Origin of the sequence: Paraburkholderia sp. BR14320 (assembly GCF_040948665.1) — a bacterium.
Lineage (GTDB): Bacteria > Pseudomonadota > Gammaproteobacteria > Burkholderiales > Burkholderiaceae > Paraburkholderia > Paraburkholderia youngii.
In genome coordinates, this window is the sequence record NZ_JBFPKG010000003.1 from 57,672 (window position 1) to 172,255 (window position 114,584).

The window sequence follows — 114,584 nt, forward strand, 5'->3', positions numbered from 1 at the left end:
GCGGCGCCGACGCCCGTACCTCGCACACTGGTCGGATAGCTCGCGGCGGACAGCGCATACAGCATCGACTGCGCGCCGACGACGCCCATGCCGGCAAACAGCACGGCAACGGATAACGTCTCGATGCTGGCGACCTGCGAAAGCGCGATCAATGCACCGACGATGCACGCATAGACTGCCGTGACTGACAGGCCTTGTCTGAACCGGTCCATCAGCACACCGATGCCGAGCACGCCGATCACGCTGCCGACGTTGAAAAAGATCTGCGCGATCCCAGCCTGCGAACGACTCATGCCGCGCCCGACGGTCAACGAAGGCAACCAGTTCAGCAGGAAGTAAAGAACGATCAGCGTGCAGAAGAAGCTGATCCAGATACCGATCGTCGCCGCGGCGCGCCCCTCGCCGAACAGGACTGCGCGCGTCGAAAGCAGCGGTTTGTCCGCTTTGGTCGATTCCCGCGACTCGGCGGCGAATTCGCGCGACTCAGGCAGCAACGCGATCAGCAGCGGAATGATGATCAGCGGTCCGACTCCGCCCACGTAGAAGATATGGCGCCACGCAGTAGCACCCGCGCTCAGCACGGCGATCAATGCCGCAAGCGCGCCGCCGACCGGCATGCCGCAATACATGACGCTGACCGCCGTGTTGCGGTGACGCGGATCGACCGCCTCGGAAGACAACGCGATCAGGTTCGGCATCGCGCCGCCGAGCCCGATACCCGTCAGCAGGCGAGCAATCAGCAGACTTTCGAAGCTCCAGACCTGCGCGGTCGCAATCGAGAAGATGCCGAATACCGCCATCGAGATCATTAGAACGCGCTTGCGGCCGATTCTGTCGGCGAGTCTGCCGCCGATCATCGCGCCCGGCAAAAGCCCCAACATCCCGGCGCTGAAAGCGAGCCCCAACTGGCCGACCGACAAGCCGAACTCGTGCGCCATCCGAGGCGCCGCAACGCCGGTGGACTGCAGGTCGATACCCTCCAGCACCGCCACGAGAAAGCACAATGCCAACGTTAGTGCAGTACTGGAGCCCACGGCACTGGACCGATTAGCAACACTTGACATGAAGTCTCCTTGACCTTTGATTGAATTACCGGTGGCAAGCTACGCTTTGTCGTTCGACGAAGCGGCCATGGGAAGGAGAAGATTTCCGACAATGATCTTTGCGTCACTTATCAGAACCCCTTCCATAGCACCCCCGGAATTGACGATGAGTCTAGTCTCAGGATGCCTGATATTGAAAGTAGAATATGATATGCCTGGTAGAAACACCTAAGGCAACGTGATAATGATCAAGACAATGGAGAAGCGGCGAACGCCCCTTGCCAAACAGGCCGGTTCAACGAAAACCGGTGCCCCACCAGCCCGCGTTTCCTACGTGGTCGGCCAACTGGACCGCCTGCTCAAACGCAGTTTGATCGATGTGCTGGGTGAATTCGGGCTGACCTTGCCTCAATTCACCGCGCTCTCCGTGATCAGCGCCAGCGGCGCGATGACCAACGCAAAACTCGCCGAACGCTCGTTCATCACGCCGCAGTCGGCCAACGAAGTTGTCAAGACCATGGAGGCCAACGGTTGGGTCGGACGCGCTGGACATCCTACGCACGGCCGGCTGATTCATCTGTTTCTGACCGACGAAGGTCGCCGGGTACTGAAGGAATGCGATGCGGCGATCGACACGCTCGAAGCGTCCATGCTGGACGGAGTCACGGAAATCCCGGTCGATACGCTGCGCAAGGTGCTGCAGCGATGTGTGTCGAATCTGCGTGGTTGAGTAGACCTTTCGAATGACGAAAGAGTCGCGCTCGAATCGAGCGCGACTCTTTTTCTTTCGCCTGAGGGCTGAAGTGCGTTCAGCTCGGTGAAATCCCTGGTCGGCATTTAGCCGCTTATTACCCCGCTCACTGCGTCGATCGCTATATTGCTTGTCAACGGCCGCTTTGCGCATACCGCGATAGCGCGTCCGCCTCGCCTTTCCCAACCCGATTCGAGAGGACACGAAGCATGTCGAAGCGCATTCTTATCATCGCCGGTGATTTCGTCGAAGACTATGAGCTGATGGTGCCGTTTCAGGCACTGGGGGCAGTCGGTCATAAGGTGGACGTCGTTGCGCCCGACAAGCGCGCAGGCGACGCGATTCGCACCGCGATCCACGACTTCGAAGGCGATCAGACCTACACCGAAAAGCGCGGACATAACTTCACGCTGAACACCGATTTCGCATCGGTCGACCCCGCGCAATATGACGCGCTGCTCGTGCCCGGCGGCCGCGCCCCCGAGTATCTGCGGCTCAACGACAAGGTGATCGGCTGGGTGCGCCAATTCGCCGAAGCGAAGAAACCGATCGCCGCGGTCTGCCACGGCGCGCAACTGCTGGCTGCGGCGGGCGTGATCGAAGGCCGGCGCATCTCCGCGTATCCGGCCTGCGCGCCCGAGGTGAAGCTGGCGGGCGCGGAGTACGTGGCGCTCGACTGGCCCGACGCGATCACCGACGAGAACTTCGTCACCGCGCCCGCATGGACTTCGCACGTGAACTGGATCGCGCAATTCCTTGCGCTGCTCGGCACGCGCATCGCGCATTGAAGGAGCGCAGGACCGAAGCGCGGCATCGCGGGCGAGCAGCCGTGTTACGCTCGATCACGACGGCATGAGCGACCGCGCCGCGCGCTTCGCGTCCTGCGACGTCATCACTTGCGAGAAAGGCTGACCGTATGTGCAACGTCTATGTCAACGCTGATCCGATCCACTACGAGTCGCGTACGCGCGCGCTACGCATTCACGGCGTCGTGACCACCGTGAGGCTCGAAAATCTCTTCTGGGACGTGCTCCAGGAAATCGCCAGCCGCGAGGACGTGACGACGACCCAGTTCGTCGTGAAGCTTCACGACGAACTGATCGCATTGCGCGGCGAAGAGCCGTTGAATTTCGCGTCGTTTCTGCGCGTGTGCTGTTTGCGCTATCTGTCGACGAGCGCTGCCCGCAACGAGGCCGCTGGCGACGTGCAACTCAACGCGCCGTTTCAACCCAGAATCGTGAAGACGGCTGGGTGACGGAGTCGTCGCTCGCCTGGCGAGCCTCGCGCCGTATCTGTTCCGTTGCGTCAGTCAACCGACGCATCGCACGCGCACTCAAGAGAAGACGCAGCGGCCGGTCCCTCCAGCACGGCAAGCCGTTGCAGTGTGACGAGACCGAGTAGCGCGAGTCCAAGTCCCAACGTGAAGTCGGCGTGAATTCCCGCCCGGTCGACAATAGTGCCTCCCACTGCCGAGCCCGCCGCAATCGCCACCTGGATGATGCTCACGAACATAGCCGACCCCGCTTCGGGCAGGTCCGTCGTGCTGCGCTGAATCCATACGCTAAAGCAAAGCGGCAGCGCTCCGAACGCGATTCCCCACAGCAGCATCCCCGCAGTCTCGCCGATCGACGAATGCTCGAGCAGCAACATCGACGACATCGCGCCCAATAGCAGCAGAACCATCGCGGCGACGGATTTCTTCAGATGGTCCGAAATCACCATCGACGCCAACGCATTCGAGAAGAAACCGATCAGACCGAATCCGAACAGCAACAGCGTGATGGCGCTCAACGAGAAGTCGTGTTCGAGCAGCGGAGCGATGTACGTGTAGGTCGAGAAATGCGCGCCGAAGACGAGCGCGACCATCACCATGCTCAACCTCGTATGCGGCCGGCGAAGCAGCGTTTTGAAATCGGCGATCCGCAACGCCGATGCCGACGGCAACGATGGCACGAGGAACGCCTGCGCCAGCAACGCGAGCGACACGAGCCCCGCGGTCGCGGCGAACGCCATCCGCCACGATGCAAACGACGCGATGAACGTACCGAGCGGCACGCCGATCACGGTTGCGCAGGTCACGCCGGTCAGAATGGTCGCGGTTGCTTTGGCGGCATCCTTTGCCTGCACGAGTCGAGGAGCCGCCGCCGTCGCCAGAGTCCAGAAGCCACCCAGCGCGCCGCCGAGCAGAGCTCGTCCTACCAGCATGATCGCGAGGTTCGGTGCGATCGCGCACACGACGTTCGCGATCAACAGTACCGCGGTGAGGAGCAGGAAAACGTACCGGCGGTCCATGCGGCCCGCGCTGACGATCAGCGTCGGCGCCAGTATTGCGGCCATTACGCCGGGCGTGGTGACCATCAGACCAGCGACACCAGTCGACACGCCGAGGTCGTGTGCGATCTGTGGCAACAGACCGACGGGCAAAAACTCGGCCGTGACGAACGCGAACGCGCTTACCGCAACGGCGATGACGGATAGCCATTGACCTGCGGACGTTGAATTCCCTTGCAGGGACGCAGAAGTCGTAGGTGTATCGATTTGCATGATGACCCTGATGCCAGATTGAAGCCTGACACTTTAGGCGTGGTCTCACGTTGGAAAAAGAGTCGTCCGATGAAAAGACTAGAAGGTGTGGCTGAACAATGCGCGGGCGGCGATATCCGCTAACGGCCGAAACGACCGCGTAGCCTCTTTCATATGCGCCAGCAGGAAAGCGTTCGTCATCAGCGGCGTGGCGCGTTTCGTTGACAGTCTTCCACGATGTTACAAGATCTCGTAAGTCGCGCCGCAGCGCTTGCATCGGGCTGCTAACGCGGTATCGCATTGTTCCCGGCGGCTCGAGGACTTCATTTTTTGCCGTGTCCAATAGGGCTCCGTGAGAGCTATACCGACTGGCCTGATCAGTACCCGGGAGACGGATGGCGATTGATTTGAAAGCGGGAGCCCACGGCAGTTGCACGCTTCATACGCGGCACGAATATCGCGGCAGCACGTCCAGCGACGTGGTGCGCACCGGCCGCCAGCTCATTGCCTCAGCAAGTTCATGGGAGCTCACGCGCGACGCGAGCCAACTAGCCCCGCTCGCCAGGTTCATGACTAAACGGCATGTCTGCGCCCTGAAGGCACCTCAAAGCTCACTTGGCACCCCGCGCCAGCGTAACAACTCCGTTTTGCTCGGTATGGACCTGATCAAGAAATTCAACACATTCCACGACTGGTATTTGATGGGCATCTCAACGGACCGTGAGGCACGGCATCGTTGAGCTTGCCCTGATGTTCGACAACAGGAAAGACCGCGTTCGCGTTCGATTCAACGGCGCAACGCGCTGCCTTGCAAACGATTCCTCATTCAGAACATCATTTATGAAGTAAAGACACTGACGGATTTCCAGTCCCCGGATTATCAACGCGCGCTCGATGCGCTCGAAAAATCGTATTTCGGGAAAGAAAACCGCCCCAATATGCCGATTGCATCCGTCAGCGCCTCATTGGGCGCGGAATTGCTTATCGAGTTCGACACGGTGAATGCGGTTGCAGACGAAGCAGACGCCGCCGCTTCGCTAAGCGTATAAAACACCGAAGTAAAACTGCGCCACACGCCAATCAATAAATTGCAGCGCCCGTGTCCTGCCGCAAATTCGGAAAACTCAGGAGATCCATTTCGGAAATCGTCTCGTCTTGCAATCTGCGCTCAGTAACATATGCTCTCTTTCAGAGCGCTTTCCGGGTCCTTTTTCCGGAACCACGGTGCGTGCGGTCGCCCACTGGCGAGAGGCGGCCGACATACGCAAACAGCGCGGCAACCCTCCTGAAAGCCGACAGGTCACGCACAAACGAAATCAGGCTGCCGAGGCTTTCCGGTGAGAACAATCGCATCGAGGGGTAAGCAGCAGTTTGCGCATACGGGCGACGTGCGCGACCTTGTTGGTTCCAAGTTCCTGTCACCGAGCTTTTGTAACGTGCGCCGCTCACAAGTGGGTGAGCGGCGTAACCGGCAATGGTGCCGACCGCACGTATGAATGTCGCGCTCACGCGGCTCGAGTCGAACCACCGCGGGCGAGCGTCAATGTACAAGGAGTCTTGGCGATGAAAGCTCCTCAGCGTCCCCAGCGCATCGAGTTGATGGCGCCACTGTCGGGCGTACTGGTTCCTCTCGACAGCGTGCCCGATCCGGTCTTCGCGCAGAAGATGGTCGGCGATGGCATATCGATCGATCCGACCTCGGATGAACTGCTATCGCCGCTTGCCGGCAAGGTCACGCAACTCCATAGCTCGTGCCACGCGACAACGATCACCGGCGACAACGGTCTGCAGGTGCTGCTGCATATCGGGCTCGACACCGTGTTGCTGCGCGGCGAGGGCTTCATGCCGTTGGTCCAGGAAGGCGACACCGTCGCGGCGGGCACGCCGCTGATCCGCTTCGACCCGATCGTGGTCGGCGCAAAAGCAACCAGTCTGCTCACGCAAATGGTCATCGCCAACGGCGATCTCGTCACGCGCTACGTTCCCGCGAAAGGGCTCGTCGTCGCCGGCACCGACGTCGCGCTGTACGTCGAACTGGTCGGCAGCATCGAGAACAAGGATACGGCCAGCGCCACCGGCGCGACCCTCTCCGGCGAGATCACGCTGCCGAATCCGGCGGGCCTGCATGCGCGGCCCGCGGCAGTCGTCGCGGTCGAGGCGAAGAAATTCAAGTCCGAGATCCGACTGCTGCGCGGCGACGCCAGCGCAAATGCCAAGTCCGTCGTCGCGCTCATGGGGCTCGCAACGAAGTTCGGCGACAAGCTGCGCGTCGAGGCCCGCGGTCCCGACGCGGCGGAGGCGGCCAGCGCCGTCGCGCGACTGCTTGCCGAGGGATCGGGCGAAAAGCCCGGCGACGCGCCCGCACCCGCGGCGGCCGCGCCGACCGCACCGGCTGCGCCAGTGCCGGCACCGAGCGAGGCGGCTCCCGCCGACGCCAACGAATTCATCGGCGTCTCCGCTTCGCCTGGGCTTTCGGTCGGCAAAATCGTGCAGTTCCGCCAGCAAGTGATCGAGGTGAACGAAGCAGGCGAATCGCCGCAACGCGAACGGGCGCAACTCGAAGCGGCGCAGCATCAAGCACGTCAGCAGATCGAGGGGCTGAAGGCGACGCTCACCGATCCGTCGAAAGCGCAGATTCTCGACGCGCATCTCGAACTGCTGGACGACCCCGACCTGAACGATGCCGCCATCAGCAGCATCAGCACGGGAAAAGGCGCGGGGTTCGCATGGCGCGAAGCGTTCCAGAACCAGGCAAGCATGCTGGAAAAGCTCGACAATCCGCTGCTGCGCGAACGCGCCGGCGATATCCGCGACGTCGGCCGCCGTGTGCTCGCGCTGCTCGCCGGCGTGAAGCAGGCGCAGATCGACGTGCCGGAAGAGTCGATCCTGATCGCCGAGGAACTCTCGCCGTCCGACACCACGTCGCTCGATCGCAGCAAGGTGCTCGGCTTTTGCACGACGACCGGCGGCGCGACGAGTCACGTCGCGATCCTCGCGCGCTCGCTCGGCATCCCGGCGATTTGCGGTATCGACGCGCGCGCACTGCAACTCGCCGACGGCACGCCCGTCGTGCTCGACGGTTCGCGCGGCAGCTTGCGGCGCAATCCGAGCACCGAGGAACTGGAGAAGGCGCGCGAACGCATCAGGCGTCAGGCCGCCAAACGCGAAGACGAAAAGCTCGCGGCAACCAAACTCGCAATGACGGCGGATGGCCACCGCGTCGAAGTCGTCGCGAACATCCGCAATGCGCAGGAAGCGCGCGACGCGGTAGCTGGCGGTGCGGAAGGCGTGGGACTGTTGCGCTCCGAGTTCCTGTTCGACGCGCGCGACACCGCGCCAACCGAAGACGAACAGGCCACCGAATATTGCGCGGTCGCGGAAGCGCTCGGCCGCGAGCGCACGCTCGTGGTCCGCACGCTCGACGTCGGCGGCGACAAACCGCTGTCGTATATGCCGCTGCCGAAGGAAGACAATCCGTTTCTCGGCCTGCGCGGTGTGCGCGTGAGCCTCGAGCGTCCCGACATCTTCCGCACCCAACTGCGCGCGATTCTGCGCGCGGCGCCGCTCGGCAATCTGCACGTGATGTTCCCGATGATCACGACGGTTGAGGAAGTGCGTGCGGCGCGCAAGATCCTGCTCGAAGAAGCCGGCGATCGCGCGGCGAGCGTGAAAGTGGGCGTCATGATCGAAGTCCCGGCGGCCGCGCTGATCGCCGAGCCGCTCGCACGCGAAGTCGACTTCTTCTCCATCGGCACGAACGACCTCACGCAATACACGCTCGCGATGGACCGGGGCCATCCGCAACTCGCGAAGCAGGCCGACGCACTGCACCCGGCGGTGTTGCGTCTGATCGGCATGACGGTCGACGGTGCGCATCAGCACGGCAAATGGGTCGGCATTTGCGGCGGCATCGCGTCGGATGCGATGGCGGTGCCGGTGCTCGTCGGCCTTGGCATCGACGAGCTATCGGTGAGCATTCCGGCAGTGGGTTCGATCAAGGCCCAGCTGGCCCGCATCACGACCGACGAAGCAAAGAAACTCGCCGCCGAGGTGCTGCGTCTGGGCACCGCCGCGGAAGTCCGCGCGCATCTGTCGCGCTTTGCCGACTGAGCCGATCAACAGGAGATCAGCCATGTTCTCGCATGCGTTTGGAGTCTTGCAGAAGATCGGCAAATCGCTGATGCTGCCCGTCGCCGTGCTGCCGGTGGCCGGCCTGCTGCTCGGTCTCGGCGCCACCGACTTCCACGGCTACGTGCCGACCGTCGTGCTCGCGCTGATGAAGAACGCGGGCGACGTGATCTTCGCGAACCTGCCGCTGATCTTCGCGATCGGCGTCGCGCTCGGCTTCACCGAGAACGATGGCGTGTCGGGCATCGCCGCAACGATCGGGTATCTGGTGATGACGGCCACGCTGGGTGTGATCGCCAAGATAGAGGGCATCGAAACCGACACGATCATGGGCATACCGTCGATCCAGACCGGCGTGTTCGGCGGCATCCTCGCCGGTGGTCTTGCGGCCTGGATGTTCAACCGCTACTACCGGATCACGTTGCCGCCGTATCTCGGCTTCTTCGCCGGCAAGCGCTTCGTGCCCATCGTGACCGCGATCGGCTCGATCGTGCTCGGCGCGATCCTGTCCTTCGTGTGGCCGCCAATAGGCAGCGCAATCAAAGCCTTTTCACACTGGGCAGCGGTTTCTGACCCGCGCACCGCCGCGACGGTCTACGGTTTCGTCGAACGTCTGCTGATTCCATTCGGTCTGCATCACATCTGGAACGTGCCATTCTTCTTCGAAATGGGCAGCTTCGTCGACCCGACCACCGGCAAGGAGGTTCACGGCGACATCACCCGCTATTTCGCGGGCGATCCCACCGCCGGGATTCTTGCGGGCGCGTTCCTGTTCAAGATGTTCGGCCTGCCGGCCGCCGCGATCGCGATCTGGCATTGCGCGAAGCCGGAGAAGAAGGTCGCTGTTGGCGGCATGATGGTTTCGGCCGCGCTGACTTCTTTCCTCACCGGCATCACCGAGCCGATCGAATTCGCGTTCCTGTTCGTCGCGCCGGTGCTGTACCTGATTCACGCATGCCTCGCGGCGTCGGCACAGTTCGTGGCGAACACCCTTGGCATGCGCATGGGCTTCACATTCTCGCAAGGCGGCATCGATTTTCTGATGTTCAATCTGATCGGGGGAAAGGCCACGCACGCCTGGTACGTTTTCATTCTCGGTCCAATTTACGCGGTGATCTATTACGGCGTGTTCCGCTTCGTCATCACGCGCTTCAACCTCAAGACACCTGGCCGCGAGGACGATACGGCAGATACCGTGGCGGTCGCCGCGAGCGGCACGGGCGGACGCTCGCGCGAACTCGTGCTCGCCTTTGGCGGCCGCTCCAATATCACCAGTCTCGACGCTTGCATCACGCGGCTGCGCATCTCCGTGAAGGACCCGGCGCGCGTCGACGAACACAAGCTCAAAGCGCTCGGTGCGGCGGGTGTGGTGCGCGTGGGCAACGGCGTGCAGGCGATCTTCGGGCCGTTGTCGGAGAACATGAAAACCGACATGCAGGACTATCTGAAGACAGCGGGCGCCGAAGCGGATCTGCCAGCGGAAGGCGCGGCCGATGCGCAAGGCGCGGCAGCGGCGACTGCCGCGGCTCCAGCGGCCGTGGCCGCCTCGGCGCAACACTCGCCGCAGGAAACGGAGCGCGCGGAAAAGATTCGTGCGGCGCTGGGCGGCGCGGCCAACATCGTGAAGCTCGACGCGCTGGCGGCCACGCGGTTGCGTGTCGAGCTATCGGATGCGTCGCGCATCGACGCGGCCGGCTTGAAAGCGGCGGGCGTGCTCGCCACGCAAGCGTTGAAGAACGGTGCAGTCGATCTGATCGTAGGTCTCGGCTCGGGCAACCTCGCAGGCGCAATGCGATAGGAGCGACGCGTACATGGGGGACGGCATGGAAGCAGTCAGAACTTTCCTCGAAACTCAGCCGCTGCTCGCGCTTTTTCTGACCATTGCGCTCGGCTACCTGGTCGGCGAAATCACTATCAAGGGCGTGGCTCTGGGCTCGGGGGCCGTGCTTTTCGTTGGATTGGGGCTCGGCGCGTTCGCGCCGAAATCCGCGCCGCCGGCGTTGCTGGGCACGCTCGGTCTGCTGCTGTTTCTGTATGGCATCGGCATTCAGTACGGCGCGCAGTTTTTTCGCGGACTCACCAGCCGGGACGGCATGAAGGCCAACGCGGCCGCATGTGTGGGCGTGATCGCTTCGGGTCTGGTGGCGTGCGCCCTGATCCACTTCGGCATCACGCTCGCCGATGCGCTCGGCATGTTCGCGGGCAGCGGCACCAGCACGGCGAGCCTGCAGGTTGCCATCGCATCGATGAAAAGCAGCAATGCCGCCGTGGCTTATAGCGTCACCTATCCGTTCGGCGTGGCCGGGCCGATCCTGTTCCTCTATGTGCTGAACGCAGCCCTCAAAGCCAAAATACCGAAGCCTACCGCGAAGGTGCTGGAGACCGCTGAAATCGCGCTGCGCAATGCCAGTCTCTTCGGTCTCACGCTGGCGGAGCTTTCGAGCCGCTTGCCTGCCGGCGTGGTGATCGCGGCCGTGCGGCGAGCGCATCACAATCAGCTGCCCAGCGACGACTTCAGGCTGCGCGCCGACGACGTGCTCCTCGCGACCGCCACCGAGCGCCGCCCACTCGACGAAGCCACCGCGCTATGCGGCGAGCTGCAGCCAGGGCGTATTTCGAGTCATCGGGAAGACCTGGACTATCTGCGCGTGTTCGCATCGAGTCCGTCGGTGGTCGGCACGGCGCTCGGCAACTTGCGCTTTCCGGATGGCGTGACCTGCGCGGTCGCGCACGTGCGGCGCGGCGACGCCGATCTGCTGTCGACGCCGGACCTCATCCTCGAAGCGGGCGACCGCGTCGGCCTGCTCGTCAGTAACGCGCATCGCGCGAGGGTCCGTGCGTTCTTCGGCGATTCGATCAAGGGCACGGCCGAGCTGAGTTTCATCTGTCTGGGCATCGGCGCGGCAGCGGGGCTGCTGGTCGGCGCGATCCCGTTGCGCGCGCCCGGTCTCGGCGCGTTCAGCCTGGGTCTCGCGGCGTTGCTACTGGTCGCGCTGTGCCTCGGCAAGGTGCGCCGCAGCGGACCTTTCGTGTGGGTGATGCCGCTCTCCGCAAATCTCGTGCTACGCAATATCGGGCTGACGATTTTTCTCGCCCAGGTAGGCCTGTCTTGCGGACCGAAGTTCGTTGCGACCGTTGGCACCGCCGGACCGGTGCTGCTGCTTTATGGCGTGATCACGCTGCTGGTGCTCGTCGGTGTCACGGCTGTGTGCTGCCTGTGGATCTTTAGACTGTCTTTCGATACGTCGGTCGGCGTGATCTGCGGCGCGACCGGCAATCCCGCGATTCTCGCCTTCGCCAACCGCATCGCGCCGACGGATCAGCCCGACGTCATGTACGCGATGATTTTTCCGTCGATGACCATCGTCAAGGTGCTGTTCGTGCAGATCGCTATCGCGGTCGCTGCTGGCTAGACGAAGCCGCTATCGCGACCCGCCGCTATCGGGAACGCCGCTTGCGTGACTCGCAGACGCGCGATGCATTCCGCAACGACGATGCGCGGACGGTTCGGCGATGGAGGCCAGATGAAAGGACGGGTGGCAAGTGCGGGCGTGGCCGTTGTTCTGGTCGCCCTCATGGCCGCGTACGGCCCCACTGCGCATGCGCGGGAGCCCGCGCCCGGCGACGTCACCGCGCCCATCGCGGCCGACAGCGATACCGCGGCCGCGGCGCGCGGCGCGAAGCTCGCGGCCATTGGCAATTGCGTCACGTGCCACACCGCGACGGAGGGCCAGCCCCTCGCGGGCGGACTGCCGCTGAAAACTCCTTTTGGCATCGTTTACTCGACCAACATCACCCCGGACAACGAAACCGGCATCGGAGGCTGGACGCTCGACGCGTTCGAACGTGCGATGCGGCGCGGCGTGTCCAGCGACGGACATCTGCTCTACCCCGCGTTCCCGTATCCCCACTTCACGCACCTGAGCGATGCCGATATCGGCTCGCTGTATGCATGGCTGATGAGCCGTGCTCCCGTCAAAGCGCCTGCGCCGCATAACGAGCTGATCTTCCCGCTCGGCTTCAGGCCCCTCATCGCCGTGTGGAATCTTTTTTACCTGCATACCGGTAGCGAAGCCGCACCGTTGCCGAGCGAAGCGCCGGACCTCGCACGCGGGCGTTACCTGGTCGAAAGCCTCGGTCATTGCGGTGCATGCCACACGCCGCTCGACCACCTCGGCGCAGAGCGTCGCGACCATGCGCTGCAAGGCGGCACGATCGACGGATGGGACGCGCCCGCGCTGACGGACCTCGCTTCACGCCCGACGCCCTGGACGCAGGCACAACTCGTGGGCTATCTGCGCACGGGCCTCGCCAGCGCCCATGGCGCGGCAGCCGGTCCGATGCGCCCCGTCACGCGCACGCTCGCCGACGCATCCGCCTCCGACGTAGAGGCGATAGCCGCGTATCTGCTGGCGTTGCCATCCGGGGGGCGAGGCGTGCCGGAGCATCCGGTCGCCTCCCCCTCCGCTACCTCGATGCCCGTGTCCCCCTCGCCCGGCGGCGGCGCGAATCTGTTCGCCGCGGCCTGCGCATCGTGCCATGCCGAAGGCGCGCCGATGTCGAACGGGGGCGCTCTACCGTCCCTGTCTCTTTCCACGGCCGTCAACGCCGACAGCCCTCGCAACATGGTCCGTTTCATCCTCGATGGCATCGACTGGGACGAAAGCGATAGCGCGCCCTTCATGCCATCATTTGCCAACACCTTCACGGATGAGCAGATAGCGGAGCTCGCCAACTACACGCGCGAACGCTTCACCGCACGCGACGCGTGGCCCACGCTCGACGCCCGCGCAGTCGCGCAATTTCGCAAGGACGGCTTGCCACGATGATCACACTCAACGTCAACGGCGTCAGTCATGCGGTCGATGTCGATCCGTCCACGCCGCTGCTCTACGTGCTGCGCAACGAATTGCAACTCGACGGCGCGAAGTTCGGCTGCGGTCTCGGTCAATGCGGCTCATGCACGGTCAGCGTCGGCGGCGAACCGGTGTTCTCGTGCCTGATGCCGGTCGTGGCCGTGGGCGAGCGGCCAGTGCGAACCGTCGAAGGCCTCGGCAGCGCGCAACATCCGGGACCACTTCAGCAAGCCTTCATCGACGAGCAGGCCGCGCAATGCGGCTATTGCATCGCCGGCATGATCATGCGAGCGCAAACGCTGCTGGACCGGGTCCCGCACCCAACCGATGAACAGATCCGCCGCTACATGCAGCCGAACCTGTGCCGCTGCGGCACGCACATGCGCATTCTCGCGGCGATCCGGCAAGTCGCGAGCGGTTCGCCGCGTACGGGCCAGGGAGCGCAATCGTGAGCGACGGCCGCTCATTCTCCGCCGCCCACGGCAGCGGCCCGGATGACGCTGCGCGGCGCCGCTTCCTCGTTGGCGGCTCGCTGATGGTGAGCTTCGCGATCGCGCCGGCCATGGCCGCGCTCGCGCAAACCACCACCGAAGCGGGCACCTTCAACGCGAGCGACCCGAAGCTGCCGGGCAGTCTCAAGACCACGCCGTTGCTCGATGCGTGGATCAAGGTCGCCCCCGACGGCCACGTGAGCGTATTCACGGGCAAAGCGGAGCTTGGCACGGGCATTCGCACCGCATTGCTGCAGGTCGCCGCGGAAGAGCTGGACCTCGCGCCTCATGCGATCGAACTGATCACCGCCGACACCACCAGAACGCCGAACGAAGGCTACACCGCCGGCAGTCACACGATGGCCGACAGCGGCACCGCGATCCTCAACGCCGCGGCTCAGGTGCGCGCGCTGCTGGTCGCGAGCGCGGCCTCACAGTTGGGCCTTGACGCGGCGACGCTGACGACACGCGACGGCGCCATCATTGCCGCCGACGGAAGACGCGTGAGCTATGGCGAAGCCGTGAAACACGCGGACCTCCATCAGAACGCCCAGGCCGACGCGCCGAGAAAGCCGCCAACGGCCTACGCGCTGATTGGCCATATGCTGCCGCGCGTCGATATCCCGGGCAAGGTGACGGGCGGCGCGAGCTATGTCCAGGACCTGCGGCTGCCCGGCATGCTACATGCCCGCGTCGTGCGGCCGCCGTCTTATGGCGCGAGCCTCGTTGCATTCGATAGCGGGCGCGTCGAGGCGCTGCCAGGGGTCGTCAAGGTCGTGCGCAACGGCAACTACCTCGCAGTGGCCGCCGACGACGAATGGCGCGCGATCCTCGCGATGCGTGAGCTTGCGCTCGCCGCGCAGTGGCGCTCGGGGCCGCCGCTGCCGGATCCAGCGAACGTCCACGCGTTGCTGATGAGTCTGCCCGCACAGGAAATCGCGGTGGCCGATCACGGCGCGGCGACCGGCGCGGCCGCACCGATGGCGACGCTGCGGGCGCGCTATTCGAGGCCGTATCTGACGCATGGCTCGATTGGGCCATCGTGCGCGGTCGCGCAACTCGACAACGGTGTGATGACCGTTTGGACGCACACGCAAGGCGTCTATCCGCTGCATGCCGGGATCGCCGAAATGCTCGCGATGCCGCCCGGCAAGGTGCGCTGCGTGCATGTGGAAGGTTCGGGCTGCTACGGACACAACGGCGCGGACGATGCCGCGGCCGACGCCGCCCTCATCGCACGCGAGTTGCCTGGCCGCCCGGTGCGCGTGCAATTGATGCGCGAACAGGAACACATGTGGGAACCGTTCGGCCCGGCCATGACAGTCGACGCGAAGGCAACGCTCGATGCGGCAGGCATGATTGCCGACTGGCGTTACGAGCTATGGAGCAATACGCATAACAACCGCATCGAGAATGCCGGCCGCCTGCTGCCCGCGCAGCTCCTTGCGCAGCCGTTCACCCCCGCGCCGCCCAAGCCGATTCCGATGCCGGAAGGCGGAGGCGACCGCAACAGCATTCCGCTCTACCGCGTGCCCAGCCTGCACGTGCAGCATCATTTCGTACCCACGATGCCGATCCGCGTCTCCGCGATGCGTTCGCTCGGCGCGCACATGAACGTGTTCGCGATCGAGAGCTTCATCGACGAGCTCGCCCGAGCCGCGCACGCCGACCCGGTTGCGTTTCGCCTCAAACATCTCGATGATCCGCGCGCCCATGCCGTGATTCGCGCCGTAGCCGATCAATTCGGCTGGCATGCCCGCAGCGCGCTAACGGGCGACGCTAGCCCGCGCTCACACGGCACCGGCTTTGCGTTTGCCCAATACAAGAACCTGATGGCCTACCTTGCCGTCGCGATGGATGTGACGGTGCTGCGCGATACCGGCGAGCTCAGCATCGAGCGCGTCGTCGCGGCCGTCGATTGCGGACAGATCGTGAATCCGGACGGCGTGCGCAATCAGATCGAAGGCGGCATTTTGCAAACCGCGAGCTGGACGCTCTATGAAGAAACTCGATTCGATCCGCAACGCATCACGAGCTATGACTGGAGCACTTATCCGATCATGCGCTTCTCGTCCGTACCCAAACGCGTGGACGTGCTGTTGATCGACCGGCCGGGCTTGCCATTCCTGGGTGTCGGAGAAGCGGCGCAAGGCCCGGCCGCCGCGGCGCTCGCGAACGCGATCGACGACGCGACTGGTGTGCGGATCCGCGACTTGCCGTTGCTCGGGGCGAACGGCAAGAAGATGCTCAAGGCATGAGGCTTTCGCGTTAGCAAACGAACGCGCCGCGCGCGAGCTTCGGCGCGGCGCCGGGACCGCGCTTAGTGGCCGCCGGATGGGAACGAGAAAGTGGCGCGCGCGCTGCCATTGCCGCGGACGTTCACCGTCTGCTTCCTGGTCACGCCGCTGTAAGTGGCGCTGATCGTATAGCGCCCTTGAGGCAGCCGCACGAGCATGTACGGCCCCTTCGACGTGGCCTCGAACACGGAAGCGCCGCCTTTGGCGATCTGCACCTGGACGTCGGCCACATAGCTCGCACCGGGTCCCGTGAACTGCAGAGACAGCGGCCACTGCCTGCGTGCCTGCCGCAGCGCGGTCGACTCGTCGCGACCAACTCCGCCGGTTACGAACGATATGTCACCCTGCTGCTGCGTCGGTGGCATGCCGGTCCTGTGGATCTCGCTGGCGCTCTGCGGAGCAGCCGTCTGCGCCACTGCTACGCCTGCCTGCACCAGGGTGAACGCCGCGGCGAGCAGGGTCGACGCGATCCGGGGAGCGTTTCGTTGCATTTTCATCGTGACTGCTCCTTACAGTGTTGCCGACTGCCGGTTAGAGTGCGTGCCCGGTTCGTCGGGTGGAAGAACGCTTGCACCAGGTTGGAAACGCATCGCGCGCCGGGGGCCGGCCACGAGCGAGGGCACCTCACGACCACGGTCAGCAGCGGACTTATCACGAATAATACGACATAGGGCGCGTAGCAGAGTGTCGGCACGCCGATGAGTCACCGCCATGCACACCGCGCAACTGTTCCATGGCGTCGGTCAGCAATGTTTGAGCCAGTCCCCCGGACCAGAACTTATAAGACATTCTTCAGAACGTCGGGGCTAGGCGTCGCCTCGATCTTGAGAAGCCCATTCGATCGTCTATGTTCGAAGAGACGTTATTGGGCCGACGCGCCGTTGCGGTCAGGAGGATGTCGCCATGTCATTACTCGCGCAATCCGGTGCTGGACTGCGGCATCTATGTCTAGTCACATCGATAACCGTGGCGGCGGCCTTTTCTACTTCGATCGCTGCGCAGGTAGTGCGGACCGAGGTTCTACCGCTGCAGTCGGTCACGCTCACCGACGAGCAGTTCCTCGGCGGACACGAAGCGGGCAAGCCGGTCACCGTTGCCGGGGTGCTGAGCCTACCCAAGGCGGGTTCGGATCGTCTTCCTGCGATCGTCATGCTTCATCCGTCGGGAGGCATCAACAGCGGTATCACCGACTGGCAGCAGGAGTTCCTGGCGATGGGCGTCGCCACGTTCGTGGTCGACAGTTTCGCGGGGCGCGGTATCGTCAGCACGCTCAACGACCAGGGGCAACTGGGCCGGCTCGTGCAGCTCGAGGACGCGTATCGCGCACTCGACCTGCTCCAGAAGCATCCAAGAATCGATCCGGAGCGGGTGATACTGATGGGCGAATCACGCGGCGGACAACCAGCGTTATATGCCGACCTCAAACGGTTTCAACAATTGCATGGCCCCACTTCCGGCAAGGGCTTCGCCGGGTACATCGCGTTCTATCCGAACTGCAATACGACCTTCAGAGCCGATGACGATTTCGACGACAAGCCCGTGCTCGTTTTTCATGGCAGTGCAGATGAATTTGCTCCTGTCGCATCATGCCGCGCATACGTCGAAAGACTGCGCGCCAAGGGAAAAGACGTCAAGTTCATCGAGTACTCGGGGGCCCAGCATATGTTCGACTGGAAAGCCGCGGCGAAGCCCATCGTTCTCGCCAAGGCGCAGACCATAAGAAGCTGTCAACTGAGCGAAGCACAGAACGGCCAGATCATGGACGCAGCGACGGGCCAGCTTTTTACTTACAGCGATCCCTGCGTCGGGTATGGAGCGACCCTCGCGTACGACGAAAAGGCCGCAGTCGATGCCAGGAAGACCGTGCGCGAGTTCGTGGCGGGCACGCTCAAACTTGGCGCACCCGCTCCGTGACCCGGAAGGCCGGTTCGTTTGCGAACCTGCTGTCGAAGTCGTGCAGACATCCCCCGAACGCCTGGAGGCCTGACTGCCGGCGCTCTAGCCATTCCAAAAGCATCGCTCGTTCTTAGCGGATGCCGCGCTTGATCAGCGGAATCAGCGAGTCGATCGTCGCCGGTGTCTGCACACCTGCGCCGGTGTTGATGGTCAGTCCCGCGAAATGATAAGCAGCCGAAAGCACGCACTGCGTGACTGGCGGGAAGCCCTGCAGATAAAGCTGCTGGTCGAGCGTCGCAGTGAGGTACTTGTTCTGCAACCCGGAAATCGTGGCGGGCGCCAGATCGATGCCGCCCACGATGATTTGCCCCGGCTTCTTGCCAGCCTGCTGGAGCGCCTGCGGAATGAACCCGGTCACACCGCCGTGCTGCGTGCCGATCGCCTTCAGATCAGGGTGCGCCTGGATAAAGGCGACCAGGATCGGCACGGCGAGCGATGAATCGGCATCCACCTGCGGTGAGATGTTGAGCCTCGTCACCTTCACACCGGCCTTTTCCAGCGTCTCGGAAAGGCCACGGTCGGACTGGCTGCGCACACTCTCGTTGAAGACACCGTATTCGAGCGCCTCGTCGCCCTTCTTGAGTCCGGCGTTGAGCATCGCCTGAGCAGTGATCTGCCCGCCGATATAGAGTTCGACGCCGGCGTAGCCAAAGCCCTTCGCGTCGTAGAGCTTCTGGTTTTCGGGCAGCGGCGTATTGCCGACGGTAACGATGATGCCCTGGTCTACCGCCTGTTTGATCAGTGGTGCGAAGGCTGGATCGCCCGGATGGCCCATGATGCCGATACACGTCGGATGCGCCGCCATCGCCTGGCGAAACTGCGCAAGCATCGTCTCCGGACTCCAGGCCGAGAACTGCTCGATCACCTTGATGCCTAGCGCATGTCCCGCGTCCGCAGCGCCGGTCTGACGTGGCAGCGTCGCGCCGTCGCCGGGGTTTCCGCCCATCTGCATATACATCGTCATACCGGCGCCGAGCGGCCCCGTCGTGGTCGGCTCGGTGGCACCGGCGGTTGGCGCGAGGCCGAACGCAACAACGCTCGCGCCTAGTAGCAATCCCGTCATGATCTTGATCATTTCTGCTCCTATCTCCTGATTTAACGGCTTTATCTCCCGCCAAACCTGAGTTTTTCGCGCAACACACGCAGCCTGGCAGGGTTCTCGACCAACAGATGCAGGATCACGGCGACGATGAACACCACTCCTTCGATCGCCTGTACCCAGAAGCCGGCGATACCTGTCGCAACGATTCCCGCCTCCAGCATGCCAATCACGAAAGTGCCGAAGAACGTACCCACGATCGTCGCCGTGCCGCCGAACACCGAGGTTCCGCCGATGAACACGCCGGCCAGCGCCGGCAGCAGGTAGCCTTGCCCCTGGGTCGAGAAGTAGTTCAAGTTCTCGAGCGTGAGCAGCACCGTTGCGAAACCGGCCAGCACACCCATCAGCGTGAACAGTTTCACCGTCTCACGCGGCACATTGATGCCCACGACCTTCGCCACGTTGCGGTTGTCTCCGATGAACAGCACGTGCTCGCCGAAACGGTGGCGATTGAGGATGAACCACATGAATATGGCGAGCCCGAGCGCCCAGAGCGCTTGCATCGGGACCAGATCGAACAGCGTGCCCGCGAATACTGCATAGGCCGAACCGCTGGCGAGTTGCTGTAGCGCATTCGAAAGGCCGCCGGAAAGTATCGAAGCGACCCCGGCCCAGAGGAACTGTGTGCCGATTGTCACGATGATCGACGGCACGCCGACCACCGCGACCAACACCCCGTTCACCACGCCGACCAGCGCGCCGCCAGCCAACGCCGCAATAACGGCAAGCCAGGCCGAACCGGTGGTGTTCACGCACCAGGCGAACAGGAAGCCCGCGAATGCCATCACCGACGGGAACGAAAGATCGATCTCCCCAGCCGCAATCACCAGAGTCAGCCCGATCGCCAACACCACCAGCGGCGGAACGGTGGTCAGGAAGGAGAAGTAGATTGGCCAGCCCAGAAAGACCCGCGGTGCGGTCGCCATGAAAAGGCCGACCACCAACGCAAACACGACCACGCTCGGCAAACCTTCCAGGCGAGCAAAACCGGGCAGGCGAAAAAGCACTAACCGCGCCGGCCGTTTTTCTTTAATCGGATCGCTCACGTCCGTGTCCCCGCAACCGGCCCCGGCCCGTGCCCGCTCTGCTGCAGCGAAATCAGGAACCGGGTGAGTTCCTCGAGGCTCATCTCACCGGACTTGAATTCCGCGACGATCCGGCCACGATCGAGCACGACCAGTCGATCGGCGAGCTCGTGCACATGGGCAAGGTTATGTTCGATGTAGATGCAAGCGCGGCCGGAATCCTTGATCGAGCGCACGAAGTCGAGAACCTTGCGCACCTCGCTGATGGCGAGCGCCACCGTTGGTTCATCGAGAATGATCAGATCGCTTTCGAAATACATTGCGCGTCCGATCGCAATGCCCTGGCGCTCGCCACCGGAGAGTTTCGCAATCAACGAATCCGCGTCGATTCCCACGCCGCGGAAACCGAGCTGGTGCTTCAAGATTTCGTTGGCGATGCGCCGTTGTTCGGCAACGTTGATGAAACCGAACCGGTTGGTGATTTGCCGGCCGACAAAAAAATTACGCCATAGCGGCTGCTTCTCGCCCAGCGATTTTTCCTGATAGACCGTTTCGAAGCGCAAACGGTGCGCCTCGCGCACGGAAAAGCGGCTCCAGTCGACCTCCTCGTCCCGGATGAAAAGCTTGCCCGTGCTCGGCCGCACGACACCGGTCAGCACCTTGATGAGCGTCGATTTACCCGCGCCGTTGTCACCGATCAGGCCGACGATCTCGTTGCGCCCAATGGCGAGGTCGATGCCGGACAGCGCGCGTATCTTCCCGTAGGACAGGCTGATGCCCTGCGCGCGCACGATATGTCGCCAGGCGCTCGTAGCGCGCGCGGCATCGCTCGCCGTCACGCTACGCCCCAGCTCGAAGAAACCACAGTGATGTTGTGTACGACGATAGCCATAAAACCTTCCTTTTGCTTATCGATCGCCGCATCAACTTACATTGAGACTGTCTATGCAATTCAGCAAGATTTAAAGTCTAGTTCAAGAATCGCCCGACAGTGGCTAGAAAATGCCGGCGGGCGTGACAGCGCGGGCGTCACAGCGTCTATCACTCAAACCGGCCAGGGGACTATCATGAGAGAAGCTGCATTCATCAGCGCAGGAGCACATCATGACCTCCAGTCCATCCGCTGAGCCGACCGGCACCTCTCGCGACCCCGCGCAAACTTCCGCCGGCACGACTGGCCATCCCGATCCGAAGGGCTCGCAAAAACCGGCCCCAGACGACCTTCCTAACGCGGACGCGGCAGAGCCCGAGCCTCACGAGCATCTCCCGTCCAGAAGCGACGACAACTGATTCAACACCACAGGCGCCGACGCCGTCCGCGTGACGATCCGCGCGGCAGGTTCGCGAGTGGATCGCACATGCTTTCGCGCCGACGCCGCGAAGTCGGGGAGAGCTCGCGGTTCACGCAAACGGCCCGATGGATTTCGTCAGACGAAGTCGCGACCCGGTGTGAACCGCACAGGAGCAGATCATGCAGAACGTGCTGGTAGGTTATGACGGGTCGGCATCCGCGCAATATGCCGTGACTTTCGCGGCCGATCTGGCCAAGCGTTTCGACGCGCGCTTGCATGTTCTCGTCGTCGCGCGCACGCCGGACTGGGGTGCGATCGAAGTCGAGCGAAAAAATCTGATCGAGCTGGAAGTGCGCCATGCCAACGAGATCCTCGACGACGTCAAGGCGAAGCTCGCCGCTTCGAACGGAGCGGTGGAGTTCGATCTCGTGGTCGGGCCGCCGGCGAAAGAGATCGTGCTGTACGCGGAGCGGCATGCTATCGACCATCTCGTGGTGGGACATCGCGGACATACGCCGTTCGATCGCTGGCTGATCGGTTCGGTCGCCCGCCAGGTGCTCGCCTACGCGCCGTGCGCGGTCACCATCGTGCGCGATCCGGCGACCATGAAAAAAACGCGGCATGAGAACTGATCGTCCCTGAAATTTGGCCTTCCAGCAGGGCAAATCGGCGGCTACCTCGCAATATGCAAATAAGCGATTGCCATAACTTTCACGACTTCCGTGAACTGGCACGGCTCAGACTGCCGGGCCCGATCTTTAACTACATCGATGGCGCCGCCGACGACGAAGTGACCTATCGCCGGAACACCGCGAGCTTCCAGCAATGTGACCTGGTACCCAATGTGTTGCGGGGAGTTGGCGACGTGGATCTGTCGGTGCACGTGCTCGGCCAGCGGCTGGCGATGCCTGTGTATTGTTCCCCGACCGCACTGCAACGCCTTTTTCACCATGAAGGCGAACGCGCAGTGGCCGCTGCGGCGTCGAAGTACGGAACGATGTTCGGCGTTTCTTCGCTCGGCACGGTCAGCATGGAAGAGTTACGCAAAGCGTTCCCGACACCGCAGGTGTACCAGTTCTACTTCCATAAGGACCGCGGTTTAAACCGTGCAATGATGCAACGCGCCAAAGAGACTGGCATCGATGTGATGATGCTGACGGTCGACAGCATCACTGGCGGAAACCGCGAGCGCGATCTGCGTACAGGCTTCACCATCCCTTTCAGACTCACCTTGGGCGGTATGCTCCAATTCGCTCTGAAGCCGAAATGGGTTCTGAACTACGTCACGCATGAGCGCTTTTCCATGCCGCAATTGGAGACCCACGTCGACTTTGGCGGCGGTGCGATGTCGATTGGCCGCTACTTCACGGAAATGTTGGACCCTTCGATGAATTGGGACGACGTTGCCGAGATGGTCCGTGACTGGGACGGCCAGTTTTGCCTGAAGGGCGTGATGTCTGTCGACGACGCGAAGCGTGCGGCCGCAATTGGCTGTACCGGCATCGTGCTGTCCAATCATGGCGGCAGGCAGCTAGATGGATCGAGAGCCGCGTTCGATCAGCTTGCGGAGGTGGCAGATGCCGTGGGCGACAAGCTGGACGTCATCATGGATGGAGGAGTGCAACGCGGAACACATGTTCTGAAGGCTCTGGCTCTAGGGGCCAAAGCCGTTGGCGTCGGACGTTACTATTTGTTCCCGCTGGCAGCGGCTGGGCAGGCTGGCGTCGAGCGGGCACTGGCCTTGATGAAAACAGAATTAGAGCGGGGCATGAAATTGATGGGATGTAGCTCGGTCAGCGAGCTCTCTCGCGAAAGTCTTCGCTTTCGATAATTGCGACGGATTAGCCATCTTTCAGAGCACGCTGCTGATACGAGAAGATTGAGTCGAACACGGCATCAACATTGATGAGTTCGCCGATCATGTCACCGGCACGCAATTATTCTTGAAGAAATGGCGCTGCGAGATCCGAAGCCAGGGTCTTCGCCTACACTGCTGTGCCGACGAAAGAGAACGGGGCGCACAAAAATTGAAATCGCGCCCGTGAATCGCCCAATCGAGTCACCACCTCTGCTCTGCCGCTTAGAAACCCTGAGCGGTTATCGCAGGGTGTGTGACAAGCAATACGACACCCAGAATGCACCCGCCGATGAGGGCAGCCAGCCCAATTGCCACGAACGGCAGCCAGCTAAAGTTGACATGGGCGAAGTCGGCTTCGTGGGCGGCTCGATTGCGCACTCCGAAGAAACTCCACAGAACGATGCGCGCCATCCGGATGAGTTCCATCACTTCCTCCTGTTCGTTTGATCACGTTGACTAATGTTCATGCTTCTCACGGATTCAGAACAGCAGCAGTTGTGATCAATTTGAGGAATGCAGCCGGGGCTGGCCGACTCTGACACTTCAGCACAGGTATTCACGCGCCGGCATCGCCGCAGCCTTACTTCTGGCGATGCAGTGAGCAAATCGCAGCGATATACCTGCTGCGCCGCGCTCAGGCTTTTTCTTCGTGCGATACCGGCAAAATGGACGCAGCCGACGCGACACCTATACCAGTCTCGCCATACGGCGCCTCGCGCACAACATCGCCCTGATAAAACCCGGTGAAGCGTTTGAGTTGACGCTGCGCGTCTTGCACGGCGACGTTTTCGTCCAGTACCGCGCTTGAAAAGCCCATGCGCTCCATCTGCATCAGTTGATCGACCAGTACCTCGCCCGTCGCCCTCAAGTCTCCGTTGAAGCCGAGCCGGCGGCGCACGAGGTACGCCTGCGAGTACGCGCGTCCATCGGTGAAGGTGGGGAAATGCAACTCGACGCGCGCGGCGGCTGAAATATCGGCCGCATACGCGAGCGGATCGGCATCGTTAGGCAAAGCGAGTACGGGCGCCGCTGCATCGGCGGCATGGTCGTGCGCGGCGAGCAGGCGAATGCGTGCCGGGGTCTTCATACGCGCTCCTGCGCCGTGGCGCGAACCGCGTCCGCGGCAGCCTTGAATGGATCGAGTCCGACCCGGCGCACGGTTTCGATGAAAGTCTCGCGACGTTCGCCGCGCCGCTCGCGCAACGCCACATAGCGGCCGAGCACCGCGTCGACGACATCGGTCACTTCATGTGACGCGAACGACGGGCCGATGACCTTGCCGGAGCGGGCGTCGCCGCTGCGCGCGGAGCCATCCGCGCCGCCGAGCGTGACCTGATACCACTCCGCGCCATCCTTGTCGACGCCAAGAATGCCGATATGCCCGCTGTGATGATGGCCGCACGAATTGATACAGCCGCTGATATGCAGATCGACCTCGCCAATGTCGTTCAATTCGTCGAGGTCCTGATAGCGCTCCATGATGCTCTGTGCGATCGGCAACGAGCGGGCGTTGGCGAGCGCGCAGAAGTCGCCGCCGGGGCAGGAAATCATATCGGTGAGCAGATGCACATTGGCGCTTGCGAGCTGCACCGCGACCGCCGCGTGCCAGAGCGCGAGCAGGTCGTCGACGTGGACCCACGGCAGCACGATGTTCTGCGTGTGCGTGACGCGCGCTTCTCCCGACGAAAAGCGGTCCACCAGATCCGCCACGCGTTCGAGCTGTTCCGCCGATGCATCGCCGGGCGCCTGCAATGGCCGCTTGAACGACAGCGTGACGATGCGCATGGACGGGTCCTTGTGCGGCGCGACGTTGCGCTCCAGCCAGCGCTGCAATTGCGGCGTCTGCCGCGCAGCGGCTTGCAGCGCGGCAGCAGCGGCCGGGTCGGCAGCTCGGCGCTCGGCCGCTGCCGGCGGCACGACGAAATACGTGCTGATGCGGTCGAACTCGGCTTGCGGAATCGTGTGCGGACCGCCGTCGTGATCCACGATCTGCCGGAACTCTTCCTCTACTTCGTCGATGAAGCGCTGGCCTTCGGCCTTCACGAGGATCTTGATACGCGCCTTGTATTTGTTGTCGCGCCGTCCGAACTGGTTGTACACGCGGACCACTGCCTCGATGTAATTCATGATGTGCCGCCACGGCAGAAACTCGCGCAACACAGTGCCGATGACCGGCGTGCGGCCCATGCCCCCGCCCACCGATACGCGAAAGCCCAGCTCGCCATTTTGGTCGCGCACGAGGCGCAGTCCCACGTCGTGCCATCCGGTCGCCGCGCGGTCCTCCTTAGCGCCGGTGATCGCGATCTTGAACTTGCGCGGCAGAAACGCGAACTCGGGATGCAGCGTGGTCCACTGGCGCATGATTTCGGCGAAGGGCCGCGGGTCGGCGATCTCGTCCGGTGCCACACCTGCCCGCTCATCGCATGAAATGTTGCGGATGCAGTTGCCGCTGGTCTGAATGCCGTGCATGTTGACCGTGGCGAGGAGGTCCATCACGTCGGCGGCTTTCGACAGCGGTATCCAGTTGAATTGAACATTGGTGCGTGTCGTGAAGTGCGCTTGATTGGTAGGCAAGCGCACGGTGCCGAGCTTGCGCTGAGCCTCCATTGCCTGCCGGTACACCTCTGCTTCGGGCTCGTCGTATTCGCGTGCAATTCGCGCGAGCACGCGAAGCTGGGCGCTGGAGAGCTCGCCATACGGAACCGCGACACGCAGCATCGGCGCGTGCCGCTGGACGTACCAGCCGTTTTGCAGGCGCAGCGGGCGAAACGCATCCTCGCTCAGCCTGCCGTCTTGCCAGCGTTCGATCTGGTCGCGAAACTGGGCCGCGCGGCTTTGCACGAAGGCTTTGTCGAATTCGTTGTAGCGGTACATAGTGCGGAAATGGCGGACGTGTGGTTCACACGGAATAAGGAAAATATCGCGCCGCAGTAGCCGCCTCAAGCAGCAGATGGCGCTTAATGGAGCGCAGCAGCTCTCGCCCCGCACTGATTCAGCGAGGGGTCGGCTGGAGGGCGCTTGCGGGTCGATCGTGCGTCCCGATGGCCTGGGCAAGACGTCGCATTCCTTCTCCGATCTGATCGGCCGTCGCACTCGCGAACGATAGGCGAAGATGCACGCTGCCATATAGCCGCCCCGAGGCTCTCAGGTGATCATCGTGAATACAGCCAAAGCCCGACCTTCCCCGAATCGTCTGCGACTGTCCGCAGCGGTGAGTGGGAGAGTCCAGGCTGTGACAACGGCGACGGGCATCAGCATCTGGCAGGCGGCCGCGCCGCTTTCGAGCCATACTGTGCGCCGACAAGCTCGCCGAACGTTCACATCTCCAAACATCACATGACGTCCAACGCCGAGTAACATGCGACAAACATTCCAACAAAGTCCAACATGACCCGCTACGAGGCACTCGCCACCACGATCGCTGAAGAGATCCGAGCCGGCCATATTCCGATCGGCTCTCGCCTTCCATCCCTGCGCTATATCATCGCGCAGCATGGCGTCAGTCAGTCGACCGTTCTGCGTGCGTACTATCTGCTCGAGGAGTGGGGGCTCATTCGTGCCGAGGAGCGTTCCGGTTTTTACGTCACACCGGGTGCGGGAGTCCAGCAAGCGGTTTCCATGCAGGCGGCAACACTCGCGGAGTCCGCGAAGGTAGACATTTCGGATCTCGTCTTTTCAGTGCTCGATGCGGCAAAGCATCCTGGCATCGTGCCGCTTGGCTCCGCTTTTCCTTCCCCTCTGCTCTTTCCGTCCGCCAGGCTCCTCAAGTCGCTGGCACAGGGCACGCGCTCGCTGAGCCCGTGGAGTACCGTCGCGGACCTGCCACCGGGCAATGACCACCTGCGTCGCCAGATCGTGCTGCGCTACGTCGGCTCGGGCCTCTCCGTGGCAACCGAGGAAATCGTCGTGACAAACGGCGCTCTGGAAGCGCTCAATCTCTGTCTGATGGCGGTGACGCGCCCGGGCGACGTCATCGCGGTCGAGTCGCCTGGCTTTTACGCCGCATTGCAGGCCATCGAGCGGCTCGACCTGCGCGCGGTCGAGATTCCCGTCGATCCGGTCACGGGACTGGACCTCGACGCACTCGCGGTCGCGCTCGATAAGCATCCGATCCGCGCCTGCTGGTTCATGACGAATTTTCAGAATCCGACCGGCGTGACGCTCTCGGTGGAAAAAAAGAAAGCGCTCGTCGAGCTACTGGCCAAGCGCGAAATACCGCTGATCGAAGATGACGTCTATCAGGAGCTTCACTTCAGCCGTGATCGGCCGCTGCCGGCGAAAGCCTTCGACACCAAGGGCCTCGTCATGCACTGCAGTTCGTTCTCGAAGACGCTCGCGCCCGGCTACCGGATCGGCTGGGTAGCGGCTGGCCGATTCGCCGACCGGGTGCAACGGCTCAAGCTGATGACGACGCTGTCGGCCAGCATTCCGGTACAGGCCGGAATTGCCGACTATCTGCAATATGGCGGCTATGACAAGCATTTGCGCAAGCTGCGCAATGCGTTCAAGTCACAGCTAGCGTCAATGGATGCCGCGCTTCGGCGTTCGTTGCCGCGCGACGTGCGATGGACCCTTCCCAATGGGGGCTACTTTCTCTGGCTTCAGTTGCCCAACGCGGTCGATGCGATGGCGCTTCATCGACGCGCCATCGCCCACGGCATCAGTATTGCGCCCGGGCCGATCTTCTCCGCTACCCACTCGTTCGAAAACTGCATCCGCCTGAACTTCGGCCACCCATGGGATACCTCGATCGATGAGGCTGTGCGAGTACTTGCGGACATCCTCAAAAGCTGACCGGCTGTGTGATTCGCGCGCCCCGCTTCAATCCTGGCCCGGCATGCCGCCGACAAACTTCCGCGCGGCGCGCGCGGCGCAGTCCAGTGCAAACCCGAGCGCGCCAATGATCACAACGACGGCGGTCAAATCGCCGTAGGCGAGGCGGTCCCGTGCATCGAGGACGAGATAACCCAGCCCCGAGCTGACCCCGAGCATTTCGGCCGGCACCAGCACTATCCACAGGATGCCGATTGCGAGCCGCACGCCAGTCAGCACGTGCGAGGCGACACCCGGCACATACACGTGCCACAACATCTCGAGCCTCGTCGCAGCGAGCGACTCGCCTAGCTGCACCCACCGGCGATCGATGTGCGCCACCCCTGCCGCGGTGCTCATCGACAGTGGCCACACGGCCGCGAAGGTCAGCAGGAAATACACAGCGCGATCGCCGATGCCGAGCGACATCACCGCGATGGGCATCCACGAGAGCGGCGAGATCATGCGCAGAAACTGCAGCGTCGGTGAGAACGTCGTTTCGAAGCGCTTCGAGCGGCCGAGTGCAAAGCCCAGCGGAACGCCGACGACGAGCGCCCAGCCAAGGCTAACCGCGACGCGGCGCAGACTTGCTGCCACATGCGACAACAGATGCTCGTCGGCGACGAGCCCCGGCAATGCCGCCAGCGCATGCAGCGGTGAAAACTGCGCAACGAAGCCGTCGGCGCCGCCAGGCAGTGTCACCGCCGCCCACCAGGCGACGATCGCGATCGCGCCGCCCAGCAATCCCAGTAGCGCGTTCGGCAGGCGCCGCGAGCGCTGCACTGCCCTGTCCCCGTCGGCGTGACTCGCAGTGCGCGATGAACTCACCGTCCGTGATGAAAGACTACTAGACAATCACAGTCTCCCTTCTTTCGAATCCGTCCGGCAAACCGAATGCCTGCATGCCGCCAACCGATGTAATGCTTCGTCTCACGAATCGCTCGTCGACGAGATCACCCGCGACGAACTTCGGGTCCAGCTGTGCAACGAACGCCTGGTTACCGTCGATCTTTGTCGCCTTGAGCCGCCGCACGAGTTCCTCGGTGTACGACGGATACGGATAGGGCTGAAAATCGATCCGCTTCTGGTGCCAATCGGCGTGAACGATTGCCCGGTCTCCGAGGTAGCGGCCCTCGCCTGCCGCGGACGGCGCCAGCACATCGGTAAGCACCTCCGCCGTATGCGGTGTGTAGTGGTCCGCCCCCGAACGCGAAAGCAGTTGCGCCGCTTCCTGCGGATGCGCGCGCGTCCACAGTTGAGCCTGCACGATCGCGTCCACCACCTTCTGCGTCCACTGCGGACGGCCGGTGATATCCCGTTCGTGCATGAACACCACGCAGCAGGCGTGGTTGCGCCACACGTCGCCGGTGAAGCGCAGGACCTTGCCCACCTGCATCTTTTCGGCCGCGGCGTTGAACGGCTCCGCGACGATGAAGCCGCCAATCTGTTTTGCAGCAAGCGCGGGCGGCATATCGGAAGGCGCCATCGCGACGAGACGAACTTCATTGCGCTCGAGCGGACCGCTCTTCGTCAGCACGGGCGTCAGGCCATACTCGCGCAACAGGTCCTGCAACACGATGTTATGAATCGAGTACCAGAACGGCACCGCTACGGTCTTGCCACCAAGATCGTTCACCGTCGAAATGTCCGGCGCGACGGTGAGAGCCGACCCGTTGACGTGATTCCACGCGACGATCTTTGCCGGTGCCTTGGCTCCATAGCGTGCCCATACCGTCATCGGAGAAAGCAGATGCACCACGTTCACCTGGCCTGACAGGAACGCTTCGACGAGTTGAGCCCAACTGCGCAGCAGTACGGGCTTGTCCGCCTGCAAACCGGCAGCAGCGAAATAGCCCTTGTTATGTGCGACGAGCAGCGGCGCGGCATCGGTGATAGGCAGGTAACCGATGCGTACGGGTGCATCGGGTTCGGCGTTCGCACGGGCATCGAAAGCACTCAGCAACGGTGCCGCGCCAGTCACGGTCAGCATCGCGGCGAGCTTGAGCCAGTCGCGACGGGAAATAGGGTGTTCGCACATTAAACGCATTCCTCAGTCGTTGTGGGAGGAAACGGATGAAGGCATCGAATCGCGTAACGCTTCCAGGATTCGCAGCCGCAACGCGCCGAGCCTCTGCAGATGTTCGACGCGTGGGTAACGGATGTCGATGTCCAGTTCCAGCGCCAGCGTGCCGCGCCGGCCAAGCACCGCCACGCGGTCGGAGACGAGCAGTGCTTCATCGATGTCGTGCGTGACGAGCAGCGTTGCTGCCTGCGTGTCGGCGACAACCTGTTTCAGCAGTTTCTGCATCCCCTCGCGGGTGATTTCATCCAGCGCCCCGAACGGTTCGTCGAGGACCAATACTTTTGGCCGCCGGGCCACGCAACGCGCCAGAGCCACGCGCTGCGCCATGCCGCCAGACAGCTGTGAAGGCACCAGGTCTCGCGCGTGTGCGAGCCCGACTTCTTCGAGCGCCGCGGCCACACGCGCCCGGCGTTCAGCAGCGGACAACTTCGTCTGTCTCGCGAAGCCCAGTCCGAATGCGACGTTGCGCTCCACCGACAACCAGGGCAGCAGGCAGGGGTCCTGAAAGGCAATGGCCACGTCCGGGCGCGGACCACTGACGGGCTCGCCATCGATCAGGACGGTGCCGCGCGTTGCCGCGGACAGTCCCGCCACGACCCGCAGCAACGACGATTTGCCCGCCCCGCTCGGACCCAGGATCGACACGATCTCGCCGCGTCGCACGCTATACGTCACGCCATCGATAACCCGACGCTGTCCGTAGCTGAGCGCGATGTCGTGGAGTTCCACGTGAGGTGCGACGAACTCGGCCATCATTCGGTCCTGGCATGCAGCGCAAGCTGGTGCTTGAGTTGCACGATGCTCGGCGTGACGATCGGCACGAACGACGCCTCGCGCACGCGACGCGCAACGGCCGACTGCTCGCGCAGATAGCCCTGTCCGCCGCTCGCCTGGACCTCGAGGTTGACGGCCGATGCCACCAGCGACGCCAGCGCAATGCGCAGGCGGAAAAGGTTCGGCGCATCCTCGATATACGTCTGAGCCGCAATGCCCGTGCATAGCTGGTCCGTCAACCGTGCAAGCTCGTCGGCAAGCTGTTCGGCGTCTGCGGCCAGCGCCAGCCTCGATGCCGGACGGGCCAGCGCCACGGCCGCGAGCGCGCGACGCGCAAGACCAAGCGACAGGCCGCACTGCAAGCCCAGGAAGCCGGGACGCACTCGAGTCAGGAACGTACTCGCGTCGGCGGCGATCATCCAGCGTTCGTCGAGCTGTGCGCCCTCGATCTTCAACGCGGCGGTATTGCTCGCGCGCAATGCGATCAGGTCGAGATCGGCGCTACGCCCAACGCCGGGAAGATCGTGCGGAACCGCGAAAATCGACGGCTTGCCGCTGTCCGCGTGATCGAACGCTGCTGCCACCAGAAATCCCTCGGGACGCAGATTCGTGATCCACGGCAGACTCCCCGACAGCGCCCAGCGACGCGCGCCGGACCCATTGGCTGCAACCGGTTCGGCCCTCATCTGCAACGGCTCCAGCGCGGACAGGTACTTCATTGCGTTCGACAGGCCGGTTGCGCCCGCGACCTCGCCACTCAGCAGTGGCGCGAGCCACGTGTCGCGCAGCCCGGCGTTCGGACTGTGCAACAGGTATTCGATAAAGGTCCGATGGCCCCAGAACACGAACGCGGCGCTCAGCGAGTGGGACGCAACCTGCGCGATCGCTTCGACCGCATCGGTCGCGGCACCACCACGACCGCCGGCATAGGTAGCGGGAACGCCAACGCCGAAGAGTCCGGCGGCGGCAAGCCGCGGCACGATTTCACGTGCGTGCCCCGCGCTCGAGTCGAGCGACTCCGCGTGCTTGTCGAGCCATACGGCAAGATCGGCGGGGACGAAAGAAGCGGTACTCATACTGTTTGCGTCCCGGGTTCCCAACGATAGTCGGCCAACTGCGGATTGAGATCATTGCGAGCGAGGTTGTTCGCGAAGTTGCAGAGCGTCGCAAGACTCACGCCGAGGACCACTTCGAGCGCGTTCGCATTGGTAAAGCCAGCCGCCAGGAACGCCGTGAGTTCCGAGTCGGCGACAGCGCCGCGCGCGGCGATCACCGCGCGCGTGAATACAGCGACCGCGTCGAGCCGCGCGTCGGGCAGCGGCTGCTGCGCACGCAGCGCATCCACCAGCGCCGGGGCAAGTTGTGCTTTCTTCAACGCAACCGCGGTGTGACCCGCCACACAGAAACCGCAACCGTGAATCGCCGCAGCCGTGATCTGAACCGTTTCACGCTCGGCCAACGTCAGTCCGCCGCGCGAGTTGATTTCTCCGACGCTCAGGTACGTTTCCAGCGCCACAGGCGCATTCGCCAGCGCGGCAACGAGGTTTGGCAGGAAACCATTTGCGGCCAGTGAGCGCTGAAGAAACGGGCGGCTCACCTCGGGCGCGCTCTCGATAGTCTGCAGGGGCAGGCGGCTCATATTGCACTCCTTTCAGTTGGAGACGTATTCTGTGCGCCGTGCCCGATTGCCAACAAGTCGAAACCATCTCTAATTTCTGCCCGATTGTCTTTGACCGCTGCTGCTCAATGAATCGCGCCGCTTTGTATGGAGCTTGTCTGTTGGTCGCGCACTACGGGATGACCGCGCCGCCATGATCCGGGCTGTACTCCGATCACGCGCTGGAACGCACGCGCGAATGCCGACTCGGAATGGTAGCCAACCTGCTCGATCACTTTCGCGGTCGATGCGCCATGCGCAAGCATGGTGGCGGCCAGTTTCATTCTGACGAGGGCGACGAACTGTGCAGGCGGCTGACCGGCAAGCTCGCCGAACAGCCGGCAAAATCGCGAACGGGACATATGGACGAAGGCGGCCATCGTCTGCGTCGTCCAGCACTTCTCGGGAGTCTCGACGATGGCGCCGGCCAGTTGCGCGAACGCGGGGTGCCGCAACAGTCGCCAGAAGCTTGGCACCGCATCCTCGTCGCGATCATGTGCGCGCAACGCGTACACAAAAAGCAGACCGGTGAGCCGGGCGAGAACCGGCGACACTGTATCGGCGCCGCCCAACGCTTCGTCCCGAATCAGGCGGAAGATCGTGCGTGCCTTTTCCATCGACGGGTGGTCGTGGCGCGCAATGATCCTTTCCGGCAACAGCCCGACCAGCAGCCCGTCGAGCGCCGACGCGAATTCGAAGAAACCGCAGGCAATGCCAACGCCCGCCCCGGTCCGCTCGTGAGTCTGCCCGGGTTCGAGTGGCGTCATCACGCCCATGCGCGCGGTCTCGCTGCCGGCCGCCGGCGGCTCGGCTGACGGCGACAGACAATGCGGAACATCTCGCACCAGAAACGCTGCATCACCGGCTTGCAAGCGGATGCTGTGTGCCGCCCGTTCCGGTCCGGCTGCGACATGTAGCCAGCACTCGCCATACAGCACGACATGAAAGCTGGCGAGGTGACGGCCTGCCGTCGATGCTTGCCACGTGCCGCAGTACTGCCCAACGTGAAACACCGTGCTCTTTAGTTCGAGACTGGAAAGCAGCCAGTCGGTCATTTCGTCCGTGGAATCACTCAGCATGCTCAGACACCCGAGAAACAAAATACCTTCCAGAGTGGCGTCTGCGATAAGCGTCGACAACGATTTTTTCGTCAGAACGATATGCGCGTCTGCGGATTCGATGGAACCACAACGGTGCGTACTCGGCAGTTAGCGCCGGCGCGATGGCGAGAACGCTCTGCACACACAGGGAGGCAAGCGTGCCGCGCGCCGCCGCGCTTCCTTTGAGGCTACCGAAACGACGGCCTCTTCTTGTCCCATGTTCACGTCTCCGTCGTGTTGCCTGCACGCGACCCGAGGACAGCCAACTCGATTCTCGGCAGAGCTTGCCGCATTCGCTTACAAGCGTTTCTCCAATTCCTCTCTAAGGGTCATGGCGTCTGCGTTCACAGCGTTGCTATTCGGGCTCTTAGCGTTGCTCATGCTGTCCTCCCATTTCGTCGTGAAGGTGAACAGCAGCATGGGACGCACGATTAACATGCACTAGCCCGACGGATGTTAGAGTCATTAATCAACAAAAATTTGCTAATGGGGGCGACGATGAACGAGGTCCGCGCTATTTCGGTTTTCGTCCGCACGGCGACACTCGGCAGTTTCCGCCGCGCCGCCGTAGATCTGGGTATCTCGCCTCAGGCGGCGAGCCACGCTGTGATGCAGCTTGAAAAATCCCTTGGCGTCCAGGTTTTCCATCGGACCACACGCAAGCTGAGCCTGACCGACGAGGGACAACGACTGTTGCGCAGCGTCGAGCCGGCGCTCGCCATGCTGTCTTCGGCGATCGACGATGCTCGCCGTTCAAAAGAGGAAGTCGCGGGACCACTGTGTGTGAGCGCGCCGACCGCACTCGGACGGACGGTACTGTTGCCGTTGATCCTGGAGTTCGCGGCGCTATACCCCGATGTGCAGATCGACGTGCGTTTCGACGATCGCTTCACGGATCTCGTCAGCGATCGCGCGGACGTCGGCTTTCGCGGCGGGTCGCCGCCATCTGGGGGCGCCATTGCCCGACGACTTCTGCCAATTCAGCTGATCGTGTGCGCGTCACCGGCCTACCTCGAACGGTACGGCGTGCCGAAAACCGTCAATGACCTCGATGCGCATCGTTGCTCAGCGTATCGGCGGGCGAATACCGGCAAGCACGCGCCATGGGAATTCATGATCGGCGGAGAGATCGTGTACAAGGAGATGGCTGCGTCGGTGTGCTCGAACGATGTCGACGCGGAAGCCGAAGCGGTACTAGCCGGACTGGTGATCGGGCAGCTCGGAAGCTTCTCAGCGGTGTCACACATCCGCGCCGGACGACTGGTGCCTTTGCTCACTCAGCATGTGACCCAGCGCGAGTCGATCTACGTCTACTACCGCCGCCGAACCGAGCAACCGTTGCGCGTGAGAACCTTCATCGATTTTGCGGTTTCGCGGCTGGCGGACAACAGTCAATTTTTCCTGACGGCAGAAGAGCTGAGCGGTTCCGCGCGCAGAGGCGGGCGCGCCGCCCGCAGGCATAGCGCCGCGTAAGTGCCTGCGCCGCGGAGCAGTCGAGTGCGCGTCACCTGCTTAGCCGGCGATACGCACTCAGGTGCCTGACAAGTCCCTGCTTGTCGCCTCGAATCTCGCTCAAGCGTGCAATATTGAAGTGAGCGTCGGCATGCGTGGGATTGAGCTCGATGCATCGTTCATAGGCTTGCATCGCTGCGTCGTAGCGCTCCAGTTCTTCCAGAGCGACTGCGCGATTGAAGTGCAACAGAGCGTCCTGCGGAAAATGCTCGAGCGCCCGGTCAAAGACGGACAATGCCTCGTCGTACTTCATGCCGACTTCGCAAAGCAGGACGCCCAGGTTGTTATAAGCGTCGTAGTGCGGAGTCGGCGACAATTCGAGCACCTTTTTATACGCCTGCTCAGCACCGATGACGTCGGTATCGGCAAGTTCCTCTGCAAGAGCGAACCACTCCTCGGTTTGCTTTTCCCGGCCAACGATGTTGCGGGGGGCAGCGTCGAGGAACGCGACTTCGCCCTTGACAGGCGCCACTTCCAGATCGAGCAGAAGCTGACCCGAGGTCGCATCCCATTGTGATTCACCGGTCTTGACGACCACCGAGTCACCAACTGCCGTAATGCGGATGCCGGTCAGCGGAAGCTCTTCAGGCAATTCCGCTTTGAGCCGCGCAAGCGCTCGCAGAATCTTTCGCGACGCGATTTTGGCCGACTGAAGCTGGAAAGCTGTGCGCAACAACACGACGTCGCGGAACGTGAACCGGAGCTCGTTACGACGACCGCGCGACGGTTGCACGAATCCAGCGTCTATCAGGCCGGACAGCACTCGTCGTGAGACACCCAGCAGCGACTGGAGACTGCGCAACGAGTAGTCGTGCGAGGCATTGCGCCTTTTCACTTGCGCGCCCGAACCTTGGCAGGAGCCGCTTCTTCGACCTTGGCCGGCGCCCGCTTCGCCGGTCGCCTCGGTTTGGATGCAAGTTCATCGGCTGCCGCTGCGGGCGCCTTTTTTACGGGCGCGGCTTTGGCGGGCGCGGCCTGCTTGGTCTTGTTGCGGCCAAGGCTCGCACGAAGGGCTTCCATCAGGTCAATCACTTCGGCGCCCGACTCCATGCCTGGTTCGGCGGGAGACACGATCTGCTTGCCGGCGATCTTCTGGTCAATCGCTGCCAGAATCCGCTTCTTTTCCTCATCCTCGTACGCCGTTGGGTCATACGAATCTTCGGACACCTGGTCGATTATTTGCAGCGCGAGCTGAAGCTCGGTGCCCGTCACTGCTACATGCTCGATATGCAATTCAGTCAGCGAGCGAACCTCGTCCGCGAACAACAGTTGCTGAAACACCATGCCGTCCTCGGCCGGGCGAATCTGGACGATGCGTGTCTTCCCTTTATATGACCATTTTGCGAGCGCGCACCGTTCGCTTTCGCGCATCGCCTGCTGAAGCAGACTATACGGTTTGCCGCCGCGCTTGTCGGGCGCGATGAAATAAGCCTTGTCGTAATACAGAGGGTCGACTGATTTCTCCGGCACGAAGGAAACAATCTCAACGACATGCGTCGCGCCTTCCTCGAGCGCTTTCAGTTCGTCTGGCGTGAAAACGACGAACTGGCCTTTTTCAAACTCATAGCCTTTCTTCATGTCGGCTCGCGCCACGACCTCGCCTGTCGCCTCGGAGATGTACTGCTGTTTGACCCGTCCGCCGTCAGGCGTCAGGAGATGGAATCCCACACCTGAAGCGCTGTCGGTCGCCGAGTAGAGCTTGACCGGAATTGATACCAGACCGAAGGAAAGCGTCAGAGACGCAATTGAACGCGCAGCCATGACTGTCTCCCGATAAGCGGCGACCGCTGGTCGCACAAACTCGGTTGCATCGCACGAGGGCGAACTGTGCTTGGGGAATTCTACGGCGTTTTCGGGCGCTGGCACTCGATGTGTACAGGAACCCGATCAGGTTCTCCGGATTCAACCAGACAATTTCTATAGATGATCCGCGTCAGCGCTCCTCTTTGGAATCGGTTCCAATTGCGGGCACGAGCTGACTAAAACACATGGCCCCGGCGCTGACACTGAGCAATTGACGCAAGGACAGAATTGACTTGCCCGGCAGGATGCCGTGGTACAAATGGCGCGCCGCCCTCGGCAAAACGATTAGTGCCATTAGAGCGCAGCCAACGGTCTTTAATTGATTTTCTTTTTATCAGCCTGACTCGATTTCGCCGCACCGTGCAAGGAGCGATCAGAACAGATAATCGGGTCTTGCAAAGGTGATGGAACAGGATCGCCTCGACGGAATCACCACTTTTGTTGCTGTCGCTGAACAGAAAAGCTTTTCCGCCGCAGCGGCGAGATTGGGTGTCACGCCGTCCACTGGCGGCTTTGTAAAGGAACCGGATTGCCTTCCTGAAAGTTGACCAAATAGCTTCCGCTTCCGGCCTCGTTCCGGCCACAAACGTTGAGTCATTTCACCCGTCAGTTGCTGCTCAAACAATTTTCGACGCGATTCCGATAACTAACGATAATCTCTCGATGCGGACGCGGCACCAGATAAAGAAACAATCACGGAAGCAAGGAATTGGCGCATTGCGCATCAATCTCCGCCGTTTTACATATATCGGCATCGCGACTCGATTGAATTGAACGCCATTTCGTTTATCCTGTTTCCATAGTCGTGCGATGGTCCAAACCAGCAGTGCTCTCGTCGGAGGTCACGGCCAATGAGTCCCGTCATCATCACCCTGCTCGTGCTCCTGGGCATCGGGCTGTTGCTCGCGCTCTGGCTAATGGGCATCTACAACGGGCTGGTGGTTGCCCGGAAGCGCTTCGAGAACGCCTTTGCGCAGATCGATGTGCAGCTCAAGCGGCGCTACGACCTGATTCCGAACCTGGTCGAAGCGGTCAAGGGCTATATGGGCCACGAGCGGGAGACGCTCGACGCCGTCATCAAGGCCCGCAACAGCGCGATGGCTGCCGAGCAGAAAGTCGCGGCCAATCCCAGCGACCCGGCGGCCATCAAGGGGTTTAACCAGGCCGAGGCTCTGCTGGGCGGCACCTTGGGCAGGCTCTTTGCCCTCTCCGAGGCCTACCCGGACCTCAAGGCCAACCAGAACATGCTCGCCTTGCAGGAAGAGCTGACCTCGACCGAGAACAAGGTCGGCTTCGCCCGGCAAGCGTTCAACGACGCCGCCACCGAGTACAACATCCGGCGCGAGGTCTTCCCGGCGGTTACGGTGGCCGGCATGTTCGGCTTCAAGGAGGCGACGCTATTGGAAACCGCAGAGACCGAGCGCGCAGCGCCCAAGGTGTCGTTCCGGTAGGCCGGGACCGCGATCGCTCTGTGCGTCTCATGCTCCCCAGGCCGCTCTGACCGTGACCACCAATTTCTTTCAGCAGCAGGATTCGGCCCGACGCAAGACCTTTCAGCTGGTGGTCTATTTCGTCCTGGCGATCCTGATACTGATCACCTTGGTCTACGGGCTGCTGGTGGCGCTCAGCACCTATGGCGCCCACGCGCCGGTCTCCTGGTGGCAGCCGGAGATGCTCCTGCTCGCGGCGCTGGGGGTGGGCCTTGTGGTCGGTGGCGCCAGCGCATTCAAGGTAAGCCAGCTCGCTTCCGGCGGCCAGGCTGTCGCCTTGATGTTGGGCGGTGTGGAGGTACCCCGCACGACCACCGACGCGCGGCAGAAACGGCTGCTCAACGTCGTCGAGGAGATTGCCCTCGCTGCGGGAGTGCCGGTACCCCCCGTTTATATTCTGGATGAGCCCGGAATCAATGCCTTCGCGGCCGGCTACGCTCCGGGCGATGCTGTGGTCGCCGTCTCGCAGGGCTGCCTGAACTACCTGACCCGCGACGAGCTCCAGGGCGTGGTGGCCCACGAGTTCAGCCACATCCTCAACGGCGACATGCGACTCAACATCCGGCTAATCGGCCTGATCTTCGGGATCATGGTGTTGTCCATCATCGGCCGCAGCCTCATGTTCGCTTCCAGAGGACGCTCGTCGGGAAGGCAGAATTCCCAGGGCGGCATGGTGCTGCTGGGCCTGGGCGTGTTCGTGCTCGGTCTCGTGGGAGCGTTCTTCGGTCGGCTGATCATGGCGGCGGTGTCGCGGCAGCGCGAGTACCTGGCCGACGCCAGTGCCGTCCAGTTCACGCGCAACCCCGACGGAATCGGCGGGGCGCTAATGAAGATCGGCGGGCTGGCCGAGGGGTCACGCATCGGCAACCCCCAAGCCGCAGAGGCTGGTCACATGTTTTTCGCCAACGCCTTCGCTGGCGAGGGACTCGCCGGACTGCTGGCTACCCACCCGCCCCTCGTCGAGCGCATTCGCCGGCTCAATCCCCAGTTCGACGGCCGGTTCCCGGAGGTGCGGCCGGTAGGTGTCGATCGGGACGAACATGAAGGTCCCCGGCGCAGCCATGCCCCGCCGTTCGGCGGGGCTCCCACGCTACCGGGGCTTCCGCAGGTGCCGGTGCCGGTCCTGGGACTCGCCGACGAAACAGCATCCCGGGTCGGCCGCATCGATCCGGAACTGATCAGCTATGCGCAGGGGCTTCACGATGGCATGCCAGACCTGCTACGGGTCGCCGCCCAGGAACCGTTCAGTGCTCGCGCCCTGGTCTATGCCCTTCTCATGGACCCGGGGTCGGACCTGCGGGAACTCCAGCTGACCCGGCTGAAAGCCGGCGCTGAGCCTCAGGACTTCGCCGAAACCCTGCGGCTGATCGCCCCTGTCCAGGCTCTGCCGGACACACATCGGCTGCCCCTTCTGGACCTGAGCCTGCCAGCACTGCGGCAGATGTCGCCGCGGCAGCATCATGCATTCCGCGCTCAGGTCGAGATGCTGATGGTCGCCGACCAGCGGCTGAGCTTGTTCGAGTACACGCTTCGCTGTGTGCTGCATCGGCATCTCGACGCCCAATTCCTCCCTCAGCGCCCGGCGCGTGCAGTGCGCGGCTCCCTGCAGAGCCTCGCGCACCCGGTGGCAACGGTGTTGGCGCTATTGGCCTGGGAAGGCCAGCCGGAAACCGACCAGGCCGCCCGGGCTTTCGATACGGGCATGCGCGGCTACATCGGCGGCGAGCACGCCCACCGCTTGCCGCCTCGCGAAGAATGCTCGCTCGCCGGATTCGACGCGGCCCTGCAAACGCTCAATCAATCGGTCCCGGCCATCAAGCGCCGGATCGTCGCCGCCTGCGCGGCCTGCATCCTGGCAAATCGGCAGGTCACCGTCCGCGAAGCCGAACTGCTTCGCGCCATCTGCGATACGCTCGACTGCCCGCTACCGCCGCTCGTTGTGCCGGAAGCGGAGGAAGGGTAGCCCTGGCAAGGCACGTGCGAGGCGCTCTTGCCATGACCGCTGGACGCGTGTCGTGCCGCTCACAGTTGCATCGTCACGACACGGGCCGGCGGCAGGTTAGCCCAGATGATCCGGCTCGACAGCATCACAAAGTCGCCCATCCCACCGGCATTCACGATGTTCCGGTCCGGCCGGATATCGTAAGTAAACTGAATCACGACACCGCCAGGACGCAGGACCTGCCGCCACTGGTCAACGATCTCATCCACCTCGCGATGAGGCAACGAGCGCAACGGCAGACACGACACGATCGCGTCGACGCGCAGGTCCAGTGGCAGACACCAGGCCAGGCGGGCAGCGTCGGCGTGCATGACCGACACATTCGGGAATCGCCCGCGCAGATGCCGCACAAAGGTCGGGGAGCGCTCGACGACGATCAGCCGGTCGGTTGGCACGCCGTTTTCGAGCAACGCGTGCGTGACCGCGCCGGTACCGCCACCGAGTTCGATGACCACACCGTTGCCTGCCGGCACCTCCCGCGCAAGACGCGCGGCGAGTCGCCGTGAGCTCGGGCAGATGGCGCCGACCGACCAGGGCGCCGTCGCCCATTCCCGTGCAAACAGCCGGGACGTGTGCAGGGGGCCGGCGACCATTACTGCACCACCTTGATGTCATAGACCTTGACCTGTCCGGCCGGCCAGCGTTCGTGCTCGATCTTGACCGGGATCTCTGCGGTGCCGCCGGCGAACTGGTACTTTCGGTCGCCGATAGATTTCACGATATGGCCGCGCGGCGAGGTGCGCTGGTCTTCCCTGCCTGCGTCGCGGAGCTGTTGGACCGTGGTGGCCGTCGCTTCGGCACCCGGTCCTGTGTATGCCGCGTGGGCCGCTGCGGCGGACATGGCGATCAGGCAGGCAACAATGAGCTTCTTCATTGGTTCTCCTTGAACGGGCGACATCGTGGTCGCGACAGAAAGCAGTCTACGGACCCGAGGCTGAAGCCAGAGTGAAGGCGACGCTGCGCGGTGTCCGCCTCTTAATGCAGTGTTAACCTTCCGGCCGGTAAGCTTGCGACGCCGCGTCAGGGAACCGGCGGGACCAGGATGACGGCGGATGCGAATACTGCTGGCTGAGGACGATCCGCTGATCGGCAATGGACTCAGACCCGGCCTGCGACGCGAAGGTTTCGCCGCAACACCCAAGGGCGCGCTCGCTGCGGTGCTGGTTGCCATGTGTAGCCAGGCGCCGCGGCCGCAGACACACGGCGGCTGGCGCATTCTTCATCTTCAGCACAAAACGACGCAATGAATACCATCGAAGCATTCAACCACGCGCTCTTCCTGATGATCAACGGCACGCCGGCAACGCCAGGATGGCTGGTCAGCGCGGCGCTCGCCTGTGCAAACTATCTGGTCTGGTTAGTCCCGCTCATCCTGGTGATGATGTGGCTTTCCGGGGACCACCAGCGGCGCGAGCTGGCCCTGCGTGCCTGCTGCGTCGCGCTGCTGGCGCTCGGCGTCAACCAGTTGATCGGTCTGGTCTGGCAGCACCCCCGGCCGTTCATGATCGGGCTTGGCCACACGTTCCTCGCGCATGCGCCCGATTCGTCGTTTCCAAGCGATCACGCCACCCTCTTTGCCAGCATCGCGCTGCCGCTGCTTTTCGGGCGGATGTGCTGGCTCGGTGGCGTGACACTCGTCGTGGGTATCATCGTCGCGTGGGCACGGGTGTTTCTCGGCGTGCATTTTCCGCTCGATATGCTCGGGGCAGTGGCCGTCGCGTGCATCGCTTATGCGGCAATCGCGAGGCTGTGGCAAACGGGCGGCACGGCGATGACAGGTCTGGTGGTCACGCTCTATCGTATGCTGCTTGCATGGCCGATAAGTCGTGGCTGGCTGAGGCCATGATTGCCCGTCCCCGAAAACGACCTTCGGGAAGACGCGAAGCCGCCAGGGACATGCAATTCACGTCTCCTTGATATGCGGACGCCTAAGAAGTCGGCGGACCGTCCCCTTTTATTCAACAGCCGAGTCCGCGAAGACCGCCATCAAGCTTCAACTGTGCAGTCGCGATAGGCAGCGAATTTCGAAGTCTTTCCGATGCCTGGATTCAAACAATTGCACGGGTCGAGCTTCTTGTAGAACTCTGCGAGTTGCGGCTTGGCCTCGTACAGATGACCCACGTTGTGCTCGGCGGGATACTCGGCACCGCGAATGTCGAGCAACTCGAGCATCCCGTGTTCGAGTGCGACACAGTCGTTGCCTTTAGCGACAATGTAGTCCTGGTGGAAGACGTGACACAGGAAGTGCCCGTAATACAGCTTCAGCACGATCGCATTTTCGATTTTATTCGGCAACCGCTCGAACCAATCCCGCTCGTTGCGTCGTAGCGCGATATCGAGCGCGACGATATCCTCGACCTCGCGATGATGAACCGCACGGTATCGAACGGCCGCGCTCGCCGCCGCGAAGCGATGCAGAAATGCCTTGCGGCCTTCTTCTTCGGTACATTCGAAATACGCGCCGCCGGATTGCGCGAAGCGTTCCGACAGGAAGGCGCGCGCTTCCTCGATGCCCGCCGCCGGCACCTTCAGCATCAGATGATGCTCGTACTGCTCGCGATAAGCGTTGAGCCGCGCAGGCAGATGATCCGGCAGACGTTCGCTGATCCATTGCAGCACACGATCGGTCAGATGCTTCGGCATGAAGCCGAGGCGCTCGAACAACGCATCGCAGCGCGTTTTCAGATTGAAGAACATCGGCAACCGGTCCGTGCCGAACCTGTCGATGATGACGAACAGATCCTTCCCGTACTTTCGCGCAACATCGAACGCGTCACGATGCAGATATTCACCGGCAATCGGCAGGTGCGCGAAGTTCGCGAGCGCATGGCGTCGGATCTCGGTCAGCACGCTCGTGTCGTTCGTGCCGATGTAGAACACCTTCGCGCCCTGCTCCGCCGCAAACGTGTCGAGACGCACCGCGAATACCATCAGCTTGCCGGCGCAACCGGAAGCTTCGAACAGGCGTCGCGGATCGGCGTTGAAGCGCGCAGGCGTGGGCGCATCGACATTGCGGACATGGGTGGCGTATTCATGGTCCGAAGCCGCCGCGTCGTTGCGAATGTCCGCGTCGGTGAACGTGCCGTTCTCGACCCGCGACAGAATCTCTTCGGGCGTGTTGCCGAGTTCGATACCCAGATGGTTGACGAGCCGCAGCGTGCCCGACGCATCGACGGCGGCAAACACCGCCATTTCTGTATAGGCCGGTCCGCGATGCACCAGCGAGCCGCCCGAATTGTTGCTGATGCCGCCGAGCACCGACGCGCCGATGCACGACGAGCCGATCACCGAATGCGGCTCGCGTCCGAGCGGTTTCAGTGTGCGTTCGAGTTGATCGAGCGTCGTGCCGCCGATGCAGACGACCTGACGCCCGCCGCCGATCAGATGCACGCGGCGGATGCGCGTCGTGCTGACGATGACAACGTCGCGGTCGTAGTCGTCGCCGTCAGGCGTCGAACCGCCGGTCAGTCCGGTATTCGACGCCTGCGTGATGACGATCGCCCGCGCCGCGACGCATGCGGCTAGCACCTGCCATTGTTCGACCAGCGTGCCGGGGCGCGCCACCGCCAGCACGCGGCCGTTCCCAAAGCGGTAGCCGGTGCGGTAGCGGCGCGTTTGCGCATCACTGGTGAGCACGTTGCGCGCGCCGACGATATCGCCGAGCGACGCGAGCAATGTTCTACGCGTATCCCCGGGGGAAATCGCGGAATAGGCTGTATCGGACATAACGGCCTTCGATCACATATCAACGCAAGAGTGGCATCAGACCCGGCTCGGCTGCGCCGCCGATGTCGATACGGACGGCGTGCGCTGAGTCAGCGCCAGCACCGCGCCGACGAACAGCGCCGCCGCGACGACCAGCAGACCGGCGTTGGTGCTGTGCGTCACGTCCTTCATCCATCCGATGATCGACGGGCTGACGAATCCGGCGAGATTGCCGACCGAATTGATCATCGCGATTCCCGCGGCGGCGGCCGTGCCGGTCAACACGCTGCTCGGATACGTCCAGAAGACCGGCATCATCGACAACACACCGGCGGTGCCGAGCGACAGCGTGAACAATACGAGCGCGAGATTGCCCGCATGGAGCGTACTTGCGTAAAAGCCCGCTGCGGCGGCAACGGCCGCCATCGCGAGATGCCAGCGGCGTTCGTTGCGACGGTCGGAGCTGCGCGCGACCAGAATCATCGACACGATCGCGACCGCATAGGGCACCGCAGTCAGCATGCCGACATCCAGCGCTTCCTTGACGCCCGCCGCCTTGATCAGCGTGGGCAAATAAAAGCTCACGCCGTAGAGACCCATCATGCAACAGAAGTAGATTGCCGCGAGCCGCCAGACGCGGCCATTGGACACGACGCTGCTCAGCGACGCCTCAGCGCCTGCATCTGCGTCGCGTGCAATGTTGTCCTCGAGAAGCTGCTTTTGCCGTTCGTCGAGCCAGGACGCGGCGCGGATGCCGTTCGGCAGCACGAACAGCGTGACAATGCCGAGCACCAAGGACGGGAGCGCTTCGATCAGGAACAGCCATTGCCAGTTCGACAAACCCTGCACGCCGTTGAACGCCTGCATGATCCAACCCGACAGCGGGCCGCCGAGCACCCCAGCCACCGGAATGCCGATCATGAAAAGCGCGTTCATGCGGCCACGACGCACCGACGGATACCAGTACGTCAGATAAAGCACGATGCCCGGAAAGAACCCTGCCTCGGCGACGCCGAGGAGAAAGCGCATCGTATAGAACATGGCGGGCGTCTTCACGAACAGCGACGCCGCCGACACCAACGCCCATGTCACCATGATCCGGCTGATCCACAAGCGTGCGCCCACGCGATGCAGCAGAATGTTGCTCGGCACTTCGAACACGAAATAGCCGATGAAGAAAATCCCCGCGCCAAGCCCGTACACCGACTCACTGAACTTCAGGTCGCTGAGCATTTGCAGCTTGGCGAATCCCACGTTGACGCGATCCAGATAGGCCGCGACATAGCAGATGAAGAGAAATGGCAGCAGACGCCAGGTCACTTTCGCGTAAGTCGCGTTTTCGAACCCGGTCGTTGCAGTTGAAGCGAGGGTGCGGGATCTATCCGTAGCGGGCCGGGCGGACACGCCTGGCGGGTTGTGCGAGGTCATCGCGAGTCTCCTGATTCCTGTGCGGCTTGCCGCCGCAGCTGAGTTTGCTAGCGCGCATTGTTTCGCGCCAGTACGAGACTGTCGAGACGTTTCAGCACTGGTCCTACCAGTTATTTTTTGGTGCCAGGACGCGGTTTCGCGCGCGAATCAAAGAAGACACTGGTGCCCGGGCGGACGCACACTCGTGCTCGCTCGCGGCTCGCGTCACGCCCAGCCCTCGAGCCGCAGCGTGGCCCGCACCAGACGCTGCTCCTCCGCTTCGATTTCTCTCAGACAGGTGATCGTGGTGGCGATATGCGTAGCGGCAGCCTTGCGAGCCGGCTCCGGCTGTTTGCCGATGACGGCCTTGTAGAGCCGGGCATGCTGCCTGTCGATCACACGCTTTTCCGCCTCGCGATGGTAGAGGTTGTTGACGGAGGCGAAGACGGAGCTCAGCAACAGATCGGTGAGCGAACTCAGCGTGTGCACGAGCACCGGGTTGTGCGAGGCCTCGCAGATCGCGAGATGAAACGCATAGTCGAGCCGCGCACGTGTCGATTCGTCCACATCGCTCCGGTTCGCGGCGAGCATTTCCTCGTAGCGGCGGGTGATCAGCGCGAAATCCGCCTGCGTTCCCCGAAGCGCGGCAAGACGCGCCGATTCAGCCTCGAGCATCTCGCGTACTTCGAAAATGTCGTAGAGGGTTCTCGGCTGCGAGCCGAGAAGATGCATCATCGGCGTGAGGGCGGGTTGCGAGGTGAGCGCTGCGACGAACGACCCGCGGCCGTGCGCAGTGTCGATGATTCGGCGCGCCCGCAACACCTTCAACCCTTCTCGCAACGCGGAGCGCGACACACCCAGTTTGACCATCAGACGCCGCTCGGACGGTAAGGCTTGACCTGGTTTCAGGACGCCGTCGACGATCAGGCTTTCTATGCGTTCGGCGACCACATCCGCGATTTGTGACGGGTATTCTGATTTGACATCCTGCATGGCGTATCTCACTGGTCCGACCACTTCGAAGAGACTTTAGCTGATGGCAATCCTAGCACTGTTGCCACAAGACTCTGCGCCAATAGCATCGCTGGATAACCTCCTGGTATTTTGAGAGTATCGGCCTATGCGGACTGCAAGGGCTTACCAACATTCTTCTGAGTTACCGTGGAGTCTGATCTTCTCGGCGGATTCAACCGATGGACGCAACACACTGAAAGCTGCTCAGGCAGTGGGAGTGTTCCAGATGAAACAGCGACGCCGGATGGAGGATTTTGTGGAAGAACTCGATTGGCTTCCGAAAATTCAACCAAATAACTTCCGCTTTGGGCGGAGCCTGAGGTAGAAACGGGGCCTCGGCCACGGTCTTTTTACTCAAATAACTTCCAGGACCAACAACTTTCAACCATAAATCTTCCATCGCGGCAAAAGCTCGTCAACCATCCTTGCGACTGGCCCCGTAAGCGTCTGTGACCGCTACCAGGCAAAAACGTCCACGCCGAGCTTCTCAAGATTGTAAGCAGCTGGAATGGGTACCTCAGTTGAGGATGCTCGGGGTTCCGGGTGAACGACAGCTTTCGCTGTCATCGAGCGACCATGCACGACCCATTCCCCCGGTCGGGCCGTCGCAGATTAAAGGGCAGGTATCAGAGCGGGAACGGACATTCTGTGCCGTCACTCAAGGGCACCGGCCAAAGCCGACAGTTAGGCAACGGCGTCGATGGGGCCGGTATGAACACCAGGTGTATCCCGATTGAAAGATCCAATGGTTCCTCCGCCAGTGAACGCGAGCAGCCAGTCATCAAGGGCCTCATAGGCTTCCGACGAGTTCGGGCACGACGGTGAACAGGTCACCGACGAGGCTGTAATCCGCGACGCTGAAAATCGGCGCTTCTTTATCCTTGTTGATCGCGACGATCACCTTCGAGTCCTTCATGCCCGCAAGGTGCTGGATCGCACCCGAAATGCCGACCGCGATATACAGTTGCGGCGCGACGATCTTGCCCGTCTGACCGACCTGATAGTCGTTCGGCACGTAGCCCGCATCGACGGCTGCACGCGATGCCCCCATCGCTGCGCCGAGCTTGTCTGCCAAAGGCTCCAGCACCTTCGTGTAGTTCTCGCCGCTGCCGAGACCCCGGCCGCCCGACACGATGATGTTTGCCGACGTCAGTTCCGGACGATCGAGCTTCGTCACTTCGCGGCTCACGAACTGCGAGATGCCTGCGTCGGCTGCGGCTTCGATCTTCTCGACCGAGGCTCTGCCGCCTTCCGCTGCGACGGCATCGAAGCCAGTCGTGCGTACCGTGATGACCTTGATCGGATCTTGAGATTGCACAGTCGCAATTGCGTTGCCCGCGTAGATCGGGCGCTCGAACGTATCGGGTGAATCGACTGCCGTGATGTCGCTGATCTGAGCGACGTCGAGCTTCGCGGCGATACGCGGCACGACGTTCTTGCCGTAGGCGGTGGCCGGCGCGAGGATGTGCGAATAGTTCTTCGCAGCATCTTGCACAAGCGTCAGCACCGTCGCTTCGATGTTTTCCGCGAGGCCCGCTTCGAGTTGCGGCGCATCGGCCAGCAATACTTTGCTAACGCCCACGATGTTCGCTGCCGCGTCGGCTACGGGCTGCGCATTGTGACCCGCGACCAGCACGTGAACTTCACCGCCGATCTTCTTCGCCGCTGCAATGGTAGTCAGTGTCGCTGCCTTGATCGACGCATTATCGTGTTCTGCTATTACGAGGCTAACCAGATTCGTCATTTGCTTTGTCTCCGTGTCGACTGGAGTTAGCGCTTTAGCGCTTACTCCAGTCCCATGCAACATAGTTGCCGTTCTCTCTAAAGCACCTTCGCTTCGGTCTTCAGCTTCTCGACCAGCGTCTTTACGTCCGGCACTGTCACCCCGGCGGAACGCGTGGGCGGCTCGGCGACTTTCAGTGTTTTAAGACGCGGCGTGACATCGACGCCGAGGTCTTCGGGCCTGATCGTTTGCAGCGGCTTTTTCTTCGCCTTCATGATGTTCGGCAATGTCACGTAGCGCGGCTCGTTCAGGCGTAGATCAGTTGTGACCACGGCGGGAAGCGTCAGCGACAGCGTTTCAGCTCCGCCGTCCAGTTCGCGCGACACGGTCGCCTTCCCGTCAGCCACAACGACCTTCGAAGCGAACGTCGCTTGCGGAAGGTCAGCCAAAGCGGCGAGCATCTGCCCGGTCTGGTTCGAGTCGTCGTCGATGGCCTGCTTGCCCAGCAATACCAACGAAGGCTGTTCCTTGTCGACCAGCGCCTTGAGCAGTTTGGCAACGGCCAGAGGCTGCAGGTCTTCGGATGACTCGATCAACACAGCACGATCCGCGCCTATCGCCAACGCCGTACGCAGCGTCTCCTGCGCCTGAGCAACACCGCAAGAAACCGCCACCACCTCGCTAACCACGCCGGCTTCCTTTAACCGCACCGCTTCCTCAACCGCGATTTCGTCGAACGGATTCATCGACATCTTCACGTTTGCAATGTCGACACCCGTGCCGTCCGACTTGATCCGGACCTTCACGTTGTAGTCGACCACTCGCTTTACAGCTACCAGCACTTTCATACCGTCTCCTTCGAATATGCCGAAGCCGTGCGCGCAGTCATCGGCGAACGGATCATGTCGGCTGCGCGCTCGGCTAGCATTAGCACCGTCGCATTGGTGTTGGTCGAGGTTATCGACGGCATCACCGAGCCGTCGACGATGCGCAGGCCGGTCGTTCCGCGCACCCGCATTTCGGAATCGACGACGCTCATTTCGTCCTCTCCCATCCGGCACGTGCCAACCGCGTGATACACAGTCGAGCCATTGTCACGCACGTATTGCAGTAACGCCTCATCAGTGTCCGCCTGACGGCCTGGTACGGTTTCGTCGACGATATACCGGGCGACCTCGGGCTGCGCGAAGATCCGGCGGCCGATCTTGAGTCCTTCCACCATCGTGTCGCGGTCCAGTTCACTGCTGAGGTATGACGGTGCGATCGTCGGCGCTGCCGTGATCTCGCTGCTGGTGATGTGCACGTGCCCACGGCTTTCCGGGCGCATCTGCCAGACCCCGCAGGAGACGCCGGGCTCCGACTCCAGCACTCCGATCCGTCCCTCGACGAAGCTGCCTGGTGCGATCACGAACTGCACGTCGGGCCGCGTTGCGAGCCGCGTCTGCGCAAAGCCGCCGACGATCGCCGCGCTATAGGTCAGTACGCCGGTCCCCGACACGACGTAGCGCATCATCTCGCGCGCGAGCGCGAGTCCGTGCGAGCGCTCGTTCGCGGTACCTGCACCCCGTACCCGATAGCCGAGCCGGACTACATAGTGATCCTGCAAATTGTTGCCGACGCCCGGTAACGCGATTCGTGTTCGAATGCCCGCGTTGTCGAGCACGTCCTTATCGCCGATGCCACTCATTTCGAGCAGCCTGGGCGTGCCGATCACGCCGGCGCTAAGAATGACCTCGCGGGTCGCGCGAAACTGCATCGAAACGCCTGCGGTCGTCGTCGCATTGATGCCGCTCACGTGCTTGCCGTTCATTTCGAGCCCAGACACCTGGACGCCGGTCACCACCGTGAGATTCGGCCGCGCCATTGCGGGCCGCAGATAACCGCGCGCTGCGCTGGAGCGGCGACGTCCGTCGCGCGTTTGCTGGTAGTACCAGATCGACGGACCGCGCGTGTCGCTGTTTGGATCATCTACAAACTCGAGACCGGCTTTTTGGGCCGCTTGCACGACCGCACCACAGATCTCCGGCGGATTCTCCACCCGGCTGACCTGGATCGGACCATCCTTGCCGCGTTGAGGACTGTTGCCCTCGGTCCACGTTTCGGAGCGGCGGTAGAACGGCAGACAGTTGCCGAAGGTCCAGCCCTTGGCGCCCGACTGCTCCCAGCTATCGATATCCTCCGCAAACGGGCGCACATAAAGCAGGCCGTTGATCGCGCTGGACCCGCCGAGTCCGCGTCCACGCGGAAACAGGATTGCGCGGCCGCTGGTCTCGGCGTCGGCCCGCGTGCGATAGCGCCATGTCACGGTTGGATGATCGAGCAATCGCACGAAGCCGGCCGGTACGTGGATGAACGGGTGACGATCGCGCTCGCCGGCTTCGACAAGAATCACTTTGACGTTCGGGTCTTCGGTTAGACGGTTTGCGAGCACGCAACCCGCCGTCCCCGCGCCGACGATCACGTAGTCCGTTGTGTACGATTTCATGACTTCTCTCCGACAGCGGCCGGTTCACGACCTTCGAGTGCTGCGATCTCCTCCTCGGCGAAACCGAACTCGGCAAGTACTTCAGCCGTATGTTGTCCGAGCGTAGGCGGCGCACGGCGGTAAGCCACCGGGCTGCCGTGAAAATTCACCGGACTCGCGATGTTCGTTACCCTGCCCGCAAGCGGATGTTCGATCTCGACGACCGCGTGGTTATGCGCGATCTGCGGGTCCTGCGTCAACGCGGTGTGATAGTCCTGCACGATCGCGCATGGCACGTCCGCGGCACTCAGATGCGCCACCCAGTATTCGGCGGTGTGCAGCAGAAACTGCTGTTCGAGGATCACGTCGAGCGCATGCCGATTCGCAGTCCGCGCGGTGTTGCCGACAAAGCGTTCATCGCTCAGCAAATCTTCGCGGCCCAACGCCCGGCAAAGGTTCTGCCAGAATTTTTCGGTGAAGCAGGCCGCGAAGAAATAGCGGCCATTGGACCCCTGATAGTTGCGATACGGCACCATCGTCGGATGGCCGCTGCCGAGGCGCTCCGGCGCTTTGCCGCTTCTCAGCGTCTCGCCGTCGCGCGGGATGGTGCTGAAAAGCGCAGCCGACAGCAGCGACGTATCGATGCGCTGACCCTCGCCATGCCGTTCGCGATGCAACAGCGCCGCAGAGATGCCGAACGCGAGCAGCGCAGCCGCGCCGAAGTCCGGCAACGGCGCCCCGAGCCGAACCGGATTGCCGCCGGCTTCGCCCGTCATGTCCATGAGACCCGCCACGGCCTGCACGATCGGATCGTTCGCGGGCCAAGCGGCGTAAGGACCGCTTTGTCCGAACGCCGACACGCTTGCATAGACGATCATCGGATTGCGCGCTTTCACGGCCTCGTAGCCGATGCCGAGCCGATCCACCGTGCCCGGCCGGAAGTTTTCGACGACGACATCCGCCTGCTTCGCCATGCGCAGAAATGCATCGCGTCCTTTCGGCGACTTCAGGTCGAGGCGGATGCTGCGCTTGTTACGGTTCTGCGACAGGAACTGCACGCTTTCGCCTTCGACGAACTGATTACCGAGATTGCGCGAGAGGTCACCGGCCTTCGGTTCCTCAACCTTGATCACGTCCGCGCCGAGGTCGGCAAGCAGCACTGTACCGACCGGACCCGCGGTCATGACGGTGAGATCGAGAATGCGGTAGCCCGACAACGGGCCGACTTGCTTCTTATCCATGATTTGCCACCTGGGAATGCGATGCGTCCGTGAGTTCGGCACGGGGGTAGTCGAGCACGTCGAAGGCGAGGTGGAACGGGTCGGCCTCACCGCGCGTGATGGTCAATGCATGACCGAAACGGGCGTCGTCGCGCTCAGGAAAGTCGGTGCGATAGTGGCTGCTGCGCGATTCGCGCCGCTCGATGCACGCCTGCACGATCACGTCGGCAGTCGTCGCCATGTTGTCGATCGTCAACGCATCGATCACTTGCTGCGGCGTGGCCCCGCCCCCTGCGGCAAACTCCGCGCGCGCCTCGCGAGCGGCCGCTAACGCGATGCTCAGACCGCTTTCCGTCTTCTCGACGAGGCAATGCGCCTGCATCGCTGCACGCAGATCGGAGGCGATACGTCGAGCGTCGAACGACGCATTCGGCTTCAGCGCCGTTTCGAGACGCCGTGCAAGCGGCGCCACATCGGACGTGCCGGGCGCTGCACTGCCGCGTGCGAATGCGGCCGCACCCACGCCTGCGCGATGACCGAAAACCTGACCTTCTGCAAGCGAGTTGCCGCCCGGACGATCCGGACCGCGCACACCGCCCGCGAGTTCGCCGATAACGAAGAGCCCCTCGATGGTCGACATCGCGTCGGTGTTGGTCATCCGGACACCGCCATTCAGGCATTGAAAAGCAATCCCGACGTCGAGCAGATCACGCTTCGGATCGAGTCCCTTGGCGCGCATCCAGCGCAGGGTGTTCGGAATGGTGGCCGCCAACCGTTCCTCGGCGATGTCGGCGAAAGAGAAATGCACCGCGCCGCGTTCCGTGCCCCTGCCCTGCGCGATTTCCGTTGCGATCGCGATATCGATATAGCGCGACTCGTTCGAGATCGTGAACGGGAACACTTTCTCGTCCATCGCAGCCTCGGGCGTCACGCCCGTCGGCAGATAGTCCGGGAGGAATTCGTGACCGTCGCGATTGAGCATCTTTGGATGCAGGATGAAGCACGACTTGCTGAAGAGTTGCACGTAAGGGTGCACCATCGCCGGCCCGAACTGATGGAACTCCATGTTCACGAGTTCTGCGCCGTGGCGGAAGCAGATCGCCTGGCCGTCACCAGTCATCTCCGCTGTCGACACCTGCTGCGAGAACAGACCGTGCGCGCCGCCCGTGCCAAGCACGACGGCCCCCGCCGAGACCACCAGCAGCCGCCGCGAATCGAGGTCCATCGCAACCACGCCGCTCACGCGCCCTGTCGAATCGCGCACAAGGTCGATCAACGCCGCCGGCTGACGGGTCTCGACACCGAGCTTTCTGCCTTGCTCGGCAAGCGCGCCCACGAAGGCCTTGCCGGTTTTGCCCTTCACGCCTAGCGCGCGCGCATAGCTGCCGAAGTCGCTGCGGATGAGCTTATAGCCATCAGCGACGCGGTCGAACGGCACGCCGAGTTCGATCAGGTCTGCGATGCGCTTCGGTGCGTCCTCCGCCAGAACGCGCACCAGGTCGCGGTCGATGAAGCCGGCTGCCGGACGCATCGTGTCTTCGTAGTGCACGGTTGCGCTATCGTCGGGACTGCCGTAGCCGGATGCCCCCATGCTCATGATTTCGCTAGCGCCGTGCACCGTGCTGCCACCCTGTCCGACCGGCGCCTTGGCCAGCATGAGGACCTTCGCACCCGCCTGTGCCGCCGACACGGCAGCACGCGACGCCGCGCCGCCACCGCCGACCACCACTACGTCGGCTTGCGCGTAGTCGACGCTAAAGCCGAATTTCTCCAATGTCCGAACTGCCGTCACGTCTGTCTCCGCTTACGATTTGAGCGCGCGCGCCACGATGTTGCGCTGAATTTGATTGGTGCCGCCGAAGATCTGGAACATCTTGGCTTCGCGGTAATGACGCTGCATCGCGTATTCGGCGGAGTAGCCATTGGCACCCATGATCTGGATGCCGTCGGTCGCGACCTGCACGTACGTGTCCGACGCGAAGTACTTCGCCTGCGACGACTCCACGTCGCAGCTGTCGCCTTCGTCGAGCAGCTTCGCCGCCCGAAACGCCATCAGGCGAGCGGCATCCACGCGCGTCTGCATATCGGCGAGCAGATGCGACACGGCCTGGAAATCGATGATCGACTGTCCGAACTGTTTGCGGTCGTTCGCATACCAGCGCGCAAGATCGATCGCCGCCTGTGCGCCGCCCACGCACATCGCCGACAACGCGATGCGCTCCTTCGACAGCACCGTGGTGAGCTTCTTCCAACCCACGTGCAGGCCGCCCACGATCATTTCATTCGGGACACGCACCCCGTCGTACACCACTTCGCAGGTCCGGATAGCGTGGCCGCCGAGCAAATCGATCGGATTTATGGTCAGTCCCCTGGATTCCTTCGGTACGAGGAAGAGGCTGATCCCGTCGTGCTTCTTCGCTTCCGGATTGGTGCGCACCGCGGTCAGAATGTAGTCGGCCTGCAGCGCGCCGGAAATCCACATCTTGGTGCCGTCGAGAATGAAGTCGTTTCCGTCGGCCACGCCGCGCGTCGTCAGTGAGGCGGCATCCGAGCCGGAGCCGTTTTCGCTCAATGCGAAGGCAAGAAAGGCACGCCCTTCGGCTAGCTTCGGCAACACCACGGCCTTGATGTCGTCCGGAGCGAAGCGCGCCAGCGCGCCGCCCACCATGTTCACGTTGGCGTTCCAGAAGCGCGCGAGCGCGATGGTGTGATACGCGACGACCTCCAGATAAGCGGCCATGTCGAGATAGCCGCCGACGCCGCCGTACGCTTCGGGCAGCGTGATGCCGAACCAGCCCTGTTCGGCGGCCACCTTCACGAGTTCCTGTGGGAAGCGCTTCTCTTCGTCGCACTGACGAACGTATTCCGGCGATGCATGGCGCGTCAGCACCCGATTCACCGAATCTCGAAATTCGAATTGATCGGCATTCAGATACGGTTTCAGGTCGCGCCGGTTGACCAGATTGCTTGCGTATTCGGGATTCACTCTGTCTCCTCCTCGTCCGATCAGGACGCCTTGCGTTGAGCCATGTCTTGTTCGGCGTGGCCGAGCGGGATTGCACGCAACATCTCCGAACGCGACTTCGCCCCCGTCATCAGGAACGCAAGATCCGAGCCGCTGAGAATGAAACGCGCGCCTTTTTGCACGTAGGCGGTCATCAGTGCCTCGTCGTACACCCCGCCGACGCCCGGCACCTTGCCGTGCCGGTGACATGCGGCGCACACCGCGTCGACGGCGGCCGCTACACGCACATGGCCGAGTTGTCCAGTGATGCCGAGATCCGCCGCGAGATCGGTCGCGCCGACCAGCAGGACGTCGATGCCCGGCACCGCCGCGATCGCGTCGACGTTCTCGAGCCCTTCGCGGGTCTCGATCATCGCCACGACCAGCACCTCTTCGTTGATCGCGCGAACCACATCGGCGATCGGAAGAGCCTGGAAGCCGACCTGCGGCAACATGCCCGGGATCGACCGCCCGCCGGCAGGCGGGAAGCGGCACATGTCGGCGATCCGCGCGGCCTGTTCGCGCGTACTCACGTGCGGCACCACGATGCCCATCGCGCCGGTATCGAGCAGTCGAGTGGCGTGGAACGGCTCGTGCCCCGGCACGCGGATGATCGGCGTCACACCGCCCACCAGAGCGGCCGCGCAAATCTGCGCGGCCGTGTCGACGTCCATCGAATTGTGTTCCATATCGATGAACAGCCAGTCGAAGCCCGCCGTCTGCGCGATCTGCGCGATGTCGACGGTGCGGGCCTGGCGCAGCCCCATGCCGAGTGCCAGTTCACCCGCGGCGAGTTGCGCTTTCGCGTGATTCTTGATGGTTCTCATGATGGATTCCATTCAGGCGGTGCCGTCGAGCGGCTCGTCGTTCGCCAGTTCGAGGTTGATGAATTTGGTGTCCATGTAGTCGCGGATCGCGTTCGGTCCGCCTTCGCGTCCGAACCCGCTGTCCTTGCTGCCGCCGAATGGCGTCTCCGCCGTCGACGCCACGAACGTGTTCACGCCGACCACGCCGGCCTGCAAGCGCTCCGTGGTTTCCAGCGTGTTGCGCATCGAGCGCGTGAAGACATACGCCGCGAGCGCGAACGGCAACCGGTTCGCCTCGGTGATGACCTCGTCCATCGTCGCGAACGGGGTGAGGGTCCCGACCGGGCCGAACGGCTCGTCGTTCATCAGGCCGATGTGCGAAGCGGGGTTGGCGACGAGCGTCGGCTCGTAGAACCAGCCGCGACCGAATTGCGAGGGGCGCCGGCCACCGCATAGCACGCTGGCGCCTTCACTCACGGCTTCATCGACCAGACGTTCGATCGCGTCGCGACGCTTCGACGTGGTTAGCGGACCGAGATCGGTGTCCTGCTGCAACGGATCGCCGACGCGAAGCGCTTTGGAGCGCTCGACCAGCGCCTTCACGGTCTTGTCGAAGATCGATTCGTGGATGTAAAAACGTGTCGGCGACGCACAGACCTGGCCCGCATTGCGGAACTTGCCGAGTGACGCGAGGTGCGCAAATGCGCCGATGTCGGCGTCGCGATGCACGATCACGGGCGCATGGCCGCCAAGTTCCATCGTGACCTTTTTGAGGGTCTTCGCGGACATTTCGACGATCTGACGGCCGACAGGCACCGAGCCGGTGAAGCTGATCTTCGCCACGCGCGGGTCGGCCATGATCGTCGGCGTAATTGAGTCGGCTTTGCCGATCACCAGATTGACCGCGCCCTCGGGAAACCCGGCATCGACGAAACAGCGCACCAGTGCCATCGTCGCCCCGGCCGCTTCGTTCGACGGCCGGATCACGATCGTGTTGCCGGCAGCCAGCGCCGGACCCATCTTGCGGGCCAGCAGTAGCAGCGGGAAATTCCACGGCGTAAAAGCGGCGACCACCCCGAGCGGCTCGTAGTGCACCAGATACCGTCCGCCCTTGACGCGACTTTCGTAAGACATACCGAACACCCGGCGCGCTTCATCGGCGAACCAGTCGATCGACTCAGCGGAAGCATTCGCTTCCCCACTGGCCTGTGCGATCGGCTTGCCTGTTTCGAGCGCGACGATTCGCGCGAGCTGCGGCACGCGTTCGCGGACGATCGCCGCAGCCCGGCGCAGCAGCGCTGAGCGCTCCCACGGCGTGAGCTTGCGCATTGCGGCTGAGGCGTCGGACGCGGCGTCGATGGCCTCGGTGACCTGTGCCTGCGTGGCCAGCGGCAGATAGCCCAGCCGCTGTTCCGTCGCCGGATTGATCGAAAGCTGGCAGTTGTCAGCCGTCGCGGCTTGCCAGCGGCCTCCGAGCAGCAAGCCGTGCTCGCGGTAGTGCGCCTCTAATTCCATTTGCTTCCTCCTGACAGGTATCGCGGATGTTCGCGGCTTTGTAGGTGCTTTCCCGGGGACTCCTTTGCATGCACTCTTTTTCTTATATCAACATCTTGACATCTAAGTGTCAACACTTTTAGAGTTTGTGTCAGCGAAATACGATTCATCGCATGCACTTTCAGTAACCGAGGTTCACAAGAAGAACGCCACCGGCGCCGCCGAATGCGTCATCCACCATTTGCTTTCCATGGAGCGAGACGAAAATGAGTTCGTATTCCCGTCGTACCTTTCTTCAAACGCTCGGGGCCGCCACGGTGGCGGCGATGGGGACTGGCGCCTTGCCGTCGCTCACTCGGGCGCAGAGCGCGCAGTTCAAGCTGAAGTACGCGAACAACCTCGCGCTGTCCCATCCGCTCAACGTTCGCGCGAAAGAAGCCGCGGACGCCATCCAGAAGGAATCTGGCGGCCGTGTCGAGTTGCAGATTTTCCCGAACGGTCAGATGGGCACGGATACCGACATGCTGTCGCAGGTTCGATCGGGCGCCATCGACTTCCTGACCCAAGGTGGCGTGGTGCTGTCGACGCTCGTGCCGGTCTCGGCGATCAACGGCATCGGCTTCGCGTTCAAGGATTACAACCAGGTATGGGCAGCAATGGACGGCGAGCTCGGGAGCCACATCCGCACGGCGATCTCGAAGGTCGGGCTCGTCGCGATGGAGAAACCGTGGGACAACGGCTTTCGCCATCTCACGAGCTCGGTCAAGCCGGTGCAAAGCCCGGCCGACCTTAAAGGCTTAAAGATTCGCGTGCCGGTCAGCCCCCTTTGGACCTCGATGTTCAAGGCGCTCGACGCCTCGCCCACCAGCATCAACTTCAGCGAGGCGTATTCGGCGCTGCAAACCAAGGTCGTTGATGCAGAAGAAAACCCCCTCGCGCTGATCGAAACCGGACGCTTCTATGAAGTCCAGAAGTTCTGCTCGTTGACCGGCCATATCTGGGACGGCTTCTGGTTTCTCGGCAACGCGCGGTCGTGGGGCAAGCTGCCGCCGGACTTGCAGACGATCGTGGCGAAACACCTGAATGCGGCCGCAGTGGCTGAACGCGCCGACGTCGCCGCACTGAGCACATCGCTGATCGGGAAGTTGCAGTCACACGGCATGGCGTTCAACAAGCCCGATATCCAGCCGTTCCGCGCCTCGCTGCAAAAGGCCGGTTTCTACGACCAGTGGCGCAAGAAGTACGGCGATGAAGCTTGGGCGTTGCTCGAGAAGTACACGCAGAAGCTCGCATGAGCACGGACCACCGAAGAGTTTCTGGAGAACGAGTCATGACTTCCCGAGTTCATCCCGAGCAGGTGTTCGCCCACGACATGGGCGCGCCGAAGCAACGACATGCGGCATCGAAGGTCGTGCGCGTCGGCAGCGCACTGGAACTGGCCATCAAGTGGATCACCGAAGTGCCCGCTGCGCTGCTGCTAGTGGCCGAAGTGGTGCTGCTGCTCACCAACGTTTTCTGCCGCTACGTGCTGCAGGATCCATTGATCTGGGGAGACGAACTCGCGTCGATCCTGTTCATCTGGCTGTCGATGCTGGGCGCAGTGGTGGCGTTGCGGCGCGGCGAACATCTGCGGCTGACGATGTTGGTTGCCAGAATGTCCCCGCAAAACCGCGCGTTTGCGGAAACGCTTGGAAATTTCATCGTGATGACCTTCGTGCTGCTGCTGGTGCGGCCGGCAACCGACTGGGCGATGAACGAATGGATCATCAGCACGCCGGCGCTCGATCTGCCGAATGCCATCCCCGCAGCCGCGATTCCCGTGGCGGCTGTGCTGATGCTCGTGCTCGCCGTTACGCGGTTGCTCGAGCGCTCGTCACTGCGCGATTGCGTGAAGGCTTTCGCGCTGGTGGCCGGGGTCGCATTTGCGCTCTATTTCGCACGGCAAGCGCTCGCGCCACTGACCGCGGTCAGCCTGATCCTTTTTTTCGCCGTCGGCGTAGTCACGATCATCTGTCTCGGTGTGCCGATCATGGTCGCCTTCGGGGTGTGCACGTTTGCTTATCTCGCAACCGTCACCGGCGCACCGTTGACGATCGTCGTGAGCACCATGAATCAGGGGATGTCCAGCCTGATCCTGCTCGCCGTCCCGCTGTTCATCCTGCTCGGCGCGCTCATGGAAGCGATGGGGCTTGCCGAAGCGATGATCCGTTTCCTCGCTTCGCTGATCGGGCACAAGCGTGGCGGCCTCGCCTATGTGCTGATCGGCGCCATGTACCTCGTCTCCGGCATCTCCGGCTCGAAGGTGGCGGATATGGCTGCGCTCGCGCCGGGCCTGTTCCCGGAAATGAAAAAGCGCGGCGCGAATGAAGGCGACCTCGTCGCAATGCTCAGTGCGGCGGCGGCCATGTCGGAAACCATTCCGCCCAGCCTCGTGCTGATCACGATTGGGTCGGTAACCGGCGTTTCGATTGCCGCGCTGTTCACAGGCGGCTTCATGCCGGCCGTGGTCGGCGCGGTAGCACTCGCGGCAGTCGTCTGGTTCAGAAGCCGCGGGGAAATCCTGCAAGGCGTGCAACGGGCCTCCCGGGCCCAAGTCGGCCGCGCATTCCTGATTTCGCTGCCTGCGCTCGCGCTGCCCTTCGTGATCCGCGCGGCCGTGGTGGAAGGCATCGCGACCGCGACGGAGGTGGCGACAATCGGCGTGGCTTACACCTGTGTGGTGGGTTTGCTACTGTATCGCCGTTTCGACTGGAGCCGGCTCTATCCTATTCTGGTGGAAGCGGCGTCGCTGTCTGGCGCGATTCTGATCATCATCGGGTGTGCAACCGCGATGGGATGGGCGCTCACGCAGTCAGGCTTCTCCGCGCAACTCGCCAAGTTGATGATGGCTGCGCCTGGGGGCAAGCTCGGCTTCCTGGCGATCTCCGCGATTACGTTCGTGATGCTCGGCAGCTTTCTGGAAGGAATTCCGGCAATCGTACTGTTCGGGCCGCTACTGTTCCCGATCGCGCGTGCGATGGGCATCGCGGACGTGCACTACGCAATGGTCGTGGTGTTCGCGATGGGACTGGGCCTGTTCGCCCCCCCGCTTGGCCTTGGCTTTTATGCGGCGTGCGCGGTCAGCAAGGTCGACCCGTCCACCGCGATGCGCCGCGTTTGGCCGTATCTGGGGGCTTTGGCGGTGGCCCTCATCGTGATAGTGCTGGTTCCGCGGGTATCGACGGGTTTTCTGCAAGCAAAATAAAGGTATCGAATGACACAGAAAGGGCAATCAACATGAAAAACGCGTTTAACAGTGAACCGAACGGCAAGGGGAACGCGCGCGCGCCCGAGGTAATCGCGTCGAAGCTCGACGACATTCGCGAACAGGTGCGCGCCATGATCCAGCGGGGGGACTTGCGCCCCGGCGAACGTGTGAATGAGCAGGCGCTTGCAAACCAGATCGGCGTCGGCCGCAATTCGGCGCGCGAGGCCCTGCGCTCGCTCGAACAGGCGGGGCTCGTGCGAATCGTCCCCAATCGGGGCGCCGAAGTACGGCGGCTGTCGCTCGAAGAGGCGATGGATCTCTATGAGATTCGAGCAGGGCTCGCACGCACGGCGGGACGTCTCGCCGCTCTGCGTCTGACCACCGACGAGGAGCAGTCGCTGAGCCTTCTCGTTGACAAGATGGACTCCGCCGTAGCCGAGCGCAACAGCCCTCTGTATCAGACTCTGAACACCGAGTTCCACCGTCAACTCATGGCAGCGACCAAGAATCCGCGGCTGATCACGATCAACCAGGCTGTCGCAGATGAACTGACGCTCTATATTCACAAAGGCGTGTATTCGTTCACGCAGATGCAGCGTTCCGCGAAAGAACACCGCGAGCTTTTCGAGGCGCTGCGCGCGGGCCAAGCCGACGCGGCTGCGGAGGCTTTCGAGAATCACGTGCAGACGGGCAAGAAACGCATGCTCGACACCGTGTCCACGAGCACGTCCGAACGTTAATGAAGTGGAGCAGCCTGTTGAAAACCATCGTCTTTCTGGACCGCGCGACGCTGTCGGCCGATCTACCCGATTTTCCGTTTTCGCATCGCTGGGTCGAATATCCATCTACGGCGCCGGAACATGTGCTGGAGCGTTGCCGCGATGCGCAGATCGTCGTGACCAACAAGGTTCCAATGTCGGGCGAAGTGCTCGAGCAGTTGCCGAAACTGGAACTGATCGGCGTGCCGGCCGCAGGCGTCAATCATCTGGATATGGAAACATGCCGCCAACGGAGCATCGAAGTAGTCGCATGTCCGGGCTATTCGACGATCTCCGTGCCGGAGCACGCGTTCGCACTAATGCTCGCGCTGCGCCGCAACCTGATTCCTTACTGGAAGGACGTCTATGCTGGAGGCTGGAGCGGGTCACCCACTTTTTACGCTGAACTGCATCCGATCGCGGATCTGCACGGGTCGACGCTCGGCATCGTCGGTGCCGGTCACGGTGGAAAGCGACTCGCCGAACTGGCCGGCGCGTTCGGCATGCGTGTGCTCTTCGCCGAACGCAAGCACGCCAGGGCGGTGCGCGAAGGCTACGCTGCATTCGCCGAGGTGCTGCGCGAGGCGGATGTAATCAGCCTGCACTGCCCGCTTACCGATGAAACGCGACATCTCTTCGGTCTCGCCGAATTCGAGCGAATGAAGCGCAGCGCGTCGCTCGTGAACGCCGCGCGCGGCGGCATCGTCGACGAGGGGGCGCTGATCGAGGCGCTCGACCGCAAGCTGATCGCGAACGCCGCGCTCGACGTCCTCGAGCAGGAGCCGCCAGCGATCGGTCATCCGCTGTTGACCAGCGCGCGCACGGATCTGATTGTGACTCCACATGTCGCATGGCGGACTCAGGTGGCGATGCAGCGACTCGTTACACAGCTCGCGCACGGCATCGAACAGCATTACGCGCGGCGCTGAGAGCGAAATTCGACGAGATAGTGTTGCGCCGTTTCAAGCTCCCTGACAGCAACATTGCAATAAGCAGCTGTGGCAGAACCATGGTGAGTTCGGAGATGGAGCCGCCAGCCTCCGCCACCGAATTCGTCGCCTTTGGTGTGAATACCATGTCTCTTGCAGGATTGGCGAGCCCTTGAGTAGGGCGCATGCTTTCTCCGCTGAAGCCTGCATGGTCCGAAGGTCAATGCAAGAATCGAAAAACTCATCGGCAGAGAAACTTTATATGTTTTTAACCTAGTGCTTATGTGAAAAACTTGGTTTGAGGCGCGAGATCGAATCAATACACTCCGTCTCCCTGACTATTCCAAATATTATTCGGGGAAACAATGAAGCTACAAGCCACTCGCGCGCTCATTGCTGTCGTCGCGGCAGCACCAACCTTTGCATGGGCCACCAACGGCTATTTTTCCAACGGCTACGGCGTCGCATCACAGGGCATGGCCGGCGTCGGCATCGGCTTTCCGCAGGACGCCCTTGCCGCTGCGGCCAATCCCGCAGGTATTGCCTTCGTTGGTAACCGCATCGATGGCGGCATCAGTCTCTTCCTGCCAGATCGTGGCGCCAACGTGTCCGGCAACCGTTACGGTGCTAACGGCGACTACGACGGCAACAATCGCTCGATCTTCGTGCTGCCCGAATTCGGCGTTACATATCAGTTTCTGCCGAACGTGTATGCGGGCCTTGCACTGTACGCGAACGGGGGGCTCGACACCGGCTACGCCCATAATCCCTATCAAGCGTTCGGTGCCACGGGGTCAGCAGGCGTGGATCTCGAACAGATGTTCCTCTCGCCGACAATTGCTTACAAACTGCTCGACCGGCACGCGTTCGGCATCGGCCTGAACGTCGCGTTTCAACGCTTTACGGCAAGCGGGCTGCAGCCGTTCACTGGCATGTCGGTCGCGCCCGGCAACGTAACCGATCAGGGTGCCGACACTTCGGTCGGGGTTGGCGTGCATCTTGGCTATACCGGGGAGATTACGCCGACACTGACCGTCGGCGTGACGTGGGCATCGAAGATTCATGGCCGTTTCGACAAATACAAAGGTCTCTTCGCGGACGGCGGCTCATTCGACATCCCGGAGAACTACGGTGTCGGGTTTTCCTGGAAGGTTACGCCGGCATGGACGGTGGCGGCCGACTTTCAGCGCATTATGTATGGCAACGTGAATTCGATCGCGAATCCGCTCGCCAACCTGTTTGCAGGCAATGCGTTGGGATCGTCCGACGGCCCAGGCTTTGGCTGGCGCAATACGAACGTGATCAAGATCGGCACGAGCTATGATGTATCGAGCCATCTCACGCTCCGCGCAGGCTACAGTCATTCGAGCCAGCCGGTGGCTAGCACGGAAACATTCCTGAATATCCTTGCACCGGGTGTTGTGCAGGATCAGGCGACCCTGGGCGCCACGTGGAAGCCCGATGCGAAAACATCATTCGGCCTCTTCTATGGACATGCGTTCAAGAACACGGTGAACGGCGACAACTCGATTCCCGCAGCCTTCGGTGGAGGCAATGCGAATGTTCACCTGTCCGAAGACGTGGTGGGCGTCTCGCTCGGCAAGCAATTCTGAGCCTCGCCATTGCGGGCGCCGGCGCGCCCGCGAGCCGGTGCTGGTTTGCACGGCCGGTTGCAGCCCGCGACTTGCTTCGGCGCGGCTCTCGCTAACGGCGCATGAGCGGTGCCTTGCTGGGGAAATCATGATATCCGCGCCGACAATGAGTTTGCATTCGACGGCAGTCTGTTTCGGCGGCTCAATGACCGAAGTTCATCCAGATCGAGCCGTTTCGACATGAAAGGGCGAATCTCCAAGACGGGTCCGACACCGGCAGTTCGCACCGTGTGACAAACGGGGTTTGACGCGGCCGCTTCTCAGCGCCATCCAGTTGGCACAGGTCGGTCGTCCGCCGCGTTGTGACAAATTTAATGTCGCGACGGTAACGGTGCTCTTGTGCTCGGCGATGAGCCGATAGACTGTATCCCCAAGTACGGTCTCGTGCTCTAGCACCGGGTCTGAAATGTCGCGCAGTACCGGCTCGTACGCTTGCAACAAGCCGTAGCCAAGCTCGTTCAGTTCCCTGGGCAGCACGTTCGCATGCTCGTTTGCGCTCTTCATTTGCAGGCCCGCGCACTGCGACGGCAGCGCCGCGAGACTGAACAGATCCCCATCGGTGTTGAAGCCGAACTTCGACACCATATCGAGGCCGATACGCGAGGCCTCCTGCAAATCCGACGCAGCGCGGCGACCAGACCGTGACCCGCCTCATGCACCGCGATGCGCTTGCGCTCGTCCTCGGTAAGCGCGTTCGGCGACCGTCCGGTTTGACGCATTTAACGCGTCAAAAAAGCTTGCATTTCGCGTGTGAAAAACTATCTTTGGTTAACAAAATGATTCTTCGCCTGGCACCGGAGGAGACCCATGCCGGCAACACGTATGATGATTGCGCGTCGTGCTGGCGTGAGCGTCGCCACGGTCGACCGTGTGCTGCGCGACGATCAAGGGGTTCGCCCTGAAACAGCCGAGCGCGTGCATCTCGCACTGGCCACTTTGCGTGACGATCGCGCGAGTCGCGGCCGGCCTGCGAAAGCCACGTCATTCCGGGTCGCCTTCGTCTTACCGCAAATCAACTCCCGCTTTCTCGATCAGGTCGAGCGCGATATCGCACTGTCGGCCAGCTTTTTTCGCGAGCATCGCCTTGTCCCCTCGTTTTACCGTTGCGACCTGTCCAGCCAGCGCGACGCAATCTCACTCGGGCAGCAACTGATCGACTACGACGCGCTCGTGCTCGTGCCGCTCGATTACCCCTGGGTCGAGCGGATGATTCAGGACTTGACGGATGCCAACGTGCCCGTCGTCACGGTCTTCTCGGATTTGCCGTCGAGTGCGCGCGCGGCGTACGTGGGTGTCGATAACCGCATTGCCGGACGAACGGCGGGGCTGCTGATGGGCCGCTTCGTCGGTTCGCGTATCGGCACGGTCGCCGTGTTGTCGGCGTCGTCGCGTCTGCACGATCAGCTCGAGCGTCGCACGGGTTTTTCCCAGGTGCTCGAAGAGGACTTTCGCAACCTGCGCTGGCTCACGGAGCCCGATTTCGCCGAAGACGACGACAGCGCCGGACTCGCCGTGCAAGGACTGATGGCGGGACATCCGGATCTGGTCGGCGTGTATGTGACGGGCGGCGGCATTTCCGGCATCGCGTCGACGCTGCAGGAATCGGGTGACAAGACGCGCGTCGTGCTGATCGGCCACGAGTGCACGGCTGACACTCGGGCGCAACTGTCGGAGCGGGCGATCGACGTCATCCTCGATCAGGATGTGCGCGGCATCGTCCATTGCGCGGGGCTCGCCGCCATCAATTTACTGAACGACGTGCGCGGCGTGCTCGCCATTCCGACGCCCGAAACCCGTATTTATCTTCGTGAGAATGCGCATGCCTGAAGCTCGCGACACGCGGACGGCTCGCTGAGTCTGCCAGTGCTCTAAATACAGCGTCCGGCGCATGGGCGCTGTCTGTCATCAGGTTGGAGACCCGACGGAGACAAGGAGAAGAGACATGTTACGTCTTACGACAGCAAGGGTAATCGCGGCGCTGCTGGCGTCACTGGGGCTGAGCTTCGGATCGGCGGCACACGCGCAGGGCAAGCAGTTGACGTTATGTTGGGCCGCATGGGACCCCGCCAATGCACTCGTCGAATTGTCGAAAGACTTTACGGCGAAAACCGGCATTGCGATGAAATTCGAGTTCGTGCCGTGGACGAGCTACGCGGACCGCTTTATCAATGAACTCAATTCGCACGGAAAACTTTGCGACCTCATCATCGGAGATAGTCAGTGGATTGGCGGTGCCGCGGTCAATGGGCACTACGTGAAGCTTAATGACTTCTTCGACAAGAACAAGATTTCGATGAACGATTTCGTGCCGGCGACCGTCGTCGGCTACTCGGAATGGCCAAAGAACACGCCGAATTATTGGGCGCTGCCCGCAATGGCGGACGCCGTCGGCTGGACGTATCGCAAGGACTGGTTTGCAAGGCCCGAACTGCGCGCGGAGTTCAAACAGAAGTACAAGCGCGAACTCGAACCGCCCACTACGATGGATGAGCTCAAGCAGACAGCCGAGTTCTTTCAGGGCCGAAAGATCGACGGCAAAACCGTGTATGGCGTGTATATCTTCACAGAGCGCGGTTCGGAAGGGATCACGATGGGCGCGACCAACATGCTCTATAACTTTGGCTTTGAATACGAGGACCCGAAGAAGCCTTATCGCCTGGACGGCTTCGTGAATTCGCCAGGCGCCATCAAGGGGCTCGAATTCTACAAGGCGCTTTACAAGTGTTGCACGGCCCCGGGCATGACGAACGCCTACATGCAGGAAGGGCTCGATGCGTTCAAGTCTGGCCAGGTCGCGATGCAGATGAACTGGTTTGCCTTCTTCCCCGGACTGTACAAGGACCCGAATGTCGGCGGCGACAAGATCGGCTTCTTCGTCAATCCAAAAGAAACGAAACAGTTCACACAGCTCGGCGGGCAAGGCATTTCCGTCGTGTCGTACTCAGACCACAAGGCTGACGCGCTCGAATACATCAAGTGGTTTGCGCAGCCCGATGTGCAGAAGAAGTGGTGGCAACTCGGCGGCTACTCGGCTGCGAAGTCAGTGGTAGATGCGCCGGACTTTCCGAAGAGCGCGCCATTTGCGCCTGCATTCCTGAAGTCGATGGCGATCGTCAAAGACTTCTGGGCCGAGCCCGCGTATGCCGAGCTGCTGCTCGACATGCAAAAGCGCGTGCACGACTATGTGGTTGCCGATAAAGGCACCTCGAAGGAAGCGCTCGATCTGCTCGTCAAGGACTGGAACAAGGTCTTCAAGGCTGAAGGGAAGAACTAGCGTTATTGCACATGAACACGCGGACCGGCAAGCCGATCAATCTTGTCGGTCAGCGACAACAAGGAGTCAGGCATGTTGGCAAACAAGCCTTTTCCTCCGGAAGGGTTGCAGACGAAAGCGCAGACGCGCGCTGCCGCGCGCCTGCGCGGGCTGTCGGACCGGACGATCGCGTGGCTGTTCATTCTTCCGACGATCGTGCTGCTGCTCGCCATCAACATCTTTCCGTTGATCTGGGCATTGCGGTTGTCGTTCACGAACTTCAAGTCGAACATGCCGAGCGTGCCTGCGCGCAATGTCGGCATCGACAATTACACGGACATACTCACCGACGAAGACATCTGGTACGCCATGCAGGTGACGGCGCGCTTCGTGTTCTGGTCGGTCGGGCTCGAAGTGCTCCTCGGTTTCGGGCTCGCGCTGCTGATCAACCGGCAGTTCCGCGGCCATAGCTTCTGGACCACGCTGATTCTGCTGCCGATGATGCTTTCGCCCGCTGTGGTCGGCAACTTCTGGACCTTCCTGCTGCAACCGCAAACGGGACTTTTCAACGACATCGTCAGCTTTTTCACGGGCATTGCGCCAAACTCGTTTCAGATGATCGGCGACGTGCCGCTCGCGCCGTGGACCATCGTGATGGTCGATACGTGGATGTGGACGCCGTACGTGATGCTGATCTGTCTCGCGGGATTGCGTTCGATTCCGGACTACATCTACGAAGCGGCCGAAGTGGACCGTGCTTCGCCGTGGCGGCAATTCTGGTCGATCACCTTGCCGATGACCCTGCCGTTCCTGATGCTTGCGATCCTCTTTCGCGGTATCGAGAACTTCAAGATGTTCGACATGGTGAACCTGCTGACATCAGGCGGCCCGGGCTCCGTAACGGAAACTGTGTCGATCACGCTCAAGCGCGCTGCGTTCGAGAAGTGGCAGACGGGGTACTCGTCCGCCCTGGCGATCATCCTGTTCGTGGTGGTCTTCGGCGCGGCGAATATCTATGTGAAGGCACTCAACCGGGTGAAACAGCGATGACAGACCTTGCGCTTCAACAGTCGGTGGTGGCGGCATCGCCGCGCAGCAAGACGTTCGCCGCCTTCATCGTTATCGCCTACGCACTGATTGCGGCCCTGCCGATCGTATGGATCATCCTGACGAGCTTCAAGACGCAGGAAGACGCGGTTGCCTATCCGCCCGTCGTGGTTTTCCACCCGTCGATGGAGGGCTATGTGAATCTGTTCACCATCCGCTCGCGGCAGACGCCCGAGTTCATCGCGAGCTTGCCACCCGCTCAAACCTGGTATGACCGCGATGTGCGCAAGCGCAATATGGTGATTGCGGGGCCGTCGAAGGTCTTGCCGCGCTTCGTCAATTCGCTCGTGATTGGCTTCGGCTCGACCTTCCTTGCGGTTTTTCTCGGCACGCTCGCAGCCTATGCGTTCTCGCGTTTCAGGATCCCGCTTGCCGACGACTTGCTGTTCTTCATTCTGTCGACGCGGATGATGCCGCCCATCGCCGTCGCGATCCCCATCTTTCTGATGTATCGCGCTCTCGGCCTCTCCGATAGCTACCTCGGCATGATCGTGCTCTATACGGCTGTGAACGTGTCGCTCGCGGTGTGGCTGCTCAAAGGATTCATGGACGAAATCCCGCGCGAATATGAGGAAGCAGCCCTCGTCGACGGATATACGCGGTTGCAGGCTTTCGTCAAGGTCGTGCTGCCCCAGGCGATCACGGGCATTGCCGCGACGGCCATTTTCTGTCTGATCTTTGCATGGAACGAGTACGCGTTCGCATTGCTGCTGACGAGCGGCGATGCACACACGATGCCGCCGTTCATTCCGTTCATCATCGGCGAAGGCGGACAGGACTGGCCGGCCGTCGCGGCCGCCACGACGCTGTTCGTTCTGCCCATCCTGATCTTTACTGTTGTACTGCGCAAGCATCTGTTGCGCGGGATCACCTTTGGAGCAGTGCGCAAATGAAAGCCCAACCTGCCATGCCGCGCCGCCGCCTGTTCCGACGGCGTTACTGTGAGGGCGCATCGACCGTGCTTATCGGCCTCGGCATTGCGATGCTCGTCCAGCCATTCACGGTCGATCTCTACACCTGGTCGTTTCCCGTGATTCTGGTGGGCGCGCTGGCTTTCGTCGTCACCAGTCACTTCCCGGAGTGAGCCATGTCGACGATCGTTCTCTCCAACCTTCATAAACGCTTCGGCGCCTTCACTGCGGTGCACGATACGAATCTCACCGTGAGCAACGGCCGCTTCGTCGTGCTGCTGGGACCGTCCGGCTGTGGCAAAACGACGACGTTGCGCATGATTGCCGGGCTCGAACTGCCGACCTCAGGCCAGATTTTGATCGACGGCGAAGATGTGACGGGATTGCGGGCGCGTCAACGCGACATTGCGTTTGTGTTCCAGATGTTCGCGCTCTATCCCCATATGACTGTGCGGAACAACATCGCCTTTCCGCTGAAGAACGAAGGCATTTCGCGCCGCGAGATTGCGGCGCGTGTCGATGCGGCCGCGCATATGCTGCGCATCGAATGTCTGCTGGACCGAAAGACGGGTGGGCTGTCGGGCGGCGATCGTCAACGCGTCGCGTTGGGCCGCGCGATTGTCCGGCACCCGAAGGCTTTTCTGATGGACGAACCGCTGGGCACGCTCGACGCGGATTTCCGCGAACTGATGTGCCTTGAGTTGCGCAAGCTGCACAATGCGCTCCACGCAACGACGGTCTACGTGACGCACGACCAACGGGAAGCGATGGCGATGGCCGACGACATCGTTGTGATGAGCGGCGGCGAGGTGCTGCAATCCGCATCGCCGCATGAGGTCTATCACTTCCCAGCGACCGTGTTCGTTGGGAGCTTTATCGGCAGCCCCCCGATGAATTTTCTGGCCGTGGACGGCGGCGTCGAAGCGGGCGTGGAATCGGTCTCGCTCCGCGGTGTGGCCGTGTCGGTGCCGCGCACTGTTGCATCCGCCGCGAAAGCGCTGCTTGGCGTGCGGCCCGAGCACGTCGTGATCGACGAGCACAGTGCGTTGCGTGGACGCGTGATTGCCGACGAGTATCTCGGCTCGCATCAGATTCTGGTCGTCGAAACGGCGCTCGGCGTGGTGCGCGTGCGGGTCGGCAAGAACGAAGGAAGAGCGGCGGGAGCGCAGGTCGGGTTGTCGTTTCACAAGGAGCGCACGCTGATGTACGACGCATCCAGCGGCGTGCTGCTGCCCGGCGCTGTGCGGCAGATGGCCGTCAACGGACGCAGCAACGGAGGCGCTTATGTCTGAGATTCGCCTGCATGGGGTGACGAAGCGATTTGGCGATATCGTCGCGGTGGATGATGTGTCGTTCGACGTGAAAGAGGGCGAGTTCGTCGTGTTGCTCGGGCCGAGCGGCGCGGGCAAGACCACCACGTTGCGGCTCATCGCTGGTCTCGAACGCCCCGACGAAGGCGAGATATTCATCGACGGTGCCGCCGCGAAGGACATGCATCCGGCGGACCGAGACGTCGCCTTCGTCTTTCAGCAGTATTCGCTGTACCCGCATCTGACGGTGTTTGGCAACCTGGCGTTTCCACTGCGCTCCCCGCGGCGGCGCGTGAGCGAGGCGGAAGTCACCGCGCGCGTGCAGATGGTCGCGCAGATGCTGCACATCGAGTCGAAACTTGGCAATCTGGCGACGCATCTATCGGGCGGCGAGATGCAGCGGGTCGCCATCGGACGCGCGCTAGTGCGTCAGCCCAAGGTGTTTCTGATGGATGAGCCGCTGTCGTCGCTCGATGCGAAGTTGCGCGAGGAGATGCGAATCGAACTGAAGCGTCTGCATCGCACGATCGGCGCGACGATCATCTACGTGACGCACGATCAGGTCGAAGCGACCACGCTTGCGGATCGCATCGGCATACTCGAGCAGGGACGCATCGTGCAGATTGGTGCGCCGCGCGATGTGTATGGCAATCCCGCTTCACTTGGCGCTGCGCAACGTCTCGGCTCGCCGCCCATCAACCTGCTGCCACCCATGTTGTTCGATCTTTCCACGATGCCGGCCGGCACGTCGACGGTCGCGATCCGGCCTGAAGACATCGTGCTGCACGCGCCTGATACGCGCGACGTGGTCAATCTTCGCGTGCTTGAATATTCCCCGCTGCGACATCTGCTGATCATGGAGCGCGACGGCACCGCCATCGTCGCGACGACCATGACCGAGCGCAATTTCACGCCTGGACAAACAGTCGGCGTGTCGCTGCCTCCGCGCAGCCTTCTCTATTTCCGCTCCGACGGCAGGAGGATTCCGGCATGAACGGGAAAACGGTCATGGCGTGCATCGAGGCCGCGCACGCGACGCTAAAGAAACACACGGATGAGATCGCCGCGCTCGATCAGCAGATTGGCGATGGCGATCATATCTTCAACCTGTTGCGGGGCGTCGATGCGCTGTTTGCGATGCGCGCCGATATCGAGGCCGAGGCGTTTGCGCCCGCGCTGGAACAGGCCGCTTCCAAATTGCTGTCGACCGTGGGCGGTTCGTCGGGACCGCTGTTTTTTTCGTTGCTGCATGGCATGGCAAAGGCCGCGCAGAACGTGGACACAATCAGCGTGGAGGACGCGGCGCGGATCTTCGCCGCGGGTGTCGACGCCGTAGCCCAACGCGGCAAAGCCGGCATCGGCAGCAAGACGATGATGGACGTGCTCATCCCCGTCTCGTCACGCTTCGTGGAACTAGCCGAAGATAGTGCGGCGCCCGAAGCCGTGCTCGACGCGCTGCCGCTGACGGCCGAAGAGGGCATGCGCGCGACGCGCGACATGCTCGCGACCAAGGGTCGCGCGTCGTTTCTCGGCGAGCGTGCGCGCGGGCACATCGACCCCGGCGCACGGTCGAGCCAGTTGATGATCAGTGCGATATGCGCGCGGCTCGCGCAGGACAGAGAGTGAAAGGAGCGCAGACCATGAAAAAATTTATCAACCATGTCGACGACTTTCTAACTGAGAGTCTTACTGGATTCGCCGCCGCGCATGGTGATCTCGTCGTGCTCGACAACGATCCTGTGTTCGTGCGGCGCAATACGCTGAAGCCAGGCAAGGTTGCGCTCGTCTCGGGCGGCGGCTCGGGACACGAGCCTTTGCATATCGGCTTCGTCGGGTACGGGATGCTGGATGCCGCGTGCCCCGGCCAGGTATTCACTTCGCCGACGCCCGATCAGATGATGGCAGCCGCCAAGGCCGTCGATACGGGCGCGGGAACGCTCTTCATCGTGAAGAACTATTCCGGCGATCTGATGAACTTCGAAATGGCGTCCGAGATGTCGGAGTTGCCGAATGCGATGGTGTTGATCAACGACGATGTCGCCGTCGAAAACTCCAGTTATACAACGGGGCGGCGCGGCGTCGCGGGTGCCGTGATCGTCGAGAAACTGGTGGGCAGTCTCGCCGAGAGCGGCGCCAATCTCGAACAATGCAAGGCCTTCGGCGACCGGATCAACAAGCGTACGGCGTCGATGGGCGTCGCGTTTTCCAGTTGCACGGTGCCCGCGGCGGGCACGCTGACGTTCAAGATCGGCGACGATGAAATCGAGGTCGGCGTCGGCATTCATGGCGAGCCAGGGCGGCGTCGCGCGCGCTTTGCCACAGCCGATGCGATCGCGGCAGAGCTGCTGACGGCGATCATCGCCGATTTGAAGCCGGGGAACGGCTCCGAGTTGCTGGTCTTGATCAATGGACTGGGCGGAACGCCGCTCGGGGAACTGTATCTGTTGTTCAATTCCACACGCTCGTGGCTGCACCAGCGCGGTCTCGCGGTCGCGCGCGTGCAGGTCGGATCGCTTACGACGTCGCTGGAAATGGCCGGCGCGTCGATCACCTTGTGCGTGCTGGACGACGAAATGAAGCGGCATTGGGATAGCCCGGTGCATACGCCATCGCTCAGATGGGGAATGTAGCCTGTCGCCACATGGCCGTCAGATTTGCGCACGCGGCGGCAGCGGAACCGCGCGCGGGCCGCGAGCAGGGACATCGGTTTGAAGTTTCTGTCACGCTAGCGCAACAAGGCGGACCGAGCCGGCTGCAGGTTGCGTTGAAAATCGATGAGCCAGGCAAACTGCTGCGGGCTTTGGAGGAAATGCAGAGCCAGTGCCCGCAATTCCCGGTTTGAGAAAAGCTCGATGAGTTCGGGGACCCTCAAGCCCCCGTGAAAGCCGCCGTCGTACTAGAGCCGCACCCAAAGGCCGATGAGCGTCCCGAATCGGTCTACCAATCGCAGCAGTTCGAGCGGCCGGTTTTCGAATCTCACCGGCCGTGCAGCCAGTTCAGAACTGCAGGCGCGACGAACACCGTGCCGTCCCGCGACGCGGCGTTGATGGTTGGTGGCACGCTTCGCGACGAACAGCTAGCTGCAACGGCGGTTCGGTGATCGTGTGCGGCCGAGGGGCGAGAGCGATCCCGCCGTGCATCAGTGTCCTGAGCAGCGACTTCGCGCCGGGCCTCGAGCTGCGGCGACTAGTGAAGACGAGTCAGATGTGAATGCCACCCGCCACTTCTATGCGCTGCGCGTTTACCCAACCAAAGTCATCCGATAAAAGACCGGCAATCACTGGCCCTACATCCGACGGCAGTCCCGCTCGGCCCAGAGCGGTATGGTCGGCGACGGCCTTGTTGACCTGCGGATTGTCCCGTACGACGCCACCACTGAAGTCCGTCGCGATCGCGCCTGGCGCTACGACGTTGACCGCGATCCGGCGCGGCGCGAGTTCAAGGGCCATATAGCGCGTCAGCGCTTCAACGGCTGCCTTCATCGGCCCGTAGATCGCCCGCCCAGGGAACGCGAAACGTGCCAGCCCCGAGGAGATGTTCACAATCCGTCCGCCGTCGTTAATAAGCGGCAACAGCTTTTGGGTCAACAGGAATGGTCCCTTGAAATGCACCGCGAACTGAGCGTCAAGCTCCGCTTCGGTGCCCGCTGCGAACGTAGCCGCTGAAGACGTCCCTGCATTGTTCACCAGATAATCGAAGCGTTGCGCGCCCAACTTCCCGAGTGCTTCTCGCAGATGTGTGACGAAATCATCAAATGCGCTTCCATCGCCCACGTTCAACTGGAGGGCAAACGCCTGTCCGCCCGCTTCGGCAACCGTCGCACAGACCCTCTCTGCCTCGACGCGATTTGAGTGATAAGTGAACACCGAGCGGACTCCACGACTCGCGAGGCGCAGAACTGTGTCGCGGCCGATCCCGCGACTGCCTCCTGTGACGACCGCGATTTTTGAAGTCGGGTGACGATCCCTGTCTGTTTCCATTTGGCACCTGCCGGTAAGTTGGAAAACCTCAATTCTCCGGGGGGAGCCGCGAGCAGTTAATACCCGAACCTACCAAAATCTTGCCTGATCCTGCTCCGCTCACTAAGCTTGATCGACGCGCATTCTCCATACAGGGCAGCTATGTCGAACGAACTGGCCGTTGCACTGCTTCGTTATATCGAAACGCAAACAGGAACAAGCCCATACCGCACGGCCGTGGACGGGCTTCTGATTCTGCGCTCCGATCACCCCAAACCGCCGACATTTCGCACAGCCCGCCCAGCACTGTGTATCGTTGCACAGGGTGCCAAATGGGCCAGCTTTGGTGGCGCGAAACTGGAGTACCGGGCCGGACAGGCGCTAGTGGTCGGCGTTGAGACTCCGTCGCAGGGCCGAGTGTTCGAAGCAAGTCCGGACAATCCTTGCCTGGTTCTGGTTCTGGAACTCGACCTGATGATCATGCGCGCCGTTGCAAGGGAGATGTCGTCGCCCCCTGTGGCGGCAGGAGACGCAAGCCGCGGCGTGTTCGTTGCGGACTTCGATGGCCCGCTGGCCGATTGCGCGGTGCGGGTCGTCCGCTTGCTGGATACCCCGGACGCAGTCAGAATTCTGTACCCGCTGCTCATGCGGGAGATTTGTTATTGGTTGCTAAGAGGTCCGAAAGGCGCCGAAATAGCAAAGCTGGCGTCGACCGGGAATGCCTCGCACGGCGTTCTGCGCGCGATGGAAAATATAAGAGCTCAATTTTCGCAGCCAGTGCGAGTGGAAGATCTGGCTGAAATTGCCCAACTAAGTCCGTCGGCATTCCACCGGCAATTCAAGGCGTTGACCGGACTTCCCCCTCTCCAATATCAGAAGCAATTGCGCCTACTGGAGGCTCGCAGGCTGCTGCTCTCACAGTCGATGAGCGTCCAGGCCGCCTCATTTGAGGTGGGATATGAGAGCCCCTCGCAATTCAGTCGGGAATACGCGCGGATGTTTGGCGCACCACCCAAACGAGACAAAGAGGACTCGACCAATGTGAAGACAATGCGCGATGCTGCTTGAGTTACCCCGGGAGTTCGAGGTTCGCACTTCATGGGCCCGCGCATCGCAACGTAGCCGTGGTCACATCGGCTCTACGACATGAACGGCAGTTACAGTCCCGGCAGGATCTCCAGCAATACCGCGTGGACCGCCGCGCCCTACAGTGGTTTGCGGACGCAGGTCACCGCCTACAAGCAGTGCCCGAAACACGCCATCAATTCACCCCATGTGGATTCGAGATTCTGAGCCGCCAGCCACCATCGGGGCCCTTCTCCATGACTTGGGTCGCAGTCCCGTGTTCGACATGCTTCTGGCCGTCGGGTCGCGGGATGCTGAGGGTCCAGTCCAGCAGAACGAGCGCAATCTCGCCGCTCGACAGTACGAGGCGCACGGTATTTCGAACATGCGGTCGCATCGCTAGCAACTCCGCAAGCGACCGACGTAGGTCGCCTGGGCTTTCCGCGAGGTCACCGTTCGTCATTCGCATAGCGGCGTTATTTCTGAATAGGCGGAGCACTGCATCGAGATCGTTTGCGTTCATCGCCGTATCGAACGCGGCCGGGACGTCCGCAGGTGCGTTGCACACTACAGACTTGCCTTCAATCGCAGCGACAAAATTTGCGATGTGTTGCGCAACCTCCGCTGGTGATTCGAGTGGCGACAGGTGCCCGATGCCGGGAAGGATGTGCATCGCCGCATGCGGAACGCGAGGCAATAGTTCAGCCTGTAACGTGGCGACCCGATCCACCTGATCCCGCTCTCCCGAGATGACGATGGTCGGCACGACGATGGACGTCACCGCTGCGGAGATATCTTCGCGCATCGCGATCTCGGGCCACGCAGCCTTCGCTTGCGGTGCGGCCTTCAGGCTGTCTTCGATGACCTGTTCGCGGCACGCGGCATCGAGCGGTCTCGCGGTGAGGACGTTGTCGATCACGAACTCGACCGATTCGCGTGACTGGTAAGCGCCCGACAATGTCACGCGTTCCTCCTCGGAGAGAAGCATGGGCGAGGGCGGCGACGGCGCGACCAGCACCAGACCTTCGAGTCCCTCAGGCCGACGCGACGCAATGAGTTGCGCGACCTTGCCGCCCATCGAATGGCCGACAAGCACGAAGCGCTTCAGACGCAGCGCCTCGATCACGCCCTCGGCATCGTTCGCCAGATCCTCGATACGGTAGCCATGCGCGGGTGCATCGGAGTCGCCCCAGCCGCGATGGTCCGTGGCCACGATGCGGTATCGGTCCGGCAGCGCCTGCGCTACCTTGTCCCATGTGCGCGACGATCCGCCATAGTAGTGCAGGAAGACCAGCGCAAGCTCTCCGCTGCCTCGCTGCGTGACGTGAATCCGTGTACCGTTCGTTTCGATGTCCATTTCCTACTCCTCGCTGGTTGGAAGGAGCATCGTAGAGTCGTGCATGTGATTTGATAATTGCTCGAATTTTGGCGACAGTCGATAATCCTGATATCGAATCAGGTGACGATATGGATCGACTGACCAGTCTTGGCGTGTTCGTTGTGGCCGTGGAAGAAGGCAGCTTCGCGGCTGCCGCGCGGCGTTTCGAGCTTTCGCCCGCGATGGCGGGCAAGCATGTAAGTGAGATCGAGGCACGGCTGAATGTGCGACTGCTTCAACGCACGACGCGGCGGCTGAGCCTGACGGACCCGGGCCAGGCTTACTACGAGCGTTGCAAGCAAATTCTCGAGACGTACGACGAAGCCAATCGGGAGGCTAGCGATTCACACGGCACGGCCCGGGGCGTTCTGCGCGTCGCCGCGCCCGTCACGTTCGGTGCGATGCATCTCGGACAAGTCGTTGCGCGCTACGTCGAAGACCATCCGCAGGTGAATGTCCAGGTCGTGCTCGGGGATCGTTATGTCGATCTGCTCGATGCGGGCATCGACGTCGCTATCCGGATCGGGCGACTGGAGAATCCGGCGCTGGTAACACGCCGGGTCGCCCCTTGCCGGATGGTTATATGCGCATCGCGCGCGTACGTCGATCGGCATGGAACACCGCGCAAGCCGCGCGATCTGCTTCAGGCGCCCAGACTCGCGTTCAGCGAAGCTGTATCCGCCGGGGACTGGACGTTGTTCGATGCGAAGGGGCGTGCACATATTATCGAAGGGCCCGTGCGGGTGTCGGCCAACAACATGCAGATGCTGCTGTCGGCCGCGCTCGCCGGCGCCGGTATTGCGTACGGCCCGACATTCGTCTTTGGGGAGCATCTGCGCAATGGGGAACTCGTCGCGCTGCTGCCGGCATACCGCGCCACCGAGCTGGTAGTGCAGACGGTCTATCCGAGCGCTCACCGGATACCGTTCAAAGTGCGGCGGTTCGTCGATTACCTTGCCGAAGCGTTCGGCAATGATCCGCCCTGGGATGATTGGAGCCAGGGAAAAACCGCCAGAAACTGAATTTGAGGTTTGGCGTTTCTCGAACCAGATTTGACCTTTTGAGTCCGGCCAAGAGCTGCTGTCCGCGCTTTCCGGAAAGTCGACACCCCCGCGGCCGCTTCGGTCCTGCCATCTGCCCGTCGACCAGCGAGCGTCGACCGGCTGTAACGGGTCGTGAAGAACCATTCGCATTTCGCCGATGCCGACAAGCACCTGCACCTGATCGTCAATGACAGCAAAGGGTCATGCAGCAGCCACAAAGCGTGTGACTGGCGAGCGTCCGCTTTGGCCGAATTGCGTGCAAAGAACGACCGTCAGGTTTCGGATCTGTACGCGACGCGAGCCAGCAGGCACACGTCAAAGCACTCCTCCGGAGCACGAGTCTTGGAACCTGTGCCGCATTCACAACCGGAACCCGATCTTCAGCGGCCGGCCAGAATAGCCGGCTCCAACCGAAGAACCGCTGGCCAAATCCGGAAGCTCGCGGTCAGCGGCAACTGACCCGGAACTGCATCTCTACTGCACGCTAATCCAGATGTCCCGGCATCGGTGTGATGTTGCCAGATTAACCGCCCTCCGGCCCAGCGCCAGAATCCGGTGGGTGCCCACCATGGCGCGATAGCCGGGCGGACCACCGCGCGCGCCCTTCTCCTTGGGTAGTGCACGATGAGCGGGACACGTGCACCAACCCTAACCAATCGCGACCCACGCTGGATCACAGGTAGGCAAGTACCAGCGTTCAGGCCAATGTGAAAATCGTTGCCCGGCAAGGACTTTCTGGCAAGTTACCCTCCTTGGCACATTTGCTGCAAGCATGAGCCCAAACTTGTATTCAAGATTGAACGCATGCTTCCCGACGCCTTCTTCAAGGTTCGAGCACTGCTCGAATCCTACGCCACCAAAAGCACGACGCCTCGCGACATCGTCGACACGCTGATCGCCCGGATCGAAGCCTCCTGTCGCCCTGAAGTCTGGATATCGCGCGTGAGTGCCGCCGATCTCGCCAGCCGGGCTGCCGCGCTCGAAGATGCGCGCGGGCGCCTGGGCGCCGCGATCTTTGAGCGGATGCCGCTGTTCGGCGTACCGTTCGCGGTGAAGGACAACATCGACGTCGCCGGCATGCCAACCACCGCGGCCTGCGACGCCTTTGCTTACACGCCCGCAGCCTCGGCATTCGCCGTCGATCGTCTGCTCGACGCCGGCGCCATCCTCATCGGCAAGACGAATCTCGACCAGTTCGCCACAGGCCTTGTCGGCACACGCTCGCCCTATGGCGCCGTGCGACAGTTCGAATCCGATGCGCACATCTCCGGCGGATCGAGCTCTGGCTCGGCGATCGTTGTTGCGGCTGGACTCGCTGCGTTCTCGCTCGGCACGGATACCGCTGGCTCGGGGCGTGTTCCGGCGGGCTTCAACGAGCTCGTGGGCCTCAAGCCGACGCCTGGTCTCGTAAGCAAGCGGGGCGTGGTACCGGCGTGCCGGAGCCTGGACTGCGTGTCGATCTTCGCGCATGACGTGGGCGACGCCTGGGAGGTCCTACTGCAGATGGCGAAGTACGATGGAGACGATGGCTATGCGCGCCGAGTGCCGCCACTCGGACTGCCCCATGCACCGCTGCGCCTCGCCGTACCGGAGCAGTTGACCTTCCACGGCGACGGGCAGGCTCGTCAGGCCTTTGCCGCCACGCTCGACACGATCGCTTCGCGGCTTGCGCTTTCGCCAACAAGCGTGCCGTTCGAACCGATGCAGCGAACTGCCGCGCTGCTTTACGACGGCCCATGGGTAGCGGAGCGTCGTGCCGCGCTCGGTTCCTTCTTCGAGACGAATCGCGCCGACATCGATCCGGTTGTCGCCGAGGTGATTGCGAAAGCGGACGGCTACAGCGCCGTCGACGCGTTCAACGGGCAGTACGCACTCGCCGCCCTGCGGCGCGAAGTGGAAACGCTGTTCGAGGCGATCGACGTCCTCATCGTGCCGACCACGCCCACGCATCCAACCTTCGACGAAGTGCGTGCGGACCCGATCGGGTCGAACAGCCAGCTTGGCATCTATACCAATTTCGTGAATCTGCTCGATCTGTGCGCTCTGGCGGTGCCGGGCATTCGCCGGGCGGACGGCCTGCCAGCGGGCGTGACGCTGATCGCCCCAGCGGGCGCCGACCAGCGCCTGGCAGTGCTGGGCGCACGCATCCAGGCGCTCTTCATGGCGCATGCCACACCCGACGACGCTGCCAGCATTGCCGCGCGACCGCTGCCCTTCGAAGAGCCGACGGTGAAGCTCGCCGTGGTCGGCGCTCATCTGCGCGGGCAGCCGCTCTGCTGGCAACTGCTCGAGGCTGGCGCGCGTTTCGTCGAGACCACCACCACGTCTTCGCACTACCGCCTTTACGCGCTCGCCGGCACGAAACCGGCCAAGCCCGCTCTGGTGCATACGCCGCACGAGGCCGGCCAGCCCATCGAAATCGAGCTCTGGGAAGTGCCGCTGCGCAGCTTCGGCGCATTCGTTGCCCACGTGCCAGCGCCGCTCGGCATCGGCAGCGTACAGACAGCCGATGGACTCATCGTTAAGGGCTTTATCAGCGAGCCCTCAGCGGTCGCACCAGGCAGCGGCGCACACGACATCACTGCGTTCGGCGGCTGGCGTGCATGGCTCGCAACGGCGGCTGGAACGCAAGCCCAATCCGATCTGCAAACCTGACTTTATGCATTGAACTCACGAGGAGTCCAACCATGACAGACCGTCGCGATTTTCTCAAGGGCGCTGGCGCCCTCGTCCTAAGCAGCACATTCCCGTTCGACCTCGCTTTCGGTGCCGAGCCGCTTACGCTCGGCGTCCTCTACGTCGGTTCACGCGGCGACTACGGTTACAACCAGGCACAAGCGCAGGCTGCGGCTGTCATCAAGAAGCTGCCGAACGTAAAGGTCGTCGAGGAGGAGAACGTGCCCGAGACCGTCGCTGCCCAAAAGACCATGGAGGCGATGATCGAGCAGGACGGTGCGACGCTCATTTTCGCGACCTCGTTCGGCTACTTCGATCCCCATGTGCTGAAGATGGCCGCCAAATATCCGAAGGTTCGCTTCGCCCACTGCGGCGGTCTCTGGAAGAGCGGCAATCCGGCCAATATCTCCAGCTACTTCGGCTATATCGACGAATGCCAGTATCTGAACGGCGTCGCGGCAGGCCATGCGAGCAAGACGAAGAAGCTGGGCTTCGTCGCGGCCAAGCCTATTCCGCAGGTGCTGCGCAACATCAATTCGTTCACGCTGGGCGCGCAGTCGGTGGATCCATCGATCACCACGCACGTGATCTTCACGGGCGACTGGTCGATGCCGGTGAAGGAGGCGGAGGCCGCGAACAGCCTCGTCGATCAGGGCTGCGACGTGCTCACGTGTCACGTGGACGGACCCAAGGTCGTGATCGAGACAGCCGAGAAACGCGGCGCGATGAGCTGCGGTTACCACGCAAGCCAGGCCGCACTGGCGCCGAAGGGCTATCTGACGGGCGCCGAATGGGACTGGGCGACGCCCTACAAGCTGCTCGTCACAAACGCGCAGACGGGCAAGCCGCAGCCGAACATTCTTCGCGGCGGCCTGCGCGAAGGCTTCGTGAAGATGTCGCCGTATGGCGCAATGGTGACACCCGATGCCCGCACGCAAGCCGAAGCCGCGAAGGCGAAGATGGTCGCGGGCGACTACGTCATCTTCAAGGGGCCGATGAAGGACAACAAGGGCGGCAGCGCCATTGCGGCCGGCACGAGCTACGCACAGACCGATATCGCGCTTGAAAGCATGAATTATCTGGTTGCCGGTGTGGTTGGCCAGATCTGAGGACCGCAAGCGCCTTCGTCAGGAGTCGTGATGTCCGCTTCCCTTTCTCCCGCTCACGGGCCGTCGCGAAGACTGCCTGCAAGTCTCGCGCGCCTGCTGCTTGCCCTGTTGCCCGCGTTGCCGACCGTATGTGCAATCGTGGCAACTCTGGCGATCTTCGGCATCTTCCTGCTCGTGCAGGGGCAGCCGGCCATCGAGGCGCTTGGTCTCATTGGCAAAGGCGCGTTCGGCTCGTCGTTCGCATGGCAGAACACCTTGCTGCGTGCCGCACCGCTCATGCTCACGGCTCTGTGCGTCGCGCTGCCTGCCCAGGTCGGCCTGATCGTGATTGGCGGCGAAGGCGCGCTCGCGCTGGGCGGGCTCGCGGCCGCCGTCGTGCCGCAGTGCCTGCCGCATGCTACGCCGTGGATCGTCGCGACGCCGCTGATGGCGATTGCAGGCATGCTGGCGGGCGGCCTGTGGATCAGCGCGGTGGGCGCGATGCGTCAATGGCGTGGTGTCAACGAGACCATCAGCAGCCTGCTGATGTCGTATATCGCCATCGCCGTTTTCAAGTTTTTCGTCGAAGGACCGCTGCGCGATCCCGCGAGTCTCAACAAACCTTCGACGCTGCCCCTCCCCGACGCCATGAGCATCGGCCCGCTGCCGGGACTCGACGTGCACTGGGGCCTCTTCTGGGGCGTGCTCGCGTGTCTCGCTGCCTGGGTGCTCGTGCGTCACAGCACGCTCGGCTTCGCCATGCGCCTAACGGGTGGCAATGTGCGCACGGCGCGCCTTGTCGGCTTGCCTGTGGGCGGGCTCGCGCTCACCGCCTGCGCGCTAGGCGGTGCATCAGCGGGCCTTGCCGGAATGTTCGAAGTCGCGGCCGTGCAAGGCAGCGCGAACGCGTCGCTGCTCTCGGGCTACGGCTATGCGGGCATCCTTGTCGCGTTCGCGGCACGCCAGAATCCGTTCGCCGTGATCGTGTGCGCGCTGATGGTCGGCGGCATCGAGGCGAGCGGCAGTCTGCTGCAACGCCGCCTCGGCCTGCCCGACGCCGCCACGCTCGTGCTGCAAGGCCTGCTTTTCGCGAACCTGCTGGCCTGGGAGGCACTTTCTCCCCGTCTTGCCGGCTTGCGCATGAAACTTCAGGCCGCCGCGCTCGACGCCTCGTCTGCTTCACAGGAGCGTACCCGCCATGTCTGACCTTCATTCGCCCGCTGCGGTGCTGCTGATTTCGCTCTTCGCGGGGGCCATTCGCGTGAGTACGCCGTATCTGTTCGTGAGCCTCGGCGAGTGCCTGACCGAGAAAGGAGGACGCGTGAATCTCGGTCTCGAAGGCATTCTCGTCTCCGGCGCCATGTGCGGCTATGCGGGCTCGTATCTCTCGGGTTCGCCGTGGATCGGCGTGCTCGCGGCGGCCGCGGCCGGTCTGGTGCTCGGCTGCCTGCATGGGTTGGTGTGCTCGCTGCCGCGTGTTTCCGATATCGCGTTCGGTATCGCGCTCATGCTGTTCGGCACCGGCCTGGCGTTCTATCTCGGCAAGCCGTTCATCGAGCCGCAGGCAGCGATGCTCCCATCGATCGATCTCGGCGCGTGGGCCGCCTCGCAGCAAGTGCACAACGCGCTGCATATCAATCTGCTCTTCGTGATTGGGGTCGTGCTTGCCGTCGCCTTGCAGTGGGGACTGCGCTCGATGCGCTGGGGCATGACGCTGCGGCTCGTCGGCGAGAACGCCGAGAGCGCGCGTGCAATGGGCTATCCCGTCACGCGGGTACGTGTCATCGCGACGGCGGTTGGCGGGCTCTTCGCGGGCGTGGGGGGCGCCTATCTCTCGCTCGTCTATCCCGGTAGCTGGAACGAGGGGCTTTCGAGCGGCCAAGGCCTGATGGCCGTCGCCCTCGTGATCTTCGCGCGCTGGCAGCCGCTGCGCTGTCTTTGGGCTGCGTTGCTGTTTGGCGCTGCCGGAGCGCTTGGCCCCGCCCTGCAGGCAATCGGCGTGACCAGCGGCTATTACCTGTTCAACGCTGCTCCTTACGTGCTGACGCTCGCGCTCATGATCATCAACTGCAGACCGGACCGCACGCTGGCGGGCGCCCCCGGCGAGCTGAGCCTGACGCGCTGAGCGCGGAAAGCTTCCGACTGCCTGAATCCAGAATCGCGTGATCGCGAAAGCGCCCGCCCGGAGAATCGACATGACCCGAACCATCGAAGCCCGCCCCTATTCCTGGCCCTACGACGGGAACCTGCGCCCCGACAACACGGCGCTCGTCATCATCGACATGCAGACCGACTTCTGCGGATACGGCGGCTACGTCGAAAAGATGGGCTACGACCTCTCGCTCACGCGCGCACCGATCGAGCCGATCAAGCGCGTTTTGGGGCTGATGCGCGAACTCGGCTTCACGATCATCCACACCCGTGAAGGGCATCGGCCGGATCTGTCCGATCTGCCCGCAAACAAGCGCTGGCGCAGCCGCCAGGCGGGCACGAACGGTATCGGCATCGGTGACATGGGACCGTGCGGCCGCATACTCGTGCGCGGCGAGCCGGGCTGGGAAATCATCGACGAACTCACGCCACTGCCGGGCGAAATCATCATCGACAAGCCTGGCAAAGGCTCATTCTGCGCGACGGACCTCGAACTGATCCTGCGCACGCGCGGCATTGCGAATCTCGTGCTCACTGGCATCACGACGGATGTGTGCGTCCACACGACGATGCGCGAAGCAAACGACCGCGGCTTCGAATGCACGTTGCTCGCCGACTGCTGCGGCGCGACCGACAAGGGCAACCACGACGCCGCGCTGAACATGGTCCTGATGCAGGGCGGCGTGTTCGGCACGGTGTCCAGTTCGGCGGCGCTTGTCGCTGCCCTGGAGCAGTGACCATGAGCACCGCGACACGCGCGCTCGGCGTCGAGGTGATAGGCGCGAGCAAGTCGTTCGGATCGTTCCGCGCACTCGATGACGTTTCGATCAGGGTCGCTCCCGGAACGGTTCACGCGCTGCTCGGCGAGAACGGAGCAGGCAAGAGCACGCTCGTAAAGGGGCTCGTGGGCTACGGCCTGCTCGATCACGGCACGATCGTGGCCGATGGACGCGAGGTGCACATCGCTTCCCCGCGCGATGCGCAAGCGCTCGGCATCGGCATGGTCTATCAGCATTTCACGCTCGCGGCCGGGCTCAGCGTCGCGGAGAACCTGCTCCTCGCGCGCGGCAACCTGTCATGGAAGATCGACTGGGCGGCAGAGCGCAGAGCGCTCGACGCCTTCATGCGCCGAATGCCGTTTCACCTCGAACTCGATGCGCCGGTTTCGTCACTCGCGGCGGGAGAAAAGCAGAAGCTGGAAATTCTCAAGCAGCTGTATCTGGAGCAGCGCTTCCTGATTCTCGACGAGCCCACCTCCGTGCTCACCCCGCAGGAAGCCGACGAAGTGCTGGGCCTCATGCGCACGCTTGCCTCGCGCGGCGACCTCACGGTGCTGATGATCACCCACAAGTTCCGCGAGGTAATGGCCTATTCGGACAACGTCACGGTATTGCGCAAGGGCCGCTTCGTCGGCACCTGCGCGGTGGCCGACACCGACCGCGACCGGTTGGCCGCCTGGATGATGGGCAGCGACGCAAGCGCGCAAACGCGTGAGGGCGCCGCTGAAGTCACCGACGAGTTCAGGCTTGCGCGCCGGCCGCACTCACCCGACGCTCCGGTTCGGCTCTCGCTATCGAGCCTTTCGGTCGTCGACGAGCGTGGGCACGCCGCCGTGCGCGAGGCGTCGCTGAGCGTGCGCGCGGGCGAGATCCTCGGGCTTGCGGGCGTGTCCGGCAACGGTCAGAAGGAACTGATCGAAGCGCTCGTTGGGCAGCGCAAGGTCAAGTCGGGCGCGATGGCCGTAGAAGGTTCGCCCTATGCCGCGACGCGCGTGGAGATGACACGCATGCGCGTGTTCGCCCTTCCCGAGGAACCGCTGCGCAATGCTTGCGTGGCAGGCATGAGCGTGGCCGAGAACATGGCGTTGCGGGATTTCGACCGCGCGCCGCTGCGACGCGGCGGATGGTGGCTCGATCGTCGCGCCATGCGCTCGCGCGCCGAGCGGCTGATTGCAGAATTCAACGTGCGGCCTCCGCTGCCCGAGCGCGCCATCGGCACGCTATCGGGCGGCAACATACAGCGAGCCGTGCTGGCGCGCGAACTTGGGCACGCAGTGAACGTGCTGATCGTCGCGAATCCTGTGTTCGGACTCGACTTTGCCTCCGTGGCGGACATCCACGCCCGCATTCTCGCGGCGCGCGATGCCGGTGCGGCTGTACTGCTCGTGAGCGAAGATCTCGACGAGCTGCTGGAGCTTGCCGACCGGATCGTGGTGATGGCCGAGGGACGTCTCGTCTACGAGACTGCAGCAAGCGAGGCGGATCGAGTGGTGCTTGGGCGTCACATGGCGGGCCACGGCGACGAAGGCAGGCCGCAGACGGCTGAGCCGGCCGAGCTGCACGCAAGCGCCTGAGCGCCACGCGAACGAAGCACAACGCAAACGGAGAAATGTCGCGATGACAACCATCGCCAGCGCAAAGCCCATGCCGTTCACTTTCGACGCGGGTCATACGGCGCTCGTCGTGATCGACATGCAGCGCGACTTCATCGAGCCGGGCGGCTTTGGCGCGGCACTCGGCAACGACGTATCGCTGCTTTCAGGCATCGTGCCGACCGTCGCGCGGCTGCTCGCGCATGCGCGCTCGGCGGGATGGCAGGTCGTGCACACCCGCGAATCGCACGCACCCGACCTGTCCGACTGCCCGCCGGCCAAACGCATGCGCGGCATGCCGAATGCGCGCATTGGCGACGAAGGACCGATGGGCCGCATCCTCGTGCGCGGCGAGCCCGGCAACGCGATCATCGACCCGCTCGCGCCGATCGAAGGCGAACTCGTCATCGACAAGCCCGGCAAAGGCGCTTTCTACGCCACGCAGCTCGGCGAGGAACTGTCGATACGAGGCATCACGCATCTCGTGTTCGCGGGCGTGACGACCGAGGTCTGCGTGCAGACTTCGATGCGCGAGGCCAACGATCGGGGCTACGAGTGTCTGCTGGTCGAGGACGCGACGGCGAGCTACCTACCGGCGTTTCGCGAAGCGACGATTGCAATGATTCATTCGCAGGGCGGCATCGTCGGCTGGACCGCTCCGCTCGATGCACTGCTGGGGGCAAACTGATGATGGAAGTGAACCGGCCCGAGATCGTCGCGCAGGTCGCGGCAGCTTTCGAGGCTTACGAGCGCGCGCTCGTCGACAACGATGTCGAGACGATGAACGCCTTATTCTGGGACGCACCCGTGACGGTGCGCTATGGCATCGCCGAAATCCAGCATGGTGGCGACGCGATCCGCCGCTGGCGGCAAACCTGCGTGCCGGTGCCCCGCTCGCGCCGGTTGCACCGCACCGTGGTGACGACGTTTGGCGGCGACTACGCGACGGTGAGCACTGAGTTCACGAGCGACACGACGCCTTCGACGGGCCGCCAGATGCAGACCTGGGCACGGCTGAACGAGGCGAACGATAGGTTCGGCGGCTGGATGATCGTGGCGGCGCACGTCAGCCTCATCGAGACCGTTTAAGGGCGGATAATAGGGAGCCGGTCCTGTCGCCCACCACCGCACCGACGCGCCGCACCACTCTCGACGTAATCGATACCTGACTCATGCACGACTTGACCGAAGCCGCCGCCGAATCCTCCGCAGCATCCGGCACGAAGGTGGTCTATAGCGCGAACCCTCTTGCCGAGCAGGTGTACCAGCTGATCAAGCAGGACATCTTCAGCTTTCGGCTGTTTCCCGGCGACCGCTTTTCCGAAAACGATATTGCCCAGCACTACGGCGTGTCGCGCACGCCGATGCGCGATGCGCTCTTCCGTCTCGCACGCGAAGGCTATCTCGTGGTGGGCTTCAGGCGCGGCTGGAAAGTCTGCGATATCGACTTCAATCAACTCGACCAGCTGTATGACCTGCGCATCGTTCTTGAACTGGCGGCGCTCGAGCGGCTCTCGGGTGCCCCACACGATGCCATGGATGCGTTGCGAGCCATATGGTGCGTTGACGAACGGGAACGCGAAAGCCGTCCGGCGACGATGTTCGTGCTCGATGAGGGCTTTCACCGCGGCCTCGTGAGTGCTGCCGGCAACAATGAGATGCTGCGCGTGCACAACGAAGTGACCGAGCGGATCCGCATCGTGCGGCGGCTCGATTTTCTCAAGGCGCATCGCACGAGCGCGACGTATGACGAGCATTCGGCGATGCTCCATCTCATCGATCGTGGCAAGTTTGGCGAGGCTGCCATCCTGCTGCGCGCTCACATTACGCAAAGCAAGCTCGAGGTGAGAAAGATCACGCTGTCGATGCTCGCGACTGCTCGCAACGAGAAGCTGCCCTTCGTCAGCTAGCTGAGAGCACCATTTTCGGTGCTTTGCACACCGAACCCAAATCTTCGGAGCGGGTCGGTCGTGGCTTTTTATCGATTCAGCACGCGGACATTGTCTGCAGGCGCCGAGCGCCCATTGCGACGTACTACGCATGGCGTTCCATATGGCAGAGACGATGTCAGCGGCCGCTGGAACATAGATGACCATTTTGCCTGCGAAACTGCCGTTGACATGATTAGCCGTCTAACGGCAGAAGTGGGTCGGTTCCGGGCGATCGCGTCGGACAGAGGGCGGCAACTTTCCTCTGCTCGCCTGTGCGCAGCGGTTAGTCGAACGGCTGATCCACTCCGAAACCCGTCCGATGCTCAACGGGCGCTTGTCGGCCATTGCCGACGCTCGCCATTCGGCCGCCATGCGTCTGCAGCTCGCCGCTTTGCTGTCGCGATGCGGTGCATTCGAATGTCGGCTTCCCGGAACTGCGAACGAGTCTTGACGACCCAACTCGGCCGCAAGAACCCGCGCCGCCTTGACGACCGCTTCCAGGGTCAAACGGTCCTCCCGTGAAGGTGGCACGGCGTCACTTCTTGGGGTCCGTCAGTTGCTCCTCCACGAAGCGCAGGATGGCTTCCGTCAGGGCCTCGCGGGGATACGCGTTCTGCGTGACGAAGAGCGCGCCTATTGTTGGATGCGTTCGGGCAATGGGTACGGCCAGCGCCCAGTGGTCGGCATTCACGTAGGCGAGAAGTGTGCTGCCCGGTATGAGCTGGTCATAGAAGATCACCTGGCTGTCGTTTCGTGGATCGACTCGCGAGAGCTTGTCGTAGCTCGACTTCAGGATGGACGAGATGTGCTCCGGTTGAGGAAATGTCACTACAGAGTAATAGCGCAGTCCGGTCGGAAGCGGGTTTTGCGCGAGCCACGCCTTGCGGGTCGCCGGTCTCAGGCTCTGCACCGCGCCGCGATCGCCAGGTGTGCAGGTCGCGCCGGGAAAATGGCGCAGCAGGTCGGCCTGGTACTGCTCAGCGTCGTCGGCGAGGGGCGATCCGCCCACCGCCCCGGCAGCGCTCACCACAGCCGCGATGCGGCTGCGGATTTCCGGGTAGGCGACCAGCGCTTCCAGAATGTCGGGCGCGCCTTTTGAATAGCCAATCAGCACGATGCGCGGCGGACCGTCAGGTGCGGGCATGGCCATGAGAGCGTCGCGAATCTGGCGAGCGTTGTTGGTGGAACTCGACAGCGCATCGACCTCGAGCATCGTTCCGTCAAAACCGAACCGGCGCAGGTGTGTGACCACGCCGTTCGGCGAATCCAGCCACGCCCGGAAGCAGTCGTAGCCGACGCCGGGCACGACGACTGCGATGAGATGCCGCCTCGACTGACCCAGATCGACAGGCTTGCCTGTCGGCGGCGGCTCATTGGCCAATCGGGTCAGCGCGTCCACACAGGGGCGGTTGTCGGGCACTTCTGATCCACGCGCTTCGAGGACGGCGCAATAAATTTCGCGGAAGCGTCCCCGCTGATCCGCTATCCCGGCCTGAGTCGCGGGTGCGAGAATCAGCGGCGGCGTATCGGTCGAGTACGGGATGAGCGGCTTCGTCGCACAGGCGCCCAACAGTACGCACGCCGTCGTCATTGCCAGCATGGCGCGGATTCGATGCCACGGATCCGTGGCGACACCGAGCCGTTTCGATAAGACGGAAGACGGTGTCCGTTCGGGGTCACTGGCGTGCATCGGCGGGTCCTCCCGGCTCAAGGGTCTCACGCTTATCCAGATAGGGCACCCAGTCGAGAAATTCCACCTCGGACAGGCTGCGCGGCCGCGTCGTGAAGAACAGCACTGCGCGCAAACCGTCCGTATAGTAGGTCGCACCGTCGACAGTTGTCCTTGGATGGGCCGGCGATGCCGCGCCGACACCGTTCACAAATCCGAGCTTGTCAAGACCGCCCGAGTACATCAGATCCTGGATCAGGTAGTTGCGCGCCTCGTCGACGTTTCCTTGCAGGATGAGGTGTGGCTCATCGCGGGGCGCGAAGCGCCCGCCGACAGGGCGTCCGATCTGCGCGACGTAGACCAGTTGCCCCTGGTAGCGGATCGGCGCGAGCCATGCTCGTATCCAGGTGGCCGGCGAACCCTCCTGTGCCTGCTTGCGCAAGACGAAGTCCGGTTCCCGCCCGAAAACCCGCTGCTCGAGGTCGGACGCGCGCCGATCGCGCCGATAGTCACGTCGCACCAGCGCCGCACCGATGTCGGTGAACTGACCGATGCCAACCTCATTGAGGGGGTCGCCCTGAACTGTCCCACCCGCATCGGTGGCGCAACATGGCAGCCGCTCAAGTGCGGTGCGCAGTGAGGTGAGATCCGGGCAATCGGTCACCGCGGATTCGGGGTACGCGAAAGGGACCTGCGCGAGGCGCGGATCCATCTTGCTGCCAGGCACGCGCAGAAAGAGTGAGAAAGGGATCAGCGTGTGGTGTCCGACCATGTCGATATTGACAATCTTGATACCGAGATCGGGGTTCGTGAACAGAATGCCCGAGCGTGTCTCTCCCGGCGGGATCGGGTTTCTGAATCCAACCTGACTGAAATAGTCGTCCACGCGCTTATTCGTTGCGCCGCCGAGCAGCGTATGCAAGGACCACGCGACTTCGTGCGGTGAAAAATAGTCCGGGTCGGTGCCGGAGCGTGGCAGCCACAGCGGCTGCGAAGTGCCGTTCTGCACCTCGACCCATAGCGGCTGCACGCCCTTCCGGGTAACGTCGGCGCCGAGCAATCGCTTGCTGTCTTCGCCGCCCAGAACGGTTGCACTCACGCGCACGCTGTGACTGGTGGCACTCACTGCGCGCTCACGAAGCGGCCCATCGTCAGTCTGAGCGGGGGCCTGCCATGTCGCACAACCGGCGAGCACGAGCACAAGGCATAGTTCGCACGCCGCACGTACCAGCGCACGATGCATTGCCGGCGACATGCTCATGGCTTCGCTCCGGGCGCAACGTCCAAGGCAGGCGTAACCCACGGAAAGACTTCGATTTCCACCAGCGATGTCGGCTTGCGGTCGAAGACAAGCACCTCGCGATAGCCATCGGTGTAATACGGATCGGTCGTCAGGTTTTCGCGCGGCGCGCTTTCCGGCGCGGCACCCACGCCTTTCACGAGCCCGATCTTCACGAGATTTTGCGAATACACCATGTCCTCGGTCAGCGCGGTGCGCGCCTCATCCGCCTCCGGGTCGATCTTGTGCGTCGTGAAAGTGGAGGAGTGAAAGGTCAGACGGGTGCCGATATCGCGGCTGATCTGGCCCACCCAGACAGGTTTGCCGTAGTAACGCATATTGCTGAGCCATAGCCGCATATGATTGCGCTGATGGATGGTGTCCCGTGCTTTTTGCAGTGCCAGATCTTGTGGACGTCCAAAGACGTAGAGGTCACTCACCGGTGCATTCACATACGGTTCGCCAGCCAGGGCCGCGCTGATCATCTCCTCGATGGCGCCCGACCACTTCTGCTCCGTGGGTCTCCAGCCCCGTCGGACAAGCGCAGGAAAAGCGTCGTCGAGACCACCTACGATCACCAGATTCAGTGGATCGCCATGCTTCGAGCCGTCCTCGTTGGTCGTGCAGCACGGCAGGGCTTCAAGGGCTGCGCCGAAACTCTCGTCATCCGTGTAGTTGACGACGGGTTCGTTCGGATCGGCAGCGCGTTTGAATACCTCACTTCTTTTGTAGTCGGCCTCAAACCCGGGTACGGCCGTGAAAATCGAAAACGTTCTGGCGTGATCCTTTGCGACAAGATCCAACTGCACGAATTTCGCACCTCTTGTGCGGTGCGTCAGCACAAACCCGGACACTGTCGTGCCAGGCTGGATGGGGTTATGGAAGGCGAGACTGCGAAAGCGCAGGTCGAATTCGGCCTGCTGATCAGGTGAGGCATTGCCGGCAAACGCCTCGGCGGCCTCCGAAGCCGGGAAGAAGTCCGGATCCAGGCCCGGCGACAGGAGAAAGTAAGTGAGATCTTCCCGGTTCTGGACCTCGATCCACACTGGCTGAATCTGCTTGTCGGCAAGCGGGACACCATAGAGGGCGTTGCTCTCTTTGGGCGACAGCACGGATGTGGACACGCGCAGACCGCCCTCGGTGCGTGTCACGACGCGGTTCTGATAACCAGGTACGGTAGCCGTTGACGTGGGGGCAGCGCAGCCGGCCAGTCCGCAGACGAAAAAAATGACTGCCAGCGCTTGCGGCACGATGCGGTTCATCAAGACACCTCTTCACCGGGGCTTTCGACGTGCATCCGTATCAAAGCGACGACCGCAAGCTAGCGCCTTTTGCGGAGGCGAATATGCGTTCGAAGTAGCCCCTGTAGTATGCACGAAACGAATCGTGCCCTCATTTGCCAAGTCTTCTAATGAACTACGCGGCTGCGCTTGTGCAGATATGGGCGGGGGCGCGTTGGGGGGGCGATGCGGTGACAGCGCTAAATGAGCGTCTGCAATGCGCGCGCAACCGTCGTTTGAATGTCGTGGATGAGGCGCCGACAGATGGCCGAAGCTGGCCGGGTTGAGGCAGCGCCCTGCGTAACTCGCTCGCCGGAAACCGGCCATTGAGGGAAGCCGCGCAAGACATCTGCTAGCCAAACTGGACGACAGCCTCGAACGGCCGCTGATGGCCCGATCTGTGTCCCGCGACCGACCATCACGGCCCGCCCGCAGTCACCGTTGAAGCCAATCGCCGCGACCAATGCCATAAATGCGATCGCACTCGTCGTATGCCTCTTCGAGCGTGGCATACCAATGATCGGAGGTCGGAAATGCCTCTTCTGTGGATTCGTACCGCATCAGCAGAAAGCTTCCGTCGTTAAGCTGTTCAATCTCGACTTTCCAGGTCGTGCCTGGCTTGCGCCTCGGCCATCAAGAGATGTCCGTGTCGGTGCCCAAATCCGCATAGGTAATTCGCGTCCGTTGAACGTAGTGTTTGGAGGGTCGTCAAGCCTGGCCGACACTGACCTGAAAAAGAGGGCTGGTGCCGGCCACTTATCCGGGTCTATCCATTCCGGGCGAAGCCCGCGAACGTGTTCTTTTCGGACCTGCTCCATCGATTCCACGTTGCCCAGGTCGGCCTCAATCTCACCGACGCAGCCCCAGCAGTCGCCGCCGCCGTTCATCGACAAGGGGTCGTCGGGCTGATCGAGTGACCGCCCACATATCCGACATTTCATCGCTAGCTTTCCGGTATGTGAAGTAGCCAAATCGTCAGCGATTCGTGCAGGTACGTCGACCGGCCGGTCATGGCCGACTGCTGCCCGATGCGTACCGGATAAATCGATATCTCAGTCTTGATCGTTGGCACATTTATTTCCCATACGGGAACTCCACGCCGCACAAGTCTTTGCGCGCTGCGGATGGGCGAGGACGCGAATTGACACATTTATCGTCGCAACGTTGACAGATTCAATGCGGTCTACGGCTCAGACCCGGGCAAGCACTCGTGGTATCTCGTCTACGAGCGCGTCGATTGCGACGCGTACCTTCGAGGGCAGATGTCGCGATTGCGGGCGGATGACGTGAACCTCGGCGCCCTGCACGCTGTTGCTATCCATCACGAGCGACAGCCGGCCGTCGCGCAGATAGGGCGCCATGAGCCAGCATGGTAACCAGGCGAGGCCTGCGCCCGCAGCCGCTGCGTCGGCGATGGCCTGGAGGTCGTCATAACGCAGGCGCGCGGACAGTCTGCACTCCTGCACCTCGCCGTTTGCGCCGAGCACTCGCCAGGGTGTGCTCTGTCCGCCGCGGCCGTAAGCGATGCCGACGTGCGAGCCGAGTTCGGCGAGGCCCGACGGCCGCCCGTGTCGATCGAGCCAGGCCGGAGATGCGCAAATGCCCATCCGCTGAACGCCGAGCCGGCGCCCGACAAGGCTTGCATGGTCCGGCAGCGGTCCAATCCGCACGGCGATATCGAAGCCGTCCTCGACCAGGTCCGAAACGCGATCGCTGAACGACATCTCGACGTCGAGCAACGGATGACGCTCGACCAGCTTCAGCATCACGGGTGCGACGCACTGCCTGCCGAACAGCACCGGCGCGGTGATGCGTAGCCGCCCGGACGGATCGCGGCGGCCCGCCTCCAGCGTCGCCTCGACCGCGCTAAGTTCGGCCATCACGCGTCGGCACTGCTCATAGTACGCATGTCCTTCGTCGGTTAGGCTCAGATGGCGGGTGGTTCGCTGCAGCAGTCTCACTCCGAGACGCTGCTCGAGCCTCGCGACAATCTTCGCGATCGCCGAGCGCGTGACACCAAGGCGTTCGCCCGCTGCGGCGAAGGTGCCGGCATCCACGACATCCACAAATTCCGCAATGCCTCTTAGCCGATCGTCCATCGTGCGAGCTCCCGATACCGCGGTTCATGTTTCCTGCCAGGCGACGATAAGTCGTCAAAATCTCGTCAATGCGTCCTTTCCCGCAACACTAACATAGCTGCTTCTACCCGATGAGGAGTTGCTATGAACGCATGGAAACTGAAACCCGGCGCCGGTATCTCCGGCCTGAAGCGCAGCGACGCGACCATGCGATCGCCGGGGCCGACCGAGGTCGTTGTCAAGGTTCACGCGGCGTCGCTGAACTATCGGGACCTGATGTTCGCCCGCGGTGACTATCTCGGCATTGGCGATGCGCCGCTGATCCCGCTGTGCGATGGCGCGGGCGAAGTCGTCGAGACCGGCCGCGACGTGAGCCGCTTCAAATCGGGCGATCGCGTGATCAACACGTATTTCCCGCGTTGGATCGACGGCGCTCCGGCACCATGGAAAGTCGACAGTTCGCCAGGCGCCAAAGTCAACGGCGTGCTGGCCGAGCGGTTCGTGATCGACGAAACGGCTCTTGCGGTGATCCCGGCACACCTGGGTTATGAAGAAGCCTCCACGTTGTCGTGCGTCGGCGTCACCGCATGGAACGCGCTATTCGTGGACGGCGACGCGAAACCCGGTTCCACGGTGGTGCTGCTCGGCACAGGCGGGGTGTCGATCTTCGCGCTGCAGCTGGCGCGCGCGGCGGGTCTGCGCACGATCATCACGTCGTCGAGCGATGAAAAACTGGAACGCGCGCGGAAACTCGGCGCCGATGAGACGATCAACTACCGCGCCAAGCCGGAATGGCAGAACGAGGTTCTCCGGCTGACCGATGGGGTAGGCGCGGATATCGTGCTGGAGGTCGGTGGACGGGACACACTGCCGCGCTCGGTGGCCGCGACGAAAATGGGCGGCCTCGTGTCGATCATCGGTGGTGTGAGCGGCTTTAGTGGACCGGAGCTTGGACTCCTGCCGGTGATCGGGGGCATCAAGCGGTTGCATGGAATCATGGTGGGCAGCCGCTCGATGCTCGACGACGTTGTCAGGCTCGTGTCCGCGCATCAAATCCGGCCGGTGGTCGATCACGTCTTTGGCTTTGACGACGCGCCCGCCGCGTATAGGCATCTTGAGTCCGGACAGCACTTCGGTAAAGTGGTGGTCCGGATAGACGCCTGAAACCTGTACTGATGAGGGTTCGGCGATGTCTGGATACGCGGGCATAAGGCCTGGGGATATCGTCGAACCGTGTGGGCGGCAGTGATCGACTCTGAATGACCGGTGTGCGGAGCGCTTCGAAAGGCCCAGTACGACCCCACTTCGGACTTTAGAATTGCTACAAAACGGACGTTCGATCTCCCTATCCTCGTTCCCCGGGACCGGTCACGGAGCCGCCGAGATTGCACGCTGCACGTTGGGATCGAAGTGGTTCCGATACCAATCAATCATTCCCCGCATATGCGACTCAGCCGGTGGCGTATCCCCTGCGCCTATAAGTTCTGCACACGCGGCGGCCACTGCGGTGAGAGTCCGCGCCGTTTCCGGGACGTAAGGTAGATCGAGATTCTTGTCGTGACGCGCACGGATTACTTCGTAGCGAACGTTCTCGGGCAGCGTCCACGCGCTAATCAAGAATTCCTGCACGCTCACTTGTCGCCCGCCTACCTGGACGGAGCGACTGCGATGATCTTCAGAATAGCCGGCCTGTTCCAACCGCTCGCAACTGTCGATAGCTGCGTTTAGAACTTCACGAATCAATTTCCAGTTAGTTTTCATTTCACTCCCTCGCAGCAGCCTCAAACGAATCGACGCTCAACGCGAACCGATGGTCGACAGCACGCGCCTCAAAACTGGCGTCCGGCAAACCTGCAGACGGCCATTCAGTCCCCCCTGCATTGGTAGGCGTTCTGACGGTTAATCGTTGATCGGCGTAGCCGGTTCAAAGACATCCTCGGACACCCACTGCATATCAATGATTGGCATAGGTACCGTCCGCCCGTTGATCTGCGCGTCCGGCAACCGCAGAAGATATCGGGTCCTTGGGGAGGACTGGGTTGCGTCGATGGTCAGTTCGGACGTTACGTTGAGCCACTTGTCGGAGCCCAGTTGCAACGTGTTGGTCACTTTCCTCAATTCGGCTCCATGAAGTAAGCTCGTAGGCGCGATCGTATAGACGGACATTGTGCCCTTTCCCCACGGATATTCATGCGTGACGACCGGGCCGTCAGAAAGAGATGTATTGGAGATTGAGCACTCCCGTTCAGGCGGCGGCTTGCAATAGTTTGTGAATCTCATCGACGCGATGTCGCCGGTCCATATCGTGGCTCCGTCCTGGTCAAGCCAGGCCAAACTGCGTGACGTCCATCTGAACGTCGTTCCGCGCTCCAGCCTCATCGACATATAAACGAGAGGCATGTTTGCGGGGCTTCCCTGTACCAAAAAATCCAGCAGGACACCTGGCTCGGGGCTAAAGCTAAGACGCCTTGGCGACGATGCGTACTCGTGGAGATAATCAGGTCGATCACCGACGCTTACCCGATAGAAAGACTCTCGTACGGTGCGCCCGCATCCGGAAATCAGAACAAAACACAGTAACGCCGTAGTGGCAGCGATTCCGCGAGTAATGCTCATCGTCTTCATGTTCAGGGATCGTAGTGACATGGATTGTCAACGATCCACGCGAGCTTGTCGAACGGCCGAAACTGGCCGGATTAACGCAGTGTCCTCCGCAATTTGCTCGCCGGATGCCGCCATAACCGCTCCCCGATGCCTCATTGATGCAGAATCGGCGCTAAGGCCACAACGACACGACCTGAATACGATGGACGACCCAGAATCGCTTTCCATAGCACTGCCCGACGGCACTAAGGTCTCTGCGCTCCTCCGAGTGCCGGAGGACGCGCGAGCCCTGTATGTCTTCGCGCACGGTGCCGGGGCGGGCATGCAGCACGCCGGCATGTCGACTTTGGCCGACGCGCTTGCGGCGTCCAATGTCGCCACATTGCGCTATCAGTTTCCGTACATGGAGCGGGGCTCCAGGCGGGTGGACTCGCCGGCCGTGGCACATGCTGCCGTGCGGGCAGCCGTCGCAGAGGCCCGCCGGCGGCTGCCAGCCCTGCCGCTCTTCGCCGGCGGCAGGTCATACGGCGGCCGCATGACGTCCCAGGCCCAGGCCATCTCCCCGCTCGACGGTGTGCGTGGCCTCGCTTTCGTCGCATTCCCGCTGCACCCGGCGGGCGCGCCCGGCGTGGAGCGGGCACGGCACCTGGCGGACGTCACGGTGCCCATGCTTTTCCTGCAGGGTAGGCGCGACAAGCTGGCCGAGTTTCACCTCCTGAAGTCGGTCGTCGAGACCCTCGGGTCACGCGCCACGCTGCATGTGGTGGACGACGCAGATCATTCGTTACACGTGCGCGCGTCCTCCGGCCGGACCGACGCGGAGGTGGTGCTCGAACTGGCACGGACGATGTCGGCGTGGTTCTTCGCCGAAGGAGAGTTCGTGCCCGTTACCTGAGCAAGCGCAGGAATGCAGGAATGCGTGTAGCAGAGTCGGGACGGCGAGCCGGCGAATTCGCCGTGCTGCACTCGCCCGCTCAATCCCTTCGCTTCGGAACGAATGCCACCCTGCGTTACTCGTGGGAAGGTATAAGGGTCTGGTCGCGCACTGCACTCGATCTCGCATAGCTGCCCTAATCGCCCTGCTTCGCCTCCGCCGTAACGACGCGATCGAGCGCGGCCTCCAGCGTACGCCGGTTCCACGCCGTCTTGCCCTCCGCACGACGCCGCCTGCGCAAGCCCCGTGCGCAGACATAAAACGAGACCGGCGTAAAAATCAACCCAAGTATTGTTGCGACAGTCATGCCACCGAAGACACCTGTGCCAATCGAGTGCCGGCTTTCAGCGCCACCGCCCGTTGAGAACACGAGCGGCACGACACCGACTAGAAATGCCGCCGACGTCATGACGATCGGTCGAAAGCGCATCGTGCACGCCTCGACGATCGCATCGGCGAGACCCGCCCCGCGCGCATGCAGATCGCGCGCGAACTGCACGATCAGAATCGCATTCTTGCCCGCGAGGCCGATGACGGTCACCACGCCGATCTTGAAGTAGATATCGTTCGGCAATCCGCGCAAGAACATCGCTGCAACCGCGCCGATGATGCCGAGCGGCACGACGATCAGCACCGACAATGGAATCGTCCAGCTTTCGTAAAGCGCCGCGAGCGCCATGAACACGGCGAGCAGCGACAACGCCAGCAACTGCGGCGTTTGTTGCGCCGCCTGCGTCTCGGCGAGTGACACGTCGGCCCACTCGAACCCGATACCTTCGGGCAACTGGGCCGCGAGCCGCTCCATCTCCGCCATCGCGGCACCGGAGCTATAACCGTTCGCGGCGCGGCCCGTCACGTCGAGCGCCGGGTAGCCGTTATAACGCGTCAGGACGCTCGGCCCGCGCGCCCAGCGCAGCGACGCGAAAGCCGAGAACGGCACCATCTTGCCCGCCTGGTTGCGCACCGTGAGCGCGAGCAGATCGGCGTCCGTCATCCGGGTCGCAGCATCGCCGCCGACGAGCACGCGCAGCATGCGTCCCCCCGCTGGGTAATCGGCGATGTACGACGTGCCGAATGTCGCACCGAGTACGTCGGCGATGGCATCGAACGACACGTCCATCGCATAAGCCTTCGTGCGGTCGACCTCGACGGTTACGCGCGGCGCGTCAGGCAGCGTCTCCGAGTGAACGTCAGCCAGCACGCGGCTTTGCTTCGCGAGTTCGATCAGGCGCTCGCGCGCCGCGTCGAGCACCTCCTTGCCCACGCCGCCGCGATCTTCGAGGTGGAACGTAAAGCCGTCGGCGTGGCCGAGCCCGGGCACCGATGGCGGCAACTGCGCGAATACTTCGCCGTCGAGGATCCTGGCAAATTCGCGGTTCAGTCTGTCGCGCAAGGTCACTGCATCGACATTGCGTCGTTCCCAGTCTTTCAGCGACACGAAGGCCATGCCGACGTTCTGCCCGCTGCCCGCGAAACTCCAGCCGATCACCGAGGTCACGTTGTCGACGGCTGGCTCCGTCTGCAGGATCGATTCGACCCGGCGCAGCACCGCGAACGTCCGCTCCTGTGAAGCACCAGCCGGTAGTTGCACCATCACCTGAAGCTGCCCCTGATCTTCCGTCGGCAAAAAGCCCCCGGGCATCGCCGCGTAAAGCACTCCCGCCGCACCGATCAGCGCGATATGCACGGCGAAGGCCAGCTTCGATCGTCCGAGCAATCGAGTCACCCAGGCGCCGTAAAGACGCGTCGCCCCATCGAAGCCGGACGCAAATTTCGCAAGCCAGCGCTCGATGACACCGCCGCGCGAAGCGTTACGGTGCCGCGGCGGCTTGAGCAAATTCGCGCATAGCGCGGGCGCGAGGCAAAGCGCCATGAACGCCGACACCAGAATCGCCGAGATCATCGCGATCGAGAACTGCCGGTAGATTCCGCCCACGCCGCCGCTGAAAAACGCCATCGGCAGGAAGACGGCAATGAGCACGGCCGTCACGCCGCCGATTGCGCCGCCGATCTGCCGCATCGCCTTGCGCGTCGCTTCGCGCGGCGCCAGTCCCTCCTCGTGCATGATCCGTTCGACGTTTTCCACGACGACGATCGCGTCATCGACGAGAATGCCGATCGCAAGCACGAGCCCGAATAGCGTGAAGACGTTGATCGAGAGGCCGAACGCGTGCATGGCGAGGAACGAGCCCAACAGCGTGACGGGAATCACGACGGTCGGCACGAGCGCGTAGCGCAGCTCGCGCAGGAACAGCCACATCACGCAGAAGACAAGGACGATCGCCTCGCAGAGCGTCAGGACGACCTCCTTGATGGCAATCTTGACGAAGTGCGCGCCGTCGTAGGGAATCCGCACCTCGATGCCCGCTGGCAAGGTCTTCGACACTGCGTCGATGCGCGCGCGGATCGAGTCCGACGTGGCGAGCGCGTTGCCGAGCGGCCCGAGCTGGATGCCGACGGTCGCGGCCGAATGGCCGTTCAGGCGTGACCAGAAGGTATAGCTGTCGCGCCCAACCTCGACGCGGGCCACGTCGCCGAGCCGCACCACGCCCCCGCCCGGCTGCGCCTTCAGCACGATCGCGGCGAACTCGGCCGGGGTGCGCAACTGCCCATGCACGTTGACGGACGCGGTCAGCGCCTGCCCGGCCGTGGCTGGCGCATCGCCGATCGAGCCCGCCGTGACGGTCGAATGCTGCGCACGGATCGCGGCGCTGACGTCGGCGGGAGACAGGCTGTATTCGCGCAGCTTCACCGGATCGAGCCAGATACGCATCGCCTCGTCGGCGTCCCACAGTTCAGCCGAGCCGACGCCTGGCGTGCGTTTCAATTCGCGCAGCAGATAACGGTTCAGATAGTCGCTCAATGTCGTGGAATCGCGTGTGCCGTCGGTCGACACCAGCGTGACGAGCATGAGGAACGTGTTCGCCGCGTTGAAGACACTGATGCCCTGCTGCACGACCTGCTGCGGCAAACGCGGTTCGACTTGCTTCAGGCGGTTCTGCACGTCGACCATTGCCAGGTCGGGATTCGTGCCGGGCGTGAACATGACATCGATCTCGAGCTCGCCGAGCCCGTCGCTCGTCGTCTCGTAGTACGAGAGTCCCGTTGCGCCGTCGAGGCTCTGCTCGATCAGGCTCGCGACGTCGCTGTCGATCTGCTCGGCTGTCGCGCCGGGGTAAGTCGCGGAGATGACGACGCGCGGCGGCGCAAGGCGCGGATACTGCGAGACTGGCAACTGCGTGATGGCAAGCGCACCGGCCACCATCACGGCGAACGCGATCACCCACGCGAAAACCGGTCTGTCGATGAAGAAGAAGGGCACGTGTGGGGTCCTGGGTCAGAGGGCTGCAGTGGAATCCGTGGGCACTTGCGCCGGACCGAATTCGGGCGCGCTGGCGATGCGCGCCATATGGAAGACGTCGTGCAGCGCACCGTCGCGTACAGCGTCGGCCCGTGCGCGCGCTTCCATCACGAAGCCGAACTTCTGATACAGCGCGATCGCCGGGGCATTGTCCGCGAATACGCTGAGCTCGATGCGGCGCAGGCCGAGCGCATTGTCGGCGGCTTCGAGTAGCGCACCGAGTAGCAGCGAGCCCACGCCGCAGCCGTGATACGCGTCGTGCACCGCGATGCCAAGCGAAGCGCTGTGCGCGCGCCGCCCCGTGTGCACCATGAGTCCAGCCTGTCCGATCAAACGCCCTTCACATTCGGCGACGACTATCATCGAATTCGCTGCGAGATTCTCGAGCCAGTCGCGCAGCGATGCGGCGGTGCGATAACCGTGCGAAAGAATGCCGGGCCGCACACCAGGCAGGTTCATGAGCGCGGCGATCGCCTCGCAATCATCGAGTTCGGCAGCGCGTAGACGCACCGTCTTCGCGAACGCGACGTGGGCCGCCACGGCTTCACCATGGTGATTCATCGGGCGTCACTCCGTAATGTGAGGCAGTGGCGCGCTCAGGCGCCCCATCAGATACGCATCGACAAGGGCGCCCTGACGCAGCATATGGCCACGCAGCCGCCCTTCGATCTCGAAGCCGGACTTGCGATACAGCGCGATGGCGGCATCGTTGTCGACGAACACCTTGAGTTCGAGCCGACGTAGGCCGAGCCAGTTGTCGGCCAGATCGATCACTTCGCCCACGAGGCGCGTGGCGACGCCCCGACGACGCCAGTCGCCGTGTACGCCGACGCCGATCGCGCCGACGTGAGCCCGACGAGTCCTGCCGACCTCGATCTGGGCGTGGCCGATCAACTGCTCGCCCACCCAGGCGCCGATTTCGATGTGCTGCGGCGGACGCTTCTCGATCCACTCGCGCGTGGATTCCACCGAGCGAAAGGGTGTTTGTGGATCGCCGTGCGACATCGACGGCGCGTAGATTAACGCGTGCAACTGTTTGGCGTCGCGCACGCCAATCGCGCGCAGCGTGAGCGGCTCGCCCTGATCCGAAGTTGAGTCGGTCGACATCTGTGCCTCCTTGTTGTTTTACGTCGTGCCGCACTTCCGTAATGCGTGACCGCCTGGCCAGCGCGCCGCGCTACAACACCAGCTCGAACGACTTTACAAGCGCGCCGGGCAGTTGTAGACCACCGGTCGCGCGCTGTCCCCACGTGGCGTCGGAGAGCAGCAGTTCCGGACAAGCCCCAAGCGCTTCGAGACGTTCGCCAAGCAGGCCGTAGAGGCTGTCGTCGAAGCGCATCGCGTCGACGGGCGCAACAATCTCGCCGTCCTCCACCCAGAAGGTCGCGAAGCGCGTCATGCCGGTAAGGCGACAATTCATGCGGTCCGAGAAGTTCACGTACCACAGGTTGCCGACATAGAGTCCGGTACCGAGGCGTGCGAGCACGTCGTCCTCGACGAGGTCGCCGCCGGCCATCGCAAGCGAGGTGGGCAGTTCCTCCGGCAGTGCGCCGTTCGGTTCGAGCCCGCACTCGCGCGCAGAACGCGCGCTCGTTAGCTGGCCAACGCTGCGACCCGCGTCTATCAGTGGCACGCTCTCACGTAGATAGCCGTCGTCGTTGAAACCGGGTGCGATGCCAAGTTCAAGCGATTCCGCCAGCGCCACGCGCGCGTCGAACGCGCACGCGCCGGTGTGGAGCTTGTAGAGTGGACTCATTGAGTTCGCCTGGGCACGCGCCGAAAAGCCATTCGAGGCCATCGATTCCACCAGCTCCGAAAGCGCCGCCGGTGCGAGCCAGGCGCGATAGCCGCCCGGCGTGAGCACGCGCGGCGTACGCAGCAACACGGGCAAGCGCGCCGCCGCCTCGCTCAGCTTGCCCGCGAACACGACGTCGTCCCACGCGTCGCCCGCGTAGGTCGTCTTGATCGCGCGCCCGTTTGGCTGATAGAGGGACCAGCTGAAATTGAAATTCTTCACTTCGTACCAGCCGCGGCTACCCGAGGTCGAGGCGAAGCCGCGCAAGACCGTGCCGCCCGCGTAGAAGCCCACGAAATCGAGACCCTGCGCACATTGCGCGACGAGTTCGACGAGCGCTTGCGGCTCCGGGAGCCTGCCGCTGCGGTGCGTGCTGCGCGACCACGCTGTGCTATCGAACAGCACATGCGGATCGTCGGGCGCGTCCAGCAGGCTTTCGCGCAGCGCCGCGAGCGCTTTGTCCACGTCACGCACGTCGGCGTGGGTGTCGCCGCTCAGGTCGAGCGTGAAATACGCCTGACGCGCGCCGTTCACGAGCCGCAGTGTCAAGCGCCCCTGCTCCACCTGACCGCTTTGCCGCACCTTGCCCGCGTTGAAGCGGATGAAATCCGACTGCTCGCCCGCAAACGAACTAAGCACGGTCTCGCCGGCTCGGCGCAGGCGCTCAATCGCGCTGGCGAGCATCATGAAACGCGCGTGCCAGTCGATCGCCTCGACGCCGCCCGGGAAAAGCATCTCGGTCATCACGCGCCTCCGAATACTTCGACGTTCGTAAACACGCAAGCGGGCGACGCATGACCCACACGGATCACCTGCGCGGGTTCACCCTTGCCGCACATTGGTGTGCCGTAGATTTCGCGCGTGGATGCATTGCCAACCGCGGCGAGGCTGCGCCAGAAGCTCGCGGAAACGCCACGATAGTTCGGACGCTTGACGACCTGCGTGAGGTTTCCGTTCTCGATCAGCTGGCCGAATTCGCAGCCGAACTGGAACTTGTTGCGATGATCGTCGATGGACCAGGACGTGTTGGTTTTCATAAGGATGCCATGCTCGATGCCCGCGATCAGCACGTCGAGCGACGATTCACCGGGTTCAATGTTGAGGTTCGCCATGCGGTCGATAGGCGGCCGGTTCCAGTTGGATGCGCGCGAGTTCGCCACGCCAGGCAGTCCCGCCCGCTGCTGTGACAGCGCGCCGCCGAGCGGCCGTTCCAGCACGCCGGCACGAATCAGATATTGGCGGCTGGCGGCGCTGCCGTCGTCGTCGAACGCGTAGGCGGCGGCCTCTTCGCGCACATCCGGGTCGAAGGTCACGTTCAGCAATTCCGAGCCGTACTGGTAGTGGCCGAACATCTCCGGCTTCACGAAGCTCCAGCCCGCGAAATTGCGCTCGTCGCCGAGAATGCGGTCGAGTTCGAGTGGATGGCCAATCGATTCGTGAATTTGCAGCATCATCTGGTCGGGCATCAGCAGCAAGTCGCGGCGGCCGCTGGGACAGTTCGGCGCGGCCAGCAGTTGCAGCGCCTCGTCGGCCACGCGCGCACCAGCGCCGTCAAAGCCGTAGCGCGCGAGGATATCCATGCCGCCCTGCGCGAGCGTCCCATAGTGGCCCGCGAGCGTTCGCTCCTGGGTGTCGCCGTCGCCGTGCGCGACTGCCGAAAGGCTCGGCATGAGAAAGCGCAACTGTTGATCGATGCGCACGCCATCGCTCGTCAAGTAAAGCTGATCGCAGTGCGTCACTTGCATGCCGGCCACGCGCTCGACGATGCGCTCGCCCAGATTTGCAGCCGCGCATTCGTGCGCGAGCCGTTCAAGCCATTCGCGCCGCGACGGCAGAGCGCCCTGTGCATTCGGTGACACATAGCTGCCGCTTTGCGTCGGCCGCGCAATCTCGCGATGGTCGATGAGCGTGTGTGCCGCGCTCGCCTGCGCACGTGCGGCGGCGATGTCGAGCGCGCGTTGCAGGCCGCTTGCCGAAAGATCCGCGGTCGCCGCGTAGCCCGCGCCCGCACCGGCCCACGCCGTCACCATCGCGCCGCGCTCGCGTGCGGTGGAAAGCGGCAAGGCCACGTCGTTGCGCACGACGTGCTCGTCCGTGCGTTCGTCCACGAAACGCACCGACCAGAAATCGGCATCGCTGCGCAATGCGCGCGCGGCCGATGTCCAGAGTTCTTCGATCATGCAATGTTCTCCTTGAGCGCGGCGTTCTGCAGAATCGACGCCGCGAGCAACGACTGGGTATAGGGATGCGAAGGTGCGTCGAACACGTCGAGCGTGTCGCCGGTCTCCACGATCCGCCCCGATTTCATGACGACCACGCGGTGCGCCATTGCGCGGATCACGGCGAGATCATGCGTGATGAAAAGGTAGCTGAGCCCATACTTTTTCTGCAAGCGCGTCAACAGGCCGAGCACTTGCTGCTGCACCGATACGTCGAGCGCACTCGTCGGCTCGTCGAGCACGATCAATTCGGGCTCTACGGCAAGCGCGCGCGCAATCGCGATCCGTTGTCTCTGACCGCCCGAGAATTCGTGCGGATAACGCAGCAGCACGTCGGCGGACAAACCGACCTCCTGGAGCAGCTCGACGATACGCGCCCTGCGTTCAGGCGCATCGAGCTGGGGACGATGAACCCGCAACCCCTCGCCGACGATCTGCTCGATCGTCATGCGCGGCGAAAGCGAGCCGAACGGATCCTGGAACACGATCTGCATGCGCGCAGACAGCGCACGCCAGGCCTTGCTGGACGATCGATATTCGCGCAGCGGCTTGCCGGCCACCTTGACGTCGCCGACCGTGGCCCGCTGCAAGCCGAGCACCGTCGAGGCGAGCGTCGACTTGCCGGAGCCGGATTCCCCGACGATGCCGAGCGTCTCGCCGCGGCGCAGCGTGAGATCGACTTCGTGCAGCGCGCGGAACGCCGTCCTGCCGAACAACGAACGCCAGCCTTTGGCGCTCGTTCGATAGTCGACCGCGAGCCCCTCGATTGACAGCACGTTCTGCGCATCATCAGGCACGGTCTCGATTGCGCGACGCGGCTCGCTATCGAGCAATCGCTTCGTGTAAGGATGTTGCGGATTCGCGAACAGCGCTTCGGTCGTGTTCGTTTCGACGAGCACGCCCTTCTCCATGACGGCGACGCGCTGCGCGAACCGCCGCACAAGATTCAGGTCATGCGTGATCAACAGCACGGCCATGCCGCGCTCCCGCGCCTCCTGCTCCTGCAAGCCGATCAGCAGGTCGACGATCTGCTGGCGCACCGTCACATCGAGCGCCGTGGTCGGCTCGTCGGCCAGCAGCAGCCGCGGGCGGCACGCGAGCGCCATCGCGATCATCGCGCGCTGGCGCTGCCCGCCCGACAGTTGGTGCGGGTAGCTGTCGATGCGGCGTTCGGGCTCGGGAATGCCCGTACGGCGCAGCAACTCGATGCCGCGCTCGCGCGCCGCGTTCGGGCGCAGCCCCTCGTGCAGCCGCAGGCTCTCCGCGATCTGCTGGCCCACCGTATAAAGCGGATTGAGCGCCGTCATCGGCTCCTGGAACACCATCGCGATATCGGCGCCGCGTACGCCGCGCATCTGCTGTTCGCTCTTCGTCAGCAGGTCTTCTCCATCGAAGACGATGCGGCCCGTGTGCGTGGCATCGCGCACGAGGCGCAGCACCGACAGCGCGGTCACGCTCTTGCCCGAGCCCGATTCGCCGACGAGCGCAACACGCTCGCCGCGGCCGATCGCGAGGTTGACGTCGAACACGCATTGCCTGTCGCCGAACGAGACGCAAAAATCTTCGATGCTGAGCAGCGGTTTGCAGTTTTCGCTCATTTCCCACCTCCGAACGCCGAGCCGCGGTTGCGGGTATCGAGCGCGTTGCGCAGCGCGTCGCCCATGAACGTCAGAAGCAGCAGCGTGGCGACGAGCGCGGAGAACACCGATACCGAGATCCACCAGGCGTCCAGATTGTTCTTGCCCTCCTGCAACAGTTCGCCGAGGCTCGGGGTGGGCGGCGGAACGCCAAGGCCGAGAAAGTCGAGGCTCGTCAGTGAGAGAATCGCGGCGCTCATGCGAAACGGCAGGAACGTGATGACCGGTGTCAGGCTGTTCGGCAATATGTGACGCCAGATGATCTGCCAGTTCGAGAGTCCCATCGTGCGCGCGGCCTTCACGTAGTCGAGCGCGCGATTGCGCAGGAATTCCGCGCGCACGTAATCGGACAACAGCAGCCAGCCGAACATCGACAGCAGGATGAACAGCAGCCAAAGCGTCGGCTCGAAGATCGAGGCGAAGATGATGAGCAGATAGAGGTCCGGCATCGACGACCAGATCTCGATCAGGCGCTGGCCGATGAGGTCGGTCCGTCCGCCGTAGAAGCCTTGCAGCGCACCCGTCAACACGCCAAAGAACACGCCTGACAAGGTCAGCGCGATCGCCATCAGCACCGAGACCCGAAAGCCGTAGAGCAGGCGCGCGAGAACGTCGCGCCCGAACTGATCGGTGCCGAGCCAGTTCGCGGCGCTCGGCGGCGCCGGAAACGGCCGCTCGGCGAAATAGTCGATCGTGTCGTAGTAGTTGTGGTTCGGCGCATAGACCGCGAAATTCCCGTTTGCCTCCAGGCGGGAGCGGATATACGGATCGAGATAGTTCGTCTTCGCGGGGAAATCGCCGCCGAACTGCGTCTCCGGATACTCCTTCAGAATCGGGAAGTAGTAGTGCCCGTCGTAGCGCACGACGAGCGGTTTGTCGTTGGCGAGCAGCTCCCCGGCAAGGCTGACGACAAACAGCGCGACGAATACGATCAGACTCCAGTAGCCGAGCTTCTGGCTCTTGAAGCGCAGCCAGGTGCGTCGCCACGGCGAGACCGGCACGGAGGACGCCGCGGCCGCCTTAGCGGTCCACGCGGTCGAATTGGATGCGGGGGTCGACGATGACATAGCAGACATCAGCAATGAGTTTGGTTAGAAGGCCGATCAGGGTGAAGAGAAACAGCGAGCCGAGCACCACCGGGTAGTCGCGGCGAATCACCGAGTCGTACGACAGCTGACCCATGCCGTCGAGCGAGAACAGCGTCTCGATCAGCAGGTTGCCGTTCAGGAACGCGCCGACGAACGCAGCGGGCAGCCCTGTCAACAACGGAATGGCGGCGTTGCGCAGCACGTGCTTCCACAACACGTCGCGCTCGGGCGCACCTTTGGCGCGAGCCGTCAGTACGTATTGCCGGCCGATCTCTTCGAGGAACGTGTTCTTCGTCAGTATCGTCACGATCGCGAAGTTGCCGACCACGGACGCCGTCACGGGCAGCACCATGTGCCAGACATAGTCGAGCACCTTGCCCACGGCGGACAGATCGGCGAAGTCGTCCGATGTGAGTCCGCGCATCGGAAAGAGCTGCCAGAACGTGCCGCCGCCGAACAGCATCAGCAACAACACGCCGAGCACGAATCCGGGAATCGCGTAGCCGACGAGGACGAGTACGCTCGTCACCGCATCGAAGCGCGAGCCGTTGCGCACGGCTTTGGCGATGCCGAGCGGAACGGCCACCGCGTAAGTCAGCATCACGGTCCAGAGCCCGAGCGAAATGGAGACTGGCAACTTGCTGCGGATCACCTCCCACACGCTCTTGTGCTGGAAGTACGACTGGCCGAGATCGAACGTCGCGTAACTCTTTAACATCAACAGGTAACGTGTGTGCGCCGGCTTGTCGAAGCCGAATTGCTTCTTGATCTGCTCGATCTGCTGCGGGTCGAGGCCCTGGTTGCCGTGGTAGCCGCTGCCGCCGCCACCGTCGGCACCGTGGCGCGACTCGCCGTGACGAAGCTGGGTCACCATCTGCTCCACCGGGCCGCCCGGCACGAACTGGGTCACGACGAAAGTCAGCGTGACGACACCGATGATCGTCGGCACCATCAACAGCAGACGTCTGAGAATGTAGGCGAACATGACGCTCCTCAATGCACTGCGGCGGTTGTCTGCGCCTGCGGTTTGCGATACCAGTAGTTGATGACCCAGTCCTCGTACTGATAGGTGATCGGTGTCACCTTCGGGAACCCGATGGTCGACTTGTAGCCGATCCGCGCGTACGGCTCGTAGTACTGCGGCACGAGGTAGTACTCGTTGATCAGCACGCGATCGAGCGCGCGCGTGGCCGTCTCGAGGTCATCGAGCGTGTCGGCCGCGATAGCCGCGTGCACGAGCGTATCCACGGCCTTCGAACGAATACCCATGTAGTTTTCCGAACCGACCTGCGATGCAGCAGGGCTCGTGAACCGGCGTATCAGCTCCGGCCCCGGGATCGTGACGGGCGGATAGATATACGTCGTCATGTCGTACTCGAAGTTGTCCAGCCGCTTCTGATAAAGCGCACTGTCGAGTTCGCGGAAGTAAGCGTGGATGCCCAGCGTCTGCAGCGCCTGCGTGTAGGGGATGATGATGCGGTCCATGCCCGGCTGGTTATCGATGATCTCGATCGTCATCGGCTTGCCGCTCGCATCACGCAATGCGCCGTCGCGGTAGTGCCAGCCCGCCTCGGCGAGCAGGTCGCGCGCCTGCCGCAGGTTCTGCCGTAGCGAGCCGGGCGGCAGCGTGTTCGGCAGCTTGACCATCGGGCCGAACACTTCGGGAGGCAACGATGCGCGGAACGGCTCGAGCAGCTTCACCTCCTTCTCGCTAGGTATGCCGGTCGCACCGAACGGGCTGTCCTGCCAGAAGCTGTTCGTTCGGCGATACTGCCCGTAGAACATCATCCGGTTCATCCACTCGTAGTCGAATGCGAGTGCAAGCGCATGGCGAACCCGCCGGTCCTGGAATTGGGGCTTGCGCGTGTTGATGATGAAGCCCTGCATTTGCGCGGGGCCGTCTTCGAACTCGCCCCTGTGCAGGAACCCAGACTTGAAGTTCTTGCCGACATATTTGCGCGCCCACTGAGTCGAACTGTATTCGACGCGCACATCCTCGTTGCCGGCCTTGAACGATTCGAGCATCGTGTACTGGTCGACATAGAGCTTGAACGTCACGCGCTCGAAGCGGAACATCCCACGCCGCGCCGGCAGGTTCGCGGCCCAATAGTTCGGGTTGCGGCGATAGGTGATCTGCTTGTCGTTCTTACGCGACTCGATCAGATAGGCGCCGCTCGCGATCGGCGGATCGACGGACAGTTGATCGAATGGCAAGCGCTTGCCATCCTGTTGCATGCCCCACTTCGGCGAAAACACCGGCAGATCACCGGCGATCAACGGATTGGATCTCGAGTTGTCGACGAAGTCGAAGCGCACGGTCAGACGGTCGATCACCGTCGCGCGCTTGATCTGCACGAACTGCGACGAAATCAACGGGGACGCCTGCGCGCTCTTCAGCGTATCGAACGAGTATTTGACGTCCTGTGCAGTGATCGGATCGCCGTTCGAGAACCGCGCCGCCGGATTGATGTGGAACGTCGCGGAGCGTTGGTCGGGCGCGAGCACCACATCGTCCGCGATCAGCGGATATTCGGAAGCCAGCTCGTCCCAGCTGCGTTGCATCAGGGTATCGAACATCAGGTTACGGATATCCGGCGCGGGCATGCCGCGCACGATGAACGGATTCGTCGAATCGTAGCTCTGGTTGTCGTTGTAGTTCTGGAAAGTCAATTCGCCGGTAGTCGGCGCGTCGGGATTCGCGTAGTCGAAATGCGTGAAATCCGCTGGGTATTTCGGTTCGCCGAATTGCGCGATCGCCGGTTTGGCGGTGGCCGGCAACGCGATGGTCGCGCCGGTCGTCGCGACCATCGCGACGATCAGGGGCGTGACCATCGGCGCAAGCGACGAGAGCCGGCGCAACGAGCGGAACGTCAAAATTTTCATTGTCACTGTGCGTGTGCGCACGCCGGACGAAAGCCGGCGTGACATTGATCGGATCGGAGCGCAAGGCCGGGCGCGGGCCCGGCCGATGGGTCTACTTCGACGCCATCAGCGTCCACAGCCGGCCAAGGTCGGCGGAGCCGTCCGTGCCCTTGACCACCCGGAACGCCTGAATCGCGCGCGGCTTCTGTCCCGCCACGTAGTAGGCGATGCCCAGATGCAGTTGCGCCTGATCGGGATGGTCGAGGCCGCCCTTCGCGATCGCCGACTCCATCATCGCCAGTCCGTCTTTCGCGTGACCAGCGAACACGAGGTTGAACCCCTGGTCGACGGGCGCGACGGGATCGCCGGCATCGCTGCCCGCCTGCGCGCGCTTCGCCGTGAGCGCCTGCAGGCGCTTTTCGCGCTCCGCCTGCGCATCTTTGCCGAGCACGCCCGAGGCGAAGCCCTGATCGATGACCTGTTTCGCTTCGGCCGGCGTACCCGCGACGAGGGAAAGCTGCGTCATCTCCATGTAGTCGTCCACCGAGCCGAAAGCACCGTTGGCGCGGCGCAACCGGTACACGTCCACGTCAAGTTTCGGCGAGTAGCCCGGCTTTGCACGAATCGCCGAGAACAGGTTGTCCCAGTACGCCTGCTTCGGATGGTAAGCGACCAGCGCTTCAAGTGCGGTGCGATAGGTCGCGTCGTCCTTGCTGCGTTGCGCGCACGTACTCAATAGCTGCAATTGCGACTCATCGGGCGCGTGGTTGCCGCGCACTTGCGCGTCGATCGCCGGCTTCAGCGCACCGACTACACTCGTGCAATCGTTTGACAGGTAGTACGACTGCACGAGCAGCTCCTTCATCTGCGGATCGCTGCCTCCCGCCTTCTGGTAACGCTGTGCCGTTGCAATCGCGCGCGCATAGTCGTGCTGCTGGAAGTAAATGCCAGCCAGCGTCGCGCTCACGCGTTGTTCGCCGTCGCCCTTCAGTTGCCCGGAGCCGAGCAGCGTCTGATAGGCCTGGGCGGCCGCACCCTCCTCGCCATCCGCCATCAACGTCGCGCCGCGCATTTCCTCGACCATGTAGATCTCGTACGGCGTCTTGTTCGGCACGGCCGCGGCTTGCGCGATCCTCGCCAGCGCGTCCTTGTACTTGTGCGCCCGATAGAGATCCTGGGCCGCGCTGAGCGGCTTGCCGACGTCGGGACGCAGGGTGTCGGCCGCGGCCGGCAGCGCCGCCGCGGTGAATACCACGCCGACGACGGCCGCCGACAACGCCTGTTTGAGCCGTCGATTGACTATTCTCATCACACCGTCCTTATTGCATGTACTGCTCGTTACCGATGAGCCCAATCTTCGTGGCGCCAACGCGCTGCGCCGACGCCATGACGGCCGCCACATCCTTGTAAGGCGCGAGCTTGTTCGGACGCAGATGAATCTCGGCCTGCACGGGCTCGGCCGCGACGTGCGCAAGCTTCGCCTCGAGCGCCGCCTGGTCCGGCACCAGCGTGCCGTTCCAGGTCGTCGTGCCGTCGAAATCGATGTCGATCTGCACGATTTCAGGCTGCGTGAGCGGCGGCGGCGGATTGCCGACCGGCAGATTCATCTTCACCGCATGCATCTGGATCGGGATCGTGATGATCAGCATGATCAGTAACACCAGCATCACGTCGATGAGCGGCGTGGTGTTGATGTCCACCATCACTTCCGGGTCACCGCCAGCGCCGCCCGAAGGAACGTTCATTCCCATCTTCGCCTCCTAGCCGCCGCGCGCAGGCGGCTCCGTGATAAATGACACCTTCGCGATGCCGGCGCGTTCACAGGTCGTGATCACGCGGCCGATGAACTCGTAACGCGTGCTCTGGTCGCCGCGCACGTGCACCTCGGGCTGCGGCTGCATCAGCGAAACATCCTTCAGCCGCGACAGCAGCGTCGCACTATCCACGTGCTTCTCGTTCCAGAAGAAGTCGCCGTCGCGATTGACCGCGATCTCGATGCTCGTCGGTGTCGTCTGCAGCGGCTGGATCGTCTCTTTCGGCAGTTGCACCGGCACCGTATGCGTGACGACCGGGATCGTGATCAGGAAGATGATCAGCAACACCAGCATCACGTCGACGAGCGGCGTCGTATTGATGGCGGCGATAACGTCGTCGCTATCTTCGTTTTGTCCCACGCTCATGGCCATGATGGACCTCGCTCAGGCTTCAGACTGCCGGTTACGGGGCGGTCGCGGCGGAACGCACCGCGACAGGACGGGCCGAACGCTTGCTGCCGGCGAGCAGCACGGCATGGAGTTGAGCGCCGAAGGCACGGACGCGCTCCATCACCGACTTGTTGCGGCGAACGAGGAAGTTGTAGCCGAGCACGGCCGGCACCGCGACGCCAAGACCGATAGCCGTCATGATCAGCGCTTCACCGACGGGGCCGGCCACCTTGTCGATCGAGGCCTGACCCGCGATGCCGATCGCGGTCAGCGCGTGATAGATGCCCCAGACGGTGCCGAACAGACCGATGAAAGGGGCCGTCGAGCCGACTGTCGCGAGGAACGCGAGACCGTCTTGCATACGGTTCGACACGTTCGTGATCGCACGCTCCACCGAGACGTCGATCCATGTATTGCGGTCGACGGCTTCGAGCAGTGCCTCATCGTGATGCTGGCCTGCCTCGATCGCCGTCTCTGCGATGAAGCGGAACGGCGATGACTCATCAAGCTGCTGGGTACCTTCGGTGAGCGACGGCGCGCTCCACAATTGCTCGTCGGCATGCTTCGCGCGGCGATTGGCGCGAAACTGCTCGAAGAACTTCGTGACCATGATGTACCAGCTGCCCATCGACATGATGACCAGCAGGAGCAGCACAAAGCGCGCGACGAAGTCGCCGTTCTTCCACAGCGCGCCGAGACCGTAGGGGTTCTCGACGGACTGCGTCGCCGCCGGGGCGGGCGGCGGCGCCGGCTCGTCGGCTGCGGTGGCGGACGCGTTCATCTGCGGTGCTGCTACGGCGGGCGCGGCGGAGGCGGCCACACTTGCTTGAGCATGCGCGAGTTCAGGTGCCACGAGAATATTCACCGCGGCGGCGGCGATCAGGAGGCTGGTTGCCAGGGTGGCGACGGAACGCTTATTCATGTTGAGCTCCAGTTCAATCGTTGAACCTAAGAAATTGGGTTAAACCGTCGGTGCAGGCTGTCGTTGCCTGCACCGCGGGCGCAGCGGGCGCGGATTGCTATGTCTCGAATCAATTCAGGTTGAACGAAAAAGGCACTTGCACGCGTACGGCCTGGCCTTGCGCGATGCAGTTGAACCGCTTGACGGCCTTGTATGCCGCCTCGTCCAGACTGTCGTGTTCCGACGACTTGGCCACATGAACGTTGCCAAGATGTCCTTCGGGATCGACGGTGAATTCGATCACCACATCGCCGGTATCGCCGTTCTCCTGCGCTTCCTTCGGATAGGCGATCGAGCTGCGGATCTGATCGGAATTCGGGCAGACGACACCGACTTCGGTGCGCACCGGCGCAGCAGCCTTGACGGGCGGCGCAGGCGGTGCGGGTGGTGCCGTC

100 protein-coding genes and 1 pseudogene (2 of these 101 cut by a window edge) are annotated in these 114,584 nt (G+C 62.7%); 48 read left to right on the forward strand and 53 right to left on the reverse strand.

The features are described from left to right. Nucleotides 1-1,064: the 5' portion of a 3-(3-hydroxy-phenyl)propionate transporter MhpT gene (gene mhpT / locus AB3X89_RS04410; RefSeq protein ID WP_368582013.1), read on the reverse strand. It extends 166 nt beyond the left edge of the window; the window shows 1,064 of its 1,230 coding nt (coding positions 1-1,064); it begins with the start codon at nt 1,062-1,064; its stop codon lies beyond the left edge, outside the window. A 223-nt stretch (nt 1,065-1,287) separates the two neighbouring features. Here mhpT and AB3X89_RS04415 point away from each other — a divergent pair, with 223 nt between their 5' ends. The 3 genes from AB3X89_RS04415 (at nt 1,288) to AB3X89_RS04425 (ending at nt 3,049) form a co-directional block, all read left to right on the forward strand. Further along, nucleotides 1,288-1,773 (forward strand): MarR family winged helix-turn-helix transcriptional regulator, encoded by a 486-nt coding sequence (locus AB3X89_RS04415; RefSeq protein WP_368582014.1) that lies wholly within the window; start codon nt 1,288-1,290, stop codon nt 1,771-1,773. 230 nt (nt 1,774-2,003) lie between these two features. After that, nucleotides 2,004-2,582 carry a DJ-1/PfpI family protein gene (locus AB3X89_RS04420; RefSeq protein WP_018437407.1) on the forward strand — a complete coding sequence of 193 codons (579 nt, stop codon included), beginning with the start codon at nt 2,004-2,006 and terminating at the stop codon, nt 2,580-2,582. 128 nt (nt 2,583-2,710) lie between these two features. Beyond that, nucleotides 2,711-3,049, forward strand: a complete 339-nt coding sequence (locus tag AB3X89_RS04425; RefSeq protein ID WP_368582015.1) for a ribbon-helix-helix domain-containing protein — start codon at nt 2,711-2,713, stop codon at nt 3,047-3,049. Between the two features lie 50 nt (nt 3,050-3,099). On the opposite strand, the gene AB3X89_RS04430 is transcribed toward AB3X89_RS04425, so the two are convergent. Next, the gene (locus AB3X89_RS04430; RefSeq protein WP_368582016.1) at nt 3,100-4,338 is read right to left on the reverse strand and encodes an MFS transporter; all 1,239 of its coding nucleotides are present in this window, start codon (nt 4,336-4,338) and stop codon (nt 3,100-3,102) included. Between the two features lie 374 nt (nt 4,339-4,712). Between AB3X89_RS04430 and AB3X89_RS04435 the strand changes: the two genes are divergently transcribed. The 7 genes from AB3X89_RS04435 to AB3X89_RS04465 all read left to right on the forward strand — a co-directional run bounded on the left by AB3X89_RS04435 (nt 4,713) and on the right by AB3X89_RS04465 (nt 16,050). Then, entirely contained in the window at nt 4,713-5,057 is a 345-nt protein-coding gene (locus tag AB3X89_RS04435; RefSeq protein WP_368582018.1) for a hypothetical protein, read from the forward strand. Between the two features lie 823 nt (nt 5,058-5,880). Further along, complete coding sequence (gene ptsP / locus AB3X89_RS04440) at nt 5,881-8,427, forward strand: phosphoenolpyruvate--protein phosphotransferase (protein ID WP_368582019.1); 2,547 nt, start codon at nt 5,881-5,883, stop codon at nt 8,425-8,427. Nucleotides 8,428-8,449: 22 nt separating this feature from the next. Beyond that, entirely contained in the window at nt 8,450-10,243 is a 1,794-nt protein-coding gene (ptsG, locus tag AB3X89_RS04445) for a PTS glucose transporter subunit IIBC (protein WP_368582020.1), read from the forward strand. Nucleotides 10,244-10,268: 25 nt separating this feature from the next. Next, nucleotides 10,269-11,858, forward strand: coding sequence for an aspartate:alanine exchanger family transporter (locus AB3X89_RS04450; protein ID WP_368582021.1), 1,590 nt, complete (start codon nt 10,269-10,271; stop codon nt 11,856-11,858). 111 nt (nt 11,859-11,969) lie between these two features. After that, on the forward strand, nt 11,970-13,274 hold the full coding sequence (locus AB3X89_RS04455; protein ID WP_368582022.1) for a cytochrome c: 1,305 nt from the start codon (nt 11,970-11,972) through the stop codon (nt 13,272-13,274). Further along, complete coding sequence (locus AB3X89_RS04460) at nt 13,271-13,753, forward strand: (2Fe-2S)-binding protein (RefSeq protein WP_368582023.1); 483 nt, start codon at nt 13,271-13,273, stop codon at nt 13,751-13,753. The genes AB3X89_RS04455 and AB3X89_RS04460 overlap by 4 nt, the downstream gene beginning before the upstream one ends. Nucleotides 13,754-13,836: 83 nt before the next feature. Next, nucleotides 13,837-16,050, forward strand: a complete 2,214-nt coding sequence (locus AB3X89_RS04465) for a molybdopterin cofactor-binding domain-containing protein (RefSeq protein ID WP_368582219.1) — start codon at nt 13,837-13,839, stop codon at nt 16,048-16,050. A 62-nt stretch (nt 16,051-16,112) separates the two neighbouring features. Here the strand turns inward: AB3X89_RS04465 and AB3X89_RS04470 are convergent, their stop codons facing one another. Beyond that, nucleotides 16,113-16,586, reverse strand: coding sequence for a carboxypeptidase regulatory-like domain-containing protein (locus AB3X89_RS04470; RefSeq protein ID WP_176120497.1), 474 nt, complete (start codon nt 16,584-16,586; stop codon nt 16,113-16,115). A gap of 406 nt (nt 16,587-16,992) precedes the next feature. On the opposite strand from AB3X89_RS04470, the gene AB3X89_RS04475 reads away from it, so the two are divergent. Further along, nucleotides 16,993-18,003 carry a dienelactone hydrolase family protein gene (locus tag AB3X89_RS04475; RefSeq protein WP_368582025.1) on the forward strand — a complete coding sequence of 337 codons (1,011 nt, stop codon included), beginning with the start codon at nt 16,993-16,995 and terminating at the stop codon, nt 18,001-18,003. 112 nt (nt 18,004-18,115) lie between these two features. Here the strand turns inward: AB3X89_RS04475 and AB3X89_RS04480 are convergent, their stop codons facing one another. From AB3X89_RS04480 to AB3X89_RS04490, 3 genes are read right to left on the reverse strand one after another with little or no spacing between them, the layout of a single operon-like run. Continuing rightward, nucleotides 18,116-19,120 carry a substrate-binding domain-containing protein gene (locus tag AB3X89_RS04480; protein WP_368582026.1) on the reverse strand — a complete coding sequence of 335 codons (1,005 nt, stop codon included), beginning with the start codon at nt 19,118-19,120 and terminating at the stop codon, nt 18,116-18,118. A 29-nt stretch (nt 19,121-19,149) separates the two neighbouring features. Next, the gene (locus AB3X89_RS04485; protein WP_368582027.1) at nt 19,150-20,190 is read right to left on the reverse strand and encodes an ABC transporter permease; all 1,041 of its coding nucleotides are present in this window, start codon (nt 20,188-20,190) and stop codon (nt 19,150-19,152) included. Then, complete coding sequence (locus tag AB3X89_RS04490; RefSeq protein ID WP_368582028.1) at nt 20,187-20,960, reverse strand: ATP-binding cassette domain-containing protein; 774 nt, start codon at nt 20,958-20,960, stop codon at nt 20,187-20,189. Before AB3X89_RS04490 ends, AB3X89_RS04485 begins: the two co-directional genes overlap by 4 nt. A 313-nt stretch (nt 20,961-21,273) precedes the next feature. Between AB3X89_RS04490 and AB3X89_RS04495 the strand changes: the two genes are divergently transcribed. From AB3X89_RS04495 to AB3X89_RS04505, 3 genes are all read left to right on the forward strand, one after another. After that, the gene (locus tag AB3X89_RS04495; RefSeq protein WP_368582029.1) at nt 21,274-21,459 is read left to right on the forward strand and encodes a hypothetical protein; all 186 of its coding nucleotides are present in this window, start codon (nt 21,274-21,276) and stop codon (nt 21,457-21,459) included. 181 nt (nt 21,460-21,640) lie between these two features. After that, entirely contained in the window at nt 21,641-22,093 is a 453-nt protein-coding gene (locus AB3X89_RS04500; RefSeq protein WP_368582030.1) for a universal stress protein, read from the forward strand. Nucleotides 22,094-22,146: 53 nt separating this feature from the next. Then, nucleotides 22,147-23,292 (forward strand): alpha-hydroxy acid oxidase, encoded by a 1,146-nt coding sequence (locus tag AB3X89_RS04505; protein ID WP_368582031.1) that lies wholly within the window; start codon nt 22,147-22,149, stop codon nt 23,290-23,292. Nucleotides 23,293-23,541: 249 nt separating this feature from the next. Here the strand turns inward: AB3X89_RS04505 and AB3X89_RS04510 are convergent, their stop codons facing one another. The 3 genes from AB3X89_RS04510 to AB3X89_RS04520 form a co-directional block, all read right to left on the reverse strand. Then, nucleotides 23,542-23,745 carry a DUF2970 domain-containing protein gene (locus tag AB3X89_RS04510; RefSeq protein ID WP_368582032.1) on the reverse strand — a complete coding sequence of 68 codons (204 nt, stop codon included), beginning with the start codon at nt 23,743-23,745 and terminating at the stop codon, nt 23,542-23,544. Nucleotides 23,746-23,953: 208 nt separating this feature from the next. Further along, a complete protein-coding gene (locus AB3X89_RS04515) occupies nt 23,954-24,406 on the reverse strand; it encodes a DUF934 domain-containing protein (protein ID WP_368582034.1) in 453 nt (150 codons plus the stop codon). Then, entirely contained in the window at nt 24,403-26,193 is a 1,791-nt protein-coding gene (locus AB3X89_RS04520; protein WP_368582035.1) for a nitrite/sulfite reductase, read from the reverse strand. Before AB3X89_RS04520 ends, AB3X89_RS04515 begins: the two co-directional genes overlap by 4 nt. A gap of 513 nt (nt 26,194-26,706) precedes the next feature. On the opposite strand from AB3X89_RS04520, the gene AB3X89_RS04525 reads away from it, so the two are divergent. Beyond that, complete coding sequence (locus AB3X89_RS04525; RefSeq protein WP_368582036.1) at nt 26,707-28,113, forward strand: PLP-dependent aminotransferase family protein; 1,407 nt, start codon at nt 26,707-26,709, stop codon at nt 28,111-28,113. 27 nt (nt 28,114-28,140) lie between these two features. Here AB3X89_RS04525 and AB3X89_RS04530 read toward each other — a convergent pair whose 3' ends face one another. From AB3X89_RS04530 to AB3X89_RS04555, 6 genes are all read right to left on the reverse strand, one after another. Next, on the reverse strand, nt 28,141-28,914 hold the full coding sequence (locus tag AB3X89_RS04530) for an ABC transporter permease (protein WP_368582037.1): 774 nt from the start codon (nt 28,912-28,914) through the stop codon (nt 28,141-28,143). 64 nt (nt 28,915-28,978) lie between these two features. Further along, complete coding sequence (locus AB3X89_RS04535; RefSeq protein WP_368582038.1) at nt 28,979-30,169, reverse strand: ABC transporter substrate-binding protein; 1,191 nt, start codon at nt 30,167-30,169, stop codon at nt 28,979-28,981. 12 nt (nt 30,170-30,181) lie between these two features. Then, nucleotides 30,182-30,967 (reverse strand): ABC transporter ATP-binding protein, encoded by a 786-nt coding sequence (locus AB3X89_RS04540; protein WP_368582220.1) that lies wholly within the window; start codon nt 30,965-30,967, stop codon nt 30,182-30,184. Next, nucleotides 30,967-32,064: an acyl-CoA dehydrogenase family protein gene (locus tag AB3X89_RS04545; protein WP_368582039.1), complete on the reverse strand. Its 1,098-nt coding sequence runs from the start codon at nt 32,062-32,064 to the stop codon at nt 30,967-30,969. Before AB3X89_RS04545 ends, AB3X89_RS04540 begins: the two co-directional genes overlap by 1 nt. Next, entirely contained in the window at nt 32,061-32,627 is a 567-nt protein-coding gene (locus tag AB3X89_RS04550; protein WP_368582041.1) for a carboxymuconolactone decarboxylase family protein, read from the reverse strand. Before AB3X89_RS04550 ends, AB3X89_RS04545 begins: the two co-directional genes overlap by 4 nt. Nucleotides 32,628-32,731: 104 nt before the next feature. Next, entirely contained in the window at nt 32,732-33,724 is a 993-nt protein-coding gene (locus tag AB3X89_RS04555) for an AraC family transcriptional regulator (RefSeq protein WP_368582042.1), read from the reverse strand. Between the two features lie 519 nt (nt 33,725-34,243). Between AB3X89_RS04555 and AB3X89_RS04560 the strand changes: the two genes are divergently transcribed. Next, entirely contained in the window at nt 34,244-35,218 is a 975-nt protein-coding gene (locus AB3X89_RS04560) for a LysR family transcriptional regulator (protein WP_368582043.1), read from the forward strand. Nucleotides 35,219-35,249: 31 nt separating this feature from the next. On the opposite strand, the gene AB3X89_RS04565 is transcribed toward AB3X89_RS04560, so the two are convergent. Continuing rightward, nucleotides 35,250-36,092, reverse strand: coding sequence for a tetratricopeptide repeat protein (locus AB3X89_RS04565; RefSeq protein ID WP_368582044.1), 843 nt, complete (start codon nt 36,090-36,092; stop codon nt 35,250-35,252). Next, entirely contained in the window at nt 36,089-37,018 is a 930-nt protein-coding gene (locus AB3X89_RS04570; RefSeq protein ID WP_368582045.1) for a Ku protein, read from the reverse strand. The genes AB3X89_RS04565 and AB3X89_RS04570 overlap by 4 nt, the downstream gene beginning before the upstream one ends. A gap of 446 nt (nt 37,019-37,464) precedes the next feature. On the opposite strand from AB3X89_RS04570, the gene AB3X89_RS04575 reads away from it, so the two are divergent. The 3 genes from AB3X89_RS04575 to AB3X89_RS04585 all read left to right on the forward strand — a co-directional run bounded on the left by AB3X89_RS04575 (nt 37,465) and on the right by AB3X89_RS04585 (nt 40,513). Further along, nucleotides 37,465-37,608 carry a LysR family transcriptional regulator gene (locus AB3X89_RS04575; RefSeq protein WP_368582046.1) on the forward strand — a complete coding sequence of 48 codons (144 nt, stop codon included), beginning with the start codon at nt 37,465-37,467 and terminating at the stop codon, nt 37,606-37,608. Between the two features lie 303 nt (nt 37,609-37,911). Beyond that, nucleotides 37,912-38,511, forward strand: a complete 600-nt coding sequence (locus tag AB3X89_RS04580) for a LemA family protein (RefSeq protein WP_368582047.1) — start codon at nt 37,912-37,914, stop codon at nt 38,509-38,511. 52 nt (nt 38,512-38,563) lie between these two features. Next, entirely contained in the window at nt 38,564-40,513 is a 1,950-nt protein-coding gene (locus tag AB3X89_RS04585; protein ID WP_368582048.1) for a M48 family metallopeptidase, read from the forward strand. A 59-nt stretch (nt 40,514-40,572) separates the two neighbouring features. On the opposite strand, the gene AB3X89_RS04590 is transcribed toward AB3X89_RS04585, so the two are convergent. Further along, on the reverse strand, nt 40,573-41,145 hold the full coding sequence (locus AB3X89_RS04590) for a class I SAM-dependent methyltransferase (RefSeq protein ID WP_368582049.1): 573 nt from the start codon (nt 41,143-41,145) through the stop codon (nt 40,573-40,575). Further along, entirely contained in the window at nt 41,145-41,426 is a 282-nt protein-coding gene (locus tag AB3X89_RS04595) for a NirD/YgiW/YdeI family stress tolerance protein (RefSeq protein WP_368582050.1), read from the reverse strand. Before AB3X89_RS04595 ends, AB3X89_RS04590 begins: the two co-directional genes overlap by 1 nt. Nucleotides 41,427-41,604: 178 nt before the next feature. Between AB3X89_RS04595 and AB3X89_RS04600 the strand changes: the two genes are divergently transcribed. Together AB3X89_RS04600 and AB3X89_RS04605 are read left to right on the forward strand one after the other, a co-directional pair. Continuing rightward, nucleotides 41,605-41,799 carry a hypothetical protein gene (locus AB3X89_RS04600; protein ID WP_368582052.1) on the forward strand — a complete coding sequence of 65 codons (195 nt, stop codon included), beginning with the start codon at nt 41,605-41,607 and terminating at the stop codon, nt 41,797-41,799. Further along, nucleotides 41,796-42,398 carry a phosphatase PAP2 family protein gene (locus AB3X89_RS04605; RefSeq protein WP_368582053.1) on the forward strand — a complete coding sequence of 201 codons (603 nt, stop codon included), beginning with the start codon at nt 41,796-41,798 and terminating at the stop codon, nt 42,396-42,398. Before AB3X89_RS04600 ends, AB3X89_RS04605 begins: the two co-directional genes overlap by 4 nt. A gap of 140 nt (nt 42,399-42,538) precedes the next feature. Here the strand turns inward: AB3X89_RS04605 and dld are convergent, their stop codons facing one another. The 11 genes from dld to AB3X89_RS04660 form a co-directional block, all read right to left on the reverse strand. Further along, nucleotides 42,539-44,278 carry a D-lactate dehydrogenase gene (gene dld, locus AB3X89_RS04610; RefSeq protein WP_368582054.1) on the reverse strand — a complete coding sequence of 580 codons (1,740 nt, stop codon included), beginning with the start codon at nt 44,276-44,278 and terminating at the stop codon, nt 42,539-42,541. A gap of 36 nt (nt 44,279-44,314) precedes the next feature. Next, a complete protein-coding gene (locus tag AB3X89_RS04615) occupies nt 44,315-45,685 on the reverse strand; it encodes an MFS transporter (protein WP_368582055.1) in 1,371 nt (456 codons plus the stop codon). Nucleotides 45,686-45,889: 204 nt separating this feature from the next. After that, nucleotides 45,890-46,657 carry a transcriptional regulator GlcC gene (glcC, locus tag AB3X89_RS04620; protein ID WP_368582056.1) on the reverse strand — a complete coding sequence of 256 codons (768 nt, stop codon included), beginning with the start codon at nt 46,655-46,657 and terminating at the stop codon, nt 45,890-45,892. A gap of 811 nt (nt 46,658-47,468) precedes the next feature. Then, a complete protein-coding gene (locus tag AB3X89_RS04625) occupies nt 47,469-48,413 on the reverse strand; it encodes an electron transfer flavoprotein subunit alpha/FixB family protein (protein WP_368582221.1) in 945 nt (314 codons plus the stop codon). A gap of 86 nt (nt 48,414-48,499) precedes the next feature. Then, nucleotides 48,500-49,249 carry an electron transfer flavoprotein subunit beta/FixA family protein gene (locus AB3X89_RS04630; RefSeq protein ID WP_368582057.1) on the reverse strand — a complete coding sequence of 250 codons (750 nt, stop codon included), beginning with the start codon at nt 49,247-49,249 and terminating at the stop codon, nt 48,500-48,502. Then, on the reverse strand, nt 49,246-50,886 hold the full coding sequence (locus AB3X89_RS04635; RefSeq protein WP_368582058.1) for a GMC family oxidoreductase: 1,641 nt from the start codon (nt 50,884-50,886) through the stop codon (nt 49,246-49,248). The genes AB3X89_RS04630 and AB3X89_RS04635 overlap by 4 nt, the downstream gene beginning before the upstream one ends. Next, nucleotides 50,883-52,106 (reverse strand): CaiB/BaiF CoA transferase family protein, encoded by a 1,224-nt coding sequence (locus tag AB3X89_RS04640; RefSeq protein ID WP_368582060.1) that lies wholly within the window; start codon nt 52,104-52,106, stop codon nt 50,883-50,885. Before AB3X89_RS04640 ends, AB3X89_RS04635 begins: the two co-directional genes overlap by 4 nt. After that, nucleotides 52,099-53,877, reverse strand: a complete 1,779-nt coding sequence (locus tag AB3X89_RS04645; protein WP_368582061.1) for an FAD-binding protein — start codon at nt 53,875-53,877, stop codon at nt 52,099-52,101. Before AB3X89_RS04645 ends, AB3X89_RS04640 begins: the two co-directional genes overlap by 8 nt. Nucleotides 53,878-53,889: 12 nt before the next feature. Beyond that, nucleotides 53,890-55,071 carry an acyl-CoA dehydrogenase family protein gene (locus tag AB3X89_RS04650; protein ID WP_368582062.1) on the reverse strand — a complete coding sequence of 394 codons (1,182 nt, stop codon included), beginning with the start codon at nt 55,069-55,071 and terminating at the stop codon, nt 53,890-53,892. Between the two features lie 20 nt (nt 55,072-55,091). Further along, complete coding sequence (locus tag AB3X89_RS04655) at nt 55,092-55,916, reverse strand: HpcH/HpaI aldolase/citrate lyase family protein (protein WP_368582063.1); 825 nt, start codon at nt 55,914-55,916, stop codon at nt 55,092-55,094. Nucleotides 55,917-55,928: 12 nt separating this feature from the next. Beyond that, nucleotides 55,929-57,410 carry an NAD-dependent succinate-semialdehyde dehydrogenase gene (locus AB3X89_RS04660; protein ID WP_368582064.1) on the reverse strand — a complete coding sequence of 494 codons (1,482 nt, stop codon included), beginning with the start codon at nt 57,408-57,410 and terminating at the stop codon, nt 55,929-55,931. A gap of 245 nt (nt 57,411-57,655) precedes the next feature. Here AB3X89_RS04660 and AB3X89_RS04665 point away from each other — a divergent pair, with 245 nt between their 5' ends. The 5 genes from AB3X89_RS04665 to AB3X89_RS04685 all read left to right on the forward strand — a co-directional run bounded on the left by AB3X89_RS04665 (nt 57,656) and on the right by AB3X89_RS04685 (nt 63,936). Continuing rightward, nucleotides 57,656-58,684, forward strand: a complete 1,029-nt coding sequence (locus AB3X89_RS04665; RefSeq protein WP_368582065.1) for a TRAP transporter substrate-binding protein — start codon at nt 57,656-57,658, stop codon at nt 58,682-58,684. 35 nt (nt 58,685-58,719) lie between these two features. Continuing rightward, entirely contained in the window at nt 58,720-60,633 is a 1,914-nt protein-coding gene (locus AB3X89_RS04670; RefSeq protein WP_368582066.1) for a TRAP transporter large permease subunit, read from the forward strand. 32 nt (nt 60,634-60,665) lie between these two features. Further along, entirely contained in the window at nt 60,666-61,376 is a 711-nt protein-coding gene (locus AB3X89_RS04675; protein ID WP_368582067.1) for a GntR family transcriptional regulator, read from the forward strand. Between the two features lie 17 nt (nt 61,377-61,393). After that, nucleotides 61,394-62,323, forward strand: a complete 930-nt coding sequence (locus AB3X89_RS04680; protein ID WP_368582068.1) for a D-2-hydroxyacid dehydrogenase — start codon at nt 61,394-61,396, stop codon at nt 62,321-62,323. Nucleotides 62,324-62,688: 365 nt separating this feature from the next. Next, the gene (locus AB3X89_RS04685; protein ID WP_368582069.1) at nt 62,689-63,936 is read left to right on the forward strand and encodes an OmpP1/FadL family transporter; all 1,248 of its coding nucleotides are present in this window, start codon (nt 62,689-62,691) and stop codon (nt 63,934-63,936) included. Between the two features lie 360 nt (nt 63,937-64,296). Here AB3X89_RS04685 and AB3X89_RS04690 read toward each other — a convergent pair. Further along, a pseudogene (locus tag AB3X89_RS04690) lies at nt 64,297-64,667 on the reverse strand (hypothetical protein); the annotation flags it as partial. 115 nt (nt 64,668-64,782) lie between these two features. On the opposite strand from AB3X89_RS04690, the gene AB3X89_RS04695 reads away from it, so the two are divergent. The 9 genes from AB3X89_RS04695 to dhaK all read left to right on the forward strand — a co-directional run bounded on the left by AB3X89_RS04695 (nt 64,783) and on the right by dhaK (nt 73,186). After that, nucleotides 64,783-65,802, forward strand: coding sequence for a LacI family DNA-binding transcriptional regulator (locus AB3X89_RS04695; protein ID WP_368582070.1), 1,020 nt, complete (start codon nt 64,783-64,785; stop codon nt 65,800-65,802). Nucleotides 65,803-65,917: 115 nt separating this feature from the next. Beyond that, nucleotides 65,918-67,249, forward strand: coding sequence for an ABC transporter substrate-binding protein (locus tag AB3X89_RS04700; protein ID WP_152767291.1), 1,332 nt, complete (start codon nt 65,918-65,920; stop codon nt 67,247-67,249). Between the two features lie 72 nt (nt 67,250-67,321). Beyond that, the gene (locus tag AB3X89_RS04705; protein WP_368582071.1) at nt 67,322-68,278 is read left to right on the forward strand and encodes a carbohydrate ABC transporter permease; all 957 of its coding nucleotides are present in this window, start codon (nt 67,322-67,324) and stop codon (nt 68,276-68,278) included. Then, the gene (locus AB3X89_RS04710; protein WP_368582072.1) at nt 68,275-69,228 is read left to right on the forward strand and encodes a carbohydrate ABC transporter permease; all 954 of its coding nucleotides are present in this window, start codon (nt 68,275-68,277) and stop codon (nt 69,226-69,228) included. Before AB3X89_RS04705 ends, AB3X89_RS04710 begins: the two co-directional genes overlap by 4 nt. Continuing rightward, nucleotides 69,225-69,419, forward strand: a complete 195-nt coding sequence (locus tag AB3X89_RS04715) for a hypothetical protein (RefSeq protein ID WP_013094038.1) — start codon at nt 69,225-69,227, stop codon at nt 69,417-69,419. Before AB3X89_RS04710 ends, AB3X89_RS04715 begins: the two co-directional genes overlap by 4 nt. Nucleotides 69,420-69,422: 3 nt before the next feature. Continuing rightward, nucleotides 69,423-70,538, forward strand: coding sequence for an ABC transporter ATP-binding protein (locus tag AB3X89_RS04720; RefSeq protein WP_368582073.1), 1,116 nt, complete (start codon nt 69,423-69,425; stop codon nt 70,536-70,538). After that, the gene (locus AB3X89_RS04725) at nt 70,531-71,550 is read left to right on the forward strand and encodes an ABC transporter ATP-binding protein (RefSeq protein WP_368582074.1); all 1,020 of its coding nucleotides are present in this window, start codon (nt 70,531-70,533) and stop codon (nt 71,548-71,550) included. The genes AB3X89_RS04720 and AB3X89_RS04725 overlap by 8 nt, the downstream gene beginning before the upstream one ends. Then, on the forward strand, nt 71,547-72,182 hold the full coding sequence (dhaL, locus tag AB3X89_RS04730) for a dihydroxyacetone kinase subunit DhaL (protein ID WP_368582076.1): 636 nt from the start codon (nt 71,547-71,549) through the stop codon (nt 72,180-72,182). Before AB3X89_RS04725 ends, dhaL begins: the two co-directional genes overlap by 4 nt. Before the next feature lie 14 nt (nt 72,183-72,196). After that, nucleotides 72,197-73,186 (forward strand): dihydroxyacetone kinase subunit DhaK, encoded by a 990-nt coding sequence (gene dhaK / locus AB3X89_RS04735; RefSeq protein ID WP_152767297.1) that lies wholly within the window; start codon nt 72,197-72,199, stop codon nt 73,184-73,186. 570 nt (nt 73,187-73,756) lie between these two features. On the opposite strand, the gene AB3X89_RS04740 is transcribed toward dhaK, so the two are convergent. After that, on the reverse strand, nt 73,757-74,536 hold the full coding sequence (locus tag AB3X89_RS04740) for an SDR family NAD(P)-dependent oxidoreductase (RefSeq protein WP_368582077.1): 780 nt from the start codon (nt 74,534-74,536) through the stop codon (nt 73,757-73,759). Between the two features lie 141 nt (nt 74,537-74,677). Here AB3X89_RS04740 and AB3X89_RS04745 point away from each other — a divergent pair, with 141 nt between their 5' ends. Then, nucleotides 74,678-75,583 (forward strand): AraC family transcriptional regulator, encoded by a 906-nt coding sequence (locus AB3X89_RS04745; protein WP_368582079.1) that lies wholly within the window; start codon nt 74,678-74,680, stop codon nt 75,581-75,583. Nucleotides 75,584-75,776: 193 nt separating this feature from the next. On the opposite strand, the gene AB3X89_RS04750 is transcribed toward AB3X89_RS04745, so the two are convergent. Further along, the gene (locus tag AB3X89_RS04750; RefSeq protein ID WP_368582080.1) at nt 75,777-76,937 is read right to left on the reverse strand and encodes an alpha/beta fold hydrolase; all 1,161 of its coding nucleotides are present in this window, start codon (nt 76,935-76,937) and stop codon (nt 75,777-75,779) included. Nucleotides 76,938-77,047: 110 nt separating this feature from the next. Here AB3X89_RS04750 and AB3X89_RS04755 point away from each other — a divergent pair, with 110 nt between their 5' ends. From AB3X89_RS04755 to AB3X89_RS04800, 10 genes are all read left to right on the forward strand, one after another. Beyond that, nucleotides 77,048-77,980, forward strand: a complete 933-nt coding sequence (locus AB3X89_RS04755) for a LysR family transcriptional regulator (protein WP_368582081.1) — start codon at nt 77,048-77,050, stop codon at nt 77,978-77,980. Between the two features lie 825 nt (nt 77,981-78,805). Beyond that, the gene (gene atzF / locus AB3X89_RS04760; RefSeq protein ID WP_368582222.1) at nt 78,806-80,656 is read left to right on the forward strand and encodes an allophanate hydrolase; all 1,851 of its coding nucleotides are present in this window, start codon (nt 78,806-78,808) and stop codon (nt 80,654-80,656) included. Nucleotides 80,657-80,688: 32 nt separating this feature from the next. Beyond that, nucleotides 80,689-81,786: a BMP family ABC transporter substrate-binding protein gene (locus AB3X89_RS04765; protein ID WP_368582082.1), complete on the forward strand. Its 1,098-nt coding sequence runs from the start codon at nt 80,689-80,691 to the stop codon at nt 81,784-81,786. A 30-nt stretch (nt 81,787-81,816) separates the two neighbouring features. Further along, on the forward strand, nt 81,817-82,971 hold the full coding sequence (locus AB3X89_RS04770) for an ABC transporter permease (protein ID WP_368582083.1): 1,155 nt from the start codon (nt 81,817-81,819) through the stop codon (nt 82,969-82,971). After that, a complete protein-coding gene (locus tag AB3X89_RS04775; protein WP_368582084.1) occupies nt 82,964-83,890 on the forward strand; it encodes an ABC transporter permease in 927 nt (308 codons plus the stop codon). The genes AB3X89_RS04770 and AB3X89_RS04775 overlap by 8 nt, the downstream gene beginning before the upstream one ends. A gap of 70 nt (nt 83,891-83,960) precedes the next feature. Next, nucleotides 83,961-84,653, forward strand: coding sequence for a cysteine hydrolase family protein (locus AB3X89_RS04780; protein WP_368582085.1), 693 nt, complete (start codon nt 83,961-83,963; stop codon nt 84,651-84,653). 2 nt (nt 84,654-84,655) lie between these two features. Then, nucleotides 84,656-86,269 (forward strand): ABC transporter ATP-binding protein, encoded by a 1,614-nt coding sequence (locus AB3X89_RS04785; protein ID WP_368582087.1) that lies wholly within the window; start codon nt 84,656-84,658, stop codon nt 86,267-86,269. A 43-nt stretch (nt 86,270-86,312) separates the two neighbouring features. Beyond that, entirely contained in the window at nt 86,313-86,975 is a 663-nt protein-coding gene (locus AB3X89_RS04790) for a cysteine hydrolase family protein (RefSeq protein WP_368582088.1), read from the forward strand. Further along, on the forward strand, nt 86,975-87,376 hold the full coding sequence (gene hpxZ, locus AB3X89_RS04795) for an oxalurate catabolism protein HpxZ (RefSeq protein ID WP_368582089.1): 402 nt from the start codon (nt 86,975-86,977) through the stop codon (nt 87,374-87,376). Before AB3X89_RS04790 ends, hpxZ begins: the two co-directional genes overlap by 1 nt. 83 nt (nt 87,377-87,459) lie before the next feature. Further along, on the forward strand, nt 87,460-88,197 hold the full coding sequence (locus tag AB3X89_RS04800; RefSeq protein ID WP_008919499.1) for a GntR family transcriptional regulator: 738 nt from the start codon (nt 87,460-87,462) through the stop codon (nt 88,195-88,197). A gap of 556 nt (nt 88,198-88,753) precedes the next feature. Here the strand turns inward: AB3X89_RS04800 and AB3X89_RS04805 are convergent. From AB3X89_RS04805 to AB3X89_RS04820, 4 genes are all read right to left on the reverse strand, one after another. After that, entirely contained in the window at nt 88,754-89,818 is a 1,065-nt protein-coding gene (locus AB3X89_RS04805) for a hypothetical protein (RefSeq protein WP_368582091.1), read from the reverse strand. Nucleotides 89,819-89,894: 76 nt separating this feature from the next. Further along, a complete protein-coding gene (locus AB3X89_RS04810; protein WP_368582092.1) occupies nt 89,895-91,148 on the reverse strand; it encodes an LssY C-terminal domain-containing protein in 1,254 nt (417 codons plus the stop codon). Continuing rightward, the gene (locus AB3X89_RS04815) at nt 91,145-92,428 is read right to left on the reverse strand and encodes an LssY C-terminal domain-containing protein (RefSeq protein ID WP_368582093.1); all 1,284 of its coding nucleotides are present in this window, start codon (nt 92,426-92,428) and stop codon (nt 91,145-91,147) included. Before AB3X89_RS04815 ends, AB3X89_RS04810 begins: the two co-directional genes overlap by 4 nt. Before the next feature lie 1,208 nt (nt 92,429-93,636). After that, on the reverse strand, nt 93,637-94,545 hold the full coding sequence (locus AB3X89_RS04820; protein ID WP_368582095.1) for a LysR substrate-binding domain-containing protein: 909 nt from the start codon (nt 94,543-94,545) through the stop codon (nt 93,637-93,639). 123 nt (nt 94,546-94,668) lie between these two features. Here AB3X89_RS04820 and AB3X89_RS04825 point away from each other — a divergent pair, with 123 nt between their 5' ends. Continuing rightward, a complete protein-coding gene (locus tag AB3X89_RS04825; protein ID WP_368582096.1) occupies nt 94,669-95,688 on the forward strand; it encodes an NAD(P)-dependent alcohol dehydrogenase in 1,020 nt (339 codons plus the stop codon). Between the two features lie 204 nt (nt 95,689-95,892). On the opposite strand, the gene AB3X89_RS04830 is transcribed toward AB3X89_RS04825, so the two are convergent. Then, nucleotides 95,893-96,285, reverse strand: coding sequence for a hypothetical protein (locus AB3X89_RS04830; protein WP_368582097.1), 393 nt, complete (start codon nt 96,283-96,285; stop codon nt 95,893-95,895). 138 nt (nt 96,286-96,423) lie between these two features. Then, nucleotides 96,424-97,149 carry a hypothetical protein gene (locus tag AB3X89_RS04835; protein WP_368582099.1) on the reverse strand — a complete coding sequence of 242 codons (726 nt, stop codon included), beginning with the start codon at nt 97,147-97,149 and terminating at the stop codon, nt 96,424-96,426. A gap of 181 nt (nt 97,150-97,330) precedes the next feature. Between AB3X89_RS04835 and AB3X89_RS04840 the strand changes: the two genes are divergently transcribed. Continuing rightward, a complete protein-coding gene (locus AB3X89_RS04840) occupies nt 97,331-98,023 on the forward strand; it encodes an alpha/beta family hydrolase (protein WP_368582100.1) in 693 nt (230 codons plus the stop codon). A 175-nt stretch (nt 98,024-98,198) separates the two neighbouring features. On the opposite strand, the gene AB3X89_RS04845 is transcribed toward AB3X89_RS04840, so the two are convergent. The 14 genes from AB3X89_RS04845 to AB3X89_RS04910 all read right to left on the reverse strand — a co-directional run. Further along, nucleotides 98,199-101,384 (reverse strand): multidrug efflux RND transporter permease subunit, encoded by a 3,186-nt coding sequence (locus AB3X89_RS04845; RefSeq protein ID WP_368582102.1) that lies wholly within the window; start codon nt 101,382-101,384, stop codon nt 98,199-98,201. 15 nt (nt 101,385-101,399) lie between these two features. Beyond that, on the reverse strand, nt 101,400-101,984 hold the full coding sequence (locus tag AB3X89_RS04850; protein ID WP_368582103.1) for a GNAT family N-acetyltransferase: 585 nt from the start codon (nt 101,982-101,984) through the stop codon (nt 101,400-101,402). Nucleotides 101,985-101,990: 6 nt separating this feature from the next. Beyond that, entirely contained in the window at nt 101,991-102,530 is a 540-nt protein-coding gene (locus tag AB3X89_RS04855; RefSeq protein WP_368582104.1) for a GNAT family N-acetyltransferase, read from the reverse strand. 70 nt (nt 102,531-102,600) lie between these two features. Next, nucleotides 102,601-103,962 carry a TldD/PmbA family protein gene (locus AB3X89_RS04860; protein WP_368582105.1) on the reverse strand — a complete coding sequence of 454 codons (1,362 nt, stop codon included), beginning with the start codon at nt 103,960-103,962 and terminating at the stop codon, nt 102,601-102,603. Beyond that, nucleotides 103,962-105,398 carry a TldD/PmbA family protein gene (locus AB3X89_RS04865; RefSeq protein ID WP_368582106.1) on the reverse strand — a complete coding sequence of 479 codons (1,437 nt, stop codon included), beginning with the start codon at nt 105,396-105,398 and terminating at the stop codon, nt 103,962-103,964. Before AB3X89_RS04865 ends, AB3X89_RS04860 begins: the two co-directional genes overlap by 1 nt. Beyond that, on the reverse strand, nt 105,395-107,035 hold the full coding sequence (locus AB3X89_RS04870) for an ABC transporter ATP-binding protein (protein ID WP_368582108.1): 1,641 nt from the start codon (nt 107,033-107,035) through the stop codon (nt 105,395-105,397). Before AB3X89_RS04870 ends, AB3X89_RS04865 begins: the two co-directional genes overlap by 4 nt. After that, nucleotides 107,032-108,141 (reverse strand): ABC transporter permease, encoded by a 1,110-nt coding sequence (locus tag AB3X89_RS04875; protein ID WP_368582110.1) that lies wholly within the window; start codon nt 108,139-108,141, stop codon nt 107,032-107,034. Before AB3X89_RS04875 ends, AB3X89_RS04870 begins: the two co-directional genes overlap by 4 nt. Next, nucleotides 108,095-109,147: a microcin C ABC transporter permease YejB gene (locus AB3X89_RS04880; protein WP_368582111.1), complete on the reverse strand. Its 1,053-nt coding sequence runs from the start codon at nt 109,145-109,147 to the stop codon at nt 108,095-108,097. The genes AB3X89_RS04875 and AB3X89_RS04880 overlap by 47 nt, the downstream gene beginning before the upstream one ends. A gap of 8 nt (nt 109,148-109,155) precedes the next feature. Next, nucleotides 109,156-111,045: an extracellular solute-binding protein gene (locus AB3X89_RS04885; protein WP_368582112.1), complete on the reverse strand. Its 1,890-nt coding sequence runs from the start codon at nt 111,043-111,045 to the stop codon at nt 109,156-109,158. A gap of 91 nt (nt 111,046-111,136) precedes the next feature. Then, on the reverse strand, nt 111,137-112,333 hold the full coding sequence (locus AB3X89_RS04890; RefSeq protein ID WP_368582114.1) for a tetratricopeptide repeat protein: 1,197 nt from the start codon (nt 112,331-112,333) through the stop codon (nt 111,137-111,139). A 10-nt stretch (nt 112,334-112,343) separates the two neighbouring features. Continuing rightward, the gene (locus AB3X89_RS04895) at nt 112,344-112,775 is read right to left on the reverse strand and encodes an ExbD/TolR family protein (RefSeq protein ID WP_368582116.1); all 432 of its coding nucleotides are present in this window, start codon (nt 112,773-112,775) and stop codon (nt 112,344-112,346) included. A 9-nt stretch (nt 112,776-112,784) separates the two neighbouring features. Continuing rightward, a complete protein-coding gene (locus AB3X89_RS04900) occupies nt 112,785-113,210 on the reverse strand; it encodes an ExbD/TolR family protein (protein ID WP_368582117.1) in 426 nt (141 codons plus the stop codon). A gap of 31 nt (nt 113,211-113,241) precedes the next feature. Beyond that, nucleotides 113,242-114,150 carry a MotA/TolQ/ExbB proton channel family protein gene (locus AB3X89_RS04905; RefSeq protein WP_368582118.1) on the reverse strand — a complete coding sequence of 303 codons (909 nt, stop codon included), beginning with the start codon at nt 114,148-114,150 and terminating at the stop codon, nt 113,242-113,244. A 109-nt stretch (nt 114,151-114,259) separates the two neighbouring features. Beyond that, nucleotides 114,260-114,584, reverse strand: the final stretch of a protein-coding gene (locus tag AB3X89_RS04910; protein ID WP_368582119.1) for an energy transducer TonB. It continues 395 nt past the right edge of the window; 325 of the gene's 720 nt are visible here — the last part of the coding sequence; the start codon falls outside the window, past its right edge; it ends in the stop codon at nt 114,260-114,262.

What these genes read in the sequence shown, in the direction of transcription:
- AB3X89_RS04415 (WP_368582014.1), top strand. Translation starts at nt 1,288, where the DNA reads ATGATCAAGACAATGGAGAAGCGGCGAACGCCCCTTGCCAAACAGGCC.
- AB3X89_RS04420 (WP_018437407.1), top strand. Translation starts at nt 2,004, where the DNA reads ATGTCGAAGCGCATTCTTATCATCGCCGGTGATTTCGTCGAAGACTAT.
- AB3X89_RS04425 (WP_368582015.1), top strand. Translation starts at nt 2,711, where the DNA reads ATGTGCAACGTCTATGTCAACGCTGATCCGATCCACTACGAGTCGCGT.
- AB3X89_RS04430 (WP_368582016.1), bottom strand. Translation starts at nt 4,338, where the DNA reads ATGCAAATCGATACACCTACGACTTCTGCGTCCCTGCAAGGGAATTCA.
- AB3X89_RS04435 (WP_368582018.1), top strand. Translation starts at nt 4,713, where the DNA reads ATGGCGATTGATTTGAAAGCGGGAGCCCACGGCAGTTGCACGCTTCAT.
- ptsP (WP_368582019.1), top strand. Translation starts at nt 5,881, where the DNA reads ATGAAAGCTCCTCAGCGTCCCCAGCGCATCGAGTTGATGGCGCCACTG.
- ptsG (WP_368582020.1), top strand. Translation starts at nt 8,450, where the DNA reads ATGTTCTCGCATGCGTTTGGAGTCTTGCAGAAGATCGGCAAATCGCTG.
- AB3X89_RS04450 (WP_368582021.1), top strand. Translation starts at nt 10,269, where the DNA reads ATGGAAGCAGTCAGAACTTTCCTCGAAACTCAGCCGCTGCTCGCGCTT.
- AB3X89_RS04455 (WP_368582022.1), top strand. Translation starts at nt 11,970, where the DNA reads ATGAAAGGACGGGTGGCAAGTGCGGGCGTGGCCGTTGTTCTGGTCGCC.
- AB3X89_RS04460 (WP_368582023.1), top strand. Translation starts at nt 13,271, where the DNA reads ATGATCACACTCAACGTCAACGGCGTCAGTCATGCGGTCGATGTCGAT.
- AB3X89_RS04465 (WP_368582219.1), top strand. Translation starts at nt 13,837, where the DNA reads ATGGTGAGCTTCGCGATCGCGCCGGCCATGGCCGCGCTCGCGCAAACC.
- AB3X89_RS04470 (WP_176120497.1), bottom strand. Translation starts at nt 16,586, where the DNA reads ATGAAAATGCAACGAAACGCTCCCCGGATCGCGTCGACCCTGCTCGCC.
- AB3X89_RS04475 (WP_368582025.1), top strand. Translation starts at nt 16,993, where the DNA reads ATGTCATTACTCGCGCAATCCGGTGCTGGACTGCGGCATCTATGTCTA.
- AB3X89_RS04480 (WP_368582026.1), bottom strand. Translation starts at nt 19,120, where the DNA reads ATGATCAAGATCATGACGGGATTGCTACTAGGCGCGAGCGTTGTTGCG.
- AB3X89_RS04495 (WP_368582029.1), top strand. Translation starts at nt 21,274, where the DNA reads ATGACCTCCAGTCCATCCGCTGAGCCGACCGGCACCTCTCGCGACCCC.
- AB3X89_RS04500 (WP_368582030.1), top strand. Translation starts at nt 21,641, where the DNA reads ATGCAGAACGTGCTGGTAGGTTATGACGGGTCGGCATCCGCGCAATAT.
- AB3X89_RS04505 (WP_368582031.1), top strand. Translation starts at nt 22,147, where the DNA reads ATGCAAATAAGCGATTGCCATAACTTTCACGACTTCCGTGAACTGGCA.
- AB3X89_RS04510 (WP_368582032.1), bottom strand. Translation starts at nt 23,745, where the DNA reads ATGGAACTCATCCGGATGGCGCGCATCGTTCTGTGGAGTTTCTTCGGA.
- AB3X89_RS04515 (WP_368582034.1), bottom strand. Translation starts at nt 24,406, where the DNA reads ATGAAGACCCCGGCACGCATTCGCCTGCTCGCCGCGCACGACCATGCC.
- AB3X89_RS04520 (WP_368582035.1), bottom strand. Translation starts at nt 26,193, where the DNA reads ATGTACCGCTACAACGAATTCGACAAAGCCTTCGTGCAAAGCCGCGCG.
- AB3X89_RS04525 (WP_368582036.1), top strand. Translation starts at nt 26,707, where the DNA reads ATGACCCGCTACGAGGCACTCGCCACCACGATCGCTGAAGAGATCCGA.
- AB3X89_RS04535 (WP_368582038.1), bottom strand. Translation starts at nt 30,169, where the DNA reads ATGTGCGAACACCCTATTTCCCGTCGCGACTGGCTCAAGCTCGCCGCG.
- AB3X89_RS04540 (WP_368582220.1), bottom strand. Translation starts at nt 30,967, where the DNA reads ATGGCCGAGTTCGTCGCACCTCACGTGGAACTCCACGACATCGCGCTC.
- AB3X89_RS04545 (WP_368582039.1), bottom strand. Translation starts at nt 32,064, where the DNA reads ATGAGTACCGCTTCTTTCGTCCCCGCCGATCTTGCCGTATGGCTCGAC.
- AB3X89_RS04550 (WP_368582041.1), bottom strand. Translation starts at nt 32,627, where the DNA reads ATGAGCCGCCTGCCCCTGCAGACTATCGAGAGCGCGCCCGAGGTGAGC.
- AB3X89_RS04555 (WP_368582042.1), bottom strand. Translation starts at nt 33,724, where the DNA reads ATGCTGAGTGATTCCACGGACGAAATGACCGACTGGCTGCTTTCCAGT.
- AB3X89_RS04560 (WP_368582043.1), top strand. Translation starts at nt 34,244, where the DNA reads ATGAACGAGGTCCGCGCTATTTCGGTTTTCGTCCGCACGGCGACACTC.
- AB3X89_RS04570 (WP_368582045.1), bottom strand. Translation starts at nt 37,018, where the DNA reads ATGGCTGCGCGTTCAATTGCGTCTCTGACGCTTTCCTTCGGTCTGGTA.
- AB3X89_RS04575 (WP_368582046.1), top strand. Translation starts at nt 37,465, where the DNA reads ATGGAACAGGATCGCCTCGACGGAATCACCACTTTTGTTGCTGTCGCT.
- AB3X89_RS04580 (WP_368582047.1), top strand. Translation starts at nt 37,912, where the DNA reads ATGAGTCCCGTCATCATCACCCTGCTCGTGCTCCTGGGCATCGGGCTG.
- AB3X89_RS04590 (WP_368582049.1), bottom strand. Translation starts at nt 41,145, where the DNA reads ATGGTCGCCGGCCCCCTGCACACGTCCCGGCTGTTTGCACGGGAATGG.
- AB3X89_RS04595 (WP_368582050.1), bottom strand. Translation starts at nt 41,426, where the DNA reads ATGAAGAAGCTCATTGTTGCCTGCCTGATCGCCATGTCCGCCGCAGCG.
- AB3X89_RS04600 (WP_368582052.1), top strand. Translation starts at nt 41,605, where the DNA reads ATGCGAATACTGCTGGCTGAGGACGATCCGCTGATCGGCAATGGACTC.
- AB3X89_RS04605 (WP_368582053.1), top strand. Translation starts at nt 41,796, where the DNA reads ATGAATACCATCGAAGCATTCAACCACGCGCTCTTCCTGATGATCAAC.
- dld (WP_368582054.1), bottom strand. Translation starts at nt 44,278, where the DNA reads ATGTCCGATACAGCCTATTCCGCGATTTCCCCCGGGGATACGCGTAGA.
- AB3X89_RS04615 (WP_368582055.1), bottom strand. Translation starts at nt 45,685, where the DNA reads ATGACCTCGCACAACCCGCCAGGCGTGTCCGCCCGGCCCGCTACGGAT.
- glcC (WP_368582056.1), bottom strand. Translation starts at nt 46,657, where the DNA reads ATGCAGGATGTCAAATCAGAATACCCGTCACAAATCGCGGATGTGGTC.
- AB3X89_RS04630 (WP_368582057.1), bottom strand. Translation starts at nt 49,249, where the DNA reads ATGAAAGTGCTGGTAGCTGTAAAGCGAGTGGTCGACTACAACGTGAAG.
- AB3X89_RS04635 (WP_368582058.1), bottom strand. Translation starts at nt 50,886, where the DNA reads ATGAAATCGTACACAACGGACTACGTGATCGTCGGCGCGGGGACGGCG.
- AB3X89_RS04640 (WP_368582060.1), bottom strand. Translation starts at nt 52,106, where the DNA reads ATGGATAAGAAGCAAGTCGGCCCGTTGTCGGGCTACCGCATTCTCGAT.
- AB3X89_RS04655 (WP_368582063.1), bottom strand. Translation starts at nt 55,916, where the DNA reads ATGAGAACCATCAAGAATCACGCGAAAGCGCAACTCGCCGCGGGTGAA.
- AB3X89_RS04660 (WP_368582064.1), bottom strand. Translation starts at nt 57,410, where the DNA reads ATGGAATTAGAGGCGCACTACCGCGAGCACGGCTTGCTGCTCGGAGGC.
- AB3X89_RS04665 (WP_368582065.1), top strand. Translation starts at nt 57,656, where the DNA reads ATGAGTTCGTATTCCCGTCGTACCTTTCTTCAAACGCTCGGGGCCGCC.
- AB3X89_RS04670 (WP_368582066.1), top strand. Translation starts at nt 58,720, where the DNA reads ATGACTTCCCGAGTTCATCCCGAGCAGGTGTTCGCCCACGACATGGGC.
- AB3X89_RS04675 (WP_368582067.1), top strand. Translation starts at nt 60,666, where the DNA reads ATGAAAAACGCGTTTAACAGTGAACCGAACGGCAAGGGGAACGCGCGC.
- AB3X89_RS04685 (WP_368582069.1), top strand. Translation starts at nt 62,689, where the DNA reads ATGAAGCTACAAGCCACTCGCGCGCTCATTGCTGTCGTCGCGGCAGCA.
- AB3X89_RS04695 (WP_368582070.1), top strand. Translation starts at nt 64,783, where the DNA reads ATGCCGGCAACACGTATGATGATTGCGCGTCGTGCTGGCGTGAGCGTC.
- AB3X89_RS04700 (WP_152767291.1), top strand. Translation starts at nt 65,918, where the DNA reads ATGTTACGTCTTACGACAGCAAGGGTAATCGCGGCGCTGCTGGCGTCA.
- AB3X89_RS04705 (WP_368582071.1), top strand. Translation starts at nt 67,322, where the DNA reads ATGTTGGCAAACAAGCCTTTTCCTCCGGAAGGGTTGCAGACGAAAGCG.
- AB3X89_RS04710 (WP_368582072.1), top strand. Translation starts at nt 68,275, where the DNA reads ATGACAGACCTTGCGCTTCAACAGTCGGTGGTGGCGGCATCGCCGCGC.
- AB3X89_RS04715 (WP_013094038.1), top strand. Translation starts at nt 69,225, where the DNA reads ATGAAAGCCCAACCTGCCATGCCGCGCCGCCGCCTGTTCCGACGGCGT.
- AB3X89_RS04720 (WP_368582073.1), top strand. Translation starts at nt 69,423, where the DNA reads ATGTCGACGATCGTTCTCTCCAACCTTCATAAACGCTTCGGCGCCTTC.
- AB3X89_RS04725 (WP_368582074.1), top strand. Translation starts at nt 70,531, where the DNA reads ATGTCTGAGATTCGCCTGCATGGGGTGACGAAGCGATTTGGCGATATC.
- dhaL (WP_368582076.1), top strand. Translation starts at nt 71,547, where the DNA reads ATGAACGGGAAAACGGTCATGGCGTGCATCGAGGCCGCGCACGCGACG.
- dhaK (WP_152767297.1), top strand. Translation starts at nt 72,197, where the DNA reads ATGAAAAAATTTATCAACCATGTCGACGACTTTCTAACTGAGAGTCTT.
- AB3X89_RS04740 (WP_368582077.1), bottom strand. Translation starts at nt 74,536, where the DNA reads ATGGAAACAGACAGGGATCGTCACCCGACTTCAAAAATCGCGGTCGTC.
- AB3X89_RS04745 (WP_368582079.1), top strand. Translation starts at nt 74,678, where the DNA reads ATGTCGAACGAACTGGCCGTTGCACTGCTTCGTTATATCGAAACGCAA.
- AB3X89_RS04750 (WP_368582080.1), bottom strand. Translation starts at nt 76,937, where the DNA reads ATGGACATCGAAACGAACGGTACACGGATTCACGTCACGCAGCGAGGC.
- AB3X89_RS04755 (WP_368582081.1), top strand. Translation starts at nt 77,048, where the DNA reads ATGGATCGACTGACCAGTCTTGGCGTGTTCGTTGTGGCCGTGGAAGAA.
- atzF (WP_368582222.1), top strand. Translation starts at nt 78,806, where the DNA reads ATGCTTCCCGACGCCTTCTTCAAGGTTCGAGCACTGCTCGAATCCTAC.
- AB3X89_RS04765 (WP_368582082.1), top strand. Translation starts at nt 80,689, where the DNA reads ATGACAGACCGTCGCGATTTTCTCAAGGGCGCTGGCGCCCTCGTCCTA.
- AB3X89_RS04770 (WP_368582083.1), top strand. Translation starts at nt 81,817, where the DNA reads ATGTCCGCTTCCCTTTCTCCCGCTCACGGGCCGTCGCGAAGACTGCCT.
- AB3X89_RS04775 (WP_368582084.1), top strand. Translation starts at nt 82,964, where the DNA reads ATGTCTGACCTTCATTCGCCCGCTGCGGTGCTGCTGATTTCGCTCTTC.
- AB3X89_RS04780 (WP_368582085.1), top strand. Translation starts at nt 83,961, where the DNA reads ATGACCCGAACCATCGAAGCCCGCCCCTATTCCTGGCCCTACGACGGG.
- AB3X89_RS04785 (WP_368582087.1), top strand. Translation starts at nt 84,656, where the DNA reads ATGAGCACCGCGACACGCGCGCTCGGCGTCGAGGTGATAGGCGCGAGC.
- AB3X89_RS04790 (WP_368582088.1), top strand. Translation starts at nt 86,313, where the DNA reads ATGACAACCATCGCCAGCGCAAAGCCCATGCCGTTCACTTTCGACGCG.
- hpxZ (WP_368582089.1), top strand. Translation starts at nt 86,975, where the DNA reads ATGATGGAAGTGAACCGGCCCGAGATCGTCGCGCAGGTCGCGGCAGCT.
- AB3X89_RS04800 (WP_008919499.1), top strand. Translation starts at nt 87,460, where the DNA reads ATGCACGACTTGACCGAAGCCGCCGCCGAATCCTCCGCAGCATCCGGC.
- AB3X89_RS04805 (WP_368582091.1), bottom strand. Translation starts at nt 89,818, where the DNA reads ATGCTGGCAATGACGACGGCGTGCGTACTGTTGGGCGCCTGTGCGACG.
- AB3X89_RS04810 (WP_368582092.1), bottom strand. Translation starts at nt 91,148, where the DNA reads ATGAGCATGTCGCCGGCAATGCATCGTGCGCTGGTACGTGCGGCGTGC.
- AB3X89_RS04815 (WP_368582093.1), bottom strand. Translation starts at nt 92,428, where the DNA reads ATGAACCGCATCGTGCCGCAAGCGCTGGCAGTCATTTTTTTCGTCTGC.
- AB3X89_RS04820 (WP_368582095.1), bottom strand. Translation starts at nt 94,545, where the DNA reads ATGGACGATCGGCTAAGAGGCATTGCGGAATTTGTGGATGTCGTGGAT.
- AB3X89_RS04825 (WP_368582096.1), top strand. Translation starts at nt 94,669, where the DNA reads ATGAACGCATGGAAACTGAAACCCGGCGCCGGTATCTCCGGCCTGAAG.
- AB3X89_RS04830 (WP_368582097.1), bottom strand. Translation starts at nt 96,285, where the DNA reads ATGAAAACTAACTGGAAATTGATTCGTGAAGTTCTAAACGCAGCTATC.
- AB3X89_RS04835 (WP_368582099.1), bottom strand. Translation starts at nt 97,149, where the DNA reads ATGAAGACGATGAGCATTACTCGCGGAATCGCTGCCACTACGGCGTTA.
- AB3X89_RS04840 (WP_368582100.1), top strand. Translation starts at nt 97,331, where the DNA reads ATGGACGACCCAGAATCGCTTTCCATAGCACTGCCCGACGGCACTAAG.
- AB3X89_RS04850 (WP_368582103.1), bottom strand. Translation starts at nt 101,984, where the DNA reads ATGAATCACCATGGTGAAGCCGTGGCGGCCCACGTCGCGTTCGCGAAG.
- AB3X89_RS04855 (WP_368582104.1), bottom strand. Translation starts at nt 102,530, where the DNA reads ATGTCGACCGACTCAACTTCGGATCAGGGCGAGCCGCTCACGCTGCGC.
- AB3X89_RS04860 (WP_368582105.1), bottom strand. Translation starts at nt 103,962, where the DNA reads ATGACCGAGATGCTTTTCCCGGGCGGCGTCGAGGCGATCGACTGGCAC.
- AB3X89_RS04865 (WP_368582106.1), bottom strand. Translation starts at nt 105,398, where the DNA reads ATGATCGAAGAACTCTGGACATCGGCCGCGCGCGCATTGCGCAGCGAT.
- AB3X89_RS04870 (WP_368582108.1), bottom strand. Translation starts at nt 107,035, where the DNA reads ATGAGCGAAAACTGCAAACCGCTGCTCAGCATCGAAGATTTTTGCGTC.
- AB3X89_RS04875 (WP_368582110.1), bottom strand. Translation starts at nt 108,141, where the DNA reads ATGTCATCGTCGACCCCCGCATCCAATTCGACCGCGTGGACCGCTAAG.
- AB3X89_RS04880 (WP_368582111.1), bottom strand. Translation starts at nt 109,147, where the DNA reads ATGTTCGCCTACATTCTCAGACGTCTGCTGTTGATGGTGCCGACGATC.
- AB3X89_RS04885 (WP_368582112.1), bottom strand. Translation starts at nt 111,045, where the DNA reads ATGAAAATTTTGACGTTCCGCTCGTTGCGCCGGCTCTCGTCGCTTGCG.
- AB3X89_RS04890 (WP_368582114.1), bottom strand. Translation starts at nt 112,333, where the DNA reads ATGAGAATAGTCAATCGACGGCTCAAACAGGCGTTGTCGGCGGCCGTC.
- AB3X89_RS04895 (WP_368582116.1), bottom strand. Translation starts at nt 112,775, where the DNA reads ATGGGAATGAACGTTCCTTCGGGCGGCGCTGGCGGTGACCCGGAAGTG.
- AB3X89_RS04900 (WP_368582117.1), bottom strand. Translation starts at nt 113,210, where the DNA reads ATGGCCATGAGCGTGGGACAAAACGAAGATAGCGACGACGTTATCGCC.
- AB3X89_RS04905 (WP_368582118.1), bottom strand. Translation starts at nt 114,150, where the DNA reads ATGAATAAGCGTTCCGTCGCCACCCTGGCAACCAGCCTCCTGATCGCC.